This window comes from Promicromonospora vindobonensis (assembly GCF_042685865.1).
GTDB lineage: Bacteria > Actinomycetota > Actinomycetes > Actinomycetales > Cellulomonadaceae > Promicromonospora > Promicromonospora vindobonensis.
Genome location: NZ_JBHUOG010000001.1, coordinates 1,070,822 through 1,186,164, shown reverse-complemented (window position 1 = coordinate 1,186,164; position 115,343 = coordinate 1,070,822). Strand labels below are relative to the sequence as shown.

100 protein-coding genes, 3 tRNA genes and 4 pseudogenes (2 of these 107 running past the window's edge) are annotated in these 115,343 nt (G+C 68.5%); 58 read left to right on the top strand and 49 right to left on the bottom strand.

Features of this window, described 5'->3' with window-relative positions; all coding sequences use genetic code 11:
* On the bottom strand, positions 1-105 hold the start of the coding sequence (locus tag ACFS27_RS05585) for an N-acetylglucosamine kinase (RefSeq protein WP_377180849.1). The gene continues 1,026 nt to the left of window position 1, outside the view; 105 of the gene's 1,131 nt are visible here — the first part of the coding sequence; its start codon is at positions 103-105; the stop codon falls past the left edge of the window.
* A gap of 179 nt (positions 106-284) precedes the next feature.
* On the opposite strand from ACFS27_RS05585, the gene ACFS27_RS05580 reads away from it, so the two are divergent.
* The 6 genes from ACFS27_RS05580 to murQ all read left to right on the top strand — a co-directional run bounded on the left by ACFS27_RS05580 (position 285) and on the right by murQ (position 7,482).
* The gene (locus tag ACFS27_RS05580) at positions 285-1,346 is read left to right on the top strand and encodes a lipoate--protein ligase family protein (RefSeq protein WP_377180848.1); all 1,062 of its coding nucleotides are present in this window, start codon (positions 285-287) and stop codon (positions 1,344-1,346) included.
* Positions 1,347-1,526: 180 nt separating this feature from the next.
* Positions 1,527-2,819 (top strand): sugar ABC transporter substrate-binding protein, encoded by a 1,293-nt coding sequence (locus ACFS27_RS05575; RefSeq protein WP_377180847.1) that lies wholly within the window; start codon positions 1,527-1,529, stop codon positions 2,817-2,819.
* A complete protein-coding gene (locus ACFS27_RS05570) occupies positions 2,816-3,748 on the top strand; it encodes a carbohydrate ABC transporter permease (protein ID WP_377180846.1) in 933 nt (310 codons plus the stop codon). The genes ACFS27_RS05575 and ACFS27_RS05570 overlap by 4 nt, the downstream gene beginning before the upstream one ends.
* On the top strand, positions 3,745-4,617 hold the full coding sequence (locus ACFS27_RS05565) for a carbohydrate ABC transporter permease (RefSeq protein ID WP_377180845.1): 873 nt from the start codon (positions 3,745-3,747) through the stop codon (positions 4,615-4,617). Before ACFS27_RS05570 ends, ACFS27_RS05565 begins: the two co-directional genes overlap by 4 nt.
* Positions 4,614-6,437: a glycoside hydrolase family 3 N-terminal domain-containing protein gene (locus ACFS27_RS05560; RefSeq protein ID WP_377180844.1), complete on the top strand. Its 1,824-nt coding sequence runs from the start codon at positions 4,614-4,616 to the stop codon at positions 6,435-6,437. The genes ACFS27_RS05565 and ACFS27_RS05560 overlap by 4 nt, the downstream gene beginning before the upstream one ends.
* Positions 6,438-6,522: 85 nt before the next feature.
* Positions 6,523-7,482, top strand: a complete 960-nt coding sequence (murQ, locus tag ACFS27_RS05555) for an N-acetylmuramic acid 6-phosphate etherase (RefSeq protein WP_377180843.1) — start codon at positions 6,523-6,525, stop codon at positions 7,480-7,482.
* 21 nt (positions 7,483-7,503) lie between these two features.
* On the opposite strand, the gene ACFS27_RS05550 is transcribed toward murQ, so the two are convergent.
* A complete protein-coding gene (locus tag ACFS27_RS05550) occupies positions 7,504-8,058 on the bottom strand; it encodes a GNAT family N-acetyltransferase (protein ID WP_377180842.1) in 555 nt (184 codons plus the stop codon).
* A 135-nt stretch (positions 8,059-8,193) separates the two neighbouring features.
* Positions 8,194-9,003: a YggS family pyridoxal phosphate-dependent enzyme gene (locus ACFS27_RS05545; protein WP_377180841.1), complete on the bottom strand. Its 810-nt coding sequence runs from the start codon at positions 9,001-9,003 to the stop codon at positions 8,194-8,196.
* A 118-nt stretch (positions 9,004-9,121) separates the two neighbouring features.
* On the opposite strand from ACFS27_RS05545, the gene ACFS27_RS05540 reads away from it, so the two are divergent.
* The gene (locus tag ACFS27_RS05540; RefSeq protein WP_377180840.1) at positions 9,122-9,532 is read left to right on the top strand and encodes a YccF domain-containing protein; all 411 of its coding nucleotides are present in this window, start codon (positions 9,122-9,124) and stop codon (positions 9,530-9,532) included.
* 33 nt (positions 9,533-9,565) lie between these two features.
* Here ACFS27_RS05540 and ybaK read toward each other — a convergent pair whose 3' ends face one another.
* Positions 9,566-10,021, bottom strand: coding sequence for a Cys-tRNA(Pro) deacylase (ybaK, locus tag ACFS27_RS05535; protein ID WP_377183611.1), 456 nt, complete (start codon positions 10,019-10,021; stop codon positions 9,566-9,568).
* A 225-nt stretch (positions 10,022-10,246) separates the two neighbouring features.
* On the opposite strand from ybaK, the gene ACFS27_RS05530 reads away from it, so the two are divergent.
* The gene (locus ACFS27_RS05530) at positions 10,247-11,002 is read left to right on the top strand and encodes a TSUP family transporter (RefSeq protein WP_377180839.1); all 756 of its coding nucleotides are present in this window, start codon (positions 10,247-10,249) and stop codon (positions 11,000-11,002) included.
* Positions 11,003-11,034: 32 nt separating this feature from the next.
* On the opposite strand, the gene ACFS27_RS05525 is transcribed toward ACFS27_RS05530, so the two are convergent.
* The 3 genes from ACFS27_RS05525 to ACFS27_RS05515 all read right to left on the bottom strand — a co-directional run bounded on the left by ACFS27_RS05525 (position 11,035) and on the right by ACFS27_RS05515 (position 16,407).
* A complete protein-coding gene (locus tag ACFS27_RS05525) occupies positions 11,035-12,297 on the bottom strand; it encodes a hypothetical protein (protein WP_377180838.1) in 1,263 nt (420 codons plus the stop codon).
* Between the two features lie 116 nt (positions 12,298-12,413).
* Complete coding sequence (locus tag ACFS27_RS05520; protein ID WP_377180837.1) at positions 12,414-15,182, bottom strand: DEAD/DEAH box helicase; 2,769 nt, start codon at positions 15,180-15,182, stop codon at positions 12,414-12,416.
* 178 nt (positions 15,183-15,360) lie between these two features.
* Positions 15,361-16,407 (bottom strand): EamA family transporter, encoded by a 1,047-nt coding sequence (locus ACFS27_RS05515; RefSeq protein ID WP_377180836.1) that lies wholly within the window; start codon positions 16,405-16,407, stop codon positions 15,361-15,363.
* A 38-nt stretch (positions 16,408-16,445) separates the two neighbouring features.
* On the opposite strand from ACFS27_RS05515, the gene ACFS27_RS05510 reads away from it, so the two are divergent.
* Positions 16,446-16,994 (top strand): CGNR zinc finger domain-containing protein, encoded by a 549-nt coding sequence (locus ACFS27_RS05510; protein ID WP_377180835.1) that lies wholly within the window; start codon positions 16,446-16,448, stop codon positions 16,992-16,994.
* Positions 16,995-17,043: 49 nt separating this feature from the next.
* Here the strand turns inward: ACFS27_RS05510 and ACFS27_RS05505 are convergent, their stop codons facing one another.
* A complete protein-coding gene (locus ACFS27_RS05505) occupies positions 17,044-17,868 on the bottom strand; it encodes a phosphotransferase (protein WP_377180834.1) in 825 nt (274 codons plus the stop codon).
* Positions 17,869-18,028: 160 nt separating this feature from the next.
* On the opposite strand from ACFS27_RS05505, the gene ACFS27_RS05500 reads away from it, so the two are divergent.
* Positions 18,029-19,327, top strand: coding sequence for a DUF418 domain-containing protein (locus tag ACFS27_RS05500; RefSeq protein WP_377180833.1), 1,299 nt, complete (start codon positions 18,029-18,031; stop codon positions 19,325-19,327).
* A gap of 33 nt (positions 19,328-19,360) precedes the next feature.
* On the opposite strand, the gene ACFS27_RS05495 is transcribed toward ACFS27_RS05500, so the two are convergent.
* The 3 genes from ACFS27_RS05495 to ACFS27_RS05485 all read right to left on the bottom strand — a co-directional run bounded on the left by ACFS27_RS05495 (position 19,361) and on the right by ACFS27_RS05485 (position 22,011).
* Positions 19,361-20,206 (bottom strand): phosphotransferase, encoded by an 846-nt coding sequence (locus tag ACFS27_RS05495; protein WP_377180831.1) that lies wholly within the window; start codon positions 20,204-20,206, stop codon positions 19,361-19,363.
* A 171-nt stretch (positions 20,207-20,377) separates the two neighbouring features.
* Positions 20,378-21,031, bottom strand: a complete 654-nt coding sequence (locus ACFS27_RS05490) for a lytic polysaccharide monooxygenase auxiliary activity family 9 protein (RefSeq protein WP_377180830.1) — start codon at positions 21,029-21,031, stop codon at positions 20,378-20,380.
* 242 nt (positions 21,032-21,273) lie between these two features.
* Positions 21,274-22,011, bottom strand: coding sequence for a lytic polysaccharide monooxygenase (locus ACFS27_RS05485; protein WP_377180829.1), 738 nt, complete (start codon positions 22,009-22,011; stop codon positions 21,274-21,276).
* A 228-nt stretch (positions 22,012-22,239) separates the two neighbouring features.
* Here ACFS27_RS05485 and ACFS27_RS05480 point away from each other — a divergent pair.
* Positions 22,240-22,878 (top strand): annotated as a pseudogene (locus ACFS27_RS05480) (CPBP family glutamic-type intramembrane protease); the annotation flags it as partial.
* Positions 22,879-22,928: 50 nt separating this feature from the next.
* On the opposite strand, the gene ACFS27_RS05475 reads toward ACFS27_RS05480, so the two are convergent.
* Positions 22,929-24,002 carry a 3-methyladenine DNA glycosylase gene (locus ACFS27_RS05475; protein WP_377180828.1) on the bottom strand — a complete coding sequence of 358 codons (1,074 nt, stop codon included), beginning with the start codon at positions 24,000-24,002 and terminating at the stop codon, positions 22,929-22,931.
* Positions 24,003-24,143: 141 nt separating this feature from the next.
* Between ACFS27_RS05475 and ACFS27_RS05470 the strand changes: the two genes are divergently transcribed.
* Positions 24,144-25,013 carry a PhzF family phenazine biosynthesis protein gene (locus ACFS27_RS05470; RefSeq protein WP_377180827.1) on the top strand — a complete coding sequence of 290 codons (870 nt, stop codon included), beginning with the start codon at positions 24,144-24,146 and terminating at the stop codon, positions 25,011-25,013.
* 83 nt (positions 25,014-25,096) lie between these two features.
* On the opposite strand, the gene ACFS27_RS05465 is transcribed toward ACFS27_RS05470, so the two are convergent.
* Positions 25,097-26,407, bottom strand: a complete 1,311-nt coding sequence (locus ACFS27_RS05465) for a heparan-alpha-glucosaminide N-acetyltransferase domain-containing protein (protein WP_377180826.1) — start codon at positions 26,405-26,407, stop codon at positions 25,097-25,099.
* Between the two features lie 140 nt (positions 26,408-26,547).
* On the opposite strand from ACFS27_RS05465, the gene ACFS27_RS05460 reads away from it, so the two are divergent.
* The 10 genes from ACFS27_RS05460 (at position 26,548) to ACFS27_RS05415 (ending at position 34,135) form a co-directional block, all read left to right on the top strand.
* Positions 26,548-27,543 (top strand): class I SAM-dependent methyltransferase, encoded by a 996-nt coding sequence (locus ACFS27_RS05460; protein WP_377180825.1) that lies wholly within the window; start codon positions 26,548-26,550, stop codon positions 27,541-27,543.
* Between the two features lie 46 nt (positions 27,544-27,589).
* Positions 27,590-28,369, top strand: a complete 780-nt coding sequence (locus tag ACFS27_RS05455; RefSeq protein WP_377180824.1) for a fumarylacetoacetate hydrolase family protein — start codon at positions 27,590-27,592, stop codon at positions 28,367-28,369.
* A 7-nt stretch (positions 28,370-28,376) separates the two neighbouring features.
* The gene (locus tag ACFS27_RS05450; RefSeq protein WP_377180823.1) at positions 28,377-28,943 is read left to right on the top strand and encodes an NUDIX hydrolase; all 567 of its coding nucleotides are present in this window, start codon (positions 28,377-28,379) and stop codon (positions 28,941-28,943) included.
* A gap of 7 nt (positions 28,944-28,950) precedes the next feature.
* A complete protein-coding gene (locus ACFS27_RS05445) occupies positions 28,951-29,739 on the top strand; it encodes a GNAT family N-acetyltransferase (protein ID WP_377180822.1) in 789 nt (262 codons plus the stop codon).
* Positions 29,740-29,874: 135 nt separating this feature from the next.
* Positions 29,875-31,371: a glutamate--tRNA ligase gene (gene gltX / locus ACFS27_RS05440; protein ID WP_377180821.1), complete on the top strand. Its 1,497-nt coding sequence runs from the start codon at positions 29,875-29,877 to the stop codon at positions 31,369-31,371.
* A 111-nt stretch (positions 31,372-31,482) separates the two neighbouring features.
* Positions 31,483-32,805, top strand: coding sequence for a CPBP family intramembrane glutamic endopeptidase (locus ACFS27_RS05435; RefSeq protein ID WP_377180820.1), 1,323 nt, complete (start codon positions 31,483-31,485; stop codon positions 32,803-32,805).
* Positions 32,802-33,584, top strand: a complete 783-nt coding sequence (locus ACFS27_RS05430; protein WP_377180819.1) for an HAD family hydrolase — start codon at positions 32,802-32,804, stop codon at positions 33,582-33,584. Before ACFS27_RS05435 ends, ACFS27_RS05430 begins: the two co-directional genes overlap by 4 nt.
* Before the next feature lie 206 nt (positions 33,585-33,790).
* Positions 33,791-33,862 (top strand) — tRNA-Gln (locus tag ACFS27_RS05425).
* Between the two features lie 90 nt (positions 33,863-33,952).
* Positions 33,953-34,025: transfer RNA gene (locus ACFS27_RS05420), tRNA-Glu, on the top strand.
* 37 nt (positions 34,026-34,062) lie between these two features.
* A tRNA-Glu gene (locus ACFS27_RS05415) sits at positions 34,063-34,135 on the top strand.
* A gap of 766 nt (positions 34,136-34,901) precedes the next feature.
* Here the strand turns inward: ACFS27_RS05415 and ACFS27_RS05410 are convergent.
* The 3 genes from ACFS27_RS05410 to ACFS27_RS05400 all read right to left on the bottom strand — a co-directional run bounded on the left by ACFS27_RS05410 (position 34,902) and on the right by ACFS27_RS05400 (position 37,020).
* Entirely contained in the window at positions 34,902-35,888 is a 987-nt protein-coding gene (locus ACFS27_RS05410) for a PH domain-containing protein (RefSeq protein WP_377180818.1), read from the bottom strand.
* A 67-nt stretch (positions 35,889-35,955) separates the two neighbouring features.
* Positions 35,956-36,138, bottom strand: a complete 183-nt coding sequence (locus ACFS27_RS05405; RefSeq protein WP_377180817.1) for a hypothetical protein — start codon at positions 36,136-36,138, stop codon at positions 35,956-35,958.
* 162 nt (positions 36,139-36,300) lie between these two features.
* Entirely contained in the window at positions 36,301-37,020 is a 720-nt protein-coding gene (locus ACFS27_RS05400) for an IclR family transcriptional regulator (RefSeq protein ID WP_026365378.1), read from the bottom strand.
* A 78-nt stretch (positions 37,021-37,098) separates the two neighbouring features.
* Here ACFS27_RS05400 and leuC point away from each other — a divergent pair, with 78 nt between their 5' ends.
* Positions 37,099-38,640, top strand: coding sequence for a 3-isopropylmalate dehydratase large subunit (leuC, locus tag ACFS27_RS05395; RefSeq protein ID WP_377180816.1), 1,542 nt, complete (start codon positions 37,099-37,101; stop codon positions 38,638-38,640).
* Between the two features lie 14 nt (positions 38,641-38,654).
* Entirely contained in the window at positions 38,655-39,290 is a 636-nt protein-coding gene (leuD, locus tag ACFS27_RS05390; RefSeq protein WP_377180815.1) for a 3-isopropylmalate dehydratase small subunit, read from the top strand.
* A 71-nt stretch (positions 39,291-39,361) separates the two neighbouring features.
* Here leuD and ACFS27_RS05385 read toward each other — a convergent pair whose 3' ends face one another.
* From ACFS27_RS05385 to ACFS27_RS05375, 3 genes are all read right to left on the bottom strand, one after another.
* Positions 39,362-41,515, bottom strand: a complete 2,154-nt coding sequence (locus ACFS27_RS05385; RefSeq protein ID WP_377180814.1) for an acyltransferase family protein — start codon at positions 41,513-41,515, stop codon at positions 39,362-39,364.
* A 259-nt stretch (positions 41,516-41,774) separates the two neighbouring features.
* Complete coding sequence (locus ACFS27_RS05380) at positions 41,775-43,967, bottom strand: acyltransferase family protein (RefSeq protein ID WP_377180813.1); 2,193 nt, start codon at positions 43,965-43,967, stop codon at positions 41,775-41,777.
* Between the two features lie 111 nt (positions 43,968-44,078).
* The gene (locus tag ACFS27_RS05375) at positions 44,079-44,957 is read right to left on the bottom strand and encodes an LLM class flavin-dependent oxidoreductase (RefSeq protein WP_377180812.1); all 879 of its coding nucleotides are present in this window, start codon (positions 44,955-44,957) and stop codon (positions 44,079-44,081) included.
* A gap of 176 nt (positions 44,958-45,133) precedes the next feature.
* Here ACFS27_RS05375 and rnhA point away from each other — a divergent pair, with 176 nt between their 5' ends.
* Complete coding sequence (gene rnhA / locus ACFS27_RS05370) at positions 45,134-45,553, top strand: ribonuclease HI (protein ID WP_377183609.1); 420 nt, start codon at positions 45,134-45,136, stop codon at positions 45,551-45,553.
* A gap of 101 nt (positions 45,554-45,654) precedes the next feature.
* On the top strand, positions 45,655-47,058 hold the full coding sequence (gene lpdA / locus ACFS27_RS05365) for a dihydrolipoyl dehydrogenase (protein WP_377180811.1): 1,404 nt from the start codon (positions 45,655-45,657) through the stop codon (positions 47,056-47,058).
* 295 nt (positions 47,059-47,353) lie between these two features.
* On the opposite strand, the gene ACFS27_RS05360 is transcribed toward lpdA, so the two are convergent.
* Positions 47,354-48,457 (bottom strand): IS110 family transposase, encoded by a 1,104-nt coding sequence (locus ACFS27_RS05360; RefSeq protein WP_377180810.1) that lies wholly within the window; start codon positions 48,455-48,457, stop codon positions 47,354-47,356.
* 461 nt (positions 48,458-48,918) lie between these two features.
* On the opposite strand from ACFS27_RS05360, the gene ACFS27_RS05355 reads away from it, so the two are divergent.
* Positions 48,919-50,253, top strand: coding sequence for a tyrosine-type recombinase/integrase (locus tag ACFS27_RS05355; protein WP_377180809.1), 1,335 nt, complete (start codon positions 48,919-48,921; stop codon positions 50,251-50,253).
* Positions 50,254-50,308: 55 nt separating this feature from the next.
* Here ACFS27_RS05355 and ACFS27_RS05350 read toward each other — a convergent pair whose 3' ends face one another.
* Together ACFS27_RS05350 and ACFS27_RS05345 are read right to left on the bottom strand one after the other, a co-directional pair.
* Positions 50,309-50,521, bottom strand: a complete 213-nt coding sequence (locus ACFS27_RS05350; protein WP_377180808.1) for a helix-turn-helix domain-containing protein — start codon at positions 50,519-50,521, stop codon at positions 50,309-50,311.
* A 352-nt stretch (positions 50,522-50,873) separates the two neighbouring features.
* Positions 50,874-51,275, bottom strand: a complete 402-nt coding sequence (locus tag ACFS27_RS05345; RefSeq protein WP_377180807.1) for a winged helix-turn-helix transcriptional regulator — start codon at positions 51,273-51,275, stop codon at positions 50,874-50,876.
* Positions 51,276-51,317: 42 nt separating this feature from the next.
* Between ACFS27_RS05345 and ACFS27_RS05340 the strand changes: the two genes are divergently transcribed.
* The 5 genes from ACFS27_RS05340 (at position 51,318) to ACFS27_RS05320 (ending at position 58,043) form a co-directional block, all read left to right on the top strand.
* Complete coding sequence (locus tag ACFS27_RS05340) at positions 51,318-52,169, top strand: enoyl-CoA hydratase/isomerase family protein (RefSeq protein ID WP_377180806.1); 852 nt, start codon at positions 51,318-51,320, stop codon at positions 52,167-52,169.
* Positions 52,170-52,384: 215 nt separating this feature from the next.
* Positions 52,385-53,023, top strand: a complete 639-nt coding sequence (locus tag ACFS27_RS05335; RefSeq protein ID WP_377180805.1) for a hypothetical protein — start codon at positions 52,385-52,387, stop codon at positions 53,021-53,023.
* Positions 53,020-53,559, top strand: a complete 540-nt coding sequence (locus ACFS27_RS05330) for a hypothetical protein (protein WP_377180804.1) — start codon at positions 53,020-53,022, stop codon at positions 53,557-53,559. Before ACFS27_RS05335 ends, ACFS27_RS05330 begins: the two co-directional genes overlap by 4 nt.
* Positions 53,451-56,276 carry an ATP-binding protein gene (locus ACFS27_RS05325; RefSeq protein ID WP_377180803.1) on the top strand — a complete coding sequence of 942 codons (2,826 nt, stop codon included), beginning with the start codon at positions 53,451-53,453 and terminating at the stop codon, positions 56,274-56,276. Before ACFS27_RS05330 ends, ACFS27_RS05325 begins: the two co-directional genes overlap by 109 nt.
* Before the next feature lie 42 nt (positions 56,277-56,318).
* Positions 56,319-58,043 carry an AIPR family protein gene (locus tag ACFS27_RS05320; RefSeq protein ID WP_377180802.1) on the top strand — a complete coding sequence of 575 codons (1,725 nt, stop codon included), beginning with the start codon at positions 56,319-56,321 and terminating at the stop codon, positions 58,041-58,043.
* Between the two features lie 393 nt (positions 58,044-58,436).
* Here ACFS27_RS05320 and ACFS27_RS05315 read toward each other — a convergent pair whose 3' ends face one another.
* The 6 genes from ACFS27_RS05315 to ACFS27_RS05290 all read right to left on the bottom strand — a co-directional run bounded on the left by ACFS27_RS05315 (position 58,437) and on the right by ACFS27_RS05290 (position 62,749).
* On the bottom strand, positions 58,437-58,772 hold the full coding sequence (locus ACFS27_RS05315) for a hypothetical protein (protein WP_377180801.1): 336 nt from the start codon (positions 58,770-58,772) through the stop codon (positions 58,437-58,439).
* Entirely contained in the window at positions 58,772-59,164 is a 393-nt protein-coding gene (locus tag ACFS27_RS05310) for a hypothetical protein (protein ID WP_377180800.1), read from the bottom strand. Before ACFS27_RS05310 ends, ACFS27_RS05315 begins: the two co-directional genes overlap by 1 nt.
* 109 nt (positions 59,165-59,273) lie before the next feature.
* Positions 59,274-59,753 (bottom strand): hypothetical protein, encoded by a 480-nt coding sequence (locus tag ACFS27_RS05305; RefSeq protein ID WP_377180799.1) that lies wholly within the window; start codon positions 59,751-59,753, stop codon positions 59,274-59,276.
* Between the two features lie 8 nt (positions 59,754-59,761).
* Positions 59,762-60,580 (bottom strand): plasmid pRiA4b ORF-3 family protein, encoded by an 819-nt coding sequence (locus tag ACFS27_RS05300; RefSeq protein ID WP_377180798.1) that lies wholly within the window; start codon positions 60,578-60,580, stop codon positions 59,762-59,764.
* A 64-nt stretch (positions 60,581-60,644) separates the two neighbouring features.
* Entirely contained in the window at positions 60,645-61,319 is a 675-nt protein-coding gene (locus tag ACFS27_RS05295; protein ID WP_377180797.1) for a hypothetical protein, read from the bottom strand.
* Positions 61,316-62,749 carry a hypothetical protein gene (locus ACFS27_RS05290; protein WP_377180796.1) on the bottom strand — a complete coding sequence of 478 codons (1,434 nt, stop codon included), beginning with the start codon at positions 62,747-62,749 and terminating at the stop codon, positions 61,316-61,318. Before ACFS27_RS05290 ends, ACFS27_RS05295 begins: the two co-directional genes overlap by 4 nt.
* Positions 62,750-63,694: 945 nt before the next feature.
* Here ACFS27_RS05290 and ACFS27_RS05285 point away from each other — a divergent pair.
* The 4 genes from ACFS27_RS05285 (at position 63,695) to ACFS27_RS05270 (ending at position 65,331) form a co-directional block, all read left to right on the top strand.
* A complete protein-coding gene (locus ACFS27_RS05285) occupies positions 63,695-64,036 on the top strand; it encodes a hypothetical protein (protein WP_377180795.1) in 342 nt (113 codons plus the stop codon).
* Positions 64,033-64,419: a CPCC family cysteine-rich protein gene (locus ACFS27_RS05280; protein ID WP_377180794.1), complete on the top strand. Its 387-nt coding sequence runs from the start codon at positions 64,033-64,035 to the stop codon at positions 64,417-64,419. Before ACFS27_RS05285 ends, ACFS27_RS05280 begins: the two co-directional genes overlap by 4 nt.
* A gap of 264 nt (positions 64,420-64,683) precedes the next feature.
* Positions 64,684-65,115 (top strand): hypothetical protein, encoded by a 432-nt coding sequence (locus tag ACFS27_RS05275; protein ID WP_377180793.1) that lies wholly within the window; start codon positions 64,684-64,686, stop codon positions 65,113-65,115.
* 66 nt (positions 65,116-65,181) lie between these two features.
* Positions 65,182-65,331, top strand: a complete 150-nt coding sequence (locus ACFS27_RS05270; protein ID WP_377180792.1) for a hypothetical protein — start codon at positions 65,182-65,184, stop codon at positions 65,329-65,331.
* A gap of 275 nt (positions 65,332-65,606) precedes the next feature.
* Here ACFS27_RS05270 and ACFS27_RS05265 read toward each other — a convergent pair whose 3' ends face one another.
* Entirely contained in the window at positions 65,607-67,097 is a 1,491-nt protein-coding gene (locus ACFS27_RS05265) for an MFS transporter (protein WP_377180791.1), read from the bottom strand.
* Positions 67,094-67,765: an NADPH-dependent FMN reductase gene (locus ACFS27_RS05260; RefSeq protein ID WP_377183607.1), complete on the bottom strand. Its 672-nt coding sequence runs from the start codon at positions 67,763-67,765 to the stop codon at positions 67,094-67,096. Before ACFS27_RS05260 ends, ACFS27_RS05265 begins: the two co-directional genes overlap by 4 nt.
* Between ACFS27_RS05260 and ACFS27_RS05255 the strand changes: the two genes are divergently transcribed.
* Positions 67,756-68,430 carry a TetR/AcrR family transcriptional regulator gene (locus ACFS27_RS05255; protein ID WP_377180790.1) on the top strand — a complete coding sequence of 225 codons (675 nt, stop codon included), beginning with the start codon at positions 67,756-67,758 and terminating at the stop codon, positions 68,428-68,430. The two genes, ACFS27_RS05260 and ACFS27_RS05255, sit on opposite strands and share 10 nt — an antisense overlap.
* Before the next feature lie 349 nt (positions 68,431-68,779).
* Here ACFS27_RS05255 and ACFS27_RS05250 read toward each other — a convergent pair.
* From ACFS27_RS05250 to ACFS27_RS05240, 3 genes and pseudogenes are all read right to left on the bottom strand, one after another.
* A pseudogene (locus ACFS27_RS05250) lies at positions 68,780-69,391 on the bottom strand (IS3 family transposase); the annotation flags it as partial.
* Positions 69,392-69,512: 121 nt separating this feature from the next.
* Positions 69,513-69,704: pseudogene (locus ACFS27_RS05245) on the bottom strand (transposase); the annotation flags it as partial.
* Positions 69,705-69,971: 267 nt separating this feature from the next.
* A complete protein-coding gene (locus ACFS27_RS05240; protein ID WP_377183605.1) occupies positions 69,972-70,667 on the bottom strand; it encodes a hemerythrin domain-containing protein in 696 nt (231 codons plus the stop codon).
* A 69-nt stretch (positions 70,668-70,736) separates the two neighbouring features.
* Here ACFS27_RS05240 and ACFS27_RS05235 point away from each other — a divergent pair, with 69 nt between their 5' ends.
* Entirely contained in the window at positions 70,737-71,603 is an 867-nt protein-coding gene (locus ACFS27_RS05235; protein ID WP_377180789.1) for a LysR family transcriptional regulator, read from the top strand.
* Between the two features lie 154 nt (positions 71,604-71,757).
* Here the strand turns inward: ACFS27_RS05235 and ACFS27_RS05230 are convergent.
* A pseudogene (locus ACFS27_RS05230) lies at positions 71,758-72,159 on the bottom strand (ISL3 family transposase); the annotation flags it as partial.
* Between the two features lie 418 nt (positions 72,160-72,577).
* Here ACFS27_RS05230 and ACFS27_RS05225 point away from each other — a divergent pair.
* Complete coding sequence (locus ACFS27_RS05225) at positions 72,578-73,207, top strand: hypothetical protein (protein ID WP_377180788.1); 630 nt, start codon at positions 72,578-72,580, stop codon at positions 73,205-73,207.
* Between the two features lie 189 nt (positions 73,208-73,396).
* On the opposite strand, the gene ACFS27_RS05220 is transcribed toward ACFS27_RS05225, so the two are convergent.
* Both ACFS27_RS05220 and ACFS27_RS05215 read right to left on the bottom strand, forming a co-directional pair.
* On the bottom strand, positions 73,397-73,990 hold the full coding sequence (locus tag ACFS27_RS05220) for a GNAT family N-acetyltransferase (protein ID WP_377180787.1): 594 nt from the start codon (positions 73,988-73,990) through the stop codon (positions 73,397-73,399).
* Positions 73,991-74,147: 157 nt separating this feature from the next.
* The gene (locus ACFS27_RS05215) at positions 74,148-75,095 is read right to left on the bottom strand and encodes an HNH endonuclease (RefSeq protein WP_377180786.1); all 948 of its coding nucleotides are present in this window, start codon (positions 75,093-75,095) and stop codon (positions 74,148-74,150) included.
* Positions 75,096-75,422: 327 nt separating this feature from the next.
* Between ACFS27_RS05215 and ACFS27_RS05210 the strand changes: the two genes are divergently transcribed.
* The 7 genes from ACFS27_RS05210 to ACFS27_RS05180 all read left to right on the top strand — a co-directional run bounded on the left by ACFS27_RS05210 (position 75,423) and on the right by ACFS27_RS05180 (position 80,988).
* A complete protein-coding gene (locus ACFS27_RS05210) occupies positions 75,423-75,926 on the top strand; it encodes a hypothetical protein (RefSeq protein ID WP_377180785.1) in 504 nt (167 codons plus the stop codon).
* A gap of 56 nt (positions 75,927-75,982) precedes the next feature.
* Positions 75,983-77,074 carry a hypothetical protein gene (locus ACFS27_RS05205; RefSeq protein ID WP_377180784.1) on the top strand — a complete coding sequence of 364 codons (1,092 nt, stop codon included), beginning with the start codon at positions 75,983-75,985 and terminating at the stop codon, positions 77,072-77,074.
* A gap of 197 nt (positions 77,075-77,271) precedes the next feature.
* Positions 77,272-78,324, top strand: coding sequence for a tetratricopeptide repeat protein (locus ACFS27_RS05200; RefSeq protein ID WP_377180783.1), 1,053 nt, complete (start codon positions 77,272-77,274; stop codon positions 78,322-78,324).
* Between the two features lie 38 nt (positions 78,325-78,362).
* Positions 78,363-78,986: a hypothetical protein gene (locus ACFS27_RS05195; protein WP_377180782.1), complete on the top strand. Its 624-nt coding sequence runs from the start codon at positions 78,363-78,365 to the stop codon at positions 78,984-78,986.
* Positions 78,983-79,462: an adenylyltransferase/cytidyltransferase family protein gene (locus tag ACFS27_RS05190; RefSeq protein WP_377180781.1), complete on the top strand. Its 480-nt coding sequence runs from the start codon at positions 78,983-78,985 to the stop codon at positions 79,460-79,462. The genes ACFS27_RS05195 and ACFS27_RS05190 overlap by 4 nt, the downstream gene beginning before the upstream one ends.
* A complete protein-coding gene (locus ACFS27_RS05185) occupies positions 79,459-80,016 on the top strand; it encodes a 2'-5' RNA ligase family protein (protein ID WP_377180780.1) in 558 nt (185 codons plus the stop codon). Before ACFS27_RS05190 ends, ACFS27_RS05185 begins: the two co-directional genes overlap by 4 nt.
* A 48-nt stretch (positions 80,017-80,064) precedes the next feature.
* Positions 80,065-80,988 carry a class I SAM-dependent methyltransferase gene (locus tag ACFS27_RS05180; protein ID WP_377180779.1) on the top strand — a complete coding sequence of 308 codons (924 nt, stop codon included), beginning with the start codon at positions 80,065-80,067 and terminating at the stop codon, positions 80,986-80,988.
* Here ACFS27_RS05180 and ACFS27_RS05175 read toward each other — a convergent pair.
* The 11 genes from ACFS27_RS05175 to ACFS27_RS05125 all read right to left on the bottom strand — a co-directional run bounded on the left by ACFS27_RS05175 (position 80,939) and on the right by ACFS27_RS05125 (position 89,660).
* Entirely contained in the window at positions 80,939-81,613 is a 675-nt protein-coding gene (locus ACFS27_RS05175; RefSeq protein WP_377180778.1) for a GNAT family N-acetyltransferase, read from the bottom strand. The genes ACFS27_RS05180 and ACFS27_RS05175 overlap by 50 nt on opposite strands.
* Positions 81,610-82,287: a GNAT family N-acetyltransferase gene (locus ACFS27_RS05170; protein WP_377180777.1), complete on the bottom strand. Its 678-nt coding sequence runs from the start codon at positions 82,285-82,287 to the stop codon at positions 81,610-81,612. The genes ACFS27_RS05175 and ACFS27_RS05170 overlap by 4 nt, the downstream gene beginning before the upstream one ends.
* Positions 82,259-82,771 carry a hypothetical protein gene (locus ACFS27_RS05165; protein WP_377180776.1) on the bottom strand — a complete coding sequence of 171 codons (513 nt, stop codon included), beginning with the start codon at positions 82,769-82,771 and terminating at the stop codon, positions 82,259-82,261. The genes ACFS27_RS05170 and ACFS27_RS05165 overlap by 29 nt, the downstream gene beginning before the upstream one ends.
* Entirely contained in the window at positions 82,771-83,004 is a 234-nt protein-coding gene (locus ACFS27_RS05160; RefSeq protein WP_377180775.1) for a hypothetical protein, read from the bottom strand. The genes ACFS27_RS05165 and ACFS27_RS05160 overlap by 1 nt, the downstream gene beginning before the upstream one ends.
* Before the next feature lie 36 nt (positions 83,005-83,040).
* Positions 83,041-84,189, bottom strand: coding sequence for an HAD family hydrolase (locus ACFS27_RS05155; protein ID WP_377180774.1), 1,149 nt, complete (start codon positions 84,187-84,189; stop codon positions 83,041-83,043).
* A gap of 62 nt (positions 84,190-84,251) precedes the next feature.
* Positions 84,252-85,085, bottom strand: coding sequence for a helix-turn-helix domain-containing protein (locus ACFS27_RS05150; protein WP_377180773.1), 834 nt, complete (start codon positions 85,083-85,085; stop codon positions 84,252-84,254).
* Positions 85,082-85,609: a DUF6879 family protein gene (locus tag ACFS27_RS05145; protein ID WP_377180772.1), complete on the bottom strand. Its 528-nt coding sequence runs from the start codon at positions 85,607-85,609 to the stop codon at positions 85,082-85,084. The genes ACFS27_RS05150 and ACFS27_RS05145 overlap by 4 nt, the downstream gene beginning before the upstream one ends.
* Complete coding sequence (locus tag ACFS27_RS05140; protein ID WP_377180771.1) at positions 85,590-85,784, bottom strand: hypothetical protein; 195 nt, start codon at positions 85,782-85,784, stop codon at positions 85,590-85,592. Before ACFS27_RS05140 ends, ACFS27_RS05145 begins: the two co-directional genes overlap by 20 nt.
* Positions 85,785-85,966: 182 nt before the next feature.
* On the bottom strand, positions 85,967-87,205 hold the full coding sequence (locus ACFS27_RS05135; RefSeq protein WP_377180770.1) for a competence protein CoiA family protein: 1,239 nt from the start codon (positions 87,203-87,205) through the stop codon (positions 85,967-85,969).
* 356 nt (positions 87,206-87,561) lie between these two features.
* Positions 87,562-88,071, bottom strand: a complete 510-nt coding sequence (locus ACFS27_RS05130) for a hypothetical protein (protein WP_377180768.1) — start codon at positions 88,069-88,071, stop codon at positions 87,562-87,564.
* A gap of 401 nt (positions 88,072-88,472) precedes the next feature.
* Entirely contained in the window at positions 88,473-89,660 is a 1,188-nt protein-coding gene (locus ACFS27_RS05125; RefSeq protein ID WP_377180767.1) for a damage-control phosphatase ARMT1 family protein, read from the bottom strand.
* A gap of 516 nt (positions 89,661-90,176) precedes the next feature.
* On the opposite strand from ACFS27_RS05125, the gene mobF reads away from it, so the two are divergent.
* From mobF to ACFS27_RS05110, 3 genes are all read left to right on the top strand, one after another.
* Complete coding sequence (gene mobF / locus ACFS27_RS05120) at positions 90,177-93,260, top strand: MobF family relaxase (protein WP_377183603.1); 3,084 nt, start codon at positions 90,177-90,179, stop codon at positions 93,258-93,260.
* Positions 93,261-93,290: 30 nt separating this feature from the next.
* Positions 93,291-95,444, top strand: coding sequence for a toprim domain-containing protein (locus ACFS27_RS05115; RefSeq protein WP_377180765.1), 2,154 nt, complete (start codon positions 93,291-93,293; stop codon positions 95,442-95,444).
* A gap of 241 nt (positions 95,445-95,685) precedes the next feature.
* On the top strand, positions 95,686-95,946 hold the full coding sequence (locus ACFS27_RS05110; RefSeq protein WP_377180764.1) for a hypothetical protein: 261 nt from the start codon (positions 95,686-95,688) through the stop codon (positions 95,944-95,946).
* A gap of 74 nt (positions 95,947-96,020) precedes the next feature.
* On the opposite strand, the gene ACFS27_RS05105 is transcribed toward ACFS27_RS05110, so the two are convergent.
* Both ACFS27_RS05105 and ACFS27_RS05100 read right to left on the bottom strand, forming a co-directional pair.
* Positions 96,021-97,016 (bottom strand): HNH endonuclease, encoded by a 996-nt coding sequence (locus ACFS27_RS05105; protein ID WP_377180763.1) that lies wholly within the window; start codon positions 97,014-97,016, stop codon positions 96,021-96,023.
* 45 nt (positions 97,017-97,061) lie between these two features.
* Positions 97,062-98,213, bottom strand: coding sequence for a DNA cytosine methyltransferase (locus tag ACFS27_RS05100; RefSeq protein WP_377180762.1), 1,152 nt, complete (start codon positions 98,211-98,213; stop codon positions 97,062-97,064).
* 129 nt (positions 98,214-98,342) lie between these two features.
* Between ACFS27_RS05100 and ACFS27_RS05095 the strand changes: the two genes are divergently transcribed.
* From ACFS27_RS05095 to ACFS27_RS05055, 9 genes are all read left to right on the top strand, one after another.
* Positions 98,343-98,735 (top strand): very short patch repair endonuclease, encoded by a 393-nt coding sequence (locus ACFS27_RS05095; protein ID WP_377180761.1) that lies wholly within the window; start codon positions 98,343-98,345, stop codon positions 98,733-98,735.
* A gap of 58 nt (positions 98,736-98,793) precedes the next feature.
* Entirely contained in the window at positions 98,794-101,637 is a 2,844-nt protein-coding gene (locus ACFS27_RS05090; RefSeq protein ID WP_377180760.1) for a DUF1156 domain-containing protein, read from the top strand.
* Positions 101,637-105,059, top strand: a complete 3,423-nt coding sequence (locus tag ACFS27_RS05085) for a DUF499 domain-containing protein (protein ID WP_377180759.1) — start codon at positions 101,637-101,639, stop codon at positions 105,057-105,059. The genes ACFS27_RS05090 and ACFS27_RS05085 overlap by 1 nt, the downstream gene beginning before the upstream one ends.
* Positions 105,059-106,567, top strand: a complete 1,509-nt coding sequence (locus ACFS27_RS05080; protein WP_377180758.1) for an ATP-binding protein — start codon at positions 105,059-105,061, stop codon at positions 106,565-106,567. The genes ACFS27_RS05085 and ACFS27_RS05080 overlap by 1 nt, the downstream gene beginning before the upstream one ends.
* 6 nt (positions 106,568-106,573) lie before the next feature.
* The gene (locus ACFS27_RS05075) at positions 106,574-107,557 is read left to right on the top strand and encodes a PD-(D/E)XK motif protein (RefSeq protein ID WP_377180757.1); all 984 of its coding nucleotides are present in this window, start codon (positions 106,574-106,576) and stop codon (positions 107,555-107,557) included.
* Position 107,558: 1 nt separating this feature from the next.
* Positions 107,559-110,624 (top strand): Z1 domain-containing protein, encoded by a 3,066-nt coding sequence (locus tag ACFS27_RS05070; protein WP_377180756.1) that lies wholly within the window; start codon positions 107,559-107,561, stop codon positions 110,622-110,624.
* A gap of 10 nt (positions 110,625-110,634) precedes the next feature.
* The gene (locus ACFS27_RS05065) at positions 110,635-112,488 is read left to right on the top strand and encodes an ATP-dependent nuclease (protein WP_377180755.1); all 1,854 of its coding nucleotides are present in this window, start codon (positions 110,635-110,637) and stop codon (positions 112,486-112,488) included.
* Between the two features lie 27 nt (positions 112,489-112,515).
* Positions 112,516-113,049: an NgoMIV family type II restriction endonuclease gene (locus ACFS27_RS05060; RefSeq protein WP_377183601.1), complete on the top strand. Its 534-nt coding sequence runs from the start codon at positions 112,516-112,518 to the stop codon at positions 113,047-113,049.
* Positions 113,050-113,267: 218 nt separating this feature from the next.
* Positions 113,268-115,343 carry the 5' end (the start) of a DEAD/DEAH box helicase gene (locus ACFS27_RS05055; RefSeq protein ID WP_377180754.1) on the top strand. Its footprint extends 2,619 nt past the window's final position, so 2,076 of the gene's 4,695 nt are visible here — the first part of the coding sequence; it begins with the start codon at positions 113,268-113,270; the stop codon falls past the right edge of the window.

Genomic DNA, 115,343 nt, shown 5'->3' with positions numbered 1-115,343 from the left:
ACTGCCGAATTCGGCGACAAGGCGCGAGCCACTGCCGCCTACGTCGAGAGCGACGACCCAGGCGTCGACCGCCGCTTCATCAATACCCTGTGCGAGTTCGGACACCAGGTCATTCTGACACGAAACCAGGGCAAGGTTGTCTAAAGGGAGGAGGAAATTCTGGTCTGTTCTGAGACGCCTTCTCGCCAAATAACGGATGTGCCCGACGTCGGGGTCGCACCTTCCGTACCAAAGGCACGGTCCCGACGTCGGACACCGCAGGCACCGTCGCCTACTGTGAACACGTGCGAGGAGAGTTCAAGGTTCCACTCGGAAAGCTGGTTCGTGTCGAGACCGACGTGGTCGAGGCGGAGGGGCCGCCGGGACGGCTGGCGGGGACGCGGGTGAGCGGGGACTTCTTCCTCGAACCCGACGAGGCGCTCGAGGCCATGGGCGCGGCCCTCGACGGCATGTCGGCCGACTCCTCGAAGGCGCAGCTCGCCGAGGCGGTGCGGGGTGCGCTCGAGGACGCCACCGCCGTGGGCTTCGACGCGGACGCCGTCGCCGTGGCCACCCGCCGCGCGCTGGGCCACGCGACCGCCTGGGAGGACCACGAGTTCCAGGTGGTCCGCACCCCCGCGGTGTCGCCGTTGCTCAACGTCGCGCTCGACCAGGTCCTGACCGAGGAGCTGGGTGCGGGGCGGCGTGGGCCGACCCTCCGGTTCTGGGAGTGGGACGAGTCCGCCGTGATCATCGGATCGTTCCAGTCCCTGCGCAACGAGGTCGACGTCGAGGGCGCCGCACGGCACGGGGCCCGCGTGATCCGGCGGATCTCCGGGGGTGGCGCCATGTTCATGGAGCCAGGCAACACGATCTCGTACTCGCTGTACGTGCCGGGCTCGCTCGTGGACGGGCTGAGCTTCGAACGGTCCTACGCGTTCCTGGACGACTGGGTGATCGGCGCCCTGCACGAGCTCGGCATCGACGCCGCGTACGTGCCGCTCAACGACATCGCCTCGCCGGCGGGAAAGATCGCCGGAGCGGCCCAGAAGCGGCTCGCCGGGGGCGCCGTCCTGCACCACGCGACGATGGCCTACGACATGGACGCGGACAAGATGACCGACGTGCTGCGGATCGGGCGCGAGAAGCTCAGCGACAAGGGCACGCGCAGCGCGAACAAGCGGGTCGACCCGCTGCGCTCCCAGACCGGGCTCGGCCGGGCCGCGGTGATCGACGCGCTGGAGGCGTCGTTCCGTGCGCGGTACCGCACCGTGACCGGCGAGATCACCCCCGCCGAGTGGGGGATGGCCGGCGAGCTGGTGGAGTCGAAGTTCGGCACACCGAAATGGACCGCGCGCGTTCCGTAGAACGCGTCATGGGCCCGGCTCCGGATCGCGTGCCATCATGGGCAATCACGGTTTGGTAACACCCCTAGCAGATAGTCCATGCCGTCAGTAATCTCCACGCAATGCCGCGTATAGGGAATTTCATTTCTCAGAAATGTCACCTGGCTACTCTCGCGGCCCCGAGCGGAAGGAAGCCGAACGATGACTCGAGCGATGCGACGGCCCATAGCTGCGGCTACGGGCGCACTGCTTCTCGCTGCCACGACGGCCGCGTGCGGCGGCGGGGGCGGCGGCGAGACCGAGGGTGACGGCACCCTCGACGTCTGGATCATGCAGGGCACCAACCCCGACGCCGAAGGCTTCTTCGCCGACGTCTCGACAGCGTTCGAGGAAGAGACCGGCGCGACGCTCAACGTCGAGTTCGTCGAGTGGGCCGACGCCCACGACCGGTTCGTCACCTCGATCGCAGGCGGCACCACCCCCGACGTCGCGGAGACCGGCACCACCTGGACCCCCGAGTTCGCCGACGCCGGCGCGCTCGCGCCGCTCGACGAGCACGTGGAGGGCGCGGGGGTCGGCGACGACCTGGTCGAAGGACTGGTCGAGGCGGGGACCTACGACGAGCAGCTCTACGGCATGCCCTGGTACGCCGGCGTGCGCTCGCTCGTCTACAACACGGAGATGTTCGAGAAGGCCGGCGTCGAGCCGCCCACCACGTGGGCGGAGCTCGAGGAGGCCGCTGCGGGGCTCAAGGAGGAGTACCCGGACAAGATCGCGGTGGCGGTCCCCGGCGACGCCGAGTTCACGGTCTACCCGTGGGTGTGGGGAGCCGGCGGCGAGGTCGCCACGCTCGAGGGCGACACCTGGACCTCGCACCTCGACAGCCCCGAGTCGCAGGAGGGCATCGAGTTCTGGACCGGCCTGGCCACCGAGGGCGGCTACTCCTCGACCGGTGCCACCACCTGGCGGGAGACCGACGTGCTCGACGCGTTCGCCGCCGGCGACGTCGGCATGGCGGTCATGGGCTCCTGGACGCCCGGCGCCATCGTCGACGCGAACGCCGACATGGAGGGCAAGTTCGCCGCCGTGCCGATCCCTGGCAAGGACGGCGGCATCGCGCCGTCGGTCCTCGGCGGCTCGCACCTGAGCATGTTCGAGACGGCCGAGGACAAGGACCTGGCCTTCACGTTCATCGAGATGATGACCACCGGCGAGTTCGCGCAGCAGTGGGGCGAGCAGTCCGGGTACTTCCCCGGCCAGGTCTCGCTGCTGGACGAGACGCTCGAGAGCACCGACCCGCTCGTGGCGCCGTTCGCCCAGCAGTTCGTCGAGGGCGGCGCCTCCGTGCCGGTGGCACCCACCTACGGTGCGGTGCAGGCCAAGCTCACCACCAGCACCATGATGCAGTCGATCCTCTCGGGGGACGCGGACGTCGCAGAAGCGAGCAAGGCCGCCGCCGAGGAGATGACGAGCGTCCTGAACGGGTCTGAGTGACTCAGCAGCTGACGGAGAGGCTGCCGCGGCTCAGCCGGGCCAGGGCCGCCACCGTGCGGCCCTGGCTGCTGCTCGCCCCCGCGCTGGTGGTCCTGGCGGTGCTGCTGCTGTGGCCGCTGGTGCGGGTGTTCCTCTTCTCCCTGCAGGACTACGGCCTGCGCGAGATCACGACGGGCGAGCCGAACTGGATCGGCACCGCGAACTACGCCGAGATCCTGACGTCGCCCGAGCTGTGGACGGTGGTGCTGCCCAACACCGTCGGGTTCGCCGTGCTGTCCGTTGTGGGCACCGTGGCCTTCGGCACCGGCGTGGCGGTGCTGCTCGCGTCGCTCGGGACCTTCTGGCGCACCGTCACGTCCAGCGCGATCATGGCCGCCTGGGCCATGCCCGCCGTCACCGGCACGTACGTGTGGGTCTGGATCTTCGACGCCGACCGCGGCGTCTTCAACGACGTCCTGATGGGCCTCGGCCTGCTGGACGACCCCACCAACTGGTTCACCGACCGGTGGTCGTTCTACGCGATAGTCCTGCTCAACGTGATCCACCACGGCTTCCCGTTCGTCGCGGTCACCGTGCTCGCCGGCCTGCTCGGGGTGCCGAAGGAGATGCTCGAGGCCGCCGAGATGGACGGCGCCGGCGCGTTCCGCCGGTTCTTCTCGATCATCGTGCCCCAGCTGCGGCAGGTGTTCGCCGTCGTGATCATCCTGTCGACCATCTGGGACTTCAAGGTGTTCGCGCAGGTCTACCTCATGCCCGGCGGCGCGGGCTCGAACCGGTCGGTGCTGAACCTCGGCGTGTGGTCGTACGTCGAGTCCTTCGGGCAGAACCGGTACGGGTTCGGCTCGGCGATCGCCGTGCTGCTGACGCTGCTGCTGCTCGCGATCACCGCCGTCTATGTCCGCACCGTGCTGGCGGAGGAGGAACGATGAGCGGCACCCGCTCGGCCCCTGTCCTGCGCCCGCTGCGGCGTACCGCGCGGCGCTCGCCGCTGCGCCAGCTCGGCAAGGGCGTGCTCGTCGCCCTGCTGCTCGTGTTCACGCTGTTCCCCGTCTACTGGATGCTGAACAGCTCGCTGGACGCGCAGGCCGGGAACACCAACAGCTTCTGGCCGGCAGAGCCGACGCTCGACCACTACGTGTTCGTGCTGACCGAAGGCGGGTTCGGCACGTTCCTGCGCAACTCGCTGCTGGTGGCGCTCGGCACGGTGGTGATCTCGTCGGTCCTCGCCCTGCTGGCGTCCGTCGCGGTGGCGCGCTTCCGGTTCAAGATGCGCACCCAGATCCTCATGCTGGTGCTGATCGTGCAGATGGTGCCGCTCGAGGCGCTCGTCATCCCGCTGTTCGTCCAGGTGCGCGACCTGCAGCTGCTCGAGACCCTGATCGGCCTCGTCGTGGTCTACGTGGCGCTCGCACTCCCGTTCGGCATCTGGATGCTGCGCGGGTTCGTCGCGGCGGTCCCGATCGAGCTGGAAGAGGCCGCCTACCTCGACGGCGCGAGCTGGGGCCGCATGTTCTGGTCGGTCCTGCTGCCACTGGTGGCCCCCGGCCTGGTCGCGACGAGCATCTTCAGCTTCATCACCGCGTGGAACGAGTTCATCTTCGCCATGACGATGCTCGGCGGCGCCACGGAGAGCTACACGGTCGCGATCGGCCTCCGCTCGTTCTTCGGCATCCACTCCAACGACTGGGGGGCCATCATGGCGGCGTCCACGATCATCACCGTGCCCGTGATGATCTTCTTCATCCTGGTCCAGCGCCGCCTCGCGTCCGGCCTCACGGCAGGGGCAGTGAAGGCATGACCACCGAGCACACCGGGCCGGCTCGCACGGAGCGCGCCATCAACGGCGTGCTCCTGCCCGGCTTCGTCAGCGGGAGCAGCGAAGGCGCGGTCCCGGACCACCGGGGGCACGACGGCGGGCTCGTGCCCGGCTGGTTGGCCGACGCCGCCCGCGCGGGCCTGGCCGGCGTCGTCTACTTCGCGCGGAACACGCCGGACGTCGCGACCACAGCGGCCCTGTCCGCCGAGCTGCACGCGATCTCGCCCGACCTGGTGATCGCGGTCGACGAGGAGGGCGGCGACGTCTCGCGGCTCGAGGCGGTCACCGGATCGTCCCTGCCCGGGGCGGCGGCGCTCGGCGCCTACCCCGGTGGCGGCACCGTCTCGCTGGACGCCGGCCGGGCACTGGGCCGGCTGCTCGCCGCGACCGGCATCGACCTGCTCCTCGGCCCGGTGCTCGACGTCGTCTCCGAGCCGGACAACCCGGTGATCGGCGTGCGCGCCTTCGGCACCACGCCCGACGGCGTCGCCCGGCACGGCATCGCGTTCGCGCGCGGCGTGCGCAGCGCCGGTGTCGGGGTGTGCGGCAAACACTTCCCCGGGCACGGCGCCACCACCGTGGACTCACACATCGGGCTACCCGTGGTGGACGAACCGCTCGACCTCGTGCGAGCGCGTGACCTCCTGCCGTTCGCGCGCGCTCTGCGGCCGGAGGGCAGGGACGCAGGCCAGTCCACGCTCGACGCCGTCATGACCGCGCACGTGCTCTTCCCCGCGCTCGGACCGGCGCCCGCCTCCGTCGAGCCGGCCGCTACCCGCCTGCTGCGCGAGCTCGGCCACCACGGACCGGTCATCACCGACGCCCTCGACATGGGCGCGCTGCGCCAGCTCACCGGCTCCGTGGGGGAGGCCGCCGTCCGCGCCGTCGAGGCGGGCGCCGACCTGCTCTGCCTCGGCCTGGACCCCGCCCTGTACACCGAGTCGTACGACGCGTTGAGCCGGGCGGTAGCCACCGGGCGGCTGACCGTCGAGCGCCTCGAGGAGTCCAGCGCGCGCACCCGGGCGCTCGTGACGGCCGTCCGGGACCGGCGGGCAGCCGCAGGGACGGCAGCGGGCGTCGACGTCGCGACGGCGGCGCTCGCTGACCTGTCCGAGCTCGGGGCGCAGATCGCGGACGCCGTCGTGCACGTGCGGGGCGGGCGGCTGGTGCCGTTCGCGCCAGGGGCGGAGCCGGACGTGGTCGACCTGCGGACGCGGCTGGACCACGCGGCGGGACGGAAGGCCCAGCACGTGCAGGCAGCGATCGCCGCGGCGTGGCCAGGGAGCAGGGTGTATCCCGCCGACGGGAGCGGGAGCGGCGCCGGAGAACGGACCGGAGACAGCGCTGTCGACGGTGTGGTCCACGGTGCGGCCGACGGGGAACCGACGGAACTCGGTCTGGGCGAACATGGACTTGCGGTGCTAATTGCCCGATTCACCCGGTACGGTGTATCGGCGGATCTCGACAGAACCGGTACTGAACGTGGCGCAGAATTTCCTGAGGGCACCGTCCATGACGCGTCCCGCTCCGAACCGTTGGTGGTGATCACCCGTGAACCCGTGCCGGGTTCGGCCGAACGAGCCCGCCTGGAGCAGCTCTGGGCGGTCCGGCCGGATCTCGTCGTGGTGCACACGGGTCTTCCCGGACCGGTCGGAGACTGGTTCGGAACGCTGAGCGGTGGTGGCCCGGCGGTCGTGGTGGCGTGCGGGACGGGGCGGGCGAACGCGACGGCCGCCGTCGGCCGCCTCCGCGGACGGGCGGGCGGGCACCACGGCGAAGAGCAGCACAGCAGCGAGCAGTGACGAGCGACGATGAGCGATGAACGATGAGCAACGAGCAGCACAGGGTCCAAGAGCACACAGCAGGTAGAACGAAAGGGGCTCGCCGATGATCGCGGAGGCGGGATTCGAACGGCACGCACAGTCGGCGCCGCGCCCGGTCTCACCCACCGAGGAGCGCAATCCGCGCACACGTGACATCGACGTGGTCTCCACCGCCGAGATGGTGCGCATGATCACCGACGAGGACGCCGCCGTCATCGCCGCGGTACGCGCTGCGCACCCGCGCATCGTCGAGGCGATCGACCTGGCCGTCGAGGGGATCCGCGCCGGGGGCCGGGTGCACTACGTGGGTTCCGGCACGTCCGGCCGGATGGGCCTGCTCGACGCCGCGGAGCTGCTGCCCACCTACGGCGTCGGCGAGGAGATGTTCGTGCCGCACCTGGCGGGTGGGCTGGGTGCCTTCAAGAAGGCGGCCGAGGGCGCGGAGGACGACACCGAGGCAGGCGGGGCACTCGTGTCCGACGTCGGCCCCGCCGACATCGTGTTCGGCATCGCCGCGAGCGGCGGCACGCCGTACGTCGGGGGAGCACTCGACATGGGCCGTGCGCGGGGGGCGCGGACGGTGCTGCTGGCGTCCAACCCCTTCGCCGCCCTGGCACCGAAGGCGGACGTGCCGATCCTGGTGAACACCGGCCCTGAGGCCATCACCGGCTCCACCCGCATGAAGGCGGGCACCGCCCAGAAGATGGTGCTCAACACCTTCTCGACGGCGGTCATGGTGCGGCTCGGCAAGACCTACTCGAACCTCATGGTCGAGGTGCTCGCGACCAACGCCAAGCTGCGCCAGCGGCTGGTGCGCCTGCTCACGCAGGCGACGAACCTGGCGCCGGACGTGTGCGGGAACGCGCTGGCCGCGACGGACGGCGACCTGCGGGCCGCCCTCGTGATGCTCGTGGCGGGCGTGGACCGGTCCGTGGCCACGCGCGCGCTGGCCGGTGAGCCTGGCCGGATCGGCGGTCCGTCGGTGCGGGACGCCCTGGCGACCCTAGGCATCGAACCGGCGTGACGCGCCCACGGCCAGGCTGGGTCAGGCCGGGACCAGGTCGGTGAGCGGGCCCCGGGGGGCGTGGGCGTTGCTGACGTCGGCGGCCAGCTTCGCGACCAGGATGTCGCCACCCTTGGTGAGCTGCTGGCCGCGCTCCTCGAACCCGAGGCGGCCGTGGAAGCGCAGCGAACCGGGGTTCGGCGGGTTCAGGTTGACCTCACAGGTGACCACCTCGTGGCCGGCGGTGCGGGCGGCGTCGAACACGGCGTCGTAGAAGAGGCGGCCGATGCCGCGTCCGCGGGCCTTCTCGCCCACCACGATGCGGTCGACGTACAGGTGGTCCAGACCGCGCTCCTCGAACCAGGCGTAGTTCTCGCCGGCCCAGTCCTCGCCGCCCTCGAGCGCGACGACGAAGCCGAGGGGGTCCTCCGGCGTCCCCGGGTCGACGGCGACCAGGGCGAGCGACGAGGCGTCGAGCAGCTCGGTCATGTCGTCGGCCGGGGTGACGGGGACGGCGGGGACCGAGGCGTTGTTCAGGGTGACCAAGCGAGAGACGTCGGCGTCAGTGGCGGGGCGCAGCAGGGTGGCCGTGGGCATGGCGCGATCACTCCAAGGAGTTGATGGGGGAGACCATGGACTGTATCCGCCCGTCCTCCGCACGTCTGTGACCTGCGTCAAAGAGTGGTGGCGGTCACTCGTCGCGGACGGGCCGGGGCACGGCGTCGCACCCGGTCACGGCGTCGGGCGCCGGCCGAACACCGCCGTGCCCACCCGCACGATGGTCGCGCCCTCTGCGATCGCGAGCTCCAGGTCGCCGGTCATGCCCATGGAGAGCTCTGTAGCGGTCTCCGTGCCCTGAGCGCTCGACGCGCGGACCTCGTCGCGCACCGCGCGCAGCCGGGCGAACCCCGCGCGGACGGTGTGCTCGGCCGCGGAGTCCAGGTGCGCGCCGATGGTCATGAACCCGGTCAGCCGTAGGCCGGGCAGCGCGGCGACCGCGGTGGCGAGCGCCCCGGCGGCGTCGGGCTCCACACCGGACTTGCTCTCCTCGCCCGTGACGTTGACCTGGACCATCACGTCCAGCGCACGGTCGCCGGTACGACCGTCGCGCACGCAGCGGTCCGAGATCGCCTGCGCGAGGTCCAGCGAGTCGAGCGTCTCAAGACCCGTGGCCGTTGCCAGCACCTGGTTGATCTTGTTGCGCTGCAGATGACCGATCATGTGGACCTCCAGCGCGCCCGCCGCGAGACGGTCGGCCACGGCGGGGGCCTTCGCGACGAGCTCCTGCACGCGGTTCTCGCCGATCAGGTCGACACCCGCCGCCAGCGCCTCGAGCACGGCCTGGGGCGGCTGCGTCTTGGTCGCGACGAGGAGGCGTACCTCGCCAGGGTCGCGCCCGGCGGCGCCGGCGGCCGCGGCGATGCGGTCGCGGACGACGGCGAGCCGGGCGGCGACCGAGCCGGGCCCGGTGGCGGGCGGCTCCGCCGCGGACGGGCCGGTAGCGGGGCGCTGGGGCGTGGAGGACTGGGACTCGGCGGGCACGTGCCGAGTCTATTTCGGCGGGCCCGCGCGGTTGCACGAGCGGCTGCGGGCGGTTCAGGGTGGGCTCAGGGGGTTTCCTGGTTCCGGGGACCCGCCGTCCTACGGAAGGATGGAACCCATGAAGACGCTGCTGAACATCATCTGGGTCATCTTTGCGGGGTTCGGGCTGTGGCTCGGGTACATGCTCGCGGGGATCATCTGCTGCCTGCTCATCGTCACCATCCCGTTCGGCATCGCGTCCTTCCGCATCGCGGGATACGCCCTGTGGCCGTTCGGGCGCGAGGTCGTCGAGAGCCCGCGCTCCGGCGCGCTCGCCCTGGTCGGCAACGTGATCTGGGTGATCGTCGCCGGCTGGTGGCTCGCCCTCGGGCACATCGTCACCGCGATCCCGCTCGTGATCTCGATCATCGGCATCCCGATGGCCTGGGCGAACCTCAAGCTCATCCCGGTGTCGCTCATGCCGCTGGGCAAGCAGATCGTGCCCAGCGACGCCCTGCTGCCGACCTACCGCAAGACCGTCTCGGCCTGACTCCTGCGGACCTGGCTCCTGCGGGACGGCGGCTCAGTCGCGTGCGATCGGCGCCGTCGTCCCGCCCGTGAGCGTGAGCAGGTCAGCCGGCGCGAGGCCGACGTCGAGCCCGCGCCGGCCCCCTGAGACGTAGACGACGTCGTACGCGCGGGCCGACTCGTCCAGCACCGTGGTGTGCCGGGTCTTCTGGCCCAGCGGCGAGATGCCGCCGACGACGTACCCGGTGGCGCGCTCGGCCGTAGCGGGCTCCGCCATCGCGGCCCGCTTGCCGCCGGCCGCTCGGGCCAAGGCCTTCAGATCGAGCTTGCGGTCCACCGGGACGATGCCGACCACGAGCTTTCCGTCGACCTCTGCCAGCAGTGTCTTGAACACCTGCGGAGCATCGACGCCGATCGCTTCGGCGGCCTCCATCCCGAAGCTGAGGTCGCTCGCCGGGTCGTGCTCGTAGGGATGCAGCGTGTGCGGCACGCCCGCCTTCTCGAGCGACATCACGGCCGGCGTTCCGTGGCTGGCCCGCGCCGCCTTCTTGGTGGTCGTCCTGTTCGCTGACGTTCGTCTCTCCGAGTTCTTGGCCACGACGCGATTCTGCCGCCTCGGGCGCCCGGCGGCGCACGGATTTCCCGTGTTTTCCCGCGCGAGCGCGCTGCCGTCACCGTCCCGCGCCGTGCAATCCCGCGGAGTCCGGTCGGGAACTACGTGGCTAACGTGGGGGGCGTGCTCGCCCTCCTGATCCTCGCCATCCTCGTCGGGGGTTCGTTGCAGCGTGTCGCGGGCATGGGCTTCGGGCTCGTCGCCGGTCCCTTCATCGTGCTTCTCATCGGCCCGGTCGAGGGTGTGCTCTTCGTCAACCTCGCCGGCGCGATGATGGCGCTGCTGGTGCTCGGGCGGACGATCCGCGGGGTCGACTGGCACCGCTATCGCTGGCTGGTGACGGCGTCGGTCATCGTCACCGTGCCTGCGGCGCTGCTCATCCGTGACGCGAGCGCGTCCGTGCTGGAGATCAGCATGGGTGGCGCGGTGGTGGGCGCCATGGTGCTCGCCCAGGTCACCTCACGCCTGCGCGGGTCGAAACGCCCGTTCGCGCCGGAGGCACGCCTGCCGCTCCTGCTCACGGGGGCGGTGGCCGGCTTCGGCAGCGTCGCGGCAGGGATCAGCGGCCCGCCCATCGCCGTCTACTCCGTGCTCGACCGCTGGGACCCGCGCGCGTTCGCGGCCACGGTCCAGCCGATCTTCCTGACCAACGCGATAGCGGCGATCGTGGCCAAGCTGCTGGTCGCCGACGCCACGTTCCCGAACCTGGCCGCGTGGGAGTGGGCGACGATCGGCGTAGCCCTCGTGGCGTCCATCGGGCTCGGGGAGCTGCTCGTCGGACGGGTCTCGGCGAGCGCCACGCGCAAGGTGCTCGTGGCGCTCGCCTACGTCGGCGGGTTCGCGACGCTCGGCCGCGGCCTGCTGGGCCTGGCCGGCTGACCTCCGGGGCCCGGTCTGCACTCGGCCGCGGGTCAGCCCTGGTCGAGCGGCCCCAGGACCATCGACGGCTCGCCCAGCGCGGTGAGCCTGGCCGCTCCGACGTTCCCGACGGTGCAGCTCCCGCTGCGCGGCTCCCCGCCGTTCCAGACCTGACGCAGGCAGTTGCGCATCGCGAGCTGCCCCCAGTAGCTGGGGTGCAGCGACTCCTGCGCGTAGTAGGGGTCGTTGCCGATCGTGGTGACCGTGCGGATCTGGTTGACCCACTCGGTCCGGTCGACGGCGCCGGGCGACTGCCAGCCGGGGAGGCCCACCTCCTCGTACAGGCCGACGCCGTTCTCGCACAGCCGCTTGCCGTCGAACGCGTGCGTCATGTCGAGGGTGCGGACGTTCGGCAGCCCGACGTCGGACGCTGCACCGAGGAGCGCCCCGTTGATGGTCGGGAGCGCCGTGGCGTTGGCCCAGTCGGCATCCCGGTTCCAGAGGCCGCACCCGCCCGTCGACTGGCGCGTGTAGCCGGACTCGGAGTACCGGAACCCTGAGCCGCTCGGGACGGGCGACGGGTACGTCTGGACGACGAGGGTCCACTCGTCCGTGCTGTACCCGGCGTCGCTCATGGCGGTCGCGACGTTGCCGAGTGCTCCGGCTACCCGGGAGCGGACGGCGGCGACGTTCGCGGCCGTGAAGTTGGCCGCGACCGAGCTGTCGTCGTGGCAGTAGTTCTTCCACCAGGACGGTGAGGTGAGGAAGTTGACCACGCAGGACTGCACGACGCTCGCGAACTCGAAGTCGTTCCCACCGATCGACACCACGACCATGCGGACGTTCCTGGTGGCTGCGGCCTCCTGCAGCATGAGCGCCTGACCCTGGCCGGCGGAGCCGTCGTAGAAGTCGATCCCTGGCTTGAAGTACCTGCCGGTCGAGGTGGCGGTCGTGGCGCCGCTGCAGGCGAGGTTGAGGCCGTCCACGCCGCCGCCGATGTGGGCCTCGGCGGAGGACGCGCGGTGGCAGCGGGCGATCACCTCGTCGGTGCCGCTGGGGTTGTCGTGGTAGGCGTGCCGGCCGAGCGCGTCGGCACGCCGGTAGTCGTCGTTGGAGCTCCCGGCCCAGCGGCCGGCCTCCCCGGAGATGTACGAGTCACCGAGGGTCACGATCCACGGTGTGCCGTCGCCGGGTCCGTCGGTGGCGACGGGCGTGGTGGCGACGGGTACAGCGGCGACGGGCAGTGCCGTGCCGACGAGCGCGGCGGGAACGATGAGCGAGAACAGGGCGGTGAGTGCGGCAGGGCGGAAGCGCATGGTGACACTCCTGTCGTCCGGGCAGGCGCCAGCGACGTTGCTGACTCTGACTCAATTAACAGGAGTGTACGGAAAGTCCACCGAATGGTAAAGATTCACCCAAAGCTAGTTCCTGCTCAGATCTGCCCGACGTCGAGTACGGTCAGGACGACCTCGCCGGCCTCGTCGCTCCCTGCCAGGTCGATCTGTGCGGTGACCGCCCAGTCGCGGTTGGCGTCGGCGTCGTCGAGCACCTGCCGGACCCACCAGGTGCCCGGCTCGACCCGCCCGCCGCCCGAGCTGCCGGGCAGCTCGGCGCCGGGTTCGAGGATCGTCAGCAGTGCGGCGGACCGCGCCTCGGGGCCGATCCCGACGGCGTCGTCGCCCTGCTCCTCGAACAGCGGGTCCAGCGCGTCGCCCCAGGCGTCGGCGTCCCAGCCGCCACCGAGGGCGGCCAGGGCCCCGTAGGACTCGCGTGCGATCAGCTCGACGCGGCGGAACATCGCGTTGCGGACGAGTCGGCGGAACGCGCGCGGGTTGCCGGTGACCGGCCGGACAGGGGCTTCGGCGCCGGCGTCGGCCAGCTCGCCGTTGGTCACGAGGTCGGCGTCGTCGTCCACCGGGTTCGCCAAGCGTTCCCATTCATCGAGCAACGAGGAGTCCACGCCTCGCACGAGCTCGCCCTGCCACTCGATGATCTCCTGCACCTCTTCGGTGCGGTGCTCGTCGGGGACCACCTGGCGCACCGCGCGGTAGGCGTCGGCGAGATACCGCAGCACCACGCCCTCGGTGCGCTCCAGCCCGTACACGCTCACGATCTCGGTGAACGTCATGGCCTTCTCGACCATGTCCCGCACCACCGACTTGGGGGAGAGCTCGGCGTCCGCCACCCACGGGTTGGTGCGGCGGTAGGTCTGGAAGGCCGGCTCGAGGAGGTCGGCCAGCGGCTTGGGCCACGTGACCTCCTCCAGCAGCTCCATGCGCTCCTCGTACTCGAGGCCTTCGGCCTTCATCGCGGCGACGGCCTCGCCGCGCGCCCGGTTCTGCTGGCCCATGAGCACCTGACGGGGGTCGTCCAGGGTCGCCTCGATGACGGAGACGACGTCGAGCGCGTGCGTTGCGCTCTCGACGTCGAGCAGGTCCATGGCCGCGAGGGCGAACGGGGACAGCGGCTGGTTCAGGGCGAAGTCGCGGGGCAGGTCCACCATGAGGCGGGCGGACGGGCGCAGGCCCCGTGCGGCGTCGGGCACGCGGACCTTCTCGACGACGCCCGCGAGCCGCAGCGAGCGGTAGATCCGAAACGCCTGGCGCACGTGCTCCGCCTGCTGGGTCTCCGTGTCGTGGTTGGCCGTCAGAAGGTGACGCATGGCGTCGACGGGGTCCGTCGCCGTCGGTCCGGGGCCGTGGCCCGCCGTGCGGGACGAGGCCCGCGCCAGGACGTTGAGCACCATCGCGTGGTTCACGCGGAACTGGGACACGAGGGGCTCCGGATCGGCGTCGCGCAGCCGCTCGAAGGTCGCCTCGGTCCAGTTCACGCTGCCCGACGGCGCCTTCTTGCGGACTATCTTCTTGAGCTTCTTCGGGTCGTCGCCCGCCTTGGCCAGGAGCTTGCGGTTCTCGATGACGTGCTCGGGCGCCATGACCAGCACCTCGCCGACCGTGTCGTACCCGGCGCGACCCGCGCGGCCGGCGATCTGGTGGAACTCGCGGGCGCTGAGGTGGCGCATGCGCTCGCCGTCGTACTTCACGAGGCTGGTGAGCAGGACCGTGCGGATCGGCACGTTGATACCGACCCCCAGGGTGTCGGTGCCGCACACCACCTTGAGCAGGCCCTTCTGGGTGAGGCGCTCCACGAGGCGGCGGTACTTCGGCAGCATGCCCGCGTGGTGCACGCCGACGCCGTGCCGCAGGAACTTGCTGAGCGTCTTGCCGAACCCGGTGCCGAACCGGAAGGCGCCCATCTCCGCGGTGATGGCCTCCTTCTCGGACTTGCTCGAGACGTTCATCGACAGCATCGACTGCGCCCGGTCGACGGCGTCCTTCTGGGTGAAGTGCACCACGTACACCGGGGCGCGGTGGGTCGTGACGAGCTCCTGGATGACGTCCGTGAGCGGCTCGACCACGTAGGAGAAGGTGAGCGGCACCGGGCGTTCGGCCCCGGCGACCTCGGCCACGGGCCGGCCGGTGCGCTCCTCGATGTCCTCGCGCAGGCGCGTCGTGTCGCCGAGCGTGGCGCTCATGAGGATGAACTGCGTGTCCTTGAGCTCCAGCAGGGGCACCTGCCAGGCCCAGCCGCGCTGCGGGTCGCCGTAGTAGTGGAACTCGTCCATCACCACCTGCGAGATGGCGTCGTCGTCGGTGTCGGCACCGGTCTCGCCGTCGCCGTTGCCACGGCGGAGGGCAAGGTTCGCGAGGATCTCCGCGGTGCAGCAGATGATGGGGGCGTCCGGGTTGACGGCGGAGTCGCCGGTCATCATGCCGACGTTCTTCGAGCCGAACGCCGCGACCAGGTCGAAGAACTTCTCGCTGACCAGCGCCTTGAGCGGGGCCGTGTAGTAGGTGCGGCCACCCCTGCCGGAGCGGTGGGCGGCCAGGGCTGCGAACTGCGCACCCATCGCGACCATCGACTTGCCCGAGCCCGTTGGCGTCGCCAGAACGACGTGGGAGCCCGTCATGACCTCCAGGAGGGCCTCCTCCTGGTGCGCGTAGAGCGCCCGCCCGCCCGCGGCGGCCCACTCGCCGAAGCTCTCGAACAGCACGTCCGGATCGGGATCCTTGCCCGTCGGTGCCGGCAGGTACGGGATCAGGGTCCCGGCCGGCTTCGGGGTGCCCGACGCCGATCCGGGGTCACCGGTGGTCGAGGGGGCTGTCGAGGAGGTCGAGGTTGTCGAAGAGGGCGCCGTCATGGTGGTGCCCATTGTTGCAGGCGGGTGAAGAGCGCGGTCCGACGGCGGCATCGATGCTGAAGAGCCGGCGGCGAGAGGGGCCGGGGAAGGTGTGGAAGCGACCCCGACGTCGTGCACGTCATCGTCGGCGTGTCGCGTGCAGCCTGTTGGGCTCGGCCGGGTCCCCGGGCACGTGCCGTCAGGCGTGAGGATCGTCGGCCGTGGGCTCAAGAACCGGAACGACGGTCGGCTCGACGCCCGCACGCTTCTCGCCCGCCTGGACCGCGATCACGCCGGCGAGGATCAGGACTCCGCCGACGAGCTGGATGGTGCGGGGCAGCTCGCCGAGCAGCAGCCAGGCGAAGCCGATGGCGGCAACCACCTCGAACAGCCCGACGAAGGACGACAGCCGAGGCCCCAGGAGGCGGCCAGCGGCGATCCCGGTGACGTAGGCGAGACCGGCGGTCACGATGCCGAGGCCGACCACCGGCAGCCACCATGGCACCTCCGCGCCCGCGTAGACCGGCGACGCCGTGCTGTAGGTCAGCGGCATGATCCCGGTCGCGCCGAGCAGGCCCAGCGCGAGGGTTGCGGTGGTCAGGCCGCCCGCGGCCAGGGCGAACGGCGGCAGGCCGGTGTCGACGTTCGCGTTGATGACGAAGTATGTGGACACCGCGAGCATCGCGACCAGTGCCCACGCGACGCCGACAGGGCTGACCGATGTGGTGCCCGGCACGCCGGAGACGAGGTCCAGCACGAGCACCAGGCCGACGGCGGCGAGCAGCGTGCCCGCGATCGTGGCCCTCGTGGGTCGCTGGCCGTGCCGCAGCCAGAACCAGAGCACCACGGCGGCGGGCGACGTGTACTCGATCAGCAGCGCCGGGCCGATGGGCATGTGCTGGACGGCGGAGAAGTAGGCGAACTGGCAGCCGGCCACCGACACCGCCCCGTAGACGAAGATCAGGCCGAGGTTGCGGCGTACGGGCCGCCAGTCCCCGCGCAGCGACATGATGCCGAGCGGGAGCACCACGAGGGCCGCGATGGCGACGCGGACGAGCACCATGGCGCCGGGGCTCCAGCCGGTGTCGAGCAGCCCGCTGGCGAACACCCCCGACAGGCTGAACGCCGCCGCCGAGACTCCGGCGAGGACGAGCCCCGTGGTCAGGCGACGGGGGCCCGGCGCTCGGCCAGCACCGAACCTGCCGGTGCTGCCCGTACGGTCGGTGTCAGGTGTCACAGCGCTCATGGGTCCTGACGCTATGGGCGTCGAGGTAATGTGTCAATGTGGTCTTTACTCATGACACCGAGGGAGCTCTCCAGTCCGCCGTCGCCCTGGTGAACGGGGGCGAGCCCCCGGTCACGATCGCGACGGTCGCGGATCTCGACGCGTTCTTCGTCGAGCACGCCTACACAGGGCGGCACGACCGTACGCAGGCCGAGCTCGGCGAGGTGCTGGGGCTCCGGCCGCGGCTGCGCGAGCTGCTCACCGCGGACCGCGACCCTGCCGCAGACCTGGTGAACGAGATGCTGGCCACGGCAGGGGCGGTACCCCAGCTCGTGCGGCACCCGCCGGAGGACTGGCACATTCACGCCGTGCCGACGGACGCCCCGTTCGCCACCCGCATCCTCGTGGAGACCGCGATGGCGATGATCGACGTGATCAGGGACGACGAGATGTCCCGCCTCACGGTCTGCGCCGACAGCGACTGCGCGGGGATCGTCCTGGACCTCTCCCGCAACCGGTCCCGCCGCTACTGCTCGACGACGTGCAGCAACCGCAACGCCCAGGCGGCCCATCGGGCCCGGCGCGCGGATCAGGCATCGACGGTGTAGCGGGTTGGTCCCGACCGCACCGTCGCGCCGATCGCGTCGGCCGGCCCGCTCATCCCAGATCCCACAGGAGGCGGTAGTAGGCGACCCGGTCCGGATCCTCGTCGATCCCGTACGCCTCGTAGACCAGGTGGTCGTGACCAGGGCCGAAGTTCCAGCCCAGGCTGTAGGTCGCGATGGACAGGTCGGCCCAGCGGTCGGCGATGCCGAGTGCGCCGAGATCCACGTGCGCGACCCAGCGGCCGTCGTCGGCGAGCAGGGTGTTGGGTGCGCACGCGTCACCGTGGCAGACGACGAGCCGGTCGTGGTCGGGGGCGTCGAGGAGACGCGCCCGCGCTTCGACCGACCAGCCGTCGGCCGGATGGCCGCTGGCTGCCCGGGTCTCGGCGACGGCGATCCGGTCGCTGATGCTCCAGCTCCAGGGGCACTCGTCGACGGGCAGCGCGTCGTGGAGCGCGCGCAGCCCCGTCCCGATCGCCCGGGCGGCCGTCTCGGGGTCCGCCAGCCAGCGGGGGTCGACGGCGGACCTCGCCTCGATCGCCGTCGTCGTCAGCCACTCGGCGTGCTCGTCGGCGCCGACCTCGAGGACGTGCGGCACCGGCGTGTACCGCTCCGCCCACTGCAGCCGTGCTGCCTCGTCGACAAGATCGACCCCTTCCGCCGCCGACCGTTCCGTGCGCGGCCCCCACTTCACGAAGGTGGCAGGCCGCCGGTCGGTGCCGGGTGCCGTCCCGTCCGGGGAGCCGACGGCGTCGGCCGGGTCGATGCGGAACGTCAGGCCGCCGAGCTCGTTGCTCCAGACCGGCGTGACGAGGGCGTCGCCGGCGATCTCACGCACGACGTCGGGCACAGTGACCGCGCCGGTGGGGATCGTCATGTGGTCAGGGTGCCAGAACCGGCCGCGCCGCCACGAGGTCATTCCGGTGTTCCTGCCGGTGAGCGCCGCACCCGGGGTCCTCCGAACGATGTACGCGGGACGGCAGGAGATCGCCCGTTCGGCCGACGACGGCACGGCCCGGTCACGGGAAGGTCGTGGCATGGCTGCCACCACACCACCGAGCACCTCACCTGCGAAGCCGCCGTCCAGTTCCGCGCTGGGCCCGCACGACGGTCCGAGCGCTCCGGGCGGGCCGGACGCAGCGGGCGCTGTCGGCCGGATCGCCGCGCTCGACGTGCTGCGCGGGATAGCGATCATCGGCACGCTCGCCAGCAACATCTGGATCTTCACGGCGCCCGGCGGACCCGCCGAGTGGATCTCCACCGGCTTCGCCGCCACCGATCCGGTGCAGCGCGTGCTGCAGGCGCTGGTCAACGGGAAGTTCCTCGGGCTGCTCACCCTGCTGTTCGGGGTGGGCCTCGAGCTGCAGTACCGGTCCATGGTCCGGCGTGGCCTGCCCTGGCCGGGCCGGTACGCGCTGCGCGCGGGCATCCTGTTCGTCGAGGGCCTCCTGCACTACATCCTCGTCTTCGAGTTCGACGTCCTGATGGGGTACGCGATCGCGTCCCTGCTGGCCGCCTACCTGATCGGGCGGAGCGACCGGGTCGTTCGCGCCTGGGGCGGCGTGCTGGCCGCGGTGTACGTCGCGGGGATCGTCTCGGTCACCGCCCTGCTCGTGCTGTCCGGCGCGGCGGACGACGCGGACGCGGCAGGCGGCGGGACGGCCGCGAGCGGGGGCGGGCAGTCGGCCACCGCCCCGACCGACGTCCTGTCGACGGCCAGCTGGCTCGACCAGGTCCTCCTGCGGATCACGCACATGGACGTGTTCCGGATCGAGCTGATCCTGATCGTGCCGTCGGCCACCATCCTGTTCCTGGTGGGTTCTCGCCTGGTGCGCGCCGGGATGTTCTCGACGAACGAGGGCGGGGCGCGGCTGCGCCGTCGGCTCGCGTGGGTGGGGCTGGGGGCAGGCCTCCCGCTCAACGCGCTGACGGCCTGGGCAGGGCCGGACTGGTTCCTCGTCGACCGCTACCTGGTGCCGCCCCTGGTGGCCGTCGGCATCCTGGCGCTCGGCACGAGCCTCGTCGACCGTGCCCGGGCACGGGCGGGTACGCAGGCACCGCGGGCGGGCCGGAGCCCCGGCGCCCTGCTCCGGCGCGGGGTCGAGGCCGTCGGGCGGACGGCGCTGTCCTGCTACGTGCTGCAGAACGTGCTGGCGTCGGCGCTCTGCTACGACTGGGGCCTCGGCCTCGCCGGCGGTGGCCCCTGGCAGGCCGTGGCGATCTGGGCGGGGGTCTCGCTGGCCCTGATGCTCCTGGCTCCGCTCTGGCTGCGGAGGTGGCCGCGCGGGCCGATCGAGCTGCTGATGCATCGCGTCTACGACGCGCGCCGCCGCTGACCCGCCGCGGGTGACCCGCCGCCGTCGTCCCGCCTACCGCGTCGCCCTGGCGCGAGTCCGGACGGCCTCCTCGGCGTCCCAGAGCGCTCGGTAGTACGTGGTGCGCTCGTGGTCGGGGGCTACGCCGTAGGCGGCGAGGACCAGCGGTTCCAGGCCGGGGCCGTAGCGGCGGGTGACGCTGCGCGTGGTCACCGCGATGTCCGACCAGCGGTCCGCCACCCCCAGGTCGCCGACGTCGACGTGGGCCGCGAACCGGCCGACCTCGTCCAGGAGGGTGTTCGGGACCGTGGCGTCACCGTGACAGACCACGGCCCGGTCGACCGGTGGCGGAACCCCGACGGCGACCGCGGTGATCGTGCGGTCCGCGGTGCTCAGGGGAGCGGTCGGGGCAGCGCTGAGGGCCGCGACGCGGGTCTGCGCCGTCCGGACGAACGGGCAGGTGTCCGTGGGTAGCGCGTCGTGGAACCGGCGCAGCCCCACCCCGACAGCGATCGCGGACCGCGCGGCCAGGGCGCGCCAGCGGGGTTCGATGGCCGACGTCGCCGGCGCGCCACCGACCTCGACGGCCGCGGTGAGGAGCCACGAGCCGTGCCGGTCGCGCCCGACGTCCAGCACCCGGGGGACAGGGATGAACGAGGCGGCCCAGACCAGGCGGTCGGCCTCGGCGAGCGGGTCGGGGCACGGCGCGCCGTCGGGCACCCACTTGAGGTACGAGCTCCGGTGCGCGCACCCCGACTCGAGCCGGACCGTGAGGCCGCCGTAGTCGTTGCGCCACACGGGGACGACCGTCGCACCGGACCGCAGCCGGCTTGCCAGGGCATATACGACGGGCGGCACTTCGACGGGCGTCGGACTGATGCCGACGAACGCGCTCGACACGGCACCATCGTCCCATAGAGCGGGTGAAAAAGTGCTCCTGGTTCGGCACCGTCACGGGCACTGGGCAACATCACGGGACGAGGCCGGGTACCCGGCGCGATCGGCGTCGGGCACCCGGCCTCGGGCGTGTGGTCCGTCGGTGCGGCCTGGTCGGAAAGCCTCGTGCGCGGGTCAGACGGCGGTCAGGACGCCCCGCACGGTCGCGGTGCCCGGCAGCGCCCGCTGGTTCGCGGGCTCGTCCGCCTGCCCGGTCGTCGGTGTCGACGCTGCCGCCGACCCGGCCACCGTGACGTCGATGCACTGGTAGAAGGCGTTCACCGTGTCGGCGATGTTCCAGCGCGCCAGGATCGTGTGGTCACCGGCCGGCAGGCCGGTCAGCGTGTGCTCGACGGTCGCACCCGGCTGGGCGCCGCCGTCGTCCACGGTCTTGAAGAGCTGGCCGTCCACGAAGTACTCCCAGGTGGACGTGCGGTGCTGGACGGTGAGCGTCCACCGGAACGTGGTCTCGCCGCTGATGGTGGTGCGCGGCCAGGGGAGCGACTCGTCGTCGACCACGGTGAAGCCGCTGCCGCCGGAGCACTGCATCGAGCCCTTCGGGGCCTCGACACTCTGGGGCTCGTACTGCAGGCCGCCGCAGTCGAAGCTGACGCTCCCGGTGGCGCAGTGGTCGGCGCGGCTCGGCGGGCTGGTGATCCAGCCGTGGGCCTGCGCCTGCGGCAGGACCGCGCTCGGGGCGGCGACGAGGAAACCTGCCGCGAGTGCGAAGGCCGCGAGGGCGGAGAGCAGAAGTCGGGTCTGCGGGATGGCTGAGCGTGCACGGTTCACTGTGTTGCCTTCCGTCGTGCGGATGCGGGCCGTCGGTGCGGGCGGGGCCAGGGAGGGCCCGCCGCACCGGGTGAAATTTGCTGTGCCCCGAACTTAGGAAATGTCAGCATTCCTGACAATGAGGGTGAATTCGTACGCGCTTCCCCGTACATCCTCTCGGCCGCGCGCGGCGACGACCGGTGCCCGACGTCGGGCACCGGTCGCTGCGCAGCAGCACTGCTGCGGGAATGCGTGCTGTCGGGTCAGCAGGCGCCCTGATCCACCCAGACGTCGCTGGACGACGGGATCTCGCCCCGCGTCCACCACTTGGCCCGGTAGGTGTGGCCCGAGTAGGTGACCAGGTCGCCACCCAGATAGGTGGCGGTGGAGTCCCAGGCCGCGGCTGTGCACTCCTCGGCCGGCGGGTCGGTCGGGTCCTCGGGCGACCCGGTACCGCCCACGTTCACGTCCACGCACGCGTAGAACGCGTTGCCGGTGTCGAACACGTTCCACCGGGCGAGGATCTTGTGGTTGCCGCTCGGCAGCCCCGTCAGCGTGTGGGTAACGGTCGCGCCCGGCTGCGCGCCGCCGTCGTTCACCGTCTTGAAGAGCTGGCCGTCCACGAAGTACTCCCAGGTGGACGTGCGGTGCCTGGCGGTGAGCGTCCACTGGAAGGTGTGCGTGCTGCCGATGGTCGTGCGGGGCCAGGGCAGCGAGTCGTTGTCGAGCGTCGTGAAGCGGCTGCCTCCGGAACAGAGCATCGAGCCCTTGGGCGCCTCGACGCTGTGCGGTTCGTACTCGACGCCGTTGCAGGTCCAGCTCACGGTGCGCTTGGCGCAGTGGTCCTGGCGGCTCGGCGGCGACACGACCCAGCCATGGGCCTCCGCCGTCGGGGTCATGGAGCGTGGTGCGGCGACCAGCGCCGTCAGCGTCAAGGCCAGGACGGCAAGGGCGCCGAGGACGGCTCTGGCGACGGGAGTACGCAGTGCGGTGACTCTCATGGGGCTCACCTCGTGGTGTGAAGTTGGGATCTTCCTGGATTGCTCCTGTGTGCTGGGGTGCGACGTCATCGACGCTAGAAAGCGCCCGGGGCCAGGACAAGTAGGGCAACTACCTACTCAGGACCAGCCGGGAACGGGGCCGGTCGGGGATCGGCCAGGGGTCGACCAGGGCCGGGCCAGGGAACTCCCCGATGTGGCCGGTCCCGGGCCGCCAGAAGACTTGCCACCATGCGCTCCCGAACCGAGTCCCGTGCCGCGGTGGTCGCGGTCACCACCGCCTTCGTCCTGATCACCGCGATCTGCGTCCCGTTCCTGGTCGCCGGCCAGGACGTACCGAACGCCGTCGTCCTGGCCGGCCGGTACGTGCCGGCCCTCGCCAGCCTCGTCGCCGTCCTCGTGGTGCTCGGGCGCGGGCAGCTCGCCCGGCTGTGGCGGTTACGGCCCGCATCGGCGCGTGAGCTCTTCGCCTCCTACGGTCTGGCGCTCGCGGTCATGGTGCCGGCGCTCGTCGTCCCGGCCCTGGCGGGGCTGCTGTTCGGCGCGCAGCTCAAGTCCGCCGACGTGCTGATCGCTGCTGTACCGATGATCGTGCTGGGCACCGTGCTGTTCGCGTTCTCGACGTTCGGCGAGGAGGTCCTGTGGCGCGGGCAGCTCCAGCTGGCGCTCCGGCGGTTGGGCTTCTGGCGGTCAGCGGGCCTTGTCGGCGCGATCTGGATGCTCTGGCACCTGCCGCTGCACCTCACGTACCTGTCGGCGGGGGTGCTCACGGGCGCGGAGGTCGCCGCGGCCACGATCGGCATCGCGGCCTGGGCGCCGCTCCTCGCGGCCCTGGTCGAGCGGCGCGGCGCGATCTGGCCCGCCGTGTTCGCCCACGCCGTGCCGCTCTCGTCGCTCCAGCTGCTCACCGAAGCATCGGTTCAGGACGCAGTGCCGTTCTGGACGGTGACCGGGGTCGGCTGGGCCGCGCTGCTGGTCGCGGCGCTGCTGGTGCGAGGGCGGGCACCGAGCACGGTGTCGCAGACCTCGATCAGCCGGTAGCGCAGCTCGTCGGACCGCCGTGCGTACTCGCGTTGCCGTCGCACGTACTCGGCCTTGCCCTGCGGGGTCTCGATCTCGACGGCGGCGACGCCGTAGCCGGACACGTCGTACGGGGAGGCGGCCATGTCGGTCCACCGGATGTTGCGGGCCAGCTCGAACGCGTCCAGCAGCAGGTCGCCCGGCACGGCGGGGCCGAGCTTGAGGCACCACTTGTAGAGGTCCATGTTGGCGTGCAGGCAGCCCGGCTGCTCCATGCCGACCTGTCCTTCGCGGGTGGGCTGGAGCTGGTTGCGTCCCGACGCCTGCGGGGTGAAGAACCGGAACGCGTCGAAGTGCGAGCAGCGCACCGGGTTCGCCTCGACCACGGAGTCCGTGCCTGCGTGCCCGAGCCGCAGCGGCAGCGGGTGCCGCTGGTCGCGGCCCGACTCCCGGTCGCGGTAGACCATCGCCCACTCGTGCAGCCCGAAGCAGCCGAACGTCCCCGGACGCGCCGCCGTGGCGGACAGCAGCTCGCGCACGTACCGGACGGTGTCGCCGCGGTCGGCGAGGAAGGCGTCGAGTTCGAGCGTGACGGTGCGGGACGCGTCGTCGTCCGTGGTGGTCCCGTGCCACCGCCACGTGGTCCGGTCGTCCGGGTCGGCGGTCTCCGCCCCGGGGGCGCCCGGCTCGCCGTCGGGCAGCGTGAGCGCCACCCCCGCGCCAGGGTGCCAGCGACGCAGGTGCGCGATCCGCGTGGGGTAGTACGTGAAGAGGAAGTCCTCGATCGCGTGCTTCCGTCCCGCGTCCCGCGCCGCGCGCCAGACGGCGGTCAGCTCGTCCGCCCGCCGGGCGTGCGCTGCCGCGACGGCCGGCCACTCGTCGGCCCGCAGCACCCGGGCGGGTGCAGGCTCGGCCCGGTGCACGACGCCGCCGCGCGCAGCGGGCGCGGTCAGCTCGCCGAGGACTGTGCTCACCGGTCCAGGGTACGGCCGGTGCGGCAGCCGCCCGAGCGAGACGGAAAAGCAGTGCCCTGCCGCCGGGTCGGGCCTGGCCGAGGAGCTGCTCGGCGCCGGCTGCGCGGGGCCTGGCTGCGGCGGGTCGATAGCGTTGGCGGCATGAGCCACCCGTTTCGCCAGGTCGACGTCTTCTCACCGGTGCCGACCAGCGGCAACCCCGTCGCCGTCGTGCACGACGCCGACGGCCTCACCGACGACCAGATGGCTGCCTTCGCCCGGTGGACCAACCTCTCGGAGACCACGTTCCTGCTCACGCCGACGGACGCCGGACGCAGCGGCGGCGCCGACTACCGCGTGCGGATCTGGACGCCTGGCGGCGAGCTGCCGTTCGCCGGGCACCCCACCCTCGGCACCGCCCACGCGTGGCTGGAGGCGGGCGGTGTGCCGAGCGGGGAGGGTGTGGTCCAGGAGTGCGGCGTCGGCCTCGTCCGGCTGCGGCGCGAGATCGCGGGGCAGGGGCAGCGGCTGGCGTTCGCGGCGCCGCCGCTGCTGCGTTCGGGCGCCGTCGACGACACCGACGTCGCGCAGATCGCGCGGGCCCTCCGCATCGACGTGTCCGACGTCGTCCGCTCGGCCTGGGTGGACAACGGCCCCGGCTGGGTGGCGGTCCAGCTCCGCGACGCCGAGGCCGTGCTCGCCCTGGAGCCCGACCTCGTGGCGCTGGGCGACCTCAGGCTGGGCGTGGTCGGCGAGTACGGGACGGGCGGGGCCGGCCCGGACGAGCCCGCCGTCGAGGTGCGTGCGTTCGTGCCGTCCATCGGCGTGGGGGAGGACCCGGTGACCGGGAGCCTCAACGCCGGCATCGGGCAGTGGCTCGGCGGGGACGTGCTGCCGTCGTCCTACGTGGCCTCGCAGGGCACGGTCCTTGGCCGCGAGGGCCGGGTGCACGTCGAGAAGCTGCCCGACGGAGAGGTGTGGGTCGGCGGCGACACCGTCACGACGATCGTCGGGCAGGTGAGCTTCCAGTAGCGCGACCAGGCCCGACGACCCCGACGGCCAGCACGCGACACGCCGACGATGGCGCGCACACCGTTGGGGTCGCGTCCCGGGCTCTAGCGGTTCGGGGAGTCCAGGGGAGCCGGCTGGTCGGGGACCGTGGGAAAGGCCTTCCGCGCGACCCACCCGAACAGCCGCTCCAGCGGGCCGCGGCCGAGCAGTGCCCGCCACGCCGTCGCCGCGAGCAGGGTGATGAGCACCATCCACCCGAGCGGCTCGTTGGTCGGTGGGTCGAGCAGGTCCCAGTAGGTGCGGGTCCACCACCAGATCGTGACGATCTGCACCGTGTAGACGGTGAGCGCAAGGGCGCCGACGGTGGCCAGCGGCGTCACCACGAGCAGCAGGACCCCGCGCAGCACGCGGGCGGGCCACGATGCCGCCGTCCCGCGGACGCCGGTACCGACGAGCAGGCACAGCCCGAGCACGCCGAGCGCGAATCCGCCGGACCCCAGGGCCTCGAACATCGTGTCGTCGTGGGGACCCTCGAGGAACAGGCCGGCCAGCGGCGGCCAGGGATCGGACCAGCCGGGCGCAGGCACCACGTACTCGGAAGAGGTCACGGCGAGCTGGGCCGCGATGGCTTCCGCCCCGCCGGCGTCGGCCACCAGGGTCGCCGAGGCCAGCGAGCCGACGGCGGCCAGCCCGAACCCGCCGGCGACCAGGCCGAGGTGCAGCACCGGCGACCGCAGGTCGCAACGCCCCAGCGCGAGCCCTGCCAGCACGTACGCCATCCAGACGAGGGCGGGGTAGTGCCCGGTGAGGAGGAAGTCGGTGGCGGCGCCGGAACCGTCGTGCGGTGCGCGGAGCCCGGCCCGGGCCAGCGCCTCCGGCCCGTAGTACACGAGGAACGGGCCGAGCACCGCGATCAGTACGGCGGTCGTGGCGAGCCGCGCCGGTGGCATCCGCAGGAACGGCAGCGCGAGCACGAAGTACGCCGCGTAGAAGCCGAGGATGAGCAGCACGCGTGTCCCGAACAGGTCCAGCACCGCGACCAGGGCCAGCAGCAGGACGGCCCGCACCAGGATCCGCGACCGCGCGGTGCGCATCGCCGTGCCCTCGAACGGTCGGGAGCCGCCGGTGAACAGCGCGAGGGAGAGCCCGGCGACCGTCGCGAACAGGATCGAGGAACGGCCGTGCGCCAGGCCCAGCCAGCCCTCGAGCGTGCCGATGTCCGCCGAGGTGATGCCCACGTGCGCCGTGAACATGCCGAGCACGGCGATACCGCGGGCGACGTCGGCCCCGATGACACGGCCCGGGCCGCCGAGCAGGTTGTGGCCGATCCGGCCGGCTGTTCCCCTGACGGCACCGCCGAGGGTTCCACCTGAGGCCGCGGCAGGCCGGTCGGACGGCTGGGCGAGCGTGGGCATGCGGGCATCCTTCCGTGTCGCCGACGCCGACGCGCGCGGGCCACGCCGTCGGCCCGCTGCCGGGTGAAGCTCTGGACAAGCCGTCCCGAGGGATGAGAATGCAGATGTGCCGCCCCGTACGGCGCACATACAGTGCGCCCATGACCGGCAGCGCCAACGAGCACGACACGGCCCGCAGTGCGACGTCCAGCGACATGCCCAGGGAGACACCCAGGGGCACGGTCCGGGACAAGGCCCAGCCCGCAGGGACCGACCCGATCGACGCGGTCGACGCCCCGAGCAGCCTCTCCAGCCTGAACAACCCGGGCGCGGTGAAGGACCTGACCAAGGAGTCCGAGTCGTACACGCACGGGCACCACGAGTCCGTGCTGCGCTCGCACCGGCGTCGGACGGCTGCCAACTCCGCCGCCTTCCTGCTCCCGCACCTGCTCTCCGACATGACGCTGCTCGACGTCGGCTGCGGCCCGGGGACCGTCACCGTCGACCTGGCCGAGCGCTTGACGCAGGGGAGCGTCATCGGGGTGGACGCGTCCGACGACGTGCTGGAGTCCGCCCGCGGCCTCGCCGACGCGCACGGCACCAAGAACATCAGCTTCGAGCACGCCAACGCGTACGAGCTGCCGTTCGAGGACGACTCGTTCGACGTCGTCTTCGCGCACCAGCTCCTGCAGCACCTGTCCGACCCCGTCGGCGCCCTGCGCGAGATGAAGCGCGTCGCCAAGCCGGGCGGGTTCGTCGCGGTGCGGGACGCCGACTACGAGGCCATGACCTGGTTCCCGGAGTCCCCGGAGCTCACCGAGTGGAACATGCTCTACCACGAGGTCACGCACACCTACGGGTTCGAGCCGGACGCGGGGCGGCGCCTCGCCTCCTGGGTGCGCGACGCAGGCTTCGACCCGGCGTCGATCGAGCCCGGCGCGAGCGTCTGGTGCTACGCCACCCCCGACGACCGCACCTGGTGGGGCGGCCTGTGGGCCGAGCGCTGCACCCAGTCCAACTTCGCGGTCCAGGCCAAGGACTCGGCGCTCGCCGACGACGTCGCGCTCGAACAGCTCGCCCAGGGCTGGCGGGAATGGGCGGCCGCCCCGGACGGCTGGTTCGCTGTCCTCAACGGTGAGGTCCTGGCCCGCGCCTGACCCCCGGGTGACTGCCCGCAACGAAGCAGGGACGTACATTGGGCCCGTGCGTATCGCGAGATTTACCACCGGAAACGACCCCCGTTTCGCCCTCGTGCAGCAGGAGGGCAACAAGACCTTCCTCGCTGTCCTGGGCGGCGACCCCCTGTACATGCCGGCGATGCCGACCGGCGAGCGCATCGAGCTGGGCGACGGCGTCCGGCTGCTCGCCCCGGTGATCCCACGCTCCAAGGTGGTGGCCGTCGGCAAGAACTACGTCGACCACGCCAAGGAGATGGGCGGCGAGGTCCCGGCCAGCCCCCTGCTGTTCTTCAAGCCGAACACCTCGGTGGTCGGCCCCGACGACCCGGTGGTGCTGCCGGACTTCACGCAGGAGGTCTCGTACGAGGCCGAGCTGGCCGTCGTGATCTCCAAGGTGTGCAAGGACGTCACGCCGCAGAACGCGTCGTCGTACATCCTCGGCTACACGGTCGCGAACGACGTGACGGCCCGCGACGCCCAGCGCACCGACGGGCAGTGGGCCCGCGCCAAGGGCTTCGACACCTCGTGCCCGCTGGGCCCGTGGATCGACACCGACCTCAACCCGGAGGACGTCGGGGTGCGCTCGCGCGTCAACGGCGAGCTGCGCCAGGACGGCCGGACCCGCGACATGGTGTTCGACGTGCCGTTCCTGGTGTCGTACATCTCCGAGGCGATGACGCTGCTGCCGGGCGACGTGATCCTCACGGGGACGCCCGCCGGCGTCGGCAGGATCGACCACGGTGACCGCGTCGAGTGCGAGGTCGAGGGCCTGGGCGTCCTGGCCAACCCGATCGTGCGTCGCTGAGGTGCCGGTGGACGACGGCGCACCGCTCAACGGCGATGCGCTCACGGTGCTGCGCTCCTGGACCGGGCCGACGCCGGAGCAGGAGCTGCTCAGGGCTCGCTACGTGCGGCACCTCGAGGCGCACGGCGACGGTGTGTTCCGCAGCAGCGTGCCGGACCACCTGACGGCGTCGACCGTCGTCCTGTCGCACGACGGCGCCCGCGTGCTGCTCACGCTGCACGGCAAGGCGAAGCTGTGGTTCCAGCTCGGCGGCCACCTGGAGGCAGGGGACACCACGCTGGCCGGCGCCGCCGAGCGGGAGGCTCGCGAGGAGTCGGGGCTGCCGCTGGCGGTCGACCCGGTGCCGGTGCACCTGGACGAGCACGTCGTGCCGTTCTGCCGGCCGGGCACCGGTGACGCGGCTCGTCCGGTGCACCACCTGGACGTCCGGTTCGTCGCCGTGGCGGCCCCCGGTGCGGAGCCCGCCGTCTCGGAGGAGTCGCTGGACGTGCGCTGGTGGGACGTCGACGCCCTGCCGAACCCCGACCTGGCCGAGCCGGTGGTGCTGGCCCGGACCCGGATGGGTGCAGCATGATCGGCGCATGATCATCAGGTCCTCCACCGCGCTGGTGCGGCCGGGCATGCTCGACGAGTTCCGCGCCTTCATCGAGGGCGGCATCACGGAGTTCGCGACGCTCGACGGTTTCCTCGGTGACGAGATCGTCGTCGGACCGGACACCCTGACCTACGTGAGCCGGTGGCGGGACACCGCGGCGCTCGTCGGGTACGCCGGCCCGGGCTGGCGTACCGAGCCGGTGGTGCTGGAGGACGAGGACCGGTTCCTGGTCGCGCCGCTCCGCGTGCGGCACGTCGAGCTCCGGCAGGCGGTGCCGGACGACGCTCCCGGCATCGCCGACGTCTGGCACGCCGCCTGGGGCGACGGGCACCACGGCCTCGTGCCGCCGGCGCTCGAGGCGGTCCGCACGCGCGAGTCGTTCGGGCCCCGGGCGGCGAGCCGGGTGCCGAGCACGACGGTGGCCGTGGCCGACGGGCGGCCCGCCGACGGGCAGCCTGCCGACGGAGGGGCGGCCGGTGTCGTCGGCTTCGTCACCGTCCACGGCGACGAGATCGAGCAGGTGTTCGTCGCGGCGACACACCGCGGCTCCGGTCTCGCCGCGCACCTCCTGTCCGACGGAGAGGACCGGGTCGCCGCGGCGGGGCACGCGGAGGTCTGGCTCGCCGTCGTGGCGGGCAACGGGCGGGCGCGACGGTTCTACGAGCGTCAGGGCTGGTCGGACACCGGGCCGCTCGACTACCGGGCGGAGACCGCAGCGGGCCCGGTGGCGGTGCCGACGCGCCGGTACGTGAAGCGTCTGGCGGGCGAGCGATGAGGACCCTGCGGCGATTCCTCGCCCTGACCCCCGTCGCGCCCGGCGTCACCGCGGTGGCGCCCTGATCGACGGGGCGCCTGCGGAACCGGGCCGCTCGGGACCGCGCTGTCGGTCCCACGCCCTAGGCTGGGGTCCGTGACTTCAGCAACCGAAACCTCGACCGGCTCGGCCGCTGACGCGGCCGTCCGCGTCCGCTTCGCACCGTCCCCGACCGGCATGTTCCACGTGGGCGGCGCCCGCTCGGCGCTGTTCAACTGGGCGGTGGCGAAGCAGCAGGGCGGCACGTTCGTGCTGCGCATCGAGGACACGGACACCTCGCGGAACCAGCCCGAATGGGTGGACGGGATCCTGTCGGCCATGGAGGCCCTGGGGATCACCAAGGACGACCCCGCGTTCGAGGGACCGTACTTCCAGTCCGAGAACGCCGGCATCCAGAAGGAGGCCGCGCAGCGGCTCTTCGCCGAGGGCAAGGCGTACTACTGCGACTGCACCCGTGACGCCGTCCTCGCGCGCACCGGTAACCAGCAGACCGGCTACGACGGCTTCTGCCGCGACCGCGGGCTGGACTACGCCGAGGGCCGCGCGCTGCGCTTCCGCACGCCCGACGACGGCGAGACGCAGGTCGTCGACCTGATCCGCGGCAACCCCACGTTCCCCAACCGCAACCTCGAGGACTTCGTCATCGCGCGCGGCAACGGCTCGCCGGTCTTCCTCCTGGCCAACGTCGTGGACGACATCGACGAGAACATCACGCTCGTCATGCGCGCGGAGGAGCACCTGCCCAACACGCCGAAGCAGCAGCTGCTGTGGGAGGCCCTCGGCCAGACCCCGCCGCAGTGGGCGCACATGCCCGTGATCGTGAACGAGAAGCGGCAGAAGCTCTCCAAGCGCCGCGACAAGGTGGCGCTGGAGGACTACCTGGCCGAGGGCGTCCTGCCCGACGCCATGGTCAACTACCTGATGCTGCTGGGCTGGGCGCCGGGCAACGACGAGGAGATCCTCCCGTTCGACGAGCTCGTGCGCCGGTTCCGCGTCGAGGACATCAACTCCTCGTCGGCGTTCTTCGACATCAAGAAGCTCACTGCCTTCAACGGCGAGTACATCCGCGCCCTGAGCGTCCCGGAGTTCACGAGGGCCTGCGACCCGTGGCTGCACGCCCCGTACGCCCCGTGGACCGAGGAGCAGTTCGACAGCCAGGTGTTCGACGCCGTCGCGCCGCTCGCCCACTCCAGGGTGGCCCTGCTGTCCGAGATCACGAACAACGTCGACTTCCTGTTCCTCGACGCGCCGATCCTCGACGAGGACTCCTGGAACAAGGCCATGAAGGCCGGCGCCGCCGAGCTCCTCGCCGACGTCCGCACCGCCCTGGCGGATCCGGCGCTCGCCGGCTGGACGGCCGAGGTGCTCAAGGACACCGTCACAGCGGTGGGCGAGGCACACGGCATGAAGCTGGGCAAGGCGCAGGCCCCGGTCCGCGTCGCCGTGACCGGCCGCCGCATCGGCCTGCCGCTGTTCGAGTCGCTCGAGGTGCTCGGCCGCGACCGCACGCTCACGCGCATCGACGCGGCGCAGGCGCGCCTGGCCGAGGCAACCGCCCCCACGTCGGCAGGGGTGACCGCCGGAGCGGAGTGACCCGCCGGCAGTGCACGGGAGCGCCGTCGGCCCTGGTCGGCGGCGCTCCCGTTCGTCCAGGGCACAGGTGGTGTGCAGCTCCCGTTCGGAGTTCTGGACTACCGTGCTGGGGTGACCGACGCCATGACGCCTGACGCCGCGCCGCCCCCAGCAGTGCCGACCCATCCGCCGCGCGAGTATCCCCAGGCCCTGCGCGGGCCGCGCCACAGGTGGTGGCGGCCGCTGCTCGGGCTGGCCGCGGTCGTGGCCTGCACGCTCCTGCTGTTCGGGGCGATGCTGATGTACGCCCTCGCCGTCGTCATCGCAGGGGCGGTGGGCGTGCAGCTGCCTGACCCGTCGTCGATGACCGACGCGTGGTTCGTCTCGCCCGCAGGTCTGCTCGTGACCAACCTGGGCCTCACGCTCGGTATCCCCCTCGCCCTGGTGGCGACGTGGGCACAGGTCCAGCGTGCCGGGCTGGTCTCGTCGGTCCTTGGACGGGTGCGCTGGCGGCTGCTGCTCGGCGGGATCGGGGTGGCGCTGCTCCTCCTGGTGCCGCTCACCCTCGCCGGCGACCTGCTCCTGACCCAGACGGGGCTCGCGGTCGACGCCGGCACGGGTTCTGCCACGGGCGCGGAGTCCGGTGCGGGCGGCAGCTCGGGCGAGGAGGAGTCCGGCTGGTGGCCGCTCACCCCGTCGTCCAGCTGGCTGGCGCTCGCCGCGGTGATGGTGCTCACCACGCCGCTGCAGGCTGCGGGGGAGGAGTACTTCTTCCGCGGCTGGCTGTCGCAGTGGATCGGCAGCCTGCTCCGGTGGCGTTGGCTCGCGATCGCCGTGCCCGCCATCGTGACGGCGTTCCTGTTCGCGCTGGCGCACGGCTCGCAGAGCCCGTGGCTGTTCGCCGACCGCTTGGTGTTCGGCCTGATCGCGAGCCTCCTCGTCTGGCGGACGGGCGGGCTGGAGATCGCCGTCGCGCTGCACGCGGCGAACAACCTGCTGGCGTTCAGCCTCGCCATCGCCTACGACGGCCTCGAGGAATCGCTCCTGATCACCGAGGTGCTGCCCGTAGAGGGCGCAGCCAGCATCATCGTCACAATCATCACGGCCGTCGTGCTGCTGTGGTGGGCCCGACGGCGACGCCCGGCCCTGGTGGTGCCGGAGCCCCCGGCGACTGGTCCGGGGTGGGGTCCCGTGGCTGGGCCCGCGGCTGGGCACATGGCTGGGCCTATGGCTGGGCCTGCTGCTGGTCCGGCTGGGGTGGTCGGGCCTGGGATGGCCGCCATGCCTGCGTACCAGCCGGGATCGGTCTCGCCGGGATCGGCCCAGCCAGGATCGGTCGAGTCGGGAACGGTCGAGTCGGGAACGGTCGAGTCGGGAACGGCCCAGCCGGGAACGGCCCAGCCGGGAACGGTCGAGTCGGGAACGGTCGAGCCGGCCAAGGGAGAGACGACATGACGACGGACGGCATCCTGTTCGACGTCGACGACACCCTCGTCGACACCAAGGGGGCCTTCGCGGTGGCGCTCGCGGCCGTACGGGCCGAGTACCTGCCCCACGTCCCGCCCGAGCGGGACGAGGAGATCCTGTCGCACTGGCGCACCGATCCGGGCGGCTACTACCGCCGCTACACGAGCGGGGAGCTGGACCACGTGACGCAGCGCCGGCTCCGGGCGGTGCTGCTGCACGAGACGTTCGGCGGGGCACCCATCACGGAGTCCTCCTTCGTGGCCTGGGACGCGCTCTTCTGGGGCACCTTCGAGAAGTCGTGGACGGCGCACGCGGACGCCGTCGCCGCCGTCCACGCGGCCGTCGCAGCGGGGATCAGCGTCGGCGTGGTGACGAACGCCGCCGCGGAGCTGCAGGAGCGCAAGCTGAAGCTGGCCGGGCTGGACGACCTGCCGGTGCTGGTCGGCGTCGACACGCTGGGCTTCGGCAAGCCCGACCCTCGGGTGTTCCTCGAGGGCGCCCGCCTGCTGGGTACGGAGCCCGCCCGGACCGCGTACGTGGGTGACGAGCCCACCGTGGACGCGCTGGCGGCCCACGAGGCGGGCCTGACAGGCGTCTGGCTGGACCGGGCGGGTCACCGCCGGGGTCCGCGCTACCACGGCGGTCCTGCGCTGCCTGACGGCGTCCTGCGGGATCCGCAGGACCCGGTCGCGCTGCGGGCGGCCGGGGTCGTGGTGATCGAGACGCTGGCCGACCTCCCGGCCGCTCTCGGCTACGGCACGACGTAGGCGGTGGTAGTGGCCGGTGTCCGGCGCCGTTCTGTGTGGTTCCGAGCTCTCTCACCAGCCCTCTCACCAGCCCGATGGCGGTGCGTGACGGACAGCACGCCCTTTCCGTTTTGACCACCGTCCGAGGTCAGGTAGTGTTCTCCAGCGGTAAGGCCTCCACGGAAAGCCTGTTGGAAACAGGTGTATCCGGAGCGGTATTACCCCCATGGGGTATGGTGTAATTGGCAGCACGAGTGATTCTGGTTCACTTAGTCTAGGTTCGAGTCCTGGTACCCCAGCGCAGAGCGCAGCGCACTGTAGCCGATGCAGATCGGCACCATGGTGCGCTACGGTTCTCACCGGCAACCGGTCCTTAACCGGTAGTTCAGGCCCCCATCGTCTAGCGGCCTAGGACGCCGCCCTCTCACGGCGGTAACGCGGGTTCAAATCCCGCTGGGGGTACGCAGGTCCATCGGCTTCGGCCGACGGATCCGTTCGGGCCCCCATCGTCTAGCGGCCTAGGACGCCGCCCTCTCACGGCGGTAGCGCGGGTTCAAATCCCACTGGGGGTACAGCAGAAAGGCCCGGTCCACACGGACCGGGCCTTTCGCCGTGCGGGGCCTAGGTCGTCTTGAGCTGAGGCTGCGTCGTCGCGAGCTGGGCTGGGTCGTCTCAAGCTGGGCGGTCGTCTTGGACTGGAGCTGTTGTCCTGAGCCGTGCCGACTCGGCCGTCTCTGGCTCCACCTGCCGCGTCACCTGCTCCGATTTCTGCCCCGCCTCGTGCTCCATGGCCTGCGCTGTCTCCGGCCCCGCAACGTGGCCCTTTGGCCTGCGCTGTCTCCGGCCCCGTGACGTGCCTGCCCCACGCCTGCCCAGTCGCCCGCCCCGTGACGTGCCTGCCCCATGCCTGCCCAGTCGCCCGCCCCGTGACGTGCCTGTCCCGACGACTGGCCTTCATGGCCTGCCCAATCGACTGCAGACTTGAGTGCGCCGCAGCTCCGCGAGTGCAGACTTCGTCGCGGATGGAGAGGTCGCAGCCGCGACGAAGTCTGCACTCGCGGTCGAGGCCCGCGACCAAGTCTGCAGTCGGCGGCTCCGTCCAGCCCGGACACCTCCTGCCTGCTGCGCCAGGGCCTTGCACCCGCACCCGCACCCCACCCTGCGCGCGCCAGCCTGCGGGCCTGCAGGCCTGCGGCGCGGGCCCGGGGCCTGTGCGGGCTGCCGGCCTAGGGGCCTGCCGGCCTGGGGCCTGCCGACCTGCTGGCCGGCGGGCCTAGGGCCTGGGCCTGCCGGCCTCGGCCCGGCGGCCTGCCAGCCTGCCGGCCGTCAGCCCCGCGCTCAGCGCATCTTCGGGTCCTTGCCGCCCTCGATGAACGGCTCCGGCCGCACCTCCGTGGCGTTCGGGTCGGCGGTCGGCCCGCCGGGCACGTGCTCACCGCGCGCCCCGTCGCCCGTCCTGCCGGGCGGGGTGCCCCCGGCGGAAGGGCTTCGGCCCGAACTGCTGCCGCCCGACGCCGCAGATGCGGCTCCGCTACCCGTCGACCCGCCGGTCGACGACGTCGACGACCACGTTGCCCCGGCGGCTTCCGCGCTCGCGGGAATCGTGGCGTCCCTTGACGTGCTCTCCTCGGCCGCGCCGCCCGGATCGCCGCCCCGGGCGATCGGCAGCTCGATGCGCTGCGTCGGAGGGTTGCTGCGCCGACCGATGCGCGGCATCAGCGAGGGCGGCAGGACGGCGGAGGACGTGTCCGCCGACGGGGCGGCCTCCGGCCGGATGTCCGGGTTGGCCTGGGCGGCCGCTTCGGCGTCGGCCGCGTCGGGGTGGAAGAGCGCCGCGATGATGAGCCGGTACCGGGAGTCCGGCCGGGGTATCCAGGTGACCCGGTCGAGGGCCTGGTCCTGCCCGGCGGTCTCGAAGATGAACGTGCCGTAGCCCAGCAGCTGACCCATCGGCGTGCGCTCGTACCCGAGGTCCGTCACCTTCTCCGACGGCATCATCGCCACGCGGTGGATCAGGAACCCGTCGAGCAGCAGCAGCCGGCGGTCGGTCATGACGAACCACCTGGCCCGCCACTCCAGCCACTTGTACAGCAGGCGCCCGCCCAGGATGACGAACGGCAGCCATACCCAGCCCATGTCGTCCCGGACATTGGCCTCCACGGCCGCGAGCAGGGCCACGGCCAGCAGGAAAGCGGCCGTCGCCGTGAGGATCGGTTCCCAGAGCATGCCCCAGTGGCGATGCGTGGCGATGATGATCTTCTCGTTCGCCAGGATGTACCGCTGCAGGGCGCGGTGGGGGACGACGAAGTCCGCTGTGGCGCTCATGCGGGTCTCCCCGGGGGTGCGGTCGGTTGCGGTGCGAGGGGTCGCCCTCGCCGCCGACCCTACGTGGTCAGCGGCCGATGGACCCGGTGAAGAGCTCCTCGAAGAAGGTGCCGATGTTGGCGATGGCTCCCCAGATGACGTCCCAGAGGGCAAGCACGATGTCGGCGGAGCGCTCGGGGTCGTTGATGACCGAGTACAGCAAGAAGATCACGACGAGCCAGATGACGATGAGCCTCACCTTGGGCGGCATCAGATTCCTCCGACGTTGGCGCGTGCGCCCCTGGTGTGCACACGTCTCGCAAGAGACTACTGATACGACCCCGACCTGGGGAATCACCAGGCCCGGCGTGGCGAACCAACGCTCACCGACCGCTCACGGGCCGTACACCCCGCGGGCACCGCACCGGTCCGGCTACTCGCCGGACCGGTGCAGCACCTCGGTGAGCTTGTTCGCCGCCGCCACGACGGCGGCCGAGTGCAGCCGGCCGGGCTGCCTGGAAAGGCGCTCCACCGGCCCGGAGACGCTGACGGCGGCCACGACCCGGCCCGACGGCCCGCGCACCGGCGCCGACACCGACGCCACGCCGAGCTCACGTTCTGAGACCGACTGGGCCCAGCCGCGCCGTCGGACACCGGAGAGGATGGTGGCCGTGAAGGTCGCGTCACGCAGGCCGCGGTGCAGGCGGTCCGGCTCCTCCCAGGCGAGGAGCACGTGGGCCGCGGAACCGGCGCTCATGCTGAGCGTCGCCCCCACGGGGATGGAGTCGCGCAGGCCTACCGGTCGCTCGGCGGCGGCGACGCACACGCGGTGGTCGCCCTGCCGGCGGTAGAGCTGCGCGCTCTCGCCCGTGTGGTCGCGCAGCGCGATGAGCACCGGGTTCGCAGCCGCCAGCAGGCGGTCCTCGCCGGCGGCCGTGGCCAGCTCGTTGAGGCGCGGACCCAGCACAAATCGGCCCTGCATGTCACGGGCCACAAGGCGGTGGTGCTCGAGTGCCACGGCCAGGCGGTGCGCCGTCGGGCGAGCCAGGCCGGTGGAGGAGACGAGCTGCGCCAGTGTGGCCGGTCCGGCCTCGAGTGCCCCGAGGACGGATGCCGCCTTGTCCAAGACGCCGACTCCGCTAGTATCGTCCATACCGCGATATTGCCGTCTCGGAACGTGAGATTGCAAGTCGAAGCCCAAAAGTAGTTTCTGACGAGGAGGCGAACCGCAATGGCCGGCACGCTGGCGGAGAAGGTCTGGGAGGCGCACCTGGTGCGCCGAGGCGAGGGCGGCTCGCCAGATCTTCTCTACATCGACCTGCACCTGGTGCACGAGGTCACGAGCCCTCAGGCATTCGAGGGGCTGCGCCTCGCCGGACGTCAGGTGCGGCGACCCGACCTCACGATCGCGACCGAGGACCACAACACTCCCACGCTCGACATCGACCGGCCGATCGCCGATCTGACGAGCCGCACGCAGATCGACACGCTGCGCGCCAACGCCAAGGAGTTCGGCGTCCGGCTGCACAGCCTCGGCGACGCCGACCAGGGCATCGTGCACCAGGTCGGGCCGCAGCTCGGCCTGACGATGCCCGGCCTCACGGTCGTGTGCGGTGACTCGCACACGTCCACGCACGGCGCGTTCGGCGCGCTCGCGTTCGGCATCGGCACGTCAGAGGTGGAGCACGTGCTCGCCACCCAGACGCTCCCGCTGGCGCCGTTCAAGACCATGGCGATCACGGTGAACGGGACGCTGCCCGCCGGCACGACGTCCAAGGACATCATCCTGGCGATCATCGCCAAGATCGGCACCGGCGGCGGGCAGGGCTACGTGCTCGAGTACCGCGGCGAGGCCATCCGCGCGCTCTCCATGGAAGCCCGGATGACGATCTGCAACATGTCGATCGAGGCCGGCGCCCGCGCCGGCATGATCGCTCCGGACGAGACCACGTTCGAGTACCTCAAGGGCCGTCCGCACGCGCCGGAGGGCGAGGACTGGGACGCCGCCGTCGAGTACTGGAAGACGCTGCGCACGGACGACGACGCGCAGTTCGACGCCGAGGTCGTGCTCGAGGCCGCGGACCTCGAGCCGTTCGTCACCTGGGGTACCAACCCGGGCCAGGGCCTGCCGCTGTCGGCGTCCGTGCCGGTCCCGGCGGACATCGCCGACGAGGGTGAGCGCGAGACGGCCGCCAAGGCCCTCGAGTACATGGGCCTGACCGCCGGCACGCCGCTGCGCGACATCCCCGTCGACACCGTCTTCATCGGTTCCTGCACCAACGGGCGCATCGAGGACCTGCGGTCCGTCGCGAAGGTGGTCAAGGGTCGCAAGAAGGCCGAGTCCCTGCGCGTCCTGGTGGTCCCGTCCTCGGCCCGGGTGCGGCTGCAGGCCGAGGCAGAGGGCCTCGACGTGATCTTCAAGGAGTTCGGCGCCGAGTGGCGCAACGCCGGGTGCTCGATGTGCCTGGGCATGAACCCGGACCAGCTCGCGCCGGGGGAGCGGTCGGCGTCGACGTCGAACCGCAACTTCGAGGGTCGGCAGGGCAAGGGCGGGCGTACCCACCTGGTCTCGCCGCTGGTCGCCGCGGCGACGGCGATCCGGGGCACCCTGTCGAGCGTCGGCGACCTGGACCTGCCGGAAGCCATCGACATCACCACGTTCGACGGCACGCCGCTCGACGGCGTGGGCGCGTCCCCGCTGGGCGAGTCCGTCGTCGACCTGCCCATGCCCGTAGCGAGCGGGCCCGTCGCCGGCCGACCCGCACTGCGCTGAGAGGAGCACTCATCATGGAGAAGATCCACACCCACACCGGTGTCGGCGTCCCGCTGCGGCGCAGCAACGTCGACACGGACCAGATCATCCCCGCCGTGTACCTCAAGCGGGTCACGCGCACCGGGTTCGAGGACGCGCTGTTCGCCGCGTGGCGGGGCGACCCGTCGTTCGTGCTCAACCAGGAGGCGTACTCGGCGGGCTCGGTGCTCGTGACCGGTCCGGACTTCGGCACGGGCTCCTCGCGTGAGCACGCCGTCTGGGCGCTCAAGGACTACGGCTTCCGGGTGGTGCTGTCGTCCCGGTTCGCCGACATCTTCCGCGGCAACTCGGGCAAGCAGGGTCTCGTCACGGGCATCGTCTCGCCCGAGGACATCGAGATCCTGTGGAAGATCCTCGAGACCAAGCCCGGCACCGAGGTGACCGTGGACCTGGAGGCGAAGACCGCGACGGCCGACGACGTCACCGTGCCGTTCCAGATCGACGACTACACGCGGTGGCGGCTCATGGAGGGGCTCGACGACATCGGGCTCACCCTGCAGCAGGAGGACAAGATCACCGCGTTCGAGGAGACCCGCGAGTCGTGGCGTCCGAAGACGCTGCCGGCCCGGCACCTGCCGTCCGTGGAGATCGAGGCGGCCCGCCCGGTCTGACGTGCTGCTCCCTGGCCCGTGGCGGTCGAGACGGTCGAGACGTTCTCGACGGGCTCGACCGCCACGGGCTTTCAGGCTCCGGCCCGCCGCAGGAGAGGTGCGATGGCCTCCGCCAGGTACGGACTCAGCGTTCCTGCGAAGGTGTCGGTCAGGTGGTCCTTGTCGCGGTAGACCGTTGCGCCGCCGATCACAGGGTGGCACTCACGGTCGTCGCAGTACACGTCCGTGAAGTCGATCAGAGTGACGTCAGGCCTGCCCAGCCGCTCGACGGCGCCCGGCTGCGGGTCGAAGGAGCGCGTGGCGTCGGCGCGCGGTACCCGGCAGTCCGCGGTGGGGTCGGCGCCCGGCGCGGTCAGGCACTCGACAACCTTGGGGTCAGGATCGGGTACGTCGTTGATCGCGGCGACGGACATCCCCTGGTCGGCCAGTCCGGCCCAGATCGAGATCAGCCCGTCCTCGACGTACCCCTCCAGCGTGGTGCTCCGTGTCTGGTCCCGTGCCGCTTCTACGGCCGCATCCCGTTGCTCGTCGACGGCGGCCCGGTCGGCGGGAAGCGCCCAGTCGACGCCGCTCAGCTGCGAGGTCACCACGAGGTCGTAGTCACCATCGACGAGGGCCTGCCGGGTCCGGTCGACCCACTCGATGCACGCGGCGGTCAGGACCTCGTCCTGGACCCGCATGACGTCGGAGAACGGGCAGCCGGGCTTGACGTAGATGTCCAAGGCCCAGCCGTTGTCCTTGGCGGCCTCGACGAAGGCGGTCGAGTAGTGCGCGGCGTGCGAGTCACCGACGAGCGCGATCCGGACGTCGCTTCCCCGGTCACCGCGTTCGCATGCCGTCGGCTCCGCTTCTGCGCGTGCGGTCCCCGAGCACTTGTTCCTGCTCCCCGAGAACGGCTTCGGCGTGTCCTTGGCGGCCACTGCCGGGGCGGGTGCGGCCACGCCCACCAGGTCGGTGTTGGTACAGGCCTCGCCCTGTGGCGGGCGTGCGTGCGCTCCGAAGCACTCGGAGCCCTTCACCTCGTTGGCGGTCGCGAGCTCGTCCCGCACGCGGTCCCCGGAGCTGTCCAGCCCGACGAACGCCGTGCCGACGACCAGGCTGCTCGCCACCGCGGTGCCGAGGAACGTCGCCCACGGCCGCAACCCCTGCCGGTACTGAAGCACCGGCATCTCGATCCAGCGGCGGGTGGCCCACGCCAGCAGGACCGTTGCCGTCAGGATCGCCAGCTTGTCGAGCAAGCGCAGGTCGTGCCCCACCGCATACGGGACGAGCACGATCAAGGGCCAGTGCCAGAGATACACGGCATAGGACACGTCACCCAGAAACTGCACCGGCGTCAGGCCGGCCAGGCGGGTGGTGAACCGGTCGGTGGCCTGCGCCCAGATGACCAGGGCGGTGCCGAGCACGGGTATGGCTGCCCAGGCTCCGGGGAACGGCGTGGCGTCGGTGAAGGTGATGCTCGAGACCACGATCAGGGCCAGGCCCGTCCACACCAGCAGGCCCCGGGCAACCGGGCCGAGGCTCCGGCCGGCCACGGGCAAGAAGGCCAGCAAGGCGCCCGCGCCGAACTCCCATGCCCTGGTCGGCGTGATGAAGTACGCGTAGGCCTGGTCGGAAGCGGTCCAGACCACCGAGGTGGCCAGCGAGGCGACGACGACCAGGGCCAGCAACCCCGCCGCGACAGGCCGCCAGCTCGCCGGGCTCGGCGAGTGGGTCCTCGACCGCCGTCGCCCTATGAGAACGGCCAGCGCGATGAGCAGCGGCCAGACCAGGTAGAACTGCTCCTCGGCCGACAGCGACCAGAAGTGCTGCACCGGTGAGGCCAGGTTCTCGGCCCCTAGGTAGTCCACGGCGTCGCCGGCCAGCACCCAGTTCTGCACGTACAGACCGGAGGCCGCGATCTCGCGGAACCACTGCTCCCAGTGCTGCAAGGGCGCCAGCACCCACACACCGACGACGGTCGTGGCAAGCACCACGAGCGAGGCCGGCAGCAGTCGCAGGAGCCGGCGGGACCAGAACTGAGTGACCGAGAACCGGTCAGCCTCGGCGTCTCGCACGAGGTGCGACGTGATCAGGAACCCCGAGATCACAAAGAAGACGTCAACGCCCACATAGCCGCCAGTCAGGCGGTTGGGCCACAGATGAAACAGTACGACGGCCATGACAGCCACGGCCCGCAACGCTTGGATATCAGTCCGCCTGGGGGTTCGGCGGTCGTTCTTCACTGCAACAGCTCCGTCCGCGTCGAGTACTTCACGGCATGGATCGCCCCGCCGACCGACGGGCACCGAGGCTCCGGAGCACGAGGCGAGACGGGTCGGCGGGCGAAAAGCGTGAAGCGTTCCGGGCGGAGACGCTACCTGCTCACGGCACGAAGACGTGACCTGCCCCTGCTGGGACGGGTCGCGGACGCCCAAGCCCTCGGTGGTCGAGCCGGTCAAGAACTGTCTCGCCAGGCTCGACCTCTGGCTGCCCCGGGCCGGTCTACTCCGTGGCGCCGTCCTGTCGCATGTGGCGAGCCATCGCGTCCGCCAGGTACGGCGCCAGGGTGCCGGCAAAGGTATCGGTCAGGTGGTCGTCGTCGCGGTAGACCGTGACGCCGCCGATCACCGGGAAGCACTCGTTCTCGTCGCAGTAGACGTCGGTGAGGTCGATCAGCGCGACATCCTGTCGGTTCAGGCGTTCGACGGCATTCAGCTGCGGGTCGAAGGTGCGTGTCGCATCGGTCCGGGGTGTTCGGCAGTCGGCCGCGAGGTCGACGTCGGGCGCGGTCAGGCACTCGATCACCGCCGGGTCCGGCTCGGGCACGTCGGCGATCGCGGCGACCGGGAGGCCGTTGTCGGCGAGCCTGGCCCACAGCGAGACCAGGCCGTCCTCGGCATAGGCCTCCGGCGTCGTGCCCTCTGCCGTGCCGTCCGGGGGCGTCCAGTCGACGCCGCGCACCTGCGAGGTGGCCGCGAGGTCGTAGTCCCCGTCGAGGAGCATCTCCTCGGCCCGGTCGACCCACCCGATACATGCCGTGGTGAGCATCTGGTCCTGGACCCGCATGACGTCGGAGAAGGGGCAGCCCGGCTTGATGTAGATGTCCACCGCCCAGCCGTTGGCCTCGGCCGCCTCGACGAAGGCGCTCGAGTAGTGCGCGGCGTGCGAGTCCCCGACGAGCGCTATCCGGACCTCGCTGTCGCGATCGCCTCGTTCGCACGGCAGTGGTTCGGTCGACTCGCGGGCGACCCCGGCGCACTTGTCCTCGCCCGTCGCGTACGGCGCCGGCATGTCGCCGCCGGCCGCCTCTGGCGCCGGTACGGCCGTGCCCACCAGGTCCGGGTTGGTGCAGGGCTCGCCGGACGGCGGACGGGCGGCGGCGCCGAAGCACTCCGAGCCCGTCGCCTCGGCAGCAGCCGCGAGCTCGCTCTCCGCGTGCTCCCGTGCGGTCTGCACACCGATGAGCGCCGCGCCGACGACGAGCGCGCCGACGACCGCGGCAACGGCGAAGGTGGCCAAGGGCTTGAACCGGTGTCGGTGGCGCAGGACGGGTTTCTCGATCCAGCGGCGGGTGGCCCAGGCGAGGAGGATCGTGGCGGCGAGGATCGCGAGCTTGTCGAGCGTGCGCAGGTCGTGTCCGGTGGCGTAGGGGACCAGGACGATCAGGGGCCAGTGCCACAGGTAGACGGCGTAGGACACGTCGCCGAGGAACTGGACCGGTGCCAGGCCGGCCAGGCGGGTGGTGAACCGGTCGGTGGCCTGGGCCCAGATCACCAGGACGGTGCCGAGGACCGGCACGGCCGCGAAGGCGCCGGGGAACGGTGTGGCGCTGGTGAACATGATCGCGGAGACGGCGATCAGCGCCAGACCGGCCCAGGCCACCATGCCGGCCGGGAGGTCGAACGACGTGTCCCCGGGGGTACGTGCGGCGTGTCGTCGGCCGAGGGCCGGTACGAAGGCCAGCAGCGCCCCCGCCCCGAACTCCCACGCCCTCGTGGGGGTGATGAAGTACGCGTACGCCTGATCAGCACCCGTCCAGACCACGGACGTGACCAGCGACGCGACCACGACCAGAGCGAGCACTCCCGCCGCGACGGGCCGCCACGACGCCTGCCGGCCTGCCCGACCAGGCCTGACCTGGCCGGGCGAGATGTGTCGGCCGTCGGCCTTGAGGCGGGTCCATGGTGCCGGACCGAGCCGCCCGATCAGGAGGGACAGGCCGATCAGGAGCGGCCAGACCAGGTAGAACTGCTCCTCGGCCGACAGCGACCAGTAGTGCTGAACCGGAGAGGCCACGTTCTCCGCGGCCAGATAGTCCACCGCGTCAGCCGCCAGGACCCAGTTCTGCGCATACAACCCCGACGCCGCGATCTCCCGGAACCACTGCTCCCAGTGCTGCACAGGAGCCAGCGCCCACACCCCCACCGCCGTCACCACCAGCACCAGCAGCGACGCCGGCAGCAGCCGCAGCATCCGCCGCGCCCAGAACGTCGGCACCGAGAACCGGCCCGCCTCCACGTCCCGCACGATGTGCGACGTGATCAGGAACCCCGAGATCACGAAGAACACGTCCACACCGACATACCCACCGGTCAACCGGTTCGGCCACAGATGGAACAGCACGACCGCCAGCACGGCCACCGCCCGCAACGCCTGGATATCAGCCCGCAGGGCGGTCTTGCGGTCGTCCGTCACGTCGTCTCTCCGTCGGCGCCAGATGCCTCGCCGTCTGGCTCGCTACCCGGATCACGGGTGAGTCGAGGCTGAACCAGCAAGCGAAAGCGGTGCGGTCGGAGATGCTACCGGCTAGAGGCTGGGCGGCCCCTGGCGCACCTTCTCCAGCAGGGATTCGGCAGTGTCCTTGGCGGGATCCCACCAGGACTCGATCCACCAGGTGACGCCGGCGTCGGCCATGGCGCGGGCCTGCTCGGCGGCCTCAGCAGGGTCGGCGGGGAGCTTGCCCTGCAGAATGACGTCGAACGGCCGGTCGGCGCTGTCGTCCTCCGCGCTCCGGTTCGCCTCGTCGGACCGGTGCTCCGTGAGCCAGTCGACCAGTCCGGTGATGTGTTCCGTCGTCAGGTCGTCCGCCGTGCCGCGCAGCTGGGGGACGATCCCGTCCCAGCGCAGCGTGCGCCGCAGGTTCTTGGCGGGCGGCCGCTCCGCGTCCCATACCCCGACGGGCCATACCGGGATCCGGCCGTTGACGGGCCGCTCGGGGAAACGGAACGGGCCGGTACTGATCTGCTTGCCCTCGAACTCGAAGTCTTCTCCCGACCATGCTCGTTCGAGCCAGGCCAGGGTCTCGTCCAGCAGTTCCGCCCGGTCCTTCAGACCCGTGGCCTGACCCGGTACGGAGGTGAAGCCGCGGTCGTCGGTCACACCGACACCGACGGGCAGTACCAGGCGTCCGCCGGACAGGCGGTCCACCGTGAGCGCGCGTTGCGCGAGCTCCCACGGGCGGTGCCTCGGCACGGCGAAGACCATCGCTCCGAGCGCGATGCGCTCGGTCACGACCGCGGCAGCGGCCAGGACCGCGAACGGGTCGTAGACCGGCATGGCCCACTCCCCGTCGAGATTGATCGCGTCCCAGGTGAAGAAGCCGTCCCAGCCGTGCGCCTCGATCTCGCGCGCCAGGCCGACGTGCTGGTCGAGGGTGCCGAAGCTGCTGATGAAACCGAATTTCATGCCATCCTCCGAGAGGTTCAGGGTGCTCGTCCGACGTCATCGACCACGCTACGCCGGACCACTGACACGGCTAGGGTGAGTCGGTGACCAGCGCCGTCGAGAGCACCAAGACCGAGAGCACCAGCACAGTGGAGACCAGCGTCATCGGGAGCGACACCCAGCAGGGCACTGTGGAGATGTGGACCGACGGTGCCTGCAAGGGGAACCCCGGCCTGGGCGGATGGGGCGCGCTGCTGCGCTTCGGCGAGCACGAGAAGGAGCTGTTCGGCGGTGAGAAGGTCACCACGAACAACCGCATGGAGCTCACCGCCGTCGTCGAGGCACTGCGTGCGCTCAAGCGTCCAAGCAAGGTCACCATCCACGTCGACTCGTCGTACGTGATGAACGGTATGAAGACCTGGATCGTCGGCTGGAAGCGCAACGGCTGGAAGACGGCGGCCAAGCAGCCGGTCAAGAACGTCGACCTGTGGCAGGCGCTCGACGCCGAGGTGGCCGAGCACGAGGTCACCTGGGTCTGGGTCAAGGGCCACGCGGGCGACCCGGGCAACGAGCGCGCCGACGTACTGGCCAACCTGGGCGTCGACAGCGTGCGCTGAGCGCGCTGTACGGTCCCTCGCTGACCCCCTCACCGGAGTCGTGGTGGGAACGAGACCGAAGTCACGTCACCGCGATTGGCGCGCACTAATACCCTTGTCTCATGGCTTCCCACTACGACGTCGTACTCCTCGGTGCGGGCCCCGGCGGCTACGTCGCCGCCATCCGCGCTGCCCAGCTCGGTAAGTCCGTTGCGATCATCGAGGAGAAATACTGGGGCGGTGTCTGCCTCAACGTGGGCTGCATCCCCTCGAAGGCCTTGCTCCGCAACGCTGAGCTGGCTCACATCTTCAATCACCAGAAGGACCTCTTCGGCATGACCGGAGACGTCACGTTCGACTTCGGCAAGGCGTTCGACCGCTCGCGTGACGTGGCCGGCGGCCGCGTCAAGGGCGTCCACTTCCTGATGAAGAAGAACAAGATCACGGAGCTCGACGGCCGCGGCACCTTCCGCGACGCGAACACCATCGAGGTGGCCCTCAACAAGGGCGGCACCGAGACGGTGACCTTCGACAACGCGATCATCGCCACCGGTTCCGAGGTGCGTCTGCTGCCCGGCGTCGAGCTGTCCTCGAACGTGGTGACCTACGAGGAGCAGATCCTCACGCGGGAGCTGCCCAAGTCGATCGCCATCGTCGGCGCCGGCGCCATCGGCATGGAGTTCGCCTACGTCCTGACGAACTACGGCGTGGACGTCACGATCATCGAGTTCCTCGACCGTGCGCTGCCGAACGAGGACGCTGACGTCTCCAAGGAGATCGCCAAGCAGTACAAGAAGCTGGGCATCAACGTGCTGACCTCGACCGCGGTCCAGACCGTCAAGGACGACGGCACGTCCGTCACGGTCTCGTACAAGGGCGTCAAGGACGACAAGCCGGGCGAGCTCGTGGTCGACAAGGTGCTCATGGCCGTCGGCTTCGCGCCCAACGTCAGCGGGTTCGGTCTCGAGAACAGCGGCGTGCAGCTCACCGAGCGCGGCGCCATCGCCATCGACGACAACATGCGGACCAACGTGCCGCACATCTACGCCATCGGTGACGTCACCGCCAAGCTCATGCTGGCGCACGTCGCGGAGGCGCAGGGCGTCGTCGCGGCAGAGACGATCGCAGGGGCCGAGACCCAGACCCTTGGCGACTACCGCATGATGCCGCGCGCCACGTTCTGCTCGCCCCAGGTCGCGTCCTTCGGCCTCACCGAGCAGCAGGCTCGCGACGAGGGCTACGACGTGAAGGTGTCGTCCTTCCCGACGATGGCCAACGGCAAGGCGCACGGGCTCGGTGACACCACCGGGTTCGTGAAGCTGGTCGCGGACGCCAAGCACAACGAGATCCTGGGCGCCCACATGATCGGCCCGGACGTCTCCGAGCTTCTGCCGGAGCTGACGCTCGCGCAGAAGTGGGACCTCACGGCGGACGAGGTGGCACGCAACGTGCACACGCACCCGACGCTGTCGGAGTCGGTCCAGGAGACGGTGCACGGTATTGCTGGGCACATGATCAACTTCTGATATGTAGGGCGGTCCTGTCAAGGGCAGGTTGGAACCGTCGGCCGGGCTGGGTGCCTGGTCGGCGGTTCCTTCCTTGTTCCTGGGCCGGTGCCCGCGAAGTGGGTGGCGTGTCTGTTCGACGCGGTGTCGAGTCTGATATGCGCGGGTTGGTTCCGCATGACGGTGGTGTTCGGCGGGGACGGTGGGCACGTGTCTGAGGTCGGGCGTGCCGGCCTTGGTCGGGTCGGTGCTCACAGAAGTGTCGTGGGTCGTCCCGTCACGCTGCTGGCACTCGCGGGTAGGGGTCCAGGGTTTGTCAGCCGTCGAGTGTGGCCAGTGACCAGCACCAGGCGGCGAGTTCTCGGGCGATCGCGGTGTTTGCGACGGTGGTGCGCTTGCCGCGTGTGGTGAAGTGGGTCCAGCGCTTGTGCAGGCGCAGGTTGCCGGCGTGGCCGCGGGCTCGGGCGGCGGGGGTCGCGGCGTCGAACCTGGCTTGCAGGGTGGTTCCGATGCGGTAGGAGGGGCGGTGCTTCCAGGCTGCCTCGATCAGCAGGAGACGGGCGTGGGGGTTGCCGGTCTTGGTGATCGGTCCCAGTGTGCGGGACTGTCCCGAGGAGTGCTCCATCGGAGTCAGGCCGAGGTAGGCGCCGATGGAGGTCCCGGTGAAGCGGTCCCAGTCGCCGATTTCGGCGGCCAGGCTCATGGCTGTGAGGGTGCCGATGCCGCGCAGGCAGCCCAGCGCCGTCACCGTCGCAGCGAACTGGTCGTCACTTGCGAGGGTCATGATCTTGGCGGCGAGGGCTTTCTTGCGCGACTCGGCCAGGAGCACGCCTTGGTGGGCGTCCTCGAACGCGTCCTGCGCGGCAGGTTGCGGCAGACGGACCTGGGCGAGCCACGCGTGGTGGGCTGATCCCCATGTGGTGGGTCCGGAGAAGAGCATGCCGTGGCGCAGCAACAGCTTGCTGGTCCGGTGCCGGGCCGACATCAGGTCGTGGCGGACGTCCTCGTGGGCGCGGGTCAGGTCACGGGCTGCTTCCTGGGACAGGGTCGGGATGCGTACGGCGACGAGGTCGCCGGCTGCCAGGCGACGGGCGAGCAGGGCCGCGTCACGCTTGTCGGTCTTGACCCGGTCCCCGGCGGCGCGGGCGATCTTGGAAGGCGCGGCGACTACGCACCGGATGTCGACCGTCTGAAGCGCACGGGCCAGGCCGTAGCCGGTCGGGCCGGCCTCGTAGGTCACCGCGGCGGTGCCGGCCAGGCTGGTGAGCCAGCCCTGGACGGACTCGTCGTGCGAGGTCAGGCGAGCGGTGCGTAGCTCGCCGGTGGACAGGTCCAGCGCGCACGCGCTGATCGATCGAGCGTGCACGTCCAGCCCGACGGCCCACCGCTCGGTGGGTACGGGGATAGTGTTGGTAAACACAGGGGCCTCCGGGGGTCGACATTGTGACGCCAGGGCACCCGGGCGGTGTCCCGGTAACTCACGACCATGCGCTCCGGAGGCCTCTGCCGACCAGAGGCAACCCGCCTGGCGAGGGATTCCGCCGCTCCCTGCCGATCGTGCCGGACGTGATGGGGTCGGGGCCGGCCGCAGGCCGCCCCGCAGGGGCCGAAGGGCCTTGACACCATCACGGCTGGCACCACCATGGCAGGTCCGGCGGAATCCCGAACCCGCGCACGACCGTCACCTCATACCGTCTGAGACCGGTCTCCCGGTTACTCGGGAGTCGAACCTGGTCAGAGGCCCGGATCCGCGGAATTCCGCGGATCCGGGCCTCTTTGCGTCCTGGGGTGTCGTGGACACCTATGGACGTGAGGAGCCCCGAATTGCCTCCCCGAGAGGCACGCAGGAGGCACGCCGACACGACCAGGAGGGAACCGACGATGGGCACGAAAACCGAGGCACGGCCTCAGAAGCGAGAGGCATGGGCCAGGCTGCGCAAGCTGCCCTCGAAGCGCTGGCAGGCACGTTTTGTGGGTCCGGACGACCAGGTCTACTCGGCGCGGACCGAAGACGACAAGCCGCTGACGTTCCTCACCAAGGGTGATGCGCGCGAGTGGCTCAACGGGGTGCACGCGAAGATCAGCCGGGGGGAGCGGCTCCCGCCTGACGAGGCTGTCCGACGGCGTCGGGCCGCTGCGGACGCCGCAGCCGCGCGGGACGTGACCCTCCGCGAGTACGCCGAGCGGTGGCTGGAGCGCATCGCGACCGAGCCCGGCAAGGGCGGCAAGCTCCGCCGGCCGGGCACGGTGCTCGCGTACCGAGGGCGGGTGCGCAACTACCTCATGGCCCCGCTCGGGGACGTGAAGGTCCGGGAGATCGACACCGAGCGGGTGCGTGCGCTCGTGATCAAGCTCGTCGCCATGCCCTCGGTGCTCAAGGAGGACGCGAAGCACAACGGGATCGCGGGTGACGCCGTCGACGTGCTGAAGATGATCCTCCGGGCGGCGGTGCGTGACGGGCTGCTCGCGAAGATGCCAGACGTGCCGACACCGACCCGGAAGTCCGTGCGGCACGACGACGCCCACACCCCCGAGGACGACGTTGCCACGCCGACTCAGGTAGACGCGCTCTACGAGGCCGTGCCGCAGGCGTGGCGGATCGCCGTGCTGTTCGCGGCGTGGTGCCAGCTTCGGCGCGGGGAGGTGCTGGGGCTGCAGCGGCACGACATCGTCTGGAACCACGACCGGACTGCCGCCACCCTGTTTGTGCGGCGGCAGAAGAACGGGAGCACGGGCAAGCTCACCGACCCGAAGTCGGACAGCGGCCTCCGGTCGATGTCGGTCCCGCCGCTCATGATCGAGCGGCTGCGCGAGCACCTCGACCAGTACGTGGGGCGGGGGCGGACGGCGCCGGTGGTGCCGAGTGTGGCGCGGGGTAACCAGTACCTGTCTGCCTCGCGATGGAACGGCATCTGGGCGGGCGCTCGGGGCGCGGTGGCGGGACTTCCGGACGGCTACCGGTTCCACGACCTGAGGCACACGGGGCTGACCCGGATCGCGCAGGAGGGAGCGACCCTGGCCGAGCTCATGCGTCGTGGTGGGCACTCCGACGTGACGGTGGTGCTGCGGTATCAGAAGGCGACGATGGCCCGGGATATCGAGCTCGCCGCGCGGATGAGTGCGACGGCGGGGGAGGAGATCCGGCTGGAGAAGGAGCGGGCGAAGACCGAAAGGGACAGGCCGCTTGATGCTCGAGTGGCTGGACCTCCCTCGTGAGGAGGTCCAGCCACTGTTGTCGGACGGTGCGCCCTGCCGCGATCGGTCCTGGGTTTCACATGGACCGCGCTGATGGGATCGCGACAACAAGGCTCTGTGTCAGTTCATCGAGGTCGACCCGGATGAGCCGGCCGACTCGGTAGCCAGCGATGGTGCCATCTGCGATTCGGCGGCGGAGCGTTTTGACGGAAACGTGAAAGTGCTCGGCGGCGTCGGCTAGTGGGACCAGGCGAGTGGGATGGGCGGGTGCTGAGTCGGTGTGCGGCATGAGGACTCCTTTCGGGAGCTCCGGCTATGCCACAGGTGTGTAGCGAACTCCGGCGAGTTGCACGAGCTACATCGACTGTTATGGCCGGCGCTTGGGGACCTCTTCGGAAGTGGACCTCGTGCCAGCTCCGTCATCGGTCCAGTCCGTGATGACGATTTGCCCGTCGGCGATCGGAACCTGCGTGGTGATCCAGGCACCAGCACGCTAGGAGTCGCTCTGTTGGTGCTCGCAGAGATCGCCTCCGCGTTGCTCGACGTGTCGCCTGCCACCACTGGGTCCCAGCGGGCAGGCGGGCCAGGGGCGTGGATGTGCGCTCGATCGTGCCTCGCCGCATGCTGACGCGAGCCGTCGGCTAAAGGGTGCCCGCGCCTTCGTCGAAGGCATCTCTGTGTCGTTCGACCTCGGGGAGATGGTCGACGGTCCAGGCACGCAGGATCAGGAAGGGCTCCTCAAGCGTGCGACCCAGCGGCGTGATCCGATACTCCACAGTAAGGGGGCGTTGCGTCAGTACCCGGCGCTCGACGAGGCCGTTGCGTTCCAACCGTCGCAGTGCCTGCGTCAGCGACTTTTGCGTGACCCCATCGAGCTCTCTCTTGAGCTCGTTGAAGCGTCGCGGCTGCCGGCACAACGCGGTCAGCAGCAGCTGACCCCACTTGTCCAGGAGCTGATCCAGGAGCTCACGCTGCGGGCCGACGATGGTCTCGTGACCGGCCCGATCTTCGCGGACATCAGGTTTCCTTGAGGTGCCTGCCATGTGCCAGGTATACCAGAGATACCTTCAACTCCAAGGAATCTCATGACCGAACAGTCCCTGCCCAGCCTCGATGTCAAGCGCCAGGACGGAGTGCTATGGGTCTCGATTGATGCTCCGCCCGTCAACCTGATGACGGCGCAGCTCATGCTCGACCTGGATGCCGTCGCCGCATCGGCCGAGAACGATCCCGATCTGCACGTCATCGTGGTCCAGAGCACCAATCCGGAGTTCTTCCTGGCGCACGGCGACCTGTCGTTCGTGGAGGACCCTGCGACCTACGCCGCCCTCCCGATCGCGGAGGAGACGCTTGTCGGGACGGGCCCGATGATGCGGCTTCACGAACGCTGGCGACGTCTGCCTCAGACCACCATCGCCAAGGTCGCGGGACTCACCCGTGGCGGTGGATCCGAATTCGTCTCCAGCCTGGATCTGCGATTCGCGGCCCTCGAGACTGCGGCGTTCGGCCAGTTCGAGACGCTGATGGGTATCGTCCCTGGAGCCGGTGCAACTGCCCACCTACCCCGCCTCGTAGGTCGTGCTCGCGCTCTCGAGATCGTGCTGACAGGCGGGCTCGTCGACGCGGCGACTGCCGAGCGGTGGGGATGGGTGAACCGAGCTCTGCCCGCCGCAGAACTCGACGCATACGTCGAGTGGGTCGCACTGACCATCGCGACTCTGCCCGACGGCGTCCGCGCCGCGGCTACCGAAGCGATCGACGCGGCCGACGGTCCGCTCGAGGACGCGCTGCGCGCGGAAGACCGCCTGCTCGGCGAGACGTTCACCGCCGCGTCTGGAGAGCTTGCCCGAGCAGCACTGGCGGCTGGAGCTCACACGCGCGAGGTGGAGTTGGACATCGAAGAGGTGCTGCGCGCGAACCTCGTCCGACCTTCATAACGAGTCGTCCTGTACGGGTGGGGTGCAGAGGTGGTCCGTACGGTCCGCTTGGTAATTCGGGCCGAATGACCGTATGGGCTGCCTCCGGCACTTCGAAGACGGCAACCTGGTGGAGCGGAGCCCCACACCCGCCCCGCACTCACTGGGCGGGTGAGTTTGCGCCGTAGCCTGCGACGACACTGCCCGTCACCTCGGAATCCAGGTACGTTTGCGGCATGTCGGACACTCAGCTGACCCTGCCGGAACGGTCGGCGCTGCTCGCACTCATGACCCTGACCCGGGAGGTCTCCAACGCCGGGCTTGTCGACGAGCTGGGTATCACGATCGAGAAGAGGGCGCGGGAGCGCCTGGTCGAGCTGGGTTACATCAGGGCGTGGCAGACGGGCCGGTACCGGGCGTGGATGCACGAGCTCACGGACGAGGGCTGGCGACGCTGTGGGGACGAGCTGGGCAGCCCCGCTCCGAAGGGTGCGCCGAAACCAACACGGCTGCAGTACGCGCTGACCCGCCGGTTCGCAGCCTTCATGGCGCGATCCGATCTGCGTGTCGCGGACATCTTCGCCCTGGATGACGAGCCGACCGTGCCCGCCGTCGACATCACAGATCGGATCCGTGCCGCGTACGCCGCACTGGCTGCCGCGCCAGGTTCCTGGGTCGGCCTTGCGCGGCTGCGGCCCGCCGTCGCCGACATACCGCGTGTCGACCTGGACGCCACCTTGCTGCGTCTGGTCCTGGAACGGGAAGTGCGGCTCGATCCTGAGTTCGACCAGAAGACGCTGACCGCGGCAGACAGGGCAGCCGCGCTGCGCATGGGGGGCACGGACGTGCACCTCATGTCTATCGGGCGCCCATGAGGGAGATCGAGCGCGGCGCACTGACGGAACTGACGAGGGTCAACTGGGCGATCAGCAGGGACGGCGTGTGGGAGGACCCGGAGACCCACGTCGCAGGCCTCAACGGTCCGGCGTTCGGTACGGTCATGGACGGTTTCCACGACGCCAGGGCCAGCTCCGCGGAGAGCCCGCTCGGCGTGGTCGTCACCGGACAGCCCGGTTCGGGAAAGACTCACCTTGTCGCGGCCGTACGGTCGCGGGTCATGGCGGCGGGCGGCTACTTCTTCGCCCTTGACCTGCGCCATGAGCGGGCCTTCTGGCAGAAGGTGGTGCACGACGTGCTCGGCGGCCTGCTGCGACCCGGCCGTGACGGAGTCAAGCAGGGTGAAGCCCTGCGACGGGGCTGTCTCAAAGACTCGATCTGCCCGAACCCCTGCACCGGCATCTCATGGGGCACGACGAACCGACCCGGTCGGGACTCGACGGCATCGTCGAGGCGCTGGACGACGTCGACCAGCAGCTCGCCTTCGAATGTGGACACACACTGCGAGCCCTGACGCTGCTGGCCAGCAGGTCGCTGGCGATCAGAGAGGTCGGCAGCGCCTATCTACTGTCGGCGGAAGACGAGCTGGTGGTAGGCGAACGGGCCCAATGGGGTATTCGCGCCGCCTCCAGGAAGCCGCACGAGACGGTCGGTGAGCTCTTCAAGCTGATCGCGCTCACCGGGCCGAGCGTGATCGCACTGGATCAGATCGACACGCTGATCCAGCAATCGGATCGAGCGGCCGACGGCGCCGCGTCCGAGGAATCTGACACTGAACCTGAATCGCTGGGACTGCCCAGGAAGCAGATGTTCGACGACGTCGGCAGCGGGCTCATGGAGCTGCGCGAGGTCACTCGTCGGACATTGGTTCTGGTTGCCTGCACGGAGCCGGTCTGGAAGCGAATCCACCAACATTCGCTGGGCTCCGTCGAGCAACGGTTCCGCCATGCAGAGCAGCTCCACACCATCCCGGAGCCGGCGGTCGGGCGGACGCTCATCGAAAGGCGGTTCGCGCTCAAGTTCGGCCAGGTCGGATTTACCCCGCCCTATCCAACCTGGCCGGTACGGCCGGAAGCGTTCGCCGACTCCGGCCAGTTCACTGCTCGCGGCCTCATCCGCCAGATCGACACTCACCTTCGGGCATGCCTGGGCGCGAACCACGTCGTCGAGCTGACCAGCCTTGCCGAGCCGAGTGGCAACGACACGCCCACGCCGCGACCGGGGCCTGCATCGTTGCCGTCAGATCAGGGTGCGTTCACCGAGATCGACGAGCAGCTGACCGCCTTGGTGAACGATACGGGCGTGATCGCGGACGTCGCGAAGTCGCTCGACCCGAAGCAGGAGGACCAGCACGTACCGCGCCTGATCCGTTCAGCGTTGAAGTGGTGGATCGTCGAACAGGGTGAAGAACACCTGCGTTATGTGCTGCCTCTGGAGACGATGGCTGCCGGAAATCCTGCCCTGCACGCTGAAGTGCACCGGATCATCGACGAGGACACCGAAGACAAGATCTACTGGTCGTTCCGGGCGATCGGGTGGCGAGACGGGCGGGCGGTCATCAATCGGATCGACCGGGTCCTGATCGCCACGGGGCTTGACCCATCGGCGCAGAAACGCAAAGTTTTCCTGTTGCGCACCGGTGAGTGGTCGAACGGCAACAAGACCCGGCAGAAGGTCCAGGAGTTCGAGGCAGCCGGCGGGGTCGTGATCGAGCTGTCGAGGGAGACGCTGGAGACCGGACTTCGCACGTTCGCGGCCTTGGAGCGACTCGCCGGTACCCAGCCGCAGGCCCGGTTCAGGGCATGGTTGCTCAGCCGCCGTCCGGCCGGACGCACCGCGCTCCTGCGCGCGGTGTTCGGCGATCCGCGGGACGACCCGGAACCGCCGCGTCCTGAAGCCGGACCGGTACCCACGCCGCAACCGTCCGACGCAACCTTGCCGTTCGCTGCCCCCGACACCACCGACCCGGTGGTGGCTGCTCCGGGCCAGGCGGCAGCGGACCCGTTGACGCTGCACGTGGGTGACCGGATGGACACCGGCGCGCCGGTGACGATCAACCTGGAGTCGCTGCGGAAGCACACGGCGATCTTCGCCGGGTCCGGATCGGGCAAGACGGTGCTGATCCGCCGGCTGGTCGAGGAGTGCGCGCTGCGTGGCGTGTCGGCGATCGTGCTCGACCCCAACAATGACCTGGCGCGGCTTGGCGACCCGTGGCCGCAGCCACCGGATGCTTGGGGACCCCATGACGCGGCCCGCGCCGACGACTACCTTCGCAACACCGATGTCGTGGTCTGGACGCCCCGCCGGGAATCCGGTCGGCCGCTGGCGTTTCGCCCGCTGCCCGACTTCGCCGCGGTCGCCGACGACCCGGACGAGTTCCGCCAGGCCGTCGACACGGCCGTCGCCGCGCTCGCACCGCGTGCACGCGCCGACGGCCCGACTGCGAAGGCCGAGCGGTCACGGGCAGTTCTCAACCAGGCACTGCAGTACTTCGCACGCAAGGGCGGCGAAGGGCTCAGCCACTTCTTGGATCTGCTCGGTGACCTGCCCGATGGCGTGACGCGACTGGCCAAAGCACGTGAGATGGCCGCGGACATGGCGCAGACCTTGCGCGCAGCCACGATCAACGATCCGTTGTTCGGCGGGGTCGGTGAACCGGTGGACCCCGGCGTGCTGCTCACCCCCGAGGAGGGGAAACGTGCCCGGATCTCGGTGATCAGCCTGATCGGCCTGCCTACCGAGGAGCAACGGCAGAGCTTCGTCAACCAGCTCCAGATGGCTCTGTTCGCCTGGATCAAGCGGAACCCTGCCGGGGACCGGCCGCTCGGTGGACTACTGGTCATGGACGAGGCGCAGACCATCGCTCCGTCCGGTTCGCTGACCGCGAGCACGCACAGCACCCTCGCGCTGGCCTCGCAGGCCCGCAAGTACGGACTCGGCCTGGTGTTCGCCACGCAGGCGCCACGCGGTATCCACAACCGGATCTCCGGCAACGCGGCCACGCAGCTGTTCGGGTTCCTCAACAGTCCGCCGCAGATCGCGGCTGCCAAGGAGATGGCAGCCGCGAAGTCCAGTGCGGTACCAGACATCTCCCGGCTGGGCACCGGTGAGTTCTACGCCGTTGCCGAAGGACTGGCATTTCAGAAGATTCGCACCCCCATCTGCCTGAGCTACCACCCGCCGAGCCCGCTGACCGTCGAAGAGGTCATCGACCGCGCCCGGCAGGTGTGAGGCCCGCACACGAGAGGGAGAGAGGGACCCACCGTGGAGAGAGTGATCCAGAGTCTGCTCGAGGCCTTCCAGCAGGACCAGGACCTGACCGAGCTGCCGGAGCCGGAGGCGTTCGAGGCGTTCGCCGCCTACTGCGTGCTCAACTCGTACTACAACGAGCCGTTCAACCCCGACACGTACCGCACGGGCGGGGGCAACGACCTCGGCATCGATGCCTACGCGGTGCTGATCGACGGGCAGATGTACCGGGAGCCGACGGACGTCCAGGTGGCGATGCAGGAACGCAGGCGGCCCCAGGTGCAGGTGGTGATCATCCAGGCCAAGACCAGCAGCAAGTTCGAGACCAAGGTGATCTCGGACCTCGCGGAGAATCTTGGCCACCTGTGTGGGGCGGAGACCATCCCGTACGAGGTGTCGGACGACGTGAAGGGCCTCCGCGAATGCCTGGACGCCGTGTACCAGGACCCCGCACGGCTGGCCGGCCGGCTGCCGGAGCTGCACGTCCGTTATGTGACCACCGGTGATCAGATAGCGGAGATGGTCCACCGCAAGGCGCGATCGGCCGAGAGGCTTCTGGGCAGGCTCAACCGGTTCGAGACGGTCGAGGTGCGCTGTGTGAACCGGCCGGAGCTGCGCGCGCTGTACCAGCAGGCGATCAGCACCGTCGAGGTCACCGTGCCGGTGCCGAAGCAGTTCGCGATGCCGACGGCTCCGGGTGTCGAGCAGTCGTTCGTGGGACTGGTCGGCGCTTCGGAGCTGGTCCGCACCGTGCTGGAGGACGACTCGGGAAAACTGCGGGAGAACCTGTTCGAGAGCAACGTCCGGGCCTTCCAGGGATACAACGCCGTCAACAGCGGCATACGAGACACCCTGCGGGACCCGGTCAAGCGGCAGAGGTTCGCCGTGATGAACAACGGCATCACCATCGTGACCCGGAAGATGAACCGGGTCGGCGACGACTTCGTGCTGGACGACTTCCAGATCGTCAACGGATGCCAGACCTGCCACGTGCTGTTCCACGAACGCGATCAGCTCACCGACCAGGTGTACGTCAGCGTCCACATCGTGCACTCGAAGGACGAGGACGTGATTCAGGGCATCGTGGCCGCGACCAACCAGCAGACTCCGGTCAGTGCTGAGGACCTGGCCGCGCGGCAGGACTTCCACAAGCAGCTGGAAGACTTCTTCACCCTCGGCTGGGACAAGCCGCACCGGCTCTTCTACGAACGTCGCGCGAAGCAGTACAGCGAGCGCAAGGACGTGGAGAAGACCCGGGTCATCAGCCGTCCTCAGCTCAGCCGCGCGTACCTGGCGATGTTCATGGACGAACCGTCTCGTGTGGGCCGCTACCAGGAGCTGATGAAGGCGCGTGGCGCGGAGTTGTACGCCGCTGACCAGCAGCCGATCCTCTACTACACGGCCGCGGCGACCTGGTACCGGCTGGAGTGGCTGATCCGCAACCAGCGCGTGAACCGTGGCTACCGGCCCACCCAGTACCACCTGATGGCGCTGATCCGACAGAAGCTGCTCGGATCGGGGGCCGTGCCGACCCACGACAAGGCGGTCACGAAGGCGTGCACCCGCATTCTCGACGTGGTCTGGGACGCGGAGGCCGCGGAAAAGCTGGTCGTCCACGAGCTGCTGCCCGTGATCCAGCGGGCCATCGATGCCGAACGGGAGGCCGGGGTGCCATTGGGCGAGGCGGTACGCAACGAGCGGTTCGCCGAGCGAGCCCGCAGGGAGCTGACCGGCAGCACCGGTCGCTGAGAACTCGACGGTGATCACGTCGGTGGTTGACGTCGTCGTTGGCGCCCGACCTATCGTGTTCGTGGGCGGGAGGCATGCGTGGTCTGGATGCCCGTCCTTACGCGAGGGGGGCGCTGATGGCTGGTCTATGGGGTCGGAAGTCTCGTGCGAAGTGCTGGAAGCGGGGCCTGTGGGGAAGCACGACGAAGGGTCGTAGCAAGAACCTGGCCAAGGGAATGTGGGGGAGTAGCAAGCGTCGGAAGCGTTGGGGCCTGTGGTGAACGAGTGCGGCGAAGGGCTTGAGTCAAGCGACCGGTAGCGAGGTGGCCGTTGGGCCGCAGTACCGCAGGGCCGTATTGGCCAGCGTCGACGTGGCTGCGCTGATCTGAATGGACTTCCTTGATCCGGTAGGGCTCAGGAGGCCTTGAGGAACTCAGGGCGGATGACCTTGCGCAGCGCCTCGGTCACCGCGTTCAGGTCGATCGGTCCAGATGCCGGGCGCGTGGAGCTGTCGAGCTGTTCGAGGATGGCCAGACGAGCCATGGTCGAGACAGGCAGGTCTTTCTCAGCTGCGGCGGCGACCAGGCGCTGATACTGCCGGTCGGTCAGGCGCACGGACAGCACTCGCGGGGCGGCGCCATCACCCTGCCGAACGCCAAGGGCGCCTTCGGGCAGTGGGTCGTGCCGACGGGCCTCGGACTCAATGGAGACCTCGGTCAGCAGCTCCTCGATCGGCGTCTTCTCACTCATCACAGCCCCTCCTTCTTGCTCGCGTCGTTGTTCTCGTTGTCGGCCGGGGGCCGAGTCTGGTCCTGATAGCGGCGTTGGTCGGAGCTATTGGATTGCCACGCGTTCGCGCCCCACACGGTAGTCCCCTCAGTCACGGTGATGACCGTGACCACAAATCCAGCTGTTTCCGACCAGCCGATCGTCCGGTCGGACTGGCCCTTCTTTGAGGCCGGGTCCGGCCTGAAGGCCACCGCCTGTGGATCGGTGAACGCCTCGTCGGCCCACTCCGGCTCGATGTTCGTCTCCCCGGACGACTCCTTCCTGGTCGACCTGGTGCGGATGTAGTCGGCCCGGTGCTTCCAGTTCGGCGTCACGGCCGGATCTGGTTCTTGCTGCCCCTGCTCCTGGTTCACGTAGTTGAATCTACTACGTCAACGGACTGGCTGCCCGATTTCTTCCTCGTGCGAGTAGGTCGCTGATGGCTGGACCTGTGACGTCCGAGTCTCGGACGACGGCCTGGCCTCAGCGCTGCAGAGCCGTCCTGGCCAGGGCCGACGCGACCGCGCTGATCTGGCTCCGTGGTCGACGTCCTGCTGGCGGTTCGGCGATGTTCACGAGGATGTCGTGGACGTTGGCCTCGTAGTGGAGGACGTCGTATCTGGCGATCGGCCGACCGTCGTCGTACTGGTAGCCGAGGTTGGTCAGGTGGGTGGCGATCCGGTCCAAGGGGAGTTCTCCGTCGGGCGTGATGGCCGCATAGGCGAGCATGAGCAGGTCGGCATCGACGACAGACCGATCGCGCTCGTGTGGCGGGGTGATCGATGCGGCGAGGTGCTCGAAAAGCACCGCGGGCCGGTCGCGTGCCGCGGCGCCGGCACGAGTGAGGTGCAGCGCTCCCTTGTACTTGCGCAGCAGCCGGAGGCGCTTGACCAGCGACTCTCGGAACGCCGCGACCGGGTAGGTGAGGTCTTCCCGGTTGGCTTTGCCGATCCAGTCCGACATCGCGGGGATCAGGGTGGCGGCCTCTTCCACGACTGCCGGTCGGAGGTAACCCGCCGGGGTGAGGGGGATGCCGCCGTCCCGGCCTGGTCGAGGAACCACAGGTGGGCGCTGAGCGCGGTCCTGAGGTCGTCGTCGGACGGCTTTTCCGGTGAGTCCGGGAGGGCGGCGAGCCGGGCGCCGAGCTCGGCGCCCTCGCTGGTGATCGAGAGCATGTTCACCAGCTCCAGCAGACGCGGGTGCACGTCACGGGCGCGGAGCGCGTACCAGGGCCGACCGAGCTGCTCGTTCACCTCGGCGGGCTCGAACCGGTCAGGGTCCTCGACCAGAGCAGCGAGGCCGTCGTTCATGTACTCGAATCGTGAGTCTTCCGGTGGAGCGGCGCGCCTTCCGTCCACGCACACCGCTGGGGGAGTACCCGGCTCCGCGGGCAGGACCTTCTCCAGTCGGAGCCGGAGCTGCCAGTCGTCGCCGTAGTCGTACACGTACCGCAGGACGTCACCGGGGTCGTTCAACACCTGGTCGAGGCGGACCTGTTCCTCCGGGGTTCCTTCCTCCTCACCCTCGGCGACGTCGAACGGGCACAGGAAGAGCTGGGCGTCGCGGTCCCATACGCTGCCGCCGAGCGTGAACCGGTGCAGGTGCGAGTCCTCCCACCCGAAGGCGTCCTGGATGATCTGGTGCACGACGTCGAGCGTGAGGTCGGCCCGCAGGTTCAACCGACGCCAGATCGGTGGCTGCGCATCGTCAAGGTCGATCCGGATCTGGAGCACGGCGGGGGAACTGTGCGGCGTCGCGGAGGGTGACGTGGTGTCGTGATCGTCGCTCACCCGGCCACGGTACCGACCGCATTGGATCCGACAAATGCAGCGGTACAGGCCGTCCACGATGGACTCATCGGTGAGCTTCGCAATAGGTGATGTGAAGCCTCGCAGGTGGATTGCGGTGGTTGTATCGCAGCGTTCGTCCGATGTCGATCTCTGCGCAGCAGTGAGCGTCGGGAGTTCGGGCCATGTGCGCGTGGCCGTCCTCGGCAAGTTCCCGCACCTGGTTGGAAGCCAGCTCGAAAGCGGGGCGGCTCCCGATCACGAACAGTGTGTCGGCGGCGGTCTCCCACAACAAATGGTCGTGGAAGGTGTCGTGCCATCGGCGGTCATGATCTGACCGCGTGATCTTGGGGAACGGCTGTGCGGGGAGCCGAACCGTGTGCGGAGTCCATGTGGTAGCCCGGCCGCGAAGTTCTTTCCACTGTGCCGCCGGGAAGCGGAGGCTGTGGTGCAGCAGCACCAGGTCAGAAGCTCGCCCATCGTTCCCGGACCCGCATTCATCGGTGGCCTGGCGCAGCGGCAGATGGATCAGACTGTTCGGGGAGCGGGCTGCGAGCCACCATGCGCATGCGATCTCGAGCGCGGCGGCCTCGTCGACGACTATCTCTGGAGCTCCGCGTCCGCCGCCGTCGTACAACGGGGCGTGAGCCTTCGGGAAGGCCGGCCGGAGCACGCGGTACGACTTGCCGCCCAGCGTGACGGTGCTGACGAGGGTGCGCCATCTCTGTCCCGCGAGCTTCATGCGTCGCCTCGCAGCCCGGCGGCGAACGCGACGCGACTCTTGCGCCATGTCTCGGGCCACACCAGCGGAAGCAGGGCGATGAGCTGATCTCGCTGTAGCTCGGTGGGCTGAGCGAACTGCGGAATGGTGACGTTGCGGCCGAGCGTGGCGAGATCCGGGTCGTGGTCGAGCAGGATCTCCAGGTCCGCAATCGTCTCGTGCCAGCCGCTGCGGTTGCGCTTGAGCCACCAGGCCCGACGGCGGAGGTCCGGGTCCAGAGACGACGTCAGCGGGAGCAGGTCGGCGTCCGACCACGCGGCAGGCATCTCGAGCAGAACCTCGGAGGCGAGCCGTGCGACACGGTTGGTGCCGCTCCGCAGAACCTCGACCAGCAGCGGGGCGTCTGCAGGAACCGCGCGGCCGATCAGGAGTCGAAGTCCGGCCTTCTTCAGCGGCGGCTCGGTGCTACGGACCAGGTCGAGCGCTGCCTCGCGGTCCACCATGCCGCCGGCCTCGACCAGGCCACGGTAGGCACGGGCACGCACCGCCGGCGCTCCTGAACCACGTGCGACATCCTGATACGCCAAAAGCGCGTCCCGACCCTGCTCCTGATACCGCTGCTGTGCCCACATCCGGACCAGAACGCCAGTATCGACCAGCAAACGCTCCACGTCTGCGGGATCGAGCAGGTCAGCAGACAGGCGGACGAGCCCAAGTACCCGGCTCTCGGCCGACCGGTCGTGCAGGAGGGCTGAGGCCACGACGTCGGGTCCAGCCCGGTCGGCGATGGCGTGCGCCAGGAGGCTCTGGACGATGCGGTCGTGCTCGCGCGGCAGCGCGGCGACGGCGTCGCCGACACTCAGCAGCTCATTGGTCAGACTGTGCTGGAAGGCGGTGCGACGGACTCCGGGCGTCGTCGAGCCGCGCAGGCGCGACCAGAGTGCCGCTTCTCCGTGAACCCCAGCGAGCGCGTGCAGGTACAGGGGTAGGGCTTCGGCGCCTCGGGTGCGTTCCTCGATGAGGTGCAGGACGGGCACGATCTGGTCCGCCTGGGTCAGTGACGTCCTGCGGAGTACAGCCCTGGTGGCTGCCTCTCGGACGGGCCGGACATGATCTGTGACGCGGACGGCGAGCATACGGTCGGCCACCGGGGCATCGGTTCGCGAGAGGATGCCGACGGCGGTCTCCCGAACTCGTCCGTCGCCGTGCATGCTCGCGAGGGCAGCGCCGAGGTGGCCGGACGCGCTGAGTGTTCCGCTCTTCCAGAAGCGGGCCGTTCCCAGCGCGTCGCGGTGCCGCCAGAACCGTGCCGTGCGGTCGATCCGAAGCAGTTCGCGCGCCGACGTGAGCAGCAGCCAGTCCTCGATCTCCGCCAGTGGACCTGGTGCACGTGAGAGCACGGCAGCTGCGCCGTCTGTGAGGCGGTCAGCGATCTCGGCGGTTGCTAGCACGCCGCACATGATGTCAACGGCCAGGAGCGGCGGACGAACGAATTACCAGCAGTCGTCAGTAGGGCCAGGCTCGCTACCAAGCCGTGACTGGCGCCGGAACGTTTGTGCAGGTCGTATGGTCCTGCCACATTGGCGGAACCATAATTGTCCCGTTGTCCACGCGGCCCCCGCCGGCGGCCGTTTCGCTTGTCGTGCACGAGTTCTCGCAGGTCACACGGTCGTGCCAAATTGGCACCACCGTCGATGTCCGTGTTGTCCCGGGGGCTCGTCTGGGGTTCTGACGGTCGCCGCCCCCGTACCACTTGATGTCCCCACCGGGGCGCTGTTGGAGTGGGGGACATGGGCGTGACCAGGAAGAACGGACGTCCCCCAACTCGTGCAAATTCGGGTACCCGGAATGAAGACTGTCCGGGTTTCTCCGTCCGGCTCGGCCGGGCTGACGGCGTGGCGGCACGCGCGGGCATCCGTGGTTCGGCTGAGTCGGCGGCGATTTGCGTCCATGCGTTGATGGTGGCGAACGAGCGCACGCTCTGCGCACACCACCCGGGCGCACACCCGCTGGTGTGCGGGGCGTATCAGCAGGTCAGAGGGCGCACACTAGTTCCTTCCTCGTTGCGGGCCGCTTCGCCGCGGCGTGCCGCAACGAGGCTGATGGTGTCCAACCCGACGTGCGCCGAACGAGCGTCGAAGCCAGCCGCAGGGGCGGATCGGTGTTCATGCCGACACGCTGACACATGGCCGACACTCTGGACACGCCATGGTTCTTCGCCTACGGATTCAGGCGCACGATGTGTCGAGTGAGATCGGACCGGGTGAGCAATGCTTCGCACCTGAACCGATCGGGTCATGCACGCACGCCGAACTCATCGTGTCCGCCGACTGGCTCGCGCCGGGCCGTCGCAATGATCGTGACTGCCGCCGCAGGGGCCTGGAAGGATGCGCGACATGGAGACGGTGACGTTGTCGCGGCCGACGGGTCCGAAGGAGCTGGCGCTTGTAGAGGCCTCGGGGTGGCGGGCGTGGCCGCCGCGCCTGACCGATCAGCCGATCTTCTACCCGGTGCTGAACGAGAACTACGCGACGCGGATCGCCCGGGACTGGAACGTCAAGCACTCCGGCGCCGGGTTCGTGACGCGGTTCGAGGTGCGCAAGGAGTTCTTGGACCGGTACGAGGTCCAGCAGGTCGGTGGGGCGACGATCCTGGAGTACTGGATTCCGGCCGAGGACCTGATCGAGCTCAACGCGAACATCGTCGGAACGATCGACGTCGTCGCGGAGTACCGATGAACGCCCGGTTTCCGTGCTCGTGCTGTGGGCATCTGGTGTTCGACGAACCGCCGGGGTCGCATGCGATCTGCGGGATCTGCTTCTGGGAGGACGACGTAATTCAGCTGCGATGGCCCGACTGGACGGGCGGGGCGAACGGCCCGTCTCTGATCGAAGCGCAGCAGCTGTACGCGGAGCTCGGCGCGATGGAGCCCCGGTTCATCCGTTTGGTGCACGAGCCGACCGACGACGAGCCGCTCGATGCCGACTGGCGCGCGATCGATCTGACGATCGACTCGTTCGAGCCCAGAGACGTCATCGAGCGTCCATGGCCGAAGGACGGCACCACGCTGTACTGGTGGCGCCCCACGTTCTGGCGCCGTGAGCTGGTCTACGAGACCTGACGGCCAGCACAGAGGCAGGGGCCGGTCCTGCTCGGTGGCGGGGCCTGGGTAACTGTCGACCCCAAGTGTGTGTTCGTCACAGAAACGGGTGAGGACGGCAGCACCCGTGCCACTGTCGGGGCGCCGGCGACAGCCGGAGAGCGCTCGGAGAGTTCGGCGGCAGCGCTGCGATCTTCTCCAGGTCCTCCGTGACCTCCTCCATCGTCGCTCAGGCTGACGAGGCCGATATGGGACTATTCGCCCACGAGGACAAGGGGTGGCGCCGTGCGTGGTCCTGACTTCGAACACCCCGAGGAATCGGTCGACATCGTGACGATCGTGCTGCTGCACGACTCCATGGATGCTGACGTCGCGCGGAAGACGGCTGCCACGGTGGTGTGGACCGAGCTGCCGATGAGGTTCGACGTCCTCGCGATCGAGTACCAGGGTGAGACCCGAGAGATCGAGTACGAGTCGCTGGCGAACGAGCCCGGGCCGCGGCCTGCCGGCCTCGACGACACGAGCGTCGGAGACCACATGGCTGGTGTGGGGAACGTCCTGGTTGTCGCCGGAGGAATCGCTCTCCTGGTCCTCCTTATCGTGGCTGCCCCCATTGTTGTACTGGGCCGAAGGAACCTCAGGAAGAGGGTGCAGCGCTCCGCGTCAGGGCGTGGCCATCTCCGAGGCGAGCACTCCGGCGCTGGACCGTCGGAATGACCTCGACGTGCTGAGGCTGCGGCAAATGCCTCGCGGCCAACGCGCGTCCGGTGTCATCGTGGGCCGATGAGCGAGCTACTGGTGCGGCCCGCGGTCCTCGATGACGCCGAGGCGATCACCGTCGTGCACCACACCTCCTGGGTGGAGACCTACTCCGATCTGCTCCCGGTCGAGCACTGGGAGCGTGCGACATCCGAAGGAGGCAGAGCCGCTTGATGCTCGAGTGGCTGGACCTCCCTCGTGAGGAGGTCCAGCCACTGTTTTCGGACGGTGCGCCCTGCCGCGATCGGCCCTGGATTTCACATGGAACGCGCTGACGGGATCGCGACAACAAGGCTCTGTGTCAGTTCATCGAGGTCGACCCGGATGAGCCGGCCTACCCGGTAGCTGGCGATGGTGCCATCGGCGCTGAACACGTGGCTCGACCAAGCCCGCGCCGCCGATCTGCCCCACCCGCACTGGGGTCAAGTGTCCGATCTGCGTAGGGCACCTCACCCTCCTGCTGGCCCGTGTGAGTAGCTGTTGCGAGGGCGCAGGAGTGCTACCACGACTGTGGCCGCTGCGGCGCAGATTGCGCCGATAACGATTTGGGCGGTGAGCCAGGCGTTGCTGACGGTGGCGGTGAGGTCTTCGCGTTGTGTGGGGATGTTCCCAGTGACCAGGCGGCCAGCGAGTTCAGGGTCGTTGGTGCTGATGGTGGCCAGGGCGGCGAGGACTGAGCCGAGGAGTGCCATGGTGATGGTCGTCGAGGCGCCGCGGACGGTGTTGATCATGCCAGCGGCCAGGCCGTGTCGGTCGGGGTCGACTTGGTTCATGGCCTGTGCGTCAACAATTCCGGTTCCTATTCCCAGTCCGAGGCCGACCGTGAGCATCGGGGCGATCAGGTCCACGGGAGCTGCCTGGGGTGTGAGCATCACCCCCAGCCAGGCGTTCCCTGCAGCAATCATTGCCAGGGCGAGGCCGATGAGAAGTCGCACTGAGACGACACTGCTGAGTTGACCCACGAGAAGGGGCAGCACCAGCATCGGCACGATTGGGGTCAACAGCATCAACCCTGATTCGGCTGGCGACAGGCCCATCACCCCGTGCAGGAAGCTGGGGAGGTGGGCGAGTAGCCCGCCGTAGCCGATCGCGATCGTGGCCAGGGAGAGGAGCCATGCCACGAAATGGCGGTTGCGGAGTAGGTCGAGGTCGAGCAGCGGGGACGCCGCGCGGGGTTCGACTCGAGCCAGCCCGAACAGGCAGGCCGCCGAGATGACGAGGCCCGCAAGCGTGATCGGGTGGCCCCACCCGCGTGTGGGTGCGCCGGCGATGGCCAGCATCAGGCTGCACAAACCGGCAACCACCAGCATCGCGCCGGGCCAGTCGATGGCGGTGGGGTCCGCGCGCCGCGACTCCGGCAAGCCCATAGAACCGAGGATCAGCAGGCCACCGGCCAGCGCAAACGTCACGAAGCCGGCTCGCCATCCCAGGTGCTGGATCAGGAGTCCAGTCAGGGGCGGTCCCACCGCCAGGCCGAGCGCGGCGCTGGTGCCGATCGCGGCGAACATCTTGTTGCGCGCCGCGCCGGTGAATGTCGCGGCCGCGGTGGCGGCACCTGCGGCCATGATCGCAGCGGCACCAGCGCCGCAGATGATCCGTGCGGACAACAGCACCGGAATCGAGGGCGCCAGGGCGGCGACCACCCCGCTCACGGTGTAGACCACCGCGCCGACCCGGTAGACGCGGCGGCGTCCGAGGTTGTCGGCTACCGCCCCGATCACGAGCATCAACGAGGAAGCAGCCAGGAAGTACCCGGTCACCACCCATGACGTCGCTGAGCCACCCACTTCCAGGTCTGCGCCGATCTCGGGGACTGCGACGCTCGCGCCCGACATCGACATGGGCAGGGCCAGGTATCCCAGCAGGATCACTACGACGACCAGGCCCGGACGCACCCGCGTCGAGGTCCGGGTACTGAGCACGGACGGTGTCTGGGTCATGCCCGCACCGCAGCAGCGTCTCGGACCGAGGCCATCGCCTCGGCCCAGGTCACCACCTGATGCAAGGTTGTGGAGAGGTCGTCTGCATGCCGTGCGTCCGGGGCGAATCGTCCTGTGGTGGCGGGGTCGGTGGGGTCGGTGCCTTCGTAATCGAAGTCGGTGAATGTCGAGAGCGCGACCTGGTGGCGTACGTCGGCCAGCTGCAACTCGCCGGCGATGCCGCGCATCTGCTCCACCGCGCGCACCCCGCCGTTGATGCCGTAGCTGATGAAGCCGACCGACTTGTTGTTCCACTCCGCGAACAGGTAGTCGATCGCGTTCTTCAGCGGCCCCGGCACACCGTGGTTGTACTCGGCGAGGACGAACACGAACCCGTCGAAAGAGTCGATGGCCCGTGACCAGGCGCGGGTGTGCTCGTGCTCGTAGACGCCCCACATGGCCGGTGCAGGCTCGTCGAGGACGGGCAAGGCGAAGTCGGCGAGATCGACCAGCTCGAACTCGATCCCCGCCGGCGCGTGGTCAACGGCATGGCGGTATGCCCACTCGGCCACCGCCGCGCCTCGACGGTGGGTGCGGCTGCTGCCGAGGATGATCGCGATCCGAACCATCAGAACCTCCAAGTAAAGTACAACGCTTCCTGTACCTGTAAGGTAGACACATGCCTCCACTTCAGTCAAGCCAACGCGGTCCGCAAAAGCGCCAATCCATCCTTGAGGCCGCATTGCTCGTGTTCGCACACGACGGGTACAGCCGGGCCAGCATCGATGCGATCGCCAGCCGTGCGGCGACCTCGACCCGGACGATCTACAAGTACTTCCCAACCAAGCAGGACCTGTTCCGTGCCGTGATCGAGCTGAGCAGCGCGCGGATCGCCGAGAGACACCTCGCCCTGATCCGCGATCACCTCTCACCACCAACGGCCCCCGCGGAGGGGCTCACCGCCTTCGCCCGCGCGATTGTCGGCCTCGGCGATGCAGACGATGCCGGTGAATGGAGAGTTCACGAGGCGCTGCTGCGACACCTCAACGCCGACCTCGATAACCTCCCCGAGGACCTGGTCAGCACCTGGCTCGACACCGGCCCTAGACCGGTCGCCGCCGCGCTCGCCGCACGCCTGCAGCACTGGGCCGACACAGGAGAGCTCACCTTGACGGACCCGGACCTAGCCGTCGCCCTCTTCGGGCGACTGATCACCCCACGAGCCCTGCCCGGAGACAGTCCCGCCGACCTCGAGGACTGCGAACGCTGGGTCAGCGCGGCGATCGACGTCTTCCTTCACGGCTACAGCCCGACCGGCAAGCCGGCAAACCAAGGAGGCGCTCATGACGCCTAATGACCCGTGTGACCTCCAGTGAAAGGAGTGGTGGCTCCGTCGTAGGCGAGACGGAGTCTGTGATGTCTCACGACATCGTGGACAGTTTTTATCTCGGGCAGTGGCTCATCCGGTCTCGTCTTCGGGCGGGGCCGGGTGGGTCCTGGGGCCGGCGTAGCCGGTTGTGGGGGCGGGCGTAGCGGCGTAGCTGCTGCCCGGTCAGGGTCTGGGTGATCGTGACGGTCGTGGTGGTGTAGGTGATCGTGACGGATGTGCCGGCGTGCCGGGTGCCGACGTGGAACTCGGTGCCGTGTCCGTTGGCTCGTCCGGCCTGTCCCACTGTCAAGCCCCGGGTTTGGTGGAGAGTGGGTTAACTGGTTTTCAGGGGTGCGGTGACTGGTCGGGTCATCGCGTGTAGGGCTTCGTGCTCGGCGGGCGGGATGTGTCCGAGCTCGCCGTGCAGGCGCCGGTTGTTGTGCCAGTCGATGTACTCGACGGTCGCGATCTCGAGGTCGTCCAGGCCGCGCCACGGCCCCTTGTTACGTACGAGCTCGGCCTTGAACAATGAGTTGAACGCCTCGGCCATCGCGTTGTCATACGAGTCGCCCTTCGAGCCGACCGACGCGACCGCGTCGGCCTCCGCGAGGCGCTGGGCATAGCGAATCGCACGGTATTGGACTCCTCGGTCGGAGTGGTGCGTCAGCCCGGCCAGGTCCGCGCCGGCGCCCTGACGACGCCAGATCGCCATCTGCAGCGCGTCCAACGCCAGATCCGTATACAGCGACGTAGCGACCTGCCACCCGACGACCATGCGGGAAAACACGTCCAGCACGAACGCGGCATACACCCAGCCGACCGAGGTGCGGACATACGTAATGTCGGCGACCCACAGCTGGTTCGGCTGCTCGGCGGTGAAGTCACGTTCGACCAGGTCACCTGGCCTGCCGGTCTCCGCCGCAGGCCGGGTCGTGCGCGGCGACCTGTCCCGTACGCCTTGTGGGCGTAGTAGGTCGACGGTGCGATCTGCGCAGGCGTCCCCTGAAGGGCCCGCAGGACCGGCTGGACACCGTGAGTGACCTTCTCCTGGTCGACGAACTCGACCTTCACCGTGACGGACGGTCCAGCTCCGCCGCGAAGAAACTCGCCGCGGACTTCAAGATCTGGTTCGCCCGCCGCAGTTCACGGTTCTCACGCTCCAGCTCCGCGACCCGCGCAGCCTCCGCGGTCGTCGGACCCGGCCGTAGGCCCTCGTTCCGCTCCGCACGCGACACCCAGGTCCGCAACGCCTCAGGATGCCCACCAAGCTGGTCCGGCCGAAAGTCGTAGGCGCCTGCGGCCTACGTCGCCGGGACGGTTGAGATCCCTGCCGGTGACGGCCACGAGTCGCGACCCCGTGCCGGAGAGGGCGAAAACGTGCGGCCGCGAGTCGGAGTTAATCAGGCGCAGCCGCACTGCTGTCCCCGCGGGAGCGGGATGATCCGTACGCTCGTCGCGTCGCCGATGAGCAGAGTGCCGTCGAGGGTGTGGACCGGTCGCCCCGGTCGCTCCGAGGACGGCGAGCCTCACCGTGCGCAGCTGTACTCGTCGGCCATCAGCGGGCCCACTCCTGCGGCCGTCGTCTTGCGCCACGGGCTTCCGGAGATCGCTCGAACGAACGCACACAGGGGCTTGATGACAAGGGCGTACGCCGGCCACGGTATCCCCAGCCGACGTGCCTGGTCCGGTGTCCAGTCGGCGCGATCGACGAGCCAGGCGAGGAACCGCGCCGTCTGGGTCGGAGTGTTCCCTCGGATCCATCCGCGCTGCTGGAAGTCGTCCCACTCCTGCTGGGTCATCAGACGGGTCACCTGCGGCAGGAGCTGCGCTTCCTCGTGGCACAGATGATCGAGCAACGGCGGTTCGAGCTCGTCCATCGCCGTGATGACGGCCGCACCGTCGCCCCAGCCCGTGACGAGACCGCGAGCTGCGCTCTCGAGCGCCGCGAGCGGTCGGTCGATGGCACCGTGCTCCGCCTCCATCTCACCGAGCGACTGGTGGAGCTGGGCGTCGCGCTCTGCGAGGAAGGGCCACAGCTCGACGTCCTCGCCCTCGTGGTGCCAACGAAGCTGCTCGATCATCCAGAGGAGGTGTCGGCCAAGCCTCGCCTTGCGGGCACGAGAGGCGCCCTCGCCGAGAACCAGGCGCGTGCGGCGCAGGTCGCGGCGGAGAGCGGAGTGGAACGCCAACATGGCAATCGGATCTGCTGGATCGGTCTTCATAGTCACGGCACCGTTCTACCTATCGATCCGCTGTATCAATAGTCGGCAACGGTACTATCATGAATCCCGATGGATGCCGCCAAGCTGTCCGCGTTCGTGGCCGTCGCCGAGCGACGGTCCTTCAGCTCGGCATCCGCGGACCTGGGCCTCTCCCAGTCGACGGTGAGCACCCGCATCCGCGAACTGGAGCGGGAGCTCGGTCAGATGCTCTTCGTGCGGACCAGCCGGCGGGTCACCCTCACGGCCGCAGGAACGGCCGCACTGCCCGTGGCACGCGCCGCGCTCGCCCACATGCGGTCACTGTCCCAGGTCGTCGACGAGGTCGCCGGCCTGCACCGCGGGACCGTACGGCTGGGCATCATCGCCGGCGCAACCCATCCTGACCTGCCCGGCCTACTCGCTCGCTTCAACAGGCACTACCCCGACGTAGAGCTGACCATCACGTCGGCGCCATCATCCGACCTCGAGCGCGCCCTCGAGCAACACGAACTCGACGTCGGCTATCTCGTCACCGCAGAGCCGTCGCCGCTATATCGGCAGTGGACATGCGACCCGCTCTGCGCGGTCGGCATGCCCGCACGCCGAGGCGGACAGATCCCGATCACCGCCCTCGCCGGCAAACGCTTGATCGTCCTCGACTCAGGCGCCTCCGCGCGCAGCAAGCTCGAACGGGTCGCGCGGAGCGCAGGGATCCGGCTGACGATCGGAGCCCAGGTGGCGGACCCGGCACTCGCCCTCGCCCTCAGCGCACACGATCTCGGTTACGCGGTCATGCCCCAAGCGGTGTCACCGCCCGGCAACCCGATCCTCGTCGACACCCAGGGGTCACCAATCACCGTCAGCACCGGTCTGGCGACCCAGTCCCAACACCAGTCGCCTGCCACAGAGCTGCTGCTCGACGCGCTGAGAGAGCTCGTGCCCGGCGAACCTCACTGAAGCCGCTCCACCACCATGCTGCCGACGACCGCTGGCGCTTCAATCGGCCGCATCCACGGCCCCGCGCACCATGGACTTGTCGATCACTTCGGGAGTGTCCGATGAACGGCTCTGTCGCACTTTCGGTGGTCGCTGTCGTCGAGCCTGGTCAGGGTTACAGGATGCGGTGACGGAGGGGGTCGAAGCCGGCTCGGCCGTACGTCTGTCGCTTGAACATCTTGGTCCGGGTGTTGACGCCTTCAGTCCGTCCGTTGTGGTACGAGTGCGTCAGCGCGGCGGCGACGGCGTCGTGGTCCTGTTCGAGGCCGCGGGTGAAGGAGTGCAGGTGGGGCAGATCGGCGGCGCGGGCTTGGTCGAGCCACGTGTTCAGCGCCTCGGCATTGGCCTCGTCGGGTACGAGCGGGCTGGCGAAGGAGCGTATGAGGTCGGCCAGAGCGGTCATCTCGGGGCAGGCCGCGACGAGCTGGTCCAGGCGCTCGGCCTGCCGGTCGGTCAGGTTGGCCGGCCGGGTCAGCAGTAGCCGGGCCGCGCGGCGCGGGGAGAGGTGGGGGTGATCGTCGAGGTGTCCCGATGGATGCCGCCAAGCTGGCCCTGTTGGCGTTCGGCGGGCCCGGGATGCTGCCTCAGCCTCGCGACGGCAAGCCGGAGGACCCGACATGCCGCGCCCGGAGCTCGACTTCATCGATCCGGCCCTCGGTCCGCTGCCGCTGGGCCTGGGCTGCGACCCGATGTGGGCGACGGTCAGGATTCGCAGGTGTCGGGCCTCATCACCGTTCTGCAAGGAGGCCCATCGAAACCCTACGCACGACGACGTTTGAGCAGTAGTCTCCCGTTCTATGTCATCCATCGAGGTCCCGGTGGGCGGAGCTCGAAGAACGGGAGTCGTCGCCGAGCGGGTGGTCATCACCGGAGAGCAGCGGCCGTTGGCACGCTCGGGGGTCGAGTGGCACCACTTCCCGGACAAGGCTTCCGCGGTGTTCGTGATCGATCCCGAGCTGCGGGGTCGCCACCTTGAGGCGGTGCACGAACAGATCGCCGCCGTGCAGCAGGCCCGACGGTCTGCGCTTCGGGTCCAGGACGGGTGGATCGGGTTCGCGTTCTTCGCGGTCGTGATCGGACTGAGCTTCGTCGGCCAGAGCCTCTTCGCGCCGATCACCGATGGGCAACGGTGGTATGGACCGATCATCGGGACCGCGCTGGCTGGGCTCGGCGTCGGGGCGTGGCGTCTCGGAAGCAGAGCTGGCGAGCGGGCGACGGCTGTCCTCGGGCCGTTCCGGGAAGCGACCCCAACCGTCCGGCGGATCGTGCTCGACGACGACGGCAACGATGTGGATACCCCGGACACCCCGTACGACGTCATTACCTTTCTCGACGCGGCATCGAGGGATACGTCGGCACACGCTCAGCGTGAGGCGCTGAACCTGCTTTGGAGCTACGCCGGACTGGCGTGGGCGATCGACCGTGAGGTGCGTGAGAGGACCGAACGAGGCGACGACGACGGCGATGTCGAAGCTGTCGATCCTGGTCGGATCGACGACATGTTCGAGCAGCTCAACGAGATCGAGCAGCGCTTGGATGCACGAGTGGCCGAGGTATTCGGCTGACTGGCGACTCCACCTAACGCGATACCGGTGCGGAGCAGCTCGTCGACGACGTCGGCAGGGCGCCGTTGTAGCGGGACTCGCCGTCGAAGTCACCGCCGTCCAGCAGGATCCTGAGCCGGTCGTAGAACGGGACGCGGTAAGTCTGAGGGAGCCGGTGCGAGGTCACACGTCGACAGCGGCTCTCCTGCGTCAGCCGTACACGAGATAGGTGCCGGCCTTGCCGGGCTCGACCAGCTCGAACCTGCGCGTCAGATCCGTGCGCTCGATGAGGTCGACCTGCTGGGTGAACTGCTCGTTGGTGACGAAGACGGTGCGCTCGAGCTTCCAGGCCTCGGCGAACCAGGTGCGCAGGGCGGAGAGGAGGCGGCCGTCCATCCCGGTCTCCATGCGTGACTGGCGCGCCCAGAAATAGACGACGGCCTGGACGTCCGCCCAGGCGTCGTCGCCGACCGGCGTCACCGTGGTCTTGGTGAGGAAGGTGGCTTCCGTTGGGAAGAGGTAGACGCAGCCGAGGCACTCGGTACCGAGCGGGTCCAGCACGGCGTACGTGTAGGCGCGGCCCGCCGCGTGGCGCTCTTCAAGGTCGACGAGGTCCGCGCGGTTCGCCTCGACGGTGAAGTCGTCTTCCGGCCAGGACGACTGCTCCCAGAGCCGGAGATTCTCGCGCGTCTCCATGACAGCGTCGTGATCCATCGCGGCATCTTCCGCGGTGATCGGGCGCAGGACGAACTCGCTGGTGCGTAGCTCGGCCGGCACAGGCTCGTGTAAGTTGATCGCCGACATAGGTGCCTCCTCGTGGGCGTGGCGTCACCGCACCCGATCTGCTCGACTCCAGCGCTCGGCGAGAGCATGAGCATCTGGACGACGCGAGCGTGCCATGCGGGACGGTGCCACATCACGTGATTTAGATGCCGAGGACGGCGGCCCCGACCAGTCGCGGTCAGGTCCGGTCGAGCTGGAACGCCTCACGATGTTCGTGCCAGTGCTTGTCGAGCCACTCGATCTGCTCGGTTCGGAGCCGCGTCGTGAGCGCCTGGTCGTGCAGGCTTGCGTACTGGGGGTATTCGATCAGGTCGAAGGCGACGTCGATCCGGAGCCCCGTGGGGTTTACCGAGAGCAGGCCGTCGTCGAAGAGCCGATGGATGTCCCTGCGTAGCATCAGCCCGCCGTGTTCGACGTGCTTCCCGAGCTGCGCGTAGCTGTACAGGTGTCCTGCTTCAAGAACGCGCGGGGGAGCGGCGCCGGTAAAGGCGCAGTTGCTCCCCTGGCTGGCGAGAATGTGCTCCCGGAACTTCCGTTGCCCTCGGCGGACACGAACGATCGAGTGCTCGAAGCCGTGGACGAGTTCGATGCGCGGTTCGGTCGTCGTCGGCCACGACAGATCTGGCACACGCGCGAGCATTCGGTTAAGGGCCCGGTCAGCGTTCTTGTTCGCCAAAGCCTGTTGAAAGGCCGGCCAGTCGAGCTCTCGGACGGAGTTGAAGCTGCCGCTCTTGAGGATCAAGGGCCGGATCTCGTCCTCGTCGAGGAGGCCGTCCAGCGCCGTCCACGCAGCGTCGTAGCGAGCCGCGTACATCGTCACGTCGACCTTCTCAAGGTGCGGCGCGTTGAACTCCGACCTGCAGCTGGTGTTCGAGCACCGGAAGTGTGGCTTGGCCTTCGACGGCGGATTCGGGCGGGTCTTTCCGCACGTGGGGCAGCGCTGCAAAGTCTTGGTGCCAGGAGCTTCCCTGACCTGCTCGATCACCGAGATCCCGAGGAGTCTTTCACCGTCCCACAGCGCGATCGGGTCGCCCACCTGCAGGCGCTTGTGGTTCTGGACCTTGCTGTCGTACAGATACTCGATGCCGAGCTGGTCGTCATAGAGCGACCCGCCGTCGGTGGTCATCAGCAACCAGGCGCGTCGAGGGCCAGGAGCGTCCATGCGCACAGCTTTGCACGAGTGGACTCGTCTGGACCGTCAGGCGAGTTCGGGGATCGGGGAATCACCCGGGACTGCTGCACCTGCTGGTGTGCGGTGCGTACGCCCTGGTCAGGGGTCACACACCGTCGTCGTGAGGTTCCGCTTCGCCGGCGCAGCCCCTCGAGCTCCGCCTGCTGGTCTGCCGCATTCTCCTGGACGGTAAGTGTCTATGTGTATCGTGCGCCTCCCATGGTCTGGAAGGCAGACGCGCGCCGGGTGCCGGCCGCGTGCGCAGGCCGCTATCGTGCGGGCGTGACTGTTGCCCGCCCGCTGCTGTTCCTCGACGTCGACGGGGCCCTGTTGCCGTTCGGTGGGCCCGGGATGCTGCCTCAGCCTCGCGACGGCAAGCCCGAGGACCCTGACACGCCGCGCCCGGAGCTCGACTTCATCGACCCGGACCTCGGTCCGCTACTGCTGGGCCTGGGCTGTGACCTGGCGTGGGCGACAGCGTGGATGGGTGACGCGAACGAGGTGATCGCACCGCGGGTCGGGCTTCCGGTGCTTCCGGTCGCGGACCTGCCGCCCTATGGCGAGCACGACCCGAACAGTCTGGGGTGGAAGACGCGCGCTCTGGTCCGGGTCGCGGCTGGCCGACCGTTCGTGTGGATCGACGACGTCATCACGGAGATGGACCGCCGGTTCGTCGAGGTGAAGCATCCTGGGCCTGCGCTGCTTTTCCAGGTCGAATCGTCTGTCGGGCTGACTGCTGGCGGCGTCGCCGAGATCGCGACATGGCTGCTGGGTCTGGAGTCATGACGGGTCGCGCTACGCCGCCGACCGGATCTAATGTTCCGACGGCTTCGCGGACCTCCGTGTTCCAGCACGCGGTCCGATTGCGCGACGAGAACCCGGACGTGCCGCTGCCGGGTGACGGCTATCTGCTCCCCGACGACGAGGCACACCGTAGGCGCAAGGTCGACCGTCCAAAGGATCCGCTGCTCCAGGGGGCCGCAGCCGCGGACCTCCTCAGTGAGTTCCTCAGTAACCCACACGACGATCTCGGCTGGGTCGAGAACGCGTTCCATGGTGTCGACGTTCCGATCCACCAGAATGACCACCTCCGATCGGTCGCCTTGCGTGCTGGCCCAGAACTGGTGCGACGTACCGGGCGGTGGCTCGTCGAGCACGCCCGTGATCGGTGTGCCGTGACGATCGGCCCGGGACTTCTCGCCTCGCGACCGTCAGTCGACGATGTCGAGGTCGTCAGGACGATCGGACTGCTCTCGGACCGGTTCGCGCCTCTCGCAGCAAAATTCCTGCGCCAGGTCCGAGACGGCGGCGAGAGCCTGCTCTGGCTCGCGGAGCGCTCGTCCGGGTGGGGCCGCGTGTACTACGTCGAGACGCTGTGCGAGTACTCCGGCGGGCATAGGGACTGGTTGCTGCGTCACGCCTGCGATGGTGAGTTCCTCAACGTGTACTTCGCGGGCAAGGTCGCGCTCGCGGCAAGCCTCCACGAAGCGATCATCCGACCCGTGGTCGACGACGAGTTGGTCGACCACACCGGCCGCCTGCTCAGCGCGATGGCTGGCGCCAGTGGCATGGGTCTGGATCTGTCGCGATACCCGCCGACGCCGATCGTGCTCGCCGAGTACGCGCGCCACCTTGCCTCTCAAGAGCCTGTAGGTGACCGGGTTCGTGTGGCGATCACGCTCTCCCACGATGTCCGGTCGCGCGAGCCAGCACGGCTCGGATGCTCTGCGCAGGAGAAGGCATCGGTGCTGAGCGCCTTGGATGAGACCCTCGCGCGTACTGCCTGGCTTGAAGTCGCTTCCGAAGAGCTGGTCCGGTCGACGTGGTGGGCGACGTGGGCACAGGCAAACGACGCGCTTCCACCGGCGTTGGCGGTCGCCAACAGGCTCAGCGCCGGCTCCGGTGACGCGAAGCCGGAACGTGAAGGTCGGTGATGACGCAAGACGCTGAAGAGGTCAATGGGTTCCAGCCGGTCGCCGCCTGTCGCGGCGAGCGCCGAAGTGCAGGAGTTGTCATCTCACCGTCGCGCAGACAGCGGCGTCACCGCGCCGGTGCTGTGTGTAAAGCAAATCTCTGGAGTTGTCGAGCATAGTGCAATATCCTCAGGTCACACCGTGTCAGGGGAGGCCTCTTGAGCAGTCGCGTGCTCCTGGGCGCACCATCGCCGGGCGCCTCGGAGTCGGGCTTTGATCCCTCGGGATACATCGACTTCGCGAACCTGACGATCGCCGTCGCCCTGGCGGCCATCACCGTGATCACCTTCGTTCTGGCGGTCGGAGCGGTGGTTGGGTTACGGACGCTCAATGAGGTGCGACGCGATCGTGACGCCCTACGGGCCGAGCTCGTGGAGGCGGCCCGGAGACGGTCGGAGCTGGATGATCGGTTGCGCGCGTTCGAGCAGGAGTCGGAGCGGATCGTCCTGGCAGCCCACCTCTACAACGAGGGGCAGTCGGCGTACACCGAGGCGGACTACGACCGAGCTGTCACCTACTACCAGCAAGCTCTGGAGATCCAGCCCGGCAACGGACGGATCCGGGTGCGGTTGGCTCGCTCATACATCAACAAGGGGCTCAACAGGCTCGCCGAGGCGATTCTCGAGGCAGCGGATCCGATTGACGCAGACTCGGCCGGCACCTGGCGTGCGCTCGCGACGGCCTACCGATACGAGGCGCCGGATCGCGCGATGGACCACATCAAGAAGGCGATCCGCGCGGACGAGTCGTCGTACGAGAACTGGGACTACCTCGGTCTGCTGTTACGTGACCAGGGCAGGTGGGACGAGTCGCTCCAGGCGCACCGGGCGGCGATGCTGCTGACGCCGATGGAACCGACGTCGTTGTTCTTCGCCGCGCTGATGGCGCTGAGGGTGGGTGAGCCCGCGGAGTCGAAGACGCTGCTCGTGGAGGCCGTGAAGTGCGTCCAGTTCAAGCGTCGGACCGGGCAGATGAAGAGGGCATGGGCCGACGTCATCGAGTGGGCTTACGAGTACTCGCGGGGCACGGCGTCATCACGGGCGAAGGCGCTGCGGATCGCCAAACAGATGGCACAGTACAGCGCGGCGAGGAATCGACAGGCCGTGCTCGGCCACATGGAGTTCTACCTGGTCGCAGGCGGAGAGAACCCAGCTGAGAACCTCTGCCTGCGAGCGTTCCGGCCGACTGATCCGGAGGAGAGCCCCGCGTGAGTGTGTTGCCCCGCGATGTCGTGATCGAGTTCGCAGGCATGCCCAAGAGCGGCAAGACGACGGTGCTGGACGTGGTGTCGCACCGGATTCGGCGTGCGGGCTGGGCGGTGGCTGACTTCCATGGCGGCGGACGCTATGCGCCGATCGACAAGAGCGACCTGGCGAGCCTCAATCTGTATCTGGTCGGCAGCGCGTTGCAGTACCTCGCCGCAGTCGGTGCCGACGAGCGGCCGCCGCGTTTCCACCTTCTGGACCGTGGCCTGAACGACCGGATCATTTTCTCCCGCGCGCTCAACGCCGTCGGCCTCGTCACCGATTCCCATCTCGCGGCTGTCGAGGCCATCTCGGGTGAGCCGGACGTGCGACGTCGCGTCCATGTGTGCTTCGTCTTCATCACGACACCGGAGATAAGCCTGCAGCGCGAGGCAGCCAACCGACTCACCGCCGCGGAGGGGCGCATCATGAACACCACCAAGCTCGAGGCGCTCCGCGACGCCGCTCGTACGTTCGTAGAGGAGCCGCCGACGGACGGCCCGCTGACCATCGAGCTCGACACGGCGCTCCTGGACGGGCGAATCCAGGACACGGCCCGTTCCGTGATGACCACGATCACCAGCCTGCTGGCTCCCGAGGTCGCCTCCACGCTGGAGGCCGCCGCATGAGGACGAAGCTGGCACACGCAGCCTTGTTCGGCGACGAGGTGTTCCGCAAGATGCTCGGCACTGTCGCCATGACTAAAGGCGTCTACGACCTGACCCACGCCGGCCACGTCCGATCGCTCCAGGCCGCACGCAGTCTTGGCGACAGCCTCGTGGTCGGCCTCGCCACAGACGGTTCGGTGAGACGTGCGAAAGGCGCTGGCCGTCCGGTGCTGTCCTTCGAGGAGCGCGTGGAGGTCCTCAGTGCCTTCGAGTGCGTGGACTACGTCGTCGCCTACGACGTCGGAGCCGTGGCCGAGGTGGTGCAAACCGTGCGGCCGAACTACCTCTGCGCGAGTCACTTCACCTTCCTCAGCGCTGCCGAGCGCGCCGACCTCGAGTCACTGGGTACGGAGCTGCGCACCATGAAACGACCACCTCTCCGGTCGACGTCGGATCTCATCGCCTCGATCCTCGATCACGGGAAGGCCCGATCGTGACTGAACCGCTGAAGATCGGCGTGAGCTTTGCCGTCGAAGGACCTGCGGCCGACGACTGCTCCCTCATCAACGCTGCGGTCGGTCAGCGGTACGGGTCGCGCGTCCGTTACGGCGAGAGGGGCAACAGCAGGCCCCACGTCACCATCGCGCTCGGGACCATCGACGTCGACGACCTCGACGCGGTCATCGCGATCCTCGCCGAGGCCGTGCCACGCCTGGAGCCGTTCGTCCTGCGGTTCGGCGCACCTCAGCGCGAGACGGTCACGGGCCAGTACGTGCTTGCCGACGTCAGCGCACCCGCGGCCGTGCTGTCCTGGCGTGCCAGCGTGAGCGCGGCGATCGCCACGCTCATGAGCAGCCTCAGTCGGACCACCGGAAAACCGCACCTCACCCTGGCTGTCGTCGAGGACCATTTCGACGACATCGACCGGCTTCTGGCTCGGTCTACCGCCAGAGTCCGGGACTGCGCCGTCCGATCCATCGACGTCGCGCACGCCGGGCCGAAGGGCATCAAGGGCGATCTCATCCAGCGGTTCACGCTCAATGACGCCTGACCTCCTGCCGGCCAAGGGCGAGATGCTTTCCGGGACGTGTGTGACGCCATGAGACTCATCGCGCACGGCTCCCTGCTCCTTCTGGACGGCGACATGCCCGGGCCCCGCATCATCGAGCACAGCGGCCGGACCATGTACCGGTTCATGGACTATCTCTATGCACCCGTCCCGCCGGCCGAGATGGACCCACACCTCGTGCGGGAAGTGTGCGAGCTCCGGCTCAGCGAACGGACACGTGTACTGGACCGGCACATCCACGCCAGAGTCCAGGCAGCGATGATCGACGTGGTCCGCGATTGCGGCCTGGCCCCGGGCAACGTCCTGGACTTTGGCACCGGCACCGGTGAGGCTGCCGAGACACTGCGGACCGAGCTCACACCGCGCGTCGCCGGGTGTGACATGAGCTGGACGTCGCTGGCCGCGCTGCGACCCCGGAACGCCGTCGCGGTCGCGCCGCAAGGCCCGCTGCCATTTGCCTCAGGCATGTTCGACCTCGTGCACGCGCTGTTCGTCATGCACTTCAAGGTCCCTGCCCCGATGCTCAGCGAACTGCACCGCTGCACTGCATCAGGCGGGGGGCACCTTGTCGCCAACTGCTACGGCGACAGCATCGAGCCGTACCGCGAGCGGATGCGCGCCGCGAGCTGGGGGCTTGCCATGTCTGTACCAGTAACGGGGGTCGCCGGGCACGTGATCGACCTGTGGGAACGGGATCGCCGTGTCGAACGGCAGCCTTTCCGGGTCGATCAGATTGCTGACACGAGGTCGGCCCGGGATGGCGACTCTGCGCAGGGACGTCGAATGGGCCGCTCCGAGCTGCGCAGTCCATCGCAACATGGTAGGGACTTGCGCGAAGCCCGTCAGAAGGGCGAAGGCGCATTGATTGCCCCGCCCAAATCCCCCTGTGAGTCGATTCCTTCGACTAATCGATTCCGAACAGCCGGCGGACCGCCGAGACATCTTCGAGCGTGATCTTGGGACGCAGGTCGCCCGGACGGGCGCCCCATTGTTCTCGGGTCATCCGGTAGCTGTTCTCGATGACGGAGCTTCCTTCTCGGGCCGCGGCCCGCGATCCGTTTGCCGTGTATCCGAGGCGGCGGGAGACGGCGTTCGAGGCGGGGTTGTCGTCGTAGGCCTCGCTGATCATCTCCGCGGCATCGAGGCCTTCGAAGGCCAGGTGCAGCGCCATGAGTCGCATCCGGGTGCCGATGCCGTGGCCGTGGTGTCGAAGCCCGAGCCATGACCCGGTGAGCCCCGAGCGGGCGACCTGGAAGTTCTTCGCAGAGATCTGTTGCTCCCCGAGGACCACACCCTCTTGGAAGACGGCAAGCGACAGTGCCCAGTCGTCGGCTGCGGTCCTGGACCGGTTCTTCCACTGGTGGGCGAGGACGTTCTGCTTGACCTCTTCGTCGGTGCCTCGGGTCCACGGCCAGGAGAACGGGGCGGCCTCGGGGTTGTGCACGCCGTTGGCGGCGAGACCGGCGAGCGCGAGCAGCTCGACGTCATCGGCCAGGCGCAGCTCGAGGCCGTCCCAACGGACTCGCAGTCCGAACGTCGGCATGACGGCGCTCAGGGCGGACCGAGCGGGGCTCGTCATCGTCGGGACTGCCGGTTACCGAGGACGGCGGCCTCGACGAGTCGTGGCCCGGTGTACTCCTCTGGGATGGCGTCCATGATGACTTCGTCGGCGGGTTGGCCGAACCAGGAGCCCGTGCGGCGTCGGGTGCCGACGGTGCCGAACCCGGCCTTCTCGTAGGCGCGGATGGCGGCGGTGTTGTTGGCGAGGACCTCGAGGTAGACGCAGCGCAGCGCGGTGACGTGGAAGGCCCAGTCCAGGATCATCGTGGTGGCGATAGTGCCGGTGCCATGCCCGCGGTGGTCGGGCTCTCCGATGTAGATGAAGAACTCGCCGGTACGGTAGCGGTCGTCGGTGAGCAGGGACGTCATCCCGACCGGTGCCCAGGTGTCGTCGTGGTGGCGGTAGATGGTGAAGCGGGTCTGGTCGGCGCTGCCTTCGAGCTGGGCTTCGAGACCGGCGGTGCGTTCGGTGAGGGATTCCGGGGTCTGGCGGGCGTAGCCGGCCATGACGGGCAGGGAGTTCTCCCAGCGCCAGTACGTCTCGGCGAGGTCGACCCGAAGAGGGCCAAGGCCGACGCCGTCGTGGGTCAGCCACAGGTCGGGGGCGGTCGTCTCGATGGTGGGCTCCAGGAAGTCGGTTGATTCGTGCTCGGCCTCGCCGCGTTCAGCTGGACAGGAGTCGAGCCCAAGCATCCGCGTTGGGCTCCGCGCGCGTGATGTGCCTTCCACGCAAGAAGTGATCGGCAGCCGTGGCCTGCCGGTCCAGGTCGAAGTCCTGCTCCGGGAACCGTTCGGAGAACCAACCTCCAACCTCGGTCCAGGAGTACAGGGCCCATGGCTCAGGGGAGACGGGGGATGGGAACCCTCCAGGGCCACGCTTCCCGGTCGCCAGCAGGCGCACAGACTCCCGGGTGCGACCCGTGCGCGTGGCGATCTCCTTGATCGAGATCAGGTCGTCGGTCTGCAGTCCCACGACGAGCACACCGAACGCCTCGATCTGCTGCACGGTCGAGGTGACTGCTGTCGCGAAGTCGGCTGCATCGACGGCGACGTGCGCCAGCGAGACCGGTCCGCCGCCCTCCAGGCCCGTAACGGACGGCACGTTGCCCGCGATGGCCTCGGTCTGGGCGTCGTCCGGATCGCGATCCAGAACGAGAGAGAACTCGAATTCGGTCATCACACGTGCTTCCTGTGCTGTTCGACGAACTTGCGGATCAATCGCGCGCCATTCTCGGGGTTGCGGCCGGTGGAGAAGATCTTGACGTGTGCTCCGCACGAGCACTCGATATGGCCCCAGGTGTGGCCGCTCAGATCGCGCACGGTGAAGCCGGCGCGTCGTGCCTCGTCGACTGCTTTACGAACTTCTTTGTGCATAGCGATCATCCCCGGCCTGTTGGCAGTGTGCAACATGCTGACGGTGTGGCTCCTCTGATCGAGAGGTGCCTGTCAGACACGGGTCAGTGGGAGCTCGAACTCGGCCGGTCCCGATTCAGACCCGGCTGCGGTTGTGCGCCAGTGGGCGCGTCGTCGTCCCTCGTCGCCACGCGGGTAGGTGAGCCCGGCCTCGCGAGCAGCGCGCTCGACGTCGCGCATGGTGGAGGCTCTGCCGGCAGGCACCGGTGCTTGCCAAACCCACCGGCCCGACCGGAGCGTGTGGACCTCACACCCGGCGAGGTCGGGACTGGAACTGTGCCAGACCCGGACCACGAGAGGGCCCGGCGCACGTTCGACGGCGGTGTGGACGGCTGCGGCGAGCTGTGCTCCCAGCGGTGACAAGCCAGGCCGGCGCGCCGGGGCCGGGACCAGCGACAGGAGGATCGGGACTGCGCCGTTTTCCGCGATGGTCCCGGTGGTCTCATCGGCGACCTCGCGCACGGTGTCGGGTGCGTGCCCCATGGCGACGCCACGCGCCGCCCATCCGAGCATGGCGATGTCGTTCATTCCATCGCCGACTGCAACGGTGTGCTCGGATACAACTCCGAGTAGGCACCGGATCTGTTCCAGCGCAGTCGCTTTGCTTGTTCCGGGCGCCGTGACATCGAGCCAGTCGTGGCCCGCTGGTGTCACGGTTGCACCGAGGTGACTTAGCGCATCCGCGTGGTCCGCGACCTGGTTGCCGTGGAGCGCAACCCGCGAAGCCTTTCCCGCCAGGAGCTCTTCGAGCGGCGTGAGTTTCTGCGGTCCGTTGAGCAGTCCAGGTCCGAACTCGCAGTTCACGCGCCAGCCCCAGCCAACGTCCTCAACTGCGACGTCCACGCCGGGCGACAGCCGGTTCGCCTGCCGGGCTACCGCTCCCACGCTGAAGGTGCGGGCCTCCACCACCTTGTATCCCGACGATGCCCCTCGGTCTAGACGTACCGTCAGGGCTCCGTTGGAACAGACTGCCCAACCCTCGGTCAGGCCTAATCTCCGGGCGGCAGCGAGCAGCCCGACAAGCGACCTTCCGGTTGCCAGTACGACGTGATGTCCACTGGCGCGCACCAGCTCCAACGCCTGCACCGTCTCAGACGGCACCTTGCCGTCCCGGCCGATCAGCGTGCCGTCGATGTCGAGCGCAATCAGATGCGTTGCCGTTCCTGCCGGTGGCTTTTTCATTGTCGGACCTCCCCAGGTGCGCTTGCTCTGGGAATGATCCTGAGGCCGTTATCGGGTCGGTACTAGCCACTTTCCCGTTGCCGCACAAGGTCGTCTCGAATGCCTTCGAGAAATGGCTTCAATGCCTCGCCAGACAGGGCGTGCTCGGCGAACCCATCGAACTTGGCGACGTAGAGAGCGACGTCTCGGGGGTCGGTCACCACGACCTTCGCATGCACGGTCTCCACGCTCACGGAGCGGTCGTCGCGGACGACGAAGGCGTGGTTAGGGATGTCCCGCTGGGCGCCAGCCAGCGGCACGACCCGCAGGTCGATATTTGGTAGCCGAGTCAGGGAGATCAGCCGGTCCAGTTGCCCGGCCATGACCGGCGTCGGCACGATCAACCACCGCAGGACCGGTTCGGTGATGACGAAGCGCAGCGTCTTGTCCTCGTCGTAGAGGACCTCCTGGCGCTCGAGCCGTGCGCTCATGGTGCGTCGCACCGTCTCTTCGGTGAGGTCGTCGTGCCGAGACAGGATCGCCCGCATGTACTCCGGCGTCTGCAGCAGGCCCGGCACGAGCGCGGGCTGGAACACCCGCAGCAGATCCATGTCGGCCTCGACGGCCTGTAGCTGCTTCTGCGCCTTGTGCAGACCAGCACGCTGGATTAGGCGCCAAGCCGTTGCCTCGGTGGCCACCGCGCGAGCGGCCTCCATGTACTCCGCCTTGACCTCGTCGGAGACGCCGATGGAGGTCAGGATCCGGTCGACGTCGTCCGCGCTGGGGGAGAGCTTGCCCGTCTCGATCTTGCTCAGCTTGCTCGCGGACATGACAGAGCTACGGGCCACGGTCTTGGCCTCCATACCGGAGGCCTGCCGTAGAGCCCGCAGCGCTGCGCCCAACTCGGAACGGTTCATTCGCCGTATATCGCCCACCAGTCTGCGAACGGCACCGCGTGCGCCAAGGCTGTCTCACGGTAGGCGACGTACTCCGGGCCGTAGTCATCTGGCAGAACATCGGCCCCGATGAACTTGCCGTCGCTGTAGTTGAACCGGGCCGGCGTGGTCGAATCGAAGAGCCAGAAGTCCCCGACATGTTCAGGTAGCGGTGTGGGCTGCTCGGTCACGTCGAGGATGAAGAACTCCTCGCCCGCCGTGGCATTGGTGGCATAGCCCCAGCCGAGCTCGAAGCGCAGGTAGGGCGTCAGCGGCCGCCGAAGAACATGGACGCGGTACATGCGTCGTCCCGAGTCAGTGTGGGTCCGTACCTCGTCGAGCCAGTCCAGGTTGTATTCCGCGGGCTTGTCCTGGCCGTCGAGGAACAACTGGTAGGCGTCGACGTTGCCGGATCGGCTGTAGTCGTCGAGAGTCTCCAGCCGGAAGGCTTCGCGCTGAAACTGGTCGAACAGGTCTCCCAGGGTCTTAGGCGCCAAGCCGGTCACCGAATGCCTTCCGGATCAGGTCCAAGGGAATCTCAACCAGGGTTTCGTGCGCGGGGATCGTCAGACCGTGACCGGTCGGCGTCTCACCCTGGACCAGGATCGTGCCTCGGTCGGTCTCGTAGATCGTCGGGCAGTCGTTCTTATCGCACGCGCTCGCGAGCGTTGTCACCTTCATGGCGGTTCCCCCTTGGCTGGCCTGCTGTCGCGTTCGATTCTTCGGTGTGTGTGTGCGGCTGGGCAAGGGGATCGAGTTTCTACAACGGGAAAGCGGCGCTTTGGGTCGGAAGTCTCACGAGTCCAGCGGGACCGCTTGATTTGCTACGCGGGAGTCTCGCGAGGTGCTGCCGTTCCCCGTCGTCAGGCACGAGGCAGGCGGCCAGGGACCTGCTTCCACCGGTCGATTCGGCCACAGGCGCGCCACCGATCGGTTCCGACTGGCATGACGAGGCCCGCATCGACGAACGTGTCGAGGTACGACATCAGAGCCTTGAGGGCGTAGTCGTCATCGTGTGTCCAGGTGATCGACGCGGTTCGGAGCGCGGTCCAGCAGTCGTCGAATGCAAAGTCGCGCCCCAGCCTGTTGTAGATCAGAGCTTCGTACAGCACGGTGTGCCAGTGGACCGGGATGGCTTCGATCGCCCAGTCGTCATCGCTCGAGTCCCTCAGCAGGCGAGGGGAATTGCCCCACACCCGGTGAACCAAGCGGCGTGCTCTCGACGCGAGCCAAGCGGCACGCCGCCGATGTTCCTCTTCTTCCAGTGCTTCCTCGATCGCGCGTTCGTCAGCAGCTTCTTCTGCGGCAGCACGAGCGGCTCCCTTTATGGCGGCGTCAATTCTCCGCATCGTCGGTGTCACCAGCCCTTTGTGGGGGTCCAGAACGCAGGCATCGAGCTCGTCGACGCGCAACCACGCAGTGGAATCCCACTTGAGCCGCGTTGTAAACCGCCGGTCACCAGCCAGCGTGCCGATCTGGCGAGTGACTGGGTTGATGACAAGCACATGCCGATCCGCCGCTGCGAGCGTTCGCCCAAGTGCCGGCACGCGGACCGCAGATGCAAACTTCGGATCCAGCTGCACGCGCGTGTGACCCACAAGCCAGGTGACTGTGACCCCTTCGCGGTCGAGGTCGGTCTGCTTCGCAGCCCAGAGTTCGGCGGGGAAGTGTTTGTACTCGACCTCCATAGCGAGTCGTTGACCCGTTGGCCAGGTCACCAGCACGTCGGGACGGCGGTTGAGCTCGAGCTCGATGTTCTTGATGCTCTGTTCTTCGACGACGATGGCGCCACCGCTCGCCTCCCGAGCCGCCCATTGAGCGAGCATGGCCTTGGACGCGAGGTGGTTGACTCCTTCCGGACCGCCCGGGTGTTCGACAGCAGTGACGTGGAAGAAGTGGTCGCGCTTCGATCCGCCGCGCGTCGAGATCAGCTCTTCGCACTCCGGGACGAGACAGGTCCACTCTGCGCGGGCCGTCTTGCGGACTTCCGCTGCAGCGCCTGGAGCGACGAATACCGGCTCACCGGTGATCCGATGACGAGCCCAGACCTGTCGGGACTCGCGGTCGAGAAAGGCGGCAACCGCCTCGTGCCCCTGCTCCACGCCGCGACCGTACATGGCAGCTGCTCCGGACGATAGGACGTCGTGTGATAGGTCATGCGGACTGTCCGTCGATGACGAACTCCGGTCCACCCGCACACCCGCGGCGGACAGGCGATCGTCGGGCAACTCCGTCAACGCGAGGGCCGGTGCAGGTAGGGAGGTTCGACGGTGCTTATGTCGATGCCTCCTCAGCTTGCTGTACGGCTGCAGCCACACTGGGCGGCGGAGGCGCGGTGCGAACCGCGCGGCCAACGCTGTGGACGTCCGACAACGAGCCCACGCCCAGACGACCGCAGAGAGTACCTACTTGGACAGGTAGCTGGCGTCGACCAGGGCAGTTAGTGCATGTGCCGTTCTCAAACCACCGGACCCGACTCCTTAGCACCCTCCGCGGGAACCGGGCTGATGGTGTCGCGCGCGGTGCTTACGAACCGTTGGATCGTTGCGCGGGTCAAGTTTCGCGCAGCATCGATCTTCTCGCGGCCGTTGATCTCGACAAACTCGTCCATTGAGTAGTACGCCACCCGCGCGGCGCGGACGACTTCCGGGCGGTCGCAGAGTAACTCGACGAGGTAGAGGGCTTGCTGCGCCGAATCACGGCTGCGCCGGGACTCTCGCAGGAGGTCCTCGTAGGCGGGGTCACGCGGAGCCTGAACCTTCGCGAACGCCCGATCTAGCATCCCCCGGCGGTAGGTCGCGAGCGAGCCAGCCAGTGCAGCGTAAGCGGCAATTCGCTCCTGGTGAAGGCGTTCGCTGCGAGCCCAGTCGTTGGCGGCCGCGGCGCTACGGCGTGAGAAGAGGTGCGCCGCCACTTGGCCCAGAAGCACACCGACGATGGCCAGCACGGCGCCAAGTGTCACATCCATGTGCAGAGCGTTTCGTGCCTGCACGGGAACGGCAAGCGGCTCGCCGTCGTGGTGAAGCGGGTTCACCCCATCCCTGGGCGCGGTTGCTCTGGGGAGGAGCCTGCGGGCGTCCTCGAGTCGGTACTAGCTGTTTCCCTGTGCAGCACAAAATCGTCTCGAATTCCTTCGAGAGATGACTTCACGGCATCGCCAGACGGGCCCGTCCGGAGACGTGAGACGTCCCGTCGTCCGCTCACTGGTCGTTCGGCGACCGCTAGTCCTGACCCCTGACACAGACGGCCACAGCCATCCGGCCGGAGGCACTCGAGGGGCGAGACGGCGCGAGCCATGCGTGCTGCAAGGTCGACATCGAACGCACGCGCCTCGCGCATGCAGAACTAGCGGGGCTTGGGAGAGCGAGTTCAGGAGCGCACGTGGATGACAGCGTGGGCGCCGTCGGTGCGCCATCCAGGCGTGTTGGACTCCAGGTGCGCCAGCCGATCCGGGTCCACGCCGACGGCGACGTCGGACTTGAGGGTCCGTAGCGCGGCTAGCGGGGCAGGGAAGTAGGACGTGAGGTCCTCGAACGAGGTGGTGGGCTCCCAGTGAGCATCGCCGACCAAGCGTCGGTAGTTCAGGTCGCCCTTGATGATCACGACGGTCGCCTCGGCCAACTCGGTGGCAAGGTCGTCCGGCAACTCGTGGAAGGTCAGCGGACTGCACCAGAACGAATGGGCGTGCACCTGGAGTCGCCCATCGCTGATTGCGGCCGTGAGACGGAGGGCGACTCCGCTGGCGGTGTCGCCTGCCTCTTCCAAGCGCCGTAGTGCCTGGAGCAGGTCGGCGGTCGTGGCATCGGAAACGTAGTAGGGGCAGGGCTTGAGGTGCAAAGCCACCATCGCGGCGCGTTCGGTCGCCAGTAGACGGTCGATCAGGACGAGGTCGGCGACCAGCTCCCGGCCGGCGTTGTCCGCGATCAGGTGCACCCTGCCCGGAGCGCCTGCGTCCAGAAGGTGCCACAGCTCTGCCGAGTCGTCTGCGACGAGGTCGTCGACCTGGTCCTTGCCCTGTGCGCCCGGGTCGGACATCCGGAAGCCGAGGTCGGCACGGTTGCCCCACAGGGAGGCAGCCAGAGCCGCGGACGGGCTGGCTTGGTCCGGGGCCGTAACGAGACGGTCAAGGTCTCTCAGATCGCGGGCGAGATCGGGGGTGTTGAGTTCCGCGTTCTTCTGCGGTGCGAACGGGTCGATCCTGGCCCACGGTCCCGAGCCGAAGTAGCCGGTGGCCTCCAGCAGGAGACGGTAGAAGTAGGACTCGGCCCACAGGAACGGAACGTCGACCCACGCGCGGCCCAGGTACGGGGCCGCCCATTCCTGCCATGTCGCCAGGCCGTGAGAGCCGGCCGGAAGCGGCGGAATGGTGTCGCGGATCGTCACCAGCAACTGGTCGAGCGACTTCTGGATCGCCGGTGGGTAGGGCACGAGCCGGCGAACGGTCGAGATCAGGTCTGGGTGCCTTCGCGTCAGCACACCCCGGGCGAAGGAGCCGGGCACGTTTGACACGATCGGCGCCGCGGCCGGGAGGGAATTCTGGTCGTGGTTGATGGTCACTCGTTGGCTCCTCGTTCATCGTCATCCAACTTGAACGACGGCGTTCCTATCCTCGCTGGACACAAGAGTCGAACGAAACTGCCCAGCGTCGAACGAATACTGAAACCGCCACGGGAGTGGTCACCTCGACGTGCGCCCAGGGAGCGCAGCCACAGATTTCGCGGGTATCCAGTCCGCGGCTCGTTCGGTACCTGTGCCCGCCCATCCCCTCGGGGATGGGCGGGCTCTTGGCATGCAAAAGACCCGGGGTCCACACCCGCGACCTTCGCGCGACCAGGCAGCAGCGACACAAGCGGCGAGCAGCGACGGCGACGCACAGGCGGCGCGACGACGCACGGCACACGGCTGACACGGCGCAGTGGCTGCGCGGATATGGCGGGCAGGCGAGACCAGCGGACAGCGGGTCCCGCGGACCGCCCGACGAAGGCCACACACCTAATGCACAACGCTGTGAGCGGTCCCGAGTCAACTCTGAGTTGACCCGCTCCAGCCCTGCCGGGAGGGGTGGGGGACGTGATGACGGTCCACGTGCTCAGCGCCGGTGGCGGGTACACGTATCTCACCCAGCAGGTCGCCTCGGGTGACGTCCCGCGTGAGCGGGGCATTTCGTTGACGGACTACTACATGCAGCACGGCAACCCGCCCGGCCAGTGGGTCGGTTCGGGGTTGGAGCAACTCGGGGTGTCCGGGCAGGTGGCCGAGAAGCAGATGCAGTCCCTGTACGGCAAGGGCCGCCACCCGGACGCGGACCGTCTGGAGGTCGAGGCCCTGGCCCGCGGTATGTCGAAACGCGACGCGGAGCGAGAAGGTGCGCTGGGGCGAGCGTTCCCCGAGTTCAAAGCCCGCCCCGACGACGGGTACAAGCAGGCCCTTGAGACCGCGTTCGCAGCATTCGCGGCGGAGCATGATCGTCCACCGGAGGCGGGGATCGAGCGGGACCTGATCCGGTGGACCGTCGCGCGCACCCTGGCACAGCAGGCGAAGAACGACAAGGGCGCCGGCACGGTGGACACCGACGTCGCGCAGTGGTTGGCCGAGCGCGGGCAGCAACCGCGTAAGGCGGTGGCGGGGTACGACCTCGTCTTCACGCCCTCCAAGAGCATCTCGGTCCTGTGGGGTCTGGGGGACCCGGCCACACGGGAGGCGATCACCCAGGCGCACACCGAGGCGTGGAAGGAGACGCTGGCGTGGATCGAGGCCGAGGGCGCGCTGACCCGGGCCGGTGCCGGTGGTGTGCGGCAGATCGATACCCATGGCCTGACGGCGGTGGCGTTCGATCACCTTGACTCCCGTACCGGGGACCCGAACCTGCACACCCACGTCGCGGTCTCCACCAAGGTCCGCGGCGTGGACGGCGGGTGGCGGGCCCTGGACGGACGCGTCCTGCTCGGCCTCAAGGTTGCGGCGTCGGAGCGGTACAACACCCGAATCGAGCAGCTCCTGGTCGAGCGTCTCGGGGTCGCGTTCCACACCGAGACCCGAGGTAGGGGCAAGCAGGGTGTGCGAGAGATCGTCGGGATCCCGAAGGTGCTGCGTGACGCGTTCTCGAGGCGGCGGGCGGCGATCAAGGAGTCGTACGAGACGCTGCGTGCGCAGTATCGGGCGAAGTACGGGCACGAGCCGGGTACGAAGGCGGCGTACGGGTTGGCGCAGCAGGCCAACCTCGATACCCGCCAGGCCAAGGGCGCTCCGTTCGGGCTACGTGACCGGCTGCCGCAGTGGGCCGGTGTCGCCGCCAGCGTCCTAGGCGGCCGGGCGGCGGTGGCCCGGATGCTCGCCACCGCGCTGCACCCGCAGTCCGGGACCGGGCGGGTTGTGGTCGACGAGGCGAAAGACCTGTGGCCTGCTGTCGCTCGAGACCTCGCCGGGCGCGGGATCACCCGGTGGGCGCTCCAGGACGTCACCGACGCCATGGAGAGCATCGCCACCCGGTGGCCGCGCGCGCAGGTCTTCCGGCAGCTGCGGTGGCGCACACCCACCGACCGTCAGGCCATGCTTTCAGGACTGGCGGAGCAAGTGCTGGCCGACGGCGACCTGGTCGACGCCTGCCTGCGGAACGTGGCGGACAAGCGCGCGACGTGGACGACCTACCACCTACAGGCCGAAGCCACCCGCCTCGCCAGAGAACACGCCCCCACGGGAACCGACCTGCTCGCGCTGGCCGCGACGATCGCCGGACATGCAGTTGCCGGCAGCCTCCAGATCACGCCGCCGGACCTGAACGAGCCGCCCGATGTGATGCGCCGCAAGGACGGCGAGTCGGTGTACTTCGTGCACGGCTCTACCCGGTACACCTCCCTGGCGGTACTGGAAGCCGAGGACCAGCTCCTTGCCGCTGCCCGCACCGCCGGTGGGTTGATCATCGAGTCGACCGAGGTGGACCGTGCCATCGAGCGGGTGAGGGCCGAGACTGGTCGGGTCCTGAATCCGGGGCAGCGGGAGCTGGTCGCGCACTTCGCGGCCAGCACCGTCCTGGCGGCGGGGATTGGGCCGGCCGGGACCGGGAAGACCACCGCGATGCGGGCCCTGGCCGCCGCCGTCCAGGACGCGGGCGGCAAGCTCATTGCGCTCGCGCCGTCGGCCGCCGCCGCGGAAGTCCTCGGCGCCGACCTCGGCGACCCGGGAATCACCGCGGAGACCCTGGACATGTTCCTCCTGGCGAACCAGGGCGCCGGTGGGGAACGTCTTCGGCAACGTCTCACGGTCGACGAAGGCACCGTTGTGCTGGTCGACGAGGCCAGCTTGGCCGGCACCCTCGCCCTCGCGCAGGCCCTAGCCATCACCCGACAAGCCGGGGGTAGTGTCCGGCTGCTCGGGGACCCCGCCCAACTCGGCGCCGTCGCGGCCGGTGGGGCGCTCCGCCTGATCGCGGAGCAGGCGGGCGCGGCCGAGCTGACGCAGATCCACCGGTTCACCACCACCGGGGAGGCCGAGGCCTCCCTCCAGCTCCGCGACGGTGACCACCGTGGCCTGGACTTCTACGTCACCCGGCATCGCACCCAGGGCGGGTCGGTCGCGCAGATGGCGGAGGAGATGTTCGCGAACTGGCAGACCGACTCCGACCACGGCCGCAAGACGATCATGATCGCCGCGACGAACGATCTGGTCACCGACCTATCTGCCCGTGCTCGCCTGCACCGCGTCGCCCGCGGCGAAGTCGAGGAAGACGGCGTGACTCTGCGCGATGACAACCGCGCGGGCATCGGCGACGTCATCGTTACCCGGCTGAACAACCGCCACCTGCACGCCAAGCATGACGACGGTGACGTCGACTGGGGTCGGGACTGGGTGAAGAACGGCGACCTGTGGAGCGTCATCGCCCGAGGCCGCGACGGTGCCCTGCAGGCCCGACACCTGGACACCGCGGCGACCGTGCTGCTCCCGGCCGGCTACGTCGCCGCGCATATCGAGCTCGGATACGCCGCCACGATCCACCGGGTGCAGGGCATGACCGTGGACACCAGCCACGCGATGGTCGGCGTCGGCATGACTCGCAACGAGCTCTACACCGCCATCACCCGTGGCCGGGATTCCAACCGCGTGTACGTGGAAACCGACGACGTCCTCGACCTCGACCCGCACCGGCAACCAGACCGTTAGCGCGCGGTACTGAACGCGCTCAAGGGCGTCTTGGACCGTGACGGCGAGGAGAAGTCCGCCTCCCGAGCCATCGAGGAGGAATGGGATCACGCGCACTCCCTGGCCCGGTTGGTGCCGGAGTACGAGGACGCCTACCTGGCCTTCCTCGAACCCGACCGCACCGGACGCCTGGCCGAAGCCGTCCGGTCGGTCCTGCCTGAGCGGATGGCCGACCTGGTGCTAGCGGACGAGGCATGGTCCGCACTGGCCAAGCGCCTATCCCAGCACGAAGCCGCTGGCGCCGACCCCGAGACCGTGGTCCGGCGCGCGGCGGGGCAGGGGCTCCAGGACGCGCGGTCGATCGCGAAGGTCCTGCACCACCGCATCGGCCACCCCCTACCCCACAACAGGGACGGGCGCGGGCTGCCTGCCTGGATCACGACCGCCCCCGACACCACCCAAAACTTCCTCTGGAACACCGACGCGACCCAGCCCGCCATGACCTCGCAGCAGGACACGAGCAAGGAACGCCCGACGGCGACAAGTGACGCCGGTGCAGAAGCCGGTGCGGGATCGTCGACGCCGGTCGACGAGGGGGAGCGGGCGCTAGTCGTGGAGATCACCAGGCACGCCTGGACCTGGTGGACCAAGCAGAACGCCAGCCAGTCGTGGGCCACTCGGTACATGACCGGGCGTGGCCTCGCCGACGCCGAATGGGGCACCGCGCCAGCGTCCTGGACCGGCCTGACCGACCACCTCCAGTCCCTCGGATACACGCCCGACCAGCTCGTCACCGCCGGCGTCGCGACCCGGACCCGGAACGGCAAGGTGATCGACAAGTTCCGCAACCGGATCGTCTTCCCCTACCGTGACCAGGCCGGGGCCGTCGTTGGCGTCACCGGACGCATCAACCCCGCCCAGGCCACCGAGGGTGACGGGCGGGCACCGAAGTACCTGAATACACCTGAGACCGCTGCCTACCGCAAGGGCGAGCTCCTGTACGGCCTTGCCCCCGACGCGGTCGCACGGTTGACGGCCGGGGCACGCCTGGTCTTGGTCGAAGGACCCACCGACCACGCCGCGTTCCACCTCGCCGCCACTCGCCTCGCCCAGCAGACCGGGATCGAGATCGTGCCTGTCGCGGCTTGCGGCACCGGCATCACCCAGCAGCACCTGCAAGCTTTGCGGAAGGCGACCGGGCGGGACCTGACCGACCTGATCGTGGCCCTGGACCCCGACACCGCCGGACGCACCGCCGCCGCCCGCGTCTGGCAGGCCCTCACCCCGCACGAAGCCGCCCACGCCCAGGCCCTGGACCTGCCGGCAGACCCTGCTCAGATCACGCTCGAGGCACCCGACGCCCTGGCCTCAGCTCTTCGCGAGCCGGTGCCGTTGGCGTGGTTCGCGATGGAACCCAACCTTGCCTCCATTCGGTCCATCGACCACTCCGAACGGCAGACCATGCTGCTGCGTGCTCTGGTCGATCATCTCTATGACCGCGTCGAGCTGGCCCAGTGGCAGGCCCTGGTAGAACATGTCGCACGGAATGTTGGCAACTCCTCGGTTGTGTCCACGCACGTCCCGCTCGGCGCTGCCGCAGTGCGCAGGGTCATGACCGACCACCTCGCCGAGCGCTTCCTGGCCGGAGCGCACGCAGACACTGGATCTGACATCGACCTGACTGCCCAGGCGACCGACACGACCGGGACTGAACGGCCGCAGGTGGTGACTAACCAGTACGTGCGCGCTTGGTTGGTACGGCACGCCAACCTGATCGCCTCTCGCCTGGACACTCTCGTCCAGCACGCTCTGACAGAGCCGGAGCTGTGGATGGAAAACCTCACCGCTCCACCCCTGCCGGGCGCTGCCCACGATGCGCGGAAGGCGGCGATGCGGCAGGTGCTGGCCTACCGCGACCGGTACCAGATCACCGACGCCGGCAACCCTCTAGGCCCCGATGCGCAGGAGGGAGAGCGCGGCAACGCCTACGCCCTCGCCGCCCGAGCCCTGAAAGCCATCACCGCAACCGGCCACACCGAGCTCCGACCAGAAGCCCGGTCCGTGCCGCAACCGCTGGAACGCGTACCGGTGCTCCTGGCCGATGCACGGGCCGACGCCGAACGGATGCGCCGCGGGGCCGACGAACGTGCCAGGCGCGACCACGCTGACCGGGAGCACGAGTGCGTGACCAGCCCGGCCTGGTAATCACTTCGGGCCAGGAGCGGCCACTTCGCTGCTCTGCAACGGGCTACCGTATGGGTTCCCGATTGGCGCTATGACCGGGCCATTCGCAGAAGGGGCGCTGACCCCTTCCGATGCCCCTGGACTGCAGCGATGAGTCGCGCTTCGGCGATAGCACTCAGCCGACTCGCGTGCGTACGCCCTACAAAACGACCGTCGGCTAAGATCGTGTGGCTACCAACGCGTCTGGAGATTGGTGGAACGCATGACGAAGACCGTCCGCGCCGAGATAACCACCACCGTCGTCGAGTGCGCATGCCCGCACTGCCGCCAGCACGCCAACCGTAAGGGCCTGGCTCTCCCGTTGCGGGCTGAGGTGAACGTCAAGATGGCTGATGCGATCTGTGGCACCGCCGAAGGGCGGCACTCGATGGTGCAGAAGGCGCATCAGCCTCCGTTCGGCCAGATGGACGCCATGCAGGCAAGGTTCGGCCCGTGGATCGCCGGAGTAGGTGCGCGCCCGTAAGCGGGGTGCTGACGTACCCGGATTGCGCCAGCCTGGACTCTGGTGCGTGAGCTGAGATGCCCACTGCAGGGATTTCAGCGGTGAGCTTCCTGAGCATTGTCGCGGTGTTCGTACCAGTGCTTGTCTAGCCACTCGACCTGTTCGGCACGTAGCTGTGTCATTAACGGTTCGCCGTGGAGTCGGTCGTACTGCGGATAATCGGCCAGATCGGGAGCGACATCGATCCGGTATGGCAAGGTCGGGGTAACGGCGAGCAGCTCGTCGTCGAAGAGGCGATGGACGTCGCGGCGCAGCATGAGGCCACCGTGCTCGTAGTGCTTTCCGAGCTGTGCATAGCGGTAGAGATGGCCCGCCTCCAGGACCCGCGCGGGAGCGGCGCCGGTGAACGCGCAGTTGCTTCCCTGGGCGGCCAGGATCTGCTCGCGGAACTGTCGCTGTCCCCTGCGGACGCGGACGACCGACTGGTTGAACCCGTGGGCGAGCTCGATGCGGGGGCCGTTCGCTGTCGGCCAGGACAAATCTGGTACACGTGCGATGACACGCTGGATCGCGCGACCTGCGCCCTTGTCAGCCAGCGCTTGCTGGAACGCATGCCAGTCGAGTTCCCGGATGGAGTTGAAGCTGCCCTGCGCCTTGATGAACGGCCGGATCTCCGCCTTGCTGAGAACGCCGTCCAGCGAGGTCCAGGCCGCGTCGTAGCGGGCCGTGAACATCGTGACATCAGTCTTTTCGAGTCGGGGGGTGTCGAACTCAGCCCTGCACCTGGAGCAGCGGAATCGCGGGTGCATCGTCGACCGCTCCGAAGGGCGGGTCGCTCCGCATTCACGGCAGCGTCGTAGCGTCTTGGTGCCCGGCCAGGAGTCGATGTCCTCGACGACTGAGATACCGAGCAGGAGACCCGTTCGGTCCCACAACGCGATCGGGTCGCCACGACTCAGGCGCTGGTGGTTCTGGACCTTGCTGTCGTACAGGTATTCGACCCCGAGCTGGTCTCCGTACCATGGGTTCTCGTTGTCGCCCTCGTCCGTCATCAGCAACCAGGCTGTCCGGCCGTTAGCGTTGCCATTCATACCCACAGCTTCGCACGGCAGGAACGCAGGATGTGCTATGCCACCTTACGCGGCGTGCTTCTCGGTTGCCTCGCTGTTCACAGCCTCGGCTATCGCCGTTCCGATCGCCTTGCCCAGGGGGATCGGGACGGCATTGCCGATCTGCCTTGCGATCGCGACCTTCGACCCGACCCAGCGGTAGTTGAGCGGATACCCCTGGAGAATCGCGGCCTCGAGGTGTGTGATGGCCCGATCTTCGACGGGGTGGAGGTATCGGCCCTTCTCCGGCTTGAAGAACTCGGTCCTGATCGTGACTGACGGCTTGTTCCAGTGCAGCCTTCCCATCACGTCGCCTGTTCCCGACCGATGGTTCTTCCAACAGGCTGACAGCAGATGCTCGGGGATGTTGAACCTGTTCCCGTCCTCCGGGATGTGGGAGAAGCGATCAAGGGACAACTGCTCATAGCGGCGCGTCACGTGGAGCTCGTGTGTCCGAAAGGCGCCCGGGAGGGTCTTCCCCCTGAATGTCACCTCCCGGGTCGGAAGGTCGATCTGTTCGACAACAGGGTTCAGGCCCGCGAAAGCTTCCGCAACGGTGGGGTGGACGTCGGCCGATGTGGTCTTCGGAAACGTCAGCGGCGCAGTGTCCTTGCGCCACCCGAGTACGACTACGCGGCGACGAGCCTGGAATGCGCCGTAATCGGCAGCGTTGAGGACACGCGACTCAAAGGTGTAGTCCTCGAGCAGGCCACCCCGACCGAACGACTCCGCGAAGACGGTGAACTGCTCGGATTTTGTGAACGCAGGCACATTCTCAAGTACGAAGTACTTCGGCGTGGCTCGTGACACGGTCTCCGCATAGCGCTGCCACAACAGATTGCGTTCTGCCCCGACGCCGTCCCGGTTCAGCGTTGAGAAGCCTTGGCACGGCGGACCGCCCACAACGACATCCACTTCAGGCACGACGCCAGCGTCCAACCACTCCTCGATGCCGACCGCATGGACATGATCGCCGCCGACGATCTTTCCGTCGCGGAGTCTTCCACCATGGTTGAGGGCATACGTGGCAGCGGCCGCGACGTCCATCTCGACGGCGGCGACAGGCGAAAACCGCGTGCTACCGGCAGCAAGACCTGAAGTCAAGCCACCGGCGCCAGCGAACAGGTCGAGAGTCCTGATCACCGATGGGCCCTTCGGTAGGGTCGGGAGGTGGCGCATGATGACAGGGTGCTCGACACAAGACGTGACAATAGCCGGCGGAGCCGGCACTATGCCACCCCCACGCCGAGCGCTGCAGTAACGACTCGGCCTCAACTCACCGACGTCGAGCCTGCCACGGCCAGACGCATGTCCCGTCAAGCGAGGCGCGACACGAAGCCGGAGCTGCTCCTGCGGCGTGAACTGCACAGTCGAGGGCTTCGCTATCGCGTCGATGCGCCCCTGCCGGGCATGACCCGGCGGCGTGCCGACATCCTCTTCACACGCCGACACCTTGCGATCTTCGTCGATGGCTGCTTCTGGCACTCGTGTCCCGAGCACGGGACCTCACCGGCGAACAACGGCGCGTGGTGGTCGGAGAAGCTGCGTCGGAACGTGGAACGGGATCGCCAGACGGATGCGCACCTTCGTGCACTGGGATGGGCGGTGATCCGTGTGTGGGAGCACGAGGACATGAGCGCGGCAGCTGATCGCATCGAGGAGCTCATCCAGGTGCTCACGGAATCACCCAAGCCACGGTAGAGACGAGCCACCAGGACGTCTAGCATCGTGACATCCCGATCCACCTGGAGTTTCACCCATGGCGATGCCTGCTGGCACACCGGTCCACAAGAAGAAGTTGATCGAGGTGTCGATCCCGCTGGAGGACATCAACGCCGAGTCCGCACGGGAGAAGTCCATCCGCCACGGCCACCCCTCGACGTTGCACCTGTGGTGGGCGCGCCGGCCACTGGCCGCTGCCCGGGCGGTGTTGTTCGCGCAACTCGTCGACGACCCGTCATCGGACCCCGACCTCAGCCCGGAAGAGCAGCAGGTCGAGCGTGAGCGACTGCACGGGATCATTCGTCGTCTGGTCAAGTGGGAGAACGTCAACAACGAAGAGCTGCTCCGTACCGCGCACGAGGAGATCCTCAAGTCCACCGGCGGCAACCCGCCCGCGATCCTCGACCCGTTCGCCGGCGGCGGCACCATCCCGCTTGAGGCCCAGCGCCTCGGCCTGGAGGCGCACGCCTCCGACCTCAACCCCGTCGCCGTACTCATCAACAAGGCGCTCATCGAGATCCCGCCAAAGTTCGCAGGTCGACCGCCGGTCTTCCCCGACGCCGCTGACACCAGGCTCGGCGACTGGCCCCGCGCTACCGGACTCGCCGAGGACGTACGGCGCTACGGTGCCTGGATGCGCGAGCAGGCCAAGGAGCGCATTGGCCACATCTACCCCGACGCGACCGTTGTCGACGAGAAGACCAAGAAGACGACCAAGGCCACCACGATCGCCTGGATCTGGGCCCGCACCGTCACCTGCCCCAATCCCGCCTGCGGCATTGAGACGCCCCTCGTCCGTTCCTGGTGGCTCGGAAAGAAGAAGGGGAAGGAGGCGTACGTCGTGCCGACCGTCGTTTACGACGCTGACGCCCCCAGCGGACGCCGGGTCGAGTTCACGATCGGACACGACAAGGTGAAAGGCCCGACCAAGGAAACCGATGGCACTGTGACGGGCCGCTCTGGCGGCATCTGCGTCGCGTGTGGCTCGCCAGCACCGCCCGGCCACATCAAGGCGGAGGGCGTAGCCGGTCGGCTCGGCGCAATGCTGATGGCAGTCGTAGCTGAGGGAAACCGGCGGCGCATCTACATGGCGCCGACGGACCAGCAGCGTGAAGCGTCGGTCGTGGATCGACCCTCAGGGATTCCGAACCAGGAGCTGGGCTACGACCCGCGTAACCTATGGACCCCTGCGTACGGCCTGACGAAGTTCTCGGACCTGTTCACCAGCCGGCAGTTGGTGGCGCTGACGACCTTCAGCGACCTCGTGAGCGAGGCGCGGGAGCAGGTCCTGAAGGACGCCCTCGCCGCCGGGTTTCCGTCCGGTGCCCGTCTCGCCGACGGCGGCACCGGCGTCGAGGCGTACGCCGACGCCGTCGCCACTTACCTCGGCATGGCTGTCAGCCGGCTCGCCGACTACGGCGGCACGATTGCGACCTGGATGCCGGACCCGAAGAACGAAGGTCTCCGCAACACGTTCGCCCGGCAGGCCATCCCGATGACCTGGGACTTTGCTGAAGCCAATCCGTTCAGTGAGTCGTCGGGAAATATGCGATTCATGCTGCGCGGAGTTGCCCGTGTCCTGGATGAGGTGCCAGCAAAGGTGGTCTCCGAAGCCATTCAGGCTGATGCTGCAACTCGGGAGTACACAAACCTGCTCGTATCGACCGACCCTCCCTATTACGACAACATCGGCTACTCCGATCTTTCGGACTACTTCTACGTTTGGCTACGTCGTTCGCTCCGCGACGTCCATCCGACCCTCTTCGCTTCGATGCTCGTGCCCAAGGCCGAAGAGCTCGTCGCCAACCCGTACCGCCACAGCGGCAAGGCTGGCGCCGAGAAGTTCTTCGAGGCTGGCTTCGAGAACGTCTTTGCTCTCGCGCGGAAGGATGCGTCCGAGCACTATCCGATCACGGTGTACTACGCGTTCAAGCAGTCCGAACTCAAGGAGGAGGGGATCACCAGCACCGGCTGGGCAACAATCTTGGAGGGCATGATCCGGGAGGGCTGGGCGATCACGGCAACCTGGCCGGTGCGCTCGGAGCGCAGTGGCCGGATGATCGCGATCGGTACGAACGCGCTTGCATCGTCGATCGTGCTGGTGCTCCGACCGCGTCACGAGACCGCGGGGCAGACCACACGCCGCGGCTTTCTCGCGGCCCTGCGCCGCGAGCTTCCCGACGCGCTGGAGAAGCTGCGGCAGGGCGCGATCGCGCCGGTCGACCTTACTCAGGCAACCATCGGTCCCGGCATGGCAGTGTTCTCGAGTTTCACCCGCGTCGTGGAGAACGACGGCAAGGACATGAGCGTGAAGTCGGCGCTGAGGTTGATCAACCAGGCGCTTGATGAGGTGCTCACTGAGGGCGAAGGCGACCTGGATGCGGACACTCGGTTCTGCCTCAAGTGGTACGAGCAGTACGGCTGGGGGAGAGGCCCGTTTGGCGACGCGGACCTGCTGGCCCGCTCGTACGACACTTCGGTGCGCGGCGTTGCAGACTCCAGGGTCGCCACGCAGGGCGAGGGTATCGTGCAGCTCGTCGCTCCAGCGGATCTGCCGTCGAACTGGAACCCAGTCAAGGACGACCGGATCTCGGTCTGGGAGGTGATGTGTCATCTCGCTCGGGTGCTCTCCGCCGAGGACGGCGGGTTGGCACCGGCGGCGAAGCTCATGGCTGCGGCGGCCGCGCGCTCCGATGTCGAAGTCGAGGCCGTCCAGCGGCTGGCGTACCGGCTGTACGAGATGACGAAGACCTCGCGCACCGATGATGCACGACTGTTCAACCTGGTCGGTGGATCGTGGGCGGATCTGACCGTGGCAGCTGGCAAGGTGCAGGCCAGGACCGAGATACAGGGCACGCTCGACTTTGAGGACGAGGGCTGATGGCGAAGAGCAACATCGAGGCTGTGCGTACGGCACTGGAGGCGCTGACCGGCGTGCTCGACCCGTACATCGATCAGATCACCGCCAAACACGTGCCCGACGGTGAGAACTGGACCGCGCTCCTGGCCGCAAAGGACGCTCAGAAGGGGATCACCGGGAAGCCGTACTCACGTACCGATCCTCAGGATCAGTTCCGGATCATCACCGAGCCGATCGGCTCGCTCGGGTACGTCTTCAACGAACACCTTTCTCGTGGTGAGCAGAACTTCGTCAGCGAGCTGCGAACGGTCCGTGACGCGGTGGCGCACTTCAAGCCGTTCTCGCCCGACGACGCCGTACGTGCACTCGACACCATCGAGCGAGTGATGCGGGCGATCGGTGCAGCGCGCGAGGGCGACACGGTACGCACTGCTCGGCTGGACATCTTGCGTGGCAGCTTCGAGCAGCAGACCCGCAAGGCGGTGCGCACTGCTGCGGCGTTGCCAGGCACGCCGGATGCGGAGCTGCCGTCGTGGCGGGACGTACTGAAGCCTCATCCGGACGTGGCCAAGGGCCAGTACAACAACGCGGAGTTCGCGGCCGATCTCTACTCGGTGGCGGTGCGGAAGAACGCGGCCAAGGAGTATCAGGACCCGGTCGAGTTCTTCCGACGGACCTACATGACCGACGGTCTCAAGGAGCTGCTGCGTCGCTCGGCCGCCCGGATCTCCGGTGAGGGCTCCGCCAACCCAGTGATCAACCTGCAGACCACGTTCGGCGGCGGAAAGACCCACTCGATGCTTGCCGTCTGGCACCTCTTCTCCGGTCGCCCACTGCACGAGCTACCGCAGAACGTCCAGGACGCGTTCGATGGTGCGCAAGGCTCTGTGGTAGGTGCGCAGGTGCGCAAGGCTGCGTTGGTCGGCAACGAGATCGCGCCGGCGGAACCGGAGACCAAGCCCGACGGCACCGTGGTGCGCACTCTGTGGGGCGAGCTCGCCTGGCAGCTCGGCGGCGCCCAGGGCTACGCGATGGTCGCCGAATCGGACAAGCAGGGGACCAGTCCCGGCAACAAGCTGCGCGACCTGTTCGAGAAGTTCGGCCCGGCCGTGGTGATGATCGACGAATGGGTCTCGTATGCCCGCCAGCTCCCCGACGGCTACGACAAGGACGACCCCCGGGCTCGCGAGGTCGGGGGCGGGCTGTTCGAGACTCAGTTCACCTTCGCCCAGTCGCTGACCCTGGCGGCCGAGGCAGTGCCGGGCACGCTGCTGCTGGTCTCGGTGCCGGCCAGCGAGCGCAAGCAGGACGGCGAGGCCAGCTCTGAGGGCGGAGAGGCCACGGCGGCGAGCGACCTCGAGGTCGGCGGCCAGCGCGGTCGTGATGCCCTGAACCGCCTGGACAACGTGATCCGTCGGGTTGCCTATCAGTGGAGTCCGGCGACCCGGGACGAGTCCTACGAGATCGTGCGGCGCCGACTCTTCACCGAGCCGGACGCGAAGGCGAACGCGACGATCGCGACCGCAGCCCGACGATTCACCGACTACTACCGGCATCATCCCAAGGAATTTCCGGCCGCCGTCGGGGATAGCGAGTACGAGTCGCGGATCCGTGCGGCCTATCCCATCCACCCCGAGTTACTGGACAGACTGTATTCGGACTGGTCGACGCTGGAGAAGTTCCAGCGCACCCGCGGTGTGTTGCGGCTGATGAGCCACGTCATCCACCAGCTCTACGAGCGACAGGATCCCTCGCCGCTGATCATGCCCGGGTCGATCCCGCTCGATGCGCAGCCAGTGCGCTCGGAGATCGTCCAGTACGTCGGCAACGCGTGGGACGCGATCCTGCAGTCGGAGATCGACGGCGACAACGCGGTCGCCAAGCTCGTCGACGACGAGCGGCCGGCGCTAGGTGACCGCTCGCTCGCGCTGCGTACAGCCCGGACAATCTTCGTCGAGGCCGCACCGACGCTCGACGCCGCGCTCAAGGGCAAGGACCGCAAGCGGATCACTCTCGGCGTGGCCATGCCGGGTGACGTACTGGGCAACATCGGGTCGGCGCTGGACGGGTTGCAGGAGAAGTCGTCGCACTACTACGCAGAGGATGGACGGTACTGGTACGACACCCAGCCCTCGCTCAACCGGCTTGCTGCTGAGAGGGCTGCGCAGCTGTCGACCGAGGCCGTGCACGGCGAGGTGGCGACCCGACTGCGGCAGGCGTTCAAGGGATCGACCGACGTGATCGCGGAGGTGCTGCACCCGGAGTCGTCCGCGGACGTGGACGAGGCCGAGCACCTGCGGTTGCTCGTGGTGCCGCCGGGGTACGTGCACAACGGCAAGGACAAGGAGTCCGCCGCGTCGAGGTGGGTCGGTGAGGTGCTGCGGCAGCGCGGTAAGGCGCCGCGGTCGAACGTCAACACGGTCGTCGCGGTCGCGGCCGACGAGAAGCAGTGGGGTTCGCTGGAGTCAGCGGTGCGCTCGTACCTGGCGTGGAGCTCGATCTTCCGGGAGACCGCGCGCCTCGACCTCACCCAGTCCGCGGCGGCGCAGGCGCAGTCGATGCTGGAGACCCAGAACCGTACGGTGGACGACCGGCTAGCGCACACCTGGATCTGGGGACTACACGCGGTGCAGGACGATCCGCAGGCGCCGTTCGTCGTCGGGCAGGTCAGGGCCGACGGGCAGGAGAAGAACCTCACCAAGCGCATCGGCGCCAGGCTCGCGAACGCCGACTACGCCCACTCCTACCTCGCCAACCGCGTGGTGCGCCTCGACATCGAGGAGTTCCTGCGGGCCCGGTGGACGCGTGGGTTCATCGGTTTCACCGAGCTGTGGACGTATTTCTGCCGCTATCCCTACCTGCACAGGCTGCGGGACAAGTCGGTGTTGGTGCGGGCGCTGGACGAGGCGCTGCTCGACACCGGTTTCATGGACACCGGGTTCGCCCTCGCCACGGGGTTCGACTCGGCCAGCGGCGATTTCCTCGGGCTGGCAGTGCCTTTGGACGACACCGAGTTCGGGCCGTTCGACGACAAGACGCTGATCGTACGTCCCGATCTCGCGGTCAAGCAGCGTGAGCGTGAGCAGCAGACGGTGAGTGAGCCGACTCCGGATCCTTCGTCTGGTCCGATGCCGGGACCGAGTGTCACACCTACCCTGGCACGCGGGCCGGGGCCCGTCCCGGCGTTGCCGCGGAAGGTGGTGTCCAACGCGTCGTTCTCCCTGCGGCATGTGGTCGACCCAACCGGTGACATGCCGGGTGATCTACAGACGATCGCGGCGGAGATCCTGGAGGTGCTGCGCAACGCTGGCCCCGACGTTCTCGACATCACGCTCACCGTGGAGGCGCAGAAGGCCGACGGGTTCAACGAGAACACCGTGCGCGCGGTGAAACAGAATGCCGGGGATCTGGGTGTGACCGACAGCGGCTTCAAGGACCTGTAGTGGGCCTGGTCTCGGCACCGCAACCAGTGGGATCACGGGTCGTCGCGCCCGACCCGTCGATCACATCAGCGATCGGTCGTCACCACACGCTGGTGACGGCCGTCGCGGACCTCGTCGACAACAGCATCGACGCCGGGGCCACCAACGTGCTCGTCAGGTTCCTGGTCCACGGCGCCCGACCGGTCGGCCTCCGGGTGGTCGACGATGCCTCCGGTATGGACTCGTCCGACATCGACCACGCGATGACGTACGCCAGGAAACGTGCCTACGACGGCAAGGATCTCGGGCATTTCGGAATTGGCCTCAAGGCCGCGTCGCTCAGCCAGGCCAACACGCTGATCCTCTGGTCGAGGAAGTACGGATCACCCGCCGTCGGTCGGCGTCTGCGTCGGGACACCCTCGACACCGGCCCCCTGGTCGAGGAGTTTTCCAGCTCCGACGCTGCCGAGAGTATGGCGGGGGCCGGGGTCGACTTCGCTATGGACACCGGCACTATCGTCGAGTGGCAGGACGTCCAGACCTTCCTCACATCGTCCAGCGACGAGGACCAGGCGTCCTGGACGACCAAGACCATCCAGGACCTGATCAATCACCTGGGACTGGTGCTGCACAGGATCTTGGAACGTGGCGAATTGACGCTCAACATCGACATCTATGACGTGTGGCTGGACTTCCCCGGTCCGCCGCGGCCGGTGCGGGCGATCGACCCGTTCGCGTATCGCGGCATGGGACAGCATGGCTATCCGAAGGAGCTTCCGGTCGCGGTCGGCGGCACGTCAGGCACCGCGAGGTTGCACGTTTGGCCGCAGCACGACAAGGGCCCGGGCTTCGTGCTTGGTGGACGCTCCGGGACTGAGACCCAGGGGCTCTACATTTACCGCAACGATCGGCTCCTGCAGGCCGGAGGCTGGAACGGGCTGGCGACGCCCCACGTCGATCTCGTCTTCGCACGCATATCCTTCGACCTGACCGTCGAAATGGAGCGTCACGTCACCATCAACCCCGAGAAGGTCGGCACGACCTTCGATGACGAGTTGCGCGGCGCCTTCGTACGGGCACGGACCGCGGACGGCACGACGCTCGCCTCGTTCCGTGAGGATGCGAAGCGGGCCGCGAAGGTCGCCCGGCAGCGGGTCGCCTCACCCATCGAAGCGCCGAAACCCGGTGACGGGCTTACTGCCCCGGTGGCGGAGGCGTTCGCGACCCATACCGAGCCCAACGACGCTTTCCCGATCGACATCAGGTGGAGGGTGCTGCCCGAGAGCCAGGTCTACGACATCGACGTCGACCGCCACGAACTCGTACTCAACGCCCGCTACCGCACCGCGATCGTTGGCCGCAAGAGCCTGGATCGCAACGACGCCCCGCTCGTCAAGAGCCTGCTCCTGCTCCTCCTCGAAGACCACTTCGTCGGCACCGGCAGCGGTGCCCGCAAGAGGCGGGAGGGCGCGGCGTGGCAGGGTGTCATGCTCGCGGCCATCCAGGCACAATCCGCGGATGGAGAGTGATCGAGAATGAACATCCCGACATCGGAGCTGACCCCGGAGACCCTGGAGACCTACTTCCGCAGCGGGACAGTCACCGTTCACCGTGTCAGCGCCTCACCCGAAGTACTCTTCGTCATCGACAGTCCCGGCCAGAAGGTCTCTGTGCTCACCCCGCGCAACGGGATGGTGCTCGACACCGCGACCATGCGACGAGTCACTACCGGAACGCAGACACGAGATGGTGTCGAGTACGCACGATTGACGCTCGATGCGCGCGGCATGTACACCGAGGCGTACGGGCTGGTGCTCTCCATCCTGCAGGCGATGCGGGGCGGGGCGACCTTCTCGTCCGCGTCGTCGGCCGCGATGACGAACATGAAAGCCCTGCTCGCCGCCAAGCCACGGATCTCTGAGGAGAAGCAGATCGGACTGGTCGGAGAGCTTATGCTCTTCCGTGCGCTGCTCGATGCCCACGACGAGTTCAGCGCCATCGACTGGTGGCTCGGGCCACTCGCGGAGGAGCGTGACTACGCCTTCCCTGCCTTCGACGCCGAGGTCAAGACGACGTTGAGTGAGGCCCGAACCCACGTCATCCACGGCGCCGGGCAGCTCGAGCCAAGTCCGGGGCGGTCGCTGTGGCTGGTGTCTATCCAGATCACCCGGGCCGGCGGTGACCCCAACGGGGTCGCGCTGCCCGGCCTGGTCCAGGAGATCCGCGACCGACTCACCTCGACGAGGGACCGATTCCTCGCGCACCTGACCGCCGAGGGGTGGGATGACGACGACGTCGCCATGTATCCCACCGCTTACACGCCGCGGACCACGCCGGCGGCGTACCTCGTCGACGAAGACTTCCCGGCGGTGACGCCCGGACGGCTGCATGCCGTCGTGCCGCACAGCGACCTTGTCAGCGACGTCAGTTATCGGGTGGACCTCTCATCTCGCGCGGCGGGGGACCCCGGCGACCCACTCACTTCCTTCATCACCGCAGCACCTACGCAGGAGGTCTGACGTGTCCGATCCGTACAGCGACGCGATCGTGGGTGTCACTCGCGGCATGAGCAAGAGCGATCCGAAGCCCATGCTCAAACGCGTTGCATTCGAGCTCGATGACGCGGGCATCTCCGGCTACTCCGAGGCCGAGCTGGTTGATGCGATCACGGCGCCGGATGCCAACTCGGCTGCTCGTTACGAATTCCACATTCAGCTCTCCAAGTGGGACGCGGTGCCTGCCCCGGCCTGGGCAGCGGATACAGACGCCAACTCGCAGCAGCGGCGCGCTGCCATCCTCACTGCGCTCGGCTTCTCCGAGGAAGCTCAGGCGAAGATCAACCATGCCTTTCAGGTGAACCTCGCCAGTGCGGTGGTGATCTCCGGCAAGCAGGCCGACTGGGATCCGTGGTACGACCCCGAGTCGGGACGCACCTTCTACTGGGAGGGCTATCGCGGCGTCCTGGAGTCGAAGGGCTGGGACGCCGGCGCTATCACCGAGCTCAGCCGCAGCACAGACGAGGTCGTCAAACGCCTGGCGAACCCAGAGCGGGACGACCCGTACCAGTCCAAGGGCCTCGTGGTCGGGCACGTGCAGTCCGGCAAGACCGCGAACTTCACCGGTGTGATCGCCAAGGCGATCGATGCTGGCTACAAGCTCGTTATCGTCCTGACCGGTACCATCGAACTCCTGCGCGGCCAGACCCAGCGACGGCTCGACATGGAGCTCATCGGGGAGGAGAACATCCTCGGCGGCGTTCCGCGCGACAACTCCGAGCTCACCGCGTCGGTCGACTACATCGGCGACGGTGACGTCGACTGGTCAGACGGAAAGTTCGTCTCCTATGGCAAGGACCCCAAGGAGCTCGGGATACCCGGAATCCGTCGACTCACCGGGGCGAAGGACGACTACAAGCTGCTCAAGGCCGGCCTCGGCTACCTCGACTTCCGGCAGACCGACCACCTGGTTGACCCGGCACGGCCGCTTTATGACCCGCAGAACCTTTACCGGCCCGACATTCGCATCGCCGTGGTGAAGAAAAACGCGTCGGTGCTGCGGAAGCTGGTCCACGACCTTCAGTCGACCAAGACCGACCTCGGCGAGATCCCCGCACTCATTATCGATGACGAAGCCGACCAAGCCTCGATCAACACCACTCGGCCGAAGAAGGACTCCGCGGAGGCCAAAGAGCGTACGGCGATCAACCGCCTCATCGCCCAGCTTCTCGGGGAGCTCGGGCGCGCACAGTACGTGGGCTACACCGCGACTCCGTTTGCGAATGTGTTCGTCGACCCCGAGGACTCCGAGGACATCTTTCCCAAGGACTTCATCGTTTCGCTCCAGCCCCCGCCCGGTTACATGGGCGGCGCAGCCTTCCACGATCTCGACCGCGACCCTGACGACACCGAGGAACGCACCGTTGCGAACTCGAACGAGAAGGCGTACGTCCGTTCACTCGTCGCAGACCCGGACGACACTGCCGAGCGCGACGCGGAGCTGCTTGCCGCCATGGACGCCTTCGTCCTGGCCGGGGCGATCAAGCTGCACCGAGCCGCCGCGCTCGGCAATCCGAAGTTGTTCCGACACCACACGATGCTCGTCCACGAGTCGGTGAAGACGGCCGAGCACGACCTGCTCGCCGCAGACATCCGTCGTGTCTGGGACGCGGCCGGATACAACCTGCCGATGGGGCTCAAACGACTCCAGGACCTGTGGGCCAACGACTTTCGCAGCGTCACCACTGTTCGGGCGCCCGAAGAACCTGTCGTCGCCGCGTTCAAGGAGTTGATCCGGCACATCGGGCACGCGGTAGGCAAGATTGCCGAGGGCGTCAACCCGGTTGTGATCGTCAACGGTGTCGCGGAGAGGGACTACGAGCAGGAAGACATCGACTTCCAGAAGCGCGACGTCTGGAAGGTGCTCGTCGGTGGCGCAAAGCTTTCCCGCGGCTTCACCGTCGAGGGCCTGACGATCTCCTACTACACCCGACGCACGGTTGCCGCGGACACGCTCATGCAGATGGGGCGCTGGTTCGGCTACCGACCGCGCTACCGGGACCTCGTCCGCCTTTACATCGGTCGCAACGTCCCCGGGCCTCGAAACACGGTCATCGACCTGTACAAGTCCTTCGAGTCGATCGTCCGCGACGAGGAGGACTTCCGCGAGGAACTTCGCCGTTTCCAGGGCTTTTACGGCGATGGCCGGCCCCGGGTGCGTCCGATGGACGTCCCCCCGCTCGTTTACCAGAGCCTGCCTTACCTCAAGCCCACCGGTGCGAACAAGATGTACAACGCCGAACTCACCGAGCAGGGTGAGGGTGGCAAGGTTGTCGACTTCAACCAGCAGGGTGAGCACGACGACAAGAAGAACGAGGCGCACTTCGAAGCCGTCCAGTCGCTCCTTGATGCCGCCGCCGACAGAGGCGAGTTCTTCTACCTCAACAAGGCCCGGGCGCCGCGGCCCTGGAAGGCCCGCTACGGCATCGTCGACGCCGAGGCGCTGATAAAGGTTATCGAGAATTTCGACTGGGCCAAGAACTTCAAGATCGGCCCTTACTTAGCCTTCATGCACAAGGCAATCACCGACGGCACTCTCAAGGACTGGGCCGTCATCGTCCCGGACCTTGATTCTCTCGAGCCCCGCAACATCGGCGATCGGGAGCTCAGGATCATGCGTCGCTACCGCCGTGACGACCGGCCCTGGCAGTTCTCCGGCTCGTCGACCCGCCAGCGCGAGGCCCTCCTGGCCATCTCGAGTGGAATCGATTCCGAGACAGTCGACGTCGACGGTGCCATTGCCGAGGCGCTCGAGCTTCCGGCGTACAAGCACGTCAAGGATCTCAAGGTCCCGACCCGTGGCGCGTTCCTTCTGACCTTCGCTGGCGACAGCAGGTCGCCGAAGTTCCACGACGCCAAGGGGTACACCGATCCGAAGATGCTGCCGGATCCGGCAGCCCCCAAGGACATCGCGACGCTGTTCTCGTACGCGCTCCCTCTGGCCGCTGCGCCTGCCGGTCGCATCGCGTTCACGGTGCGTCGCGAGGATCGCCCTGACGACGCGATCGTCGACGCGGAACCCACGGATTAGGGACTCACACATGGTGCTCACGCAAACGCAGGCCAGCATCGAGTCCAAGTTCAGCAACGGCGGCGACTTTGTTCCCTACATCGAGGAGATCCGCTTCCCGATGTACAAGTCGCTCGAGGACGGTCTCACGCTTCGGCTCAACTGGCCGATCGTCGCGCTGATCGGGCCGAACGGCACTAACAAGTCCTCCGTGCTGCAGGCGATCTCTGCCGCACCGGAGGGTCGTAGCCTCGCACAGTTCTGGTTCTCAACCGCGGTAGACGATATCGACCGTGGCGTACGGGACGGAGCGACCCATCGGTTCGTCTATAAGTACAGGTTCGACAACTCCGGTACGAGCGCCGAGTGTCGAAAGTACCGCGGCTCGAAGCAGTACCGAGCCGCAGACGTCCCAAAGGCGCTCCGGGGAAAGAGAGATCCGGACTACTGGGAGCCGACCAAGCGAGTCGCCCGGGACGGCATGGCCGAGATTCCTGCGACCGGCTTCGATTCGCTGCTGTCTAAGAACCGCGACCGCTGGAACCAGATCAAGAAGAACGTTGTCTACCTGGACTTCCGCTCAGAACTCAGCGCTTTCGACAAGTACATCCACCATCAGTCGTTCAACCACTGGACGCCAGACGCAACGCAGAAGCGATACAAGGCGGTTCTCCAGTCGAAGTGGATTGCGAAAGCCCTCGAAGGTCTTCCACTCCCCAAGGGGCAAGCCGGTCAGTTGATCGAGCAGGTCCGGGACCTCGCACAGCCCGAGGTTGAAACCGTTGCAAAGATCCTGGGCAAGCCGATCGAGTCGATTGCGATGATCGAGCATCGATTCTTCGGCCCCACCGGATACACGATGAGACTCCGCCTCGAGGCGACGGGAGCCGCCTACTCCGAGGCACATGCGGGTAGCGGCGAGTACGCAGTCGTTCGACTAGTCGACGCCATCCGTCGCGCCCCCCAGAGGTCGCTCATCCTTCTCGACGAGCCCGAGGTATCACTCCATCCTGGAGCCCAGGCGGAACTGCTCCGCTTCATCGAGAGTGAGGTGCGCAAGCACGGGCACCAGGTCGTCATGTCGACACACTCACCAAGCCTTGCCGCAGGGCTCCCACCGCAAGCGATCAAGGTTCTCGGGTTCGACACCAATCGTCAGCGCGTCGTGCTGCTGGCCGACGGGTGCTCGCCCACCGAAGCCTTTGCCCATCTAGGTCACACAACAGCGGGTCCGACCCGACCGCGGCTGATCGTCGAGGACGAACTCGCCGCCGAGATGGTAAGAGCTAGCTTGAGGCGCCACGCAACAACAAAACTCGACACGTTGGAGATTGTGCCTTTCCCCGGTGGAGCGGATGGCATCGTCAAAAATGTCCTCTCGACCCTCGCTCTGGCGGGCGTCCAGAAGGCGGGGATCCTGCTTGATGGTGACCAGTTACCGACGACCGCTTCTACCGCCTGCGACGTCAAGAGTGGTGCAGATGCAGCCAAGGCGGCCAGCGATCTCGATGGACTGAAACGCATCTGGGCGGAGCAATTCCATAAGACCCCACCTAACCTGCACTCCAACTCAGGCGGAGGGACCAACGTGAAGACGTTGCATCTCTTCCTTCTCTGGGCAGATGATCATCTCGGGTTCTTCCCCGGTAGGACACCTGAGGAGGCCATTGCCACAGCAGCTAACTTGGCGCGTGCAGAGCCGGGCCGTGATTGGAAGGCGTTCTGGGTCGACAAGGTTAAGTCGGACCTCCACTTGACGGCCAACGAGGTGGTCACGGCCGAACAGATTCTCCAGAGCCAGCAGGCGGAAGTGGCAGGCCTGCCCGCCGACTCGAGCCTCCTGAAGGAGATCCATGAAACCGTCGGTCGGATCCTCGATTGGTGATGTAGGGGGCACCTAGGTGCTCAGAGGATTGGCGTTCCAATCTCTGTAGTCGCGGTCTCCAGTTTCGCGCCACCGAGTTCGGAATTCTCGGAGATCGAGAAGGTCCTCGAAGACGAAGCACTCGCCCTACGCTTCATCCTCGACGAGGCTGGCGATGAATCGCTTCTCAAGCCCGACGGCACCGTCTCATGGCGTAACCCGTACGCCGAACTCCCTCTCCTGGAGACGGGCCTGCCCTTGAAGTGGTCCCTGCGCACCGACCGTGCCCAGGACTGCCGGTCCCAGGGCGCGAGGATGTCGGCGCTCCGCCGAGGCCGGATGCCGCATCTCGCCGCCTTCACCATGGAGCCACGGCAAACGATGCTCAATCTGCTTGCTGGCGGATCGGGCGACGTGGACTGCGTCTACTGCCTCGATCTAACGACGCTGCAGATCGCGGTCGACAACGTGTACTCGCGCACGAACCAGAGGATCAGGACTCGGGACATGTTCCGCAGGCTCGTCGACATGCGACGGATCCGCGGCTACGACGAACTTGTCGCAACGGTCTCGGTGATGTGATCGAGCCATCGGGCTGCCGTGCTAGCGCTCTCGTCGAGGTAAGCGCCTGCTCCAGGTGAAGTTGTGGGTGAAGAGCTACCGCCGCTAGTGGCTGACGGTTGGCGAGGTTCGGTACCCCCACTAGCCTGGCAAAGGCTTGAGGCCTGCAGACGGATGCAGGCAGCCAGGGAGGTCTGCCGAAGGTGTGGGGTACGCCGGATCCTGAGCTGCAGGAACAGGTGCGAGAGCGTCAGCGAATCACGATCGCGAACTACACCAACGACCCTGACCTGCTCGAAGAACACGTGGGCATGGAAGACAACTTCCAAGCGGGCGGCTACGGGGAACGCCAGGTCGAGGAGCTGCTTCAGAACGCGATCGATCGGCTCGTTGAGCCCGGACGTGCCGAGTTCCGGCTGGCCAACGGCACGCTCTACTGTGCAAACGAGGGCGAGCCTTTCGCAGCTGCAGGAGTCAGGGCCGTCGCGGGCGCGTTCCTCAGTCCAAAGAGAGACGAGCAGATCGGCCGGTTTGGCCTCGGCTTCAAGTCAGTGCTCGGCGTCACGGACCACCCCCAGATTCTCAGCCGGACCGTCTCCTTCGGGTTCAACGAACCGGAGGCTGCGGAACTGCTCTCTGACCTGCCCTACCGTCCCACGCGTGTTCCGACGCTGCGTGTGCCCAGCATCATCGACGCGAGGGCGTGCGCCGCAGAAGACCCCAACGTCGCTGAGATGATGGGGTGGGCGGCGACGATCGTCCGGCTTCCCCTTGTGCGTGGTGGCGCCCGACTGCGCGAGCGACTCAAGGGCTTCGACTTTCGGTACCTGCTCTTCCCTGACCGGCTCAACCAGGTCGTAATCTCGCTCGGGGAACGCGGGGAGGTTGTCTCTCGGTCGTACCGAAAGACCGTGGACGTCGACTCCGGGCTCGTCACGCTCAAGTCTCCAGACGCCGACGACGGGGTGTGGCGGGTGCTTCACCGGGAACACCATGTCTCGGAAGGGGTCAAAGCCAACCTTCCCGGATTGTTCCACCGCGACCGCGTTCGAGTGTCGTACGCGCTCCCGGTGGGCCAAGGGCGGCGCGAGGATGGCGAGTTCTGGGCCTGGTTCCCGCTCCAGGACAAGACCACAGCCCAGGGCATCTTCAACGCGCCGTGGCAGGTGAACGACGACCGGACATCGCTGCTCCCAGTCAGCGAGCTCAATGGTGAGATGCTCAACGTCGCCGCCGAACTGCTCATCGACGCCGCGTTACTCGAGTCGACACCTGCGGATCCGGCCAAGCACTTCGACGTGCTGCCCGCGCGTGGCCGTGAGGTTCGTTCGGCCGCCGACGCCTACATGTCCGGGCGAGTGCCTCAGCTTGCCCGCCGGCACCAGCTCATCCCGACCGCGTCGGGAGAGATGCGCAGCCCCGCAAAGGTGCGGGCGCCGTTCATTACGAACGCGAGTGGCGACCGTTCATTCGCGTTGCCCTCCGAGACAATTCGCCTCTGGTCCGAGGCCACAGGTGCGATCGACACGCCTCACTGGTCCTGTTACCAGACGCCAACGCGCGCTGCGCGCCTTACCCAGCTCCTGTCCGACGAGAAGGAAAAGATCTCGGCGACGCCAATCGCGCCCGCCGCATGGCTCGCGGAGGCTGCCGCGCCGCGCACTCTCGAGACCCTCGATGCGGCACTGACGATCTTCCTGAAACTTAAGGAGCAGCAGGAGCAGGTCTGGCGCCAGTTCACCGGAGCCCTTGTTGTGCCGCTCGAAAACGGCTCAATAGCGCGGATCTCGGACTTCGACAAGATTCTGCTCCCGGTCGAGGGGGTGCCGAGCCCCGGCAACGTGCAGCTTGTCGCATCGGCGTTCGCCGCGGCCCCTGAAGTCAGGAGCAAGCTTCGCCGCCTTGGCGTCCACGAGGTCTCTCGCGACCAAGTCGCCATCGCCGCGGCGGCTTCTGCCAACTCCACTTGGCGCGAAGGTGATTGGAAGCACTTCTGGGAGCTCGTCTCCCAGGCGTCGCCCGACGCAGGGCGGACCGCGATCGAGGGCATCCAACAACTCAAGATCGAGATCCAGGTACCGACGAAGGCTGGAACGTGGCGGCCTGCGTCGCAGGTCTTCCTCGACGCTCGCCAAGTCCCCGGCTTGCCCGAGCGCCAGGTAGACATTCCTGGCGTGAAGGGGCGCAGTGACCTCGTGGGCTACGCGGGCTGCCTCTCAGGCGTGGCAGAGAACTGGCCCGTCCACCAAGGTGAGGTGTTCGAGGAGTACCGGGCCGCAATGCAGGCCCAACTCGAGAAAAAACTGGCGTCACAG

Coding starts and splice junctions, on each gene's coding strand:
- ACFS27_RS05575 (WP_377180847.1), top strand. CDS start 1,527: ATGACTCGAGCGATGCGACGGCCCATAGCTGCGGCTACGGGCGCACTG.
- ACFS27_RS05565 (WP_377180845.1), top strand. CDS start 3,745: ATGAGCGGCACCCGCTCGGCCCCTGTCCTGCGCCCGCTGCGGCGTACC.
- ACFS27_RS05560 (WP_377180844.1), top strand. CDS start 4,614: ATGACCACCGAGCACACCGGGCCGGCTCGCACGGAGCGCGCCATCAAC.
- murQ (WP_377180843.1), top strand. CDS start 6,523: ATGATCGCGGAGGCGGGATTCGAACGGCACGCACAGTCGGCGCCGCGC.
- ACFS27_RS05550 (WP_377180842.1), bottom strand. CDS start 8,058: ATGCCCACGGCCACCCTGCTGCGCCCCGCCACTGACGCCGACGTCTCT.
- ACFS27_RS05540 (WP_377180840.1), top strand. CDS start 9,122: ATGAAGACGCTGCTGAACATCATCTGGGTCATCTTTGCGGGGTTCGGG.
- ybaK (WP_377183611.1), bottom strand. CDS start 10,021: ATGTCGCTCGAGAAGGCGGGCGTGCCGCACACGCTGCATCCCTACGAG.
- ACFS27_RS05525 (WP_377180838.1), bottom strand. CDS start 12,297: ATGCGCTTCCGCCCTGCCGCACTCACCGCCCTGTTCTCGCTCATCGTT.
- ACFS27_RS05520 (WP_377180837.1), bottom strand. CDS start 15,182: ATGACGGCGCCCTCTTCGACAACCTCGACCTCCTCGACAGCCCCCTCG.
- ACFS27_RS05515 (WP_377180836.1), bottom strand. CDS start 16,407: ATGAGCGCTGTGACACCTGACACCGACCGTACGGGCAGCACCGGCAGG.
- ACFS27_RS05505 (WP_377180834.1), bottom strand. CDS start 17,868: ATGACGATCCCCACCGGCGCGGTCACTGTGCCCGACGTCGTGCGTGAG.
- ACFS27_RS05500 (WP_377180833.1), top strand. CDS start 18,029: ATGGCTGCCACCACACCACCGAGCACCTCACCTGCGAAGCCGCCGTCC.
- ACFS27_RS05485 (WP_377180829.1), bottom strand. CDS start 22,011: ATGAGAGTCACCGCACTGCGTACTCCCGTCGCCAGAGCCGTCCTCGGC.
- ACFS27_RS05470 (WP_377180827.1), top strand. CDS start 24,144: ATGAGCCACCCGTTTCGCCAGGTCGACGTCTTCTCACCGGTGCCGACC.
- ACFS27_RS05465 (WP_377180826.1), bottom strand. CDS start 26,407: ATGCCCACGCTCGCCCAGCCGTCCGACCGGCCTGCCGCGGCCTCAGGT.
- ACFS27_RS05460 (WP_377180825.1), top strand. CDS start 26,548: ATGACCGGCAGCGCCAACGAGCACGACACGGCCCGCAGTGCGACGTCC.
- ACFS27_RS05445 (WP_377180822.1), top strand. CDS start 28,951: ATGATCATCAGGTCCTCCACCGCGCTGGTGCGGCCGGGCATGCTCGAC.
- ACFS27_RS05430 (WP_377180819.1), top strand. CDS start 32,802: ATGACGACGGACGGCATCCTGTTCGACGTCGACGACACCCTCGTCGAC.
- ACFS27_RS05410 (WP_377180818.1), bottom strand. CDS start 35,888: ATGAGCGCCACAGCGGACTTCGTCGTCCCCCACCGCGCCCTGCAGCGG.
- ACFS27_RS05405 (WP_377180817.1), bottom strand. CDS start 36,138: ATGCCGCCCAAGGTGAGGCTCATCGTCATCTGGCTCGTCGTGATCTTC.
- ACFS27_RS05400 (WP_026365378.1), bottom strand. CDS start 37,020: ATGGACGATACTAGCGGAGTCGGCGTCTTGGACAAGGCGGCATCCGTC.
- leuC (WP_377180816.1), top strand. CDS start 37,099: ATGGCCGGCACGCTGGCGGAGAAGGTCTGGGAGGCGCACCTGGTGCGC.
- leuD (WP_377180815.1), top strand. CDS start 38,655: ATGGAGAAGATCCACACCCACACCGGTGTCGGCGTCCCGCTGCGGCGC.
- ACFS27_RS05375 (WP_377180812.1), bottom strand. CDS start 44,957: ATGAAATTCGGTTTCATCAGCAGCTTCGGCACCCTCGACCAGCACGTC.
- rnhA (WP_377183609.1), top strand. CDS start 45,134: ATGTGGACCGACGGTGCCTGCAAGGGGAACCCCGGCCTGGGCGGATGG.
- lpdA (WP_377180811.1), top strand. CDS start 45,655: ATGGCTTCCCACTACGACGTCGTACTCCTCGGTGCGGGCCCCGGCGGC.
- ACFS27_RS05355 (WP_377180809.1), top strand. CDS start 48,919: ATGGGCACGAAAACCGAGGCACGGCCTCAGAAGCGAGAGGCATGGGCC.
- ACFS27_RS05350 (WP_377180808.1), bottom strand. CDS start 50,521: ATGCCGCACACCGACTCAGCACCCGCCCATCCCACTCGCCTGGTCCCA.
- ACFS27_RS05345 (WP_377180807.1), bottom strand. CDS start 51,275: ATGGCAGGCACCTCAAGGAAACCTGATGTCCGCGAAGATCGGGCCGGT.
- ACFS27_RS05340 (WP_377180806.1), top strand. CDS start 51,318: ATGACCGAACAGTCCCTGCCCAGCCTCGATGTCAAGCGCCAGGACGGA.
- ACFS27_RS05335 (WP_377180805.1), top strand. CDS start 52,385: ATGTCGGACACTCAGCTGACCCTGCCGGAACGGTCGGCGCTGCTCGCA.
- ACFS27_RS05330 (WP_377180804.1), top strand. CDS start 53,020: ATGAGGGAGATCGAGCGCGGCGCACTGACGGAACTGACGAGGGTCAAC.
- ACFS27_RS05325 (WP_377180803.1), top strand. CDS start 53,451: ATGGGGCACGACGAACCGACCCGGTCGGGACTCGACGGCATCGTCGAG.
- ACFS27_RS05315 (WP_377180801.1), bottom strand. CDS start 58,772: ATGAGTGAGAAGACGCCGATCGAGGAGCTGCTGACCGAGGTCTCCATT.
- ACFS27_RS05305 (WP_377180799.1), bottom strand. CDS start 59,753: ATGTCGGACTGGATCGGCAAAGCCAACCGGGAAGACCTCACCTACCCG.
- ACFS27_RS05295 (WP_377180797.1), bottom strand. CDS start 61,319: ATGAAGCTCGCGGGACAGAGATGGCGCACCCTCGTCAGCACCGTCACG.
- ACFS27_RS05285 (WP_377180795.1), top strand. CDS start 63,695: ATGGAGACGGTGACGTTGTCGCGGCCGACGGGTCCGAAGGAGCTGGCG.
- ACFS27_RS05280 (WP_377180794.1), top strand. CDS start 64,033: ATGAACGCCCGGTTTCCGTGCTCGTGCTGTGGGCATCTGGTGTTCGAC.
- ACFS27_RS05270 (WP_377180792.1), top strand. CDS start 65,182: ATGAGCGAGCTACTGGTGCGGCCCGCGGTCCTCGATGACGCCGAGGCG.
- ACFS27_RS05265 (WP_377180791.1), bottom strand. CDS start 67,097: ATGACCCAGACACCGTCCGTGCTCAGTACCCGGACCTCGACGCGGGTG.
- ACFS27_RS05255 (WP_377180790.1), top strand. CDS start 67,756: ATGCCTCCACTTCAGTCAAGCCAACGCGGTCCGCAAAAGCGCCAATCC.
- ACFS27_RS05240 (WP_377183605.1), bottom strand. CDS start 70,667: ATGAAGACCGATCCAGCAGATCCGATTGCCATGTTGGCGTTCCACTCC.
- ACFS27_RS05235 (WP_377180789.1), top strand. CDS start 70,737: ATGGATGCCGCCAAGCTGTCCGCGTTCGTGGCCGTCGCCGAGCGACGG.
- ACFS27_RS05220 (WP_377180787.1), bottom strand. CDS start 73,990: ATGTCGGCGATCAACTTACACGAGCCTGTGCCGGCCGAGCTACGCACC.
- ACFS27_RS05215 (WP_377180786.1), bottom strand. CDS start 75,095: ATGACCACCGACGGCGGGTCGCTCTATGACGACCAGCTCGGCATCGAG.
- ACFS27_RS05195 (WP_377180782.1), top strand. CDS start 78,363: ATGCCCAAGAGCGGCAAGACGACGGTGCTGGACGTGGTGTCGCACCGG.
- ACFS27_RS05190 (WP_377180781.1), top strand. CDS start 78,983: ATGAGGACGAAGCTGGCACACGCAGCCTTGTTCGGCGACGAGGTGTTC.
- ACFS27_RS05180 (WP_377180779.1), top strand. CDS start 80,065: ATGAGACTCATCGCGCACGGCTCCCTGCTCCTTCTGGACGGCGACATG.
- ACFS27_RS05175 (WP_377180778.1), bottom strand. CDS start 81,613: ATGACGAGCCCCGCTCGGTCCGCCCTGAGCGCCGTCATGCCGACGTTC.
- ACFS27_RS05170 (WP_377180777.1), bottom strand. CDS start 82,287: ATGCTTGGGCTCGACTCCTGTCCAGCTGAACGCGGCGAGGCCGAGCAC.
- ACFS27_RS05165 (WP_377180776.1), bottom strand. CDS start 82,771: ATGACCGAATTCGAGTTCTCTCTCGTTCTGGATCGCGATCCGGACGAC.
- ACFS27_RS05160 (WP_377180775.1), bottom strand. CDS start 83,004: ATGTTGCACACTGCCAACAGGCCGGGGATGATCGCTATGCACAAAGAA.
- ACFS27_RS05155 (WP_377180774.1), bottom strand. CDS start 84,189: ATGAAAAAGCCACCGGCAGGAACGGCAACGCATCTGATTGCGCTCGAC.
- ACFS27_RS05150 (WP_377180773.1), bottom strand. CDS start 85,085: ATGAACCGTTCCGAGTTGGGCGCAGCGCTGCGGGCTCTACGGCAGGCC.
- ACFS27_RS05140 (WP_377180771.1), bottom strand. CDS start 85,784: ATGAAGGTGACAACGCTCGCGAGCGCGTGCGATAAGAACGACTGCCCG.
- ACFS27_RS05130 (WP_377180768.1), bottom strand. CDS start 88,071: ATGGATGTGACACTTGGCGCCGTGCTGGCCATCGTCGGTGTGCTTCTG.
- mobF (WP_377183603.1), top strand. CDS start 90,177: ATGACGGTCCACGTGCTCAGCGCCGGTGGCGGGTACACGTATCTCACC.
- ACFS27_RS05110 (WP_377180764.1), top strand. CDS start 95,686: ATGACGAAGACCGTCCGCGCCGAGATAACCACCACCGTCGTCGAGTGC.
- ACFS27_RS05105 (WP_377180763.1), bottom strand. CDS start 97,016: ATGAATGGCAACGCTAACGGCCGGACAGCCTGGTTGCTGATGACGGAC.
- ACFS27_RS05100 (WP_377180762.1), bottom strand. CDS start 98,213: ATGCGCCACCTCCCGACCCTACCGAAGGGCCCATCGGTGATCAGGACT.
- ACFS27_RS05095 (WP_377180761.1), top strand. CDS start 98,343: ATGTCCCGTCAAGCGAGGCGCGACACGAAGCCGGAGCTGCTCCTGCGG.
- ACFS27_RS05090 (WP_377180760.1), top strand. CDS start 98,794: ATGGCGATGCCTGCTGGCACACCGGTCCACAAGAAGAAGTTGATCGAG.
- ACFS27_RS05085 (WP_377180759.1), top strand. CDS start 101,637: ATGGCGAAGAGCAACATCGAGGCTGTGCGTACGGCACTGGAGGCGCTG.
- ACFS27_RS05075 (WP_377180757.1), top strand. CDS start 106,574: ATGAACATCCCGACATCGGAGCTGACCCCGGAGACCCTGGAGACCTAC.
- ACFS27_RS05065 (WP_377180755.1), top strand. CDS start 110,635: ATGGTGCTCACGCAAACGCAGGCCAGCATCGAGTCCAAGTTCAGCAAC.